We start from the raw sequence: 115343 nt of genomic DNA, 5'->3' as shown, positions 1-115343 counted from the left end.
GCCCAGATAATCCAAGGCAGAACCTTTCGTCAGCCGGAAGTCGCGGAAAGCGGAGTTTGTATTAAACCCGATTTGATAGGAGACGTTGAAGGTATTTCCTTCGGGGATATTCTTTGTCAGCACCCGAACGAAACCTCCGGAGAAATCTGCCGGCAGTTCCGCTGAAGGGCTTTTATAGATCATCATATTATCGATCAATGAAGAGGGTAGCACGTCGAATGAGAAGGCGCGGCTATCCGTCTCGCTGGAAGGAGTCGTGGCGTTGTTCAGCCATACATTATTATAGCGTTGCGCAAGCCCCCGGACAACGATAAAACGATCGTCCACGATCGTGATGCCCGGAATACGGCGAAGTACCTCGGCGGCATCGCTATCTTGTGTCTTACTGATTTGCTGGGCGGAGATACCGTTCACCACCGGAAGGCTCTTACGTACCGTATTCAGCACGGCCATCTCGGTACCCAGTTTTCGTTGGGCCACGACCACGACATTCTGTAACTGAAGATTAGCGTCTGAAAGCTCGATATTCAACACTGCCTCCTGGCGTGCGACTACCGGAACATCCTTTACCGTTCGCGTTTGATACGACACGTAAGAGGCGGCTACCGTATAAGTACCCGGTGTCACGTTCTCGATACGGAAATTACCGTCTATATCCGTGATAGCGCCAATCGTAGTCCCCTCGATCACGACCGAGGCGCCGATCAACGGCTCTTTCATCTTAGCGTCCGTAACCGTACCGCAGATAACCCCTGTTTGCGCCCATAGAGAGAATGACAGGAAAACTCCCATCCAGAAAAGCCCTAACCTTTTCAATCTTTTGCCCCTTAAACTCTTTCTCATTATCTTATTACTATTATTTCGTCCTTGATTTCGACGCAAAAGTACGGGGGCGGTATTTCAAAGATGTTTAGATCCAGTAACAATGAAGACAACAAATGTTACATTTTTAAGACCGTAACTTTTCACCCCGCTTGCCCGCGGATAACGTATTTTTACTACATTTGCACTCCTGAATGTATAAAGACATTAAAAACGACATGAAGAACATAAAGATTTTCCCGAAAGACTGGTTGCAGTTGCATCCCTATAAACAAAGCAATCCCGTGGACTCCTATTACACAGGTATAGCGAACCGTATCTACGAGATCATGGAAAAGACCGAGCTGATCAACTCGTTCAACGAGGAAGAAACGAAGCAGATCTGTATCCGTATGGCCGCTTACTTCGAGGACGTGATATCCAGGATCGGTATTTGGCGGACTTTTATCCTTACCTACAAGGAGCTATTCGGAAAGTACATCCCTTTCTATACCCCGGACGATCATTATTACGACGATGAAGTGAACCTTGAGGACGTGCGCTTCCTTCTCTGGCATTACACCCAGCAGTATCACGGCTATCGCAAAGGAACCTTCGTAAGCCCGGATAACCCCGCCAACGAATCCACCGGCATGCTGATCTACGACCTGTTCTGCAAGGAGTGGACCACGGCTCCGGAAAACACCCGCATGAGCAAGCTTTTCGCCCTCGACACCCGTTACGAGCGGCAAGAGGATTACGACCGCCTGTTGCAATGGTTCCATTACGAGTCTTATATCCTGCCCGAGTCGGCACGGGAACTGAGCGACTTCGCCCACGACCGCTGGAAAGAGCAGCCCGGCCTCAACCAGGAGCAACTCAACAACCTGCTCATCAACAGCCACGGCATGATGGCCTATACCAGCAAGACCTCTTTGCTGGGCCTGACCTCCCCGCAATGGCTCGCGAAGATATTGCCCGTCGAGCATCCCGACCACGAGAAGTTCCAGAACACCGCCGATGAGTCTGTCGCTACCCTGCCCGAAGACATGCAGGAAGAGAACCGCCAGCAATACGAGACTTTCCGCAAGGCCGCCGGTGATAAACCGCTCCTTTACTTCGACAAGGCCGAAGACGTACAGACATTCATCACGGAGACCTCCGGCCTCGTCCCAGCCGAGAACTTCCAGCTTCCCAAGGACTGGAAAGGAAAGAAACTGGCGATTTACGCCACACCGGAGGAAGGTGCCCAAGTCATCACCCGCGACGTAGAGTTGATCAAGGACGAAAACAACCCGTTCTATGATGCCAACCGGGCCGCGAGACAAGCGCTCTCCTTCTTCATCGTGAAGCATTGTAGCATATACTTCCTGAAAGAGCTGGTAGACCGGGGCATGCTGGCCGACGCACAAACAAAAAGTCTCGTCAGCGTAGAGCGAGGCAAGGCGATCATACAGGAGAACTGGGAATTCCTATCCCGCTATTTCATCCGGGAATATCCAGACGCATAAAGCTCTCTCCCCCTTCCAGACGATATCATGATTCCCCTTTGGACGAAACTCCTTGTTTCATCCAAGGGGAATTTTTCTTTGAAACCGCTTATTGACGAGTATTTCACCCCTTTAGTTGCAAAAAAGACCAACTTTTGCAAACAATAAACACCGATGCCTTTAATTTTTATAATAACTTTGCCAACCAGATAGATAAAACACTTTAAAACAAAATTATATGAAGAAAATCTTTACATGTATTAGTCTGGCAGCCGTTACATTCATGGCTACCACCCCCGCAATGGCACGACAACAGAAGCAATTAACAGACAAAGAGAAAGCCGCTGTGGTCAAAGCGATCGTACCTGCCGTTTTTGATCAAGTAAAGCAAATCAGCGGTGTTGATTTTATGTCTCTCGCCAATCCCGATATTGAAAGCATAATTAATACTCCCCTATTTTTGCCTCAAGTATCAAGCTTGCGTGCGGATCAATTGAATCCAATCTCCGTTACTCCGGATAGTGTGAAGTTGGATCTCAGTTCCTTGGATTTCTCCGAGATGGAGATGGGCGATTTCATCGCAGGGTTTGTCAACGACGTAAAACTGACATTCAGCAATTACAAAGAATATAACGTCTCGCTTAACGGACAATCCGTAAAAATCGACTTACCGGAAAAGATCGACGTATCCTTAGCCTCTTTGGCAGACGATACGGGTACCCCCGCCAATTTATTATCGGTATTGATCAAGACCGGAGATAAAGGAACCATCCTTCCTTTCAACAGCTTATCCGTAGAACTGAAATTAGGCTGGTTGGGCTCTATAGGCAGCATAATCCCTAACTTCCCGCTTAAAGACGGCAAATTGATAAGCCTGACAGAAACAGCTAGCAGCGCCGGCACGATCGATTACGCTATCACTTTAGAAGATAACCTGCGCAGCCTGGTAGCTACGTTGGCTCAGGTTCCGAACTTCCAAGTATCCCTCGATATGACAAAGTTGATGACAGAAAACACTATCAAGGCCAACTTGTTCGGAACCCCCCTGCAATCCCCCAACGCGAAAATACCGATGGGCGACGCCGTGGTATACGCCAACTTGAAACCAACGACAGGCATGCCCGCCGACTCTATCGTCTTGACCTCATACGATGCCGCCTCCGGCAAAATCAAAGGATACAAGAAGCTGACCCCGACTATTGGCGTATCCGGGGCGAACTTGGTTTTAACGACAACCGATTCCGTACGTGTCAACACGGACGCAGCCTGGACTCCGGAGTCTAAACAAATCGTTACCATGCCGGCGACAATGAGCACAGCGATCAATTCCATCATGTCCTCTCTTGTCAGCGGTGTAGTAAGCAATCTTAAAGCAAGTACGCAAACCAGCTATACGATCACGGTAGACTCTATTTACGAGGCTCAAAAAGAGAAAGTCATTCGCGTGATGAAAATCGACGCTACGACGAAGATCGAGGCTACCAGCTTAAAAGATACGAAGATGATCGTAGATATCAACTTCCTGAAAGGAAGCGAAGAGGTAAATGTCATGAATATCAAGGCTACAGCTCCTACGAATAATCCCAAGATCACCGTAGACTTCAGCCCTGCCGCCGATCCAGACGGCGATGGCGTAAAGGAGAATGTACGCATGGCCACGTTGTATATCACATCCGACGCAATGGGTATCATCACCGACAACGAGACAATCGACAACGAGATCCAGAAAGTCAGCGTATCTACAACCACTAGCGGTCTTTACGTAAAGAACGGCAAAGGCAATTACGTAATCGTGAACATGGTAGGTAAAGTAATAGCCACCGGCATCATCACCAGCGATGAGCAATACATTAGCACGCCGAGCATGCCGAACGGTATCTATATGATGTCTATCGATCAATCCAAGGTATTGGGATACGCTCATAAGACAACCGTCAAGTTCGTGAAATAAGCGATTTAGACAAACAATCAATATCTGAGATAAAGGAGCTATCCGGGAAAACACCGGATAGCTCCTTTCTTTTTGCCAATCTGCGATCCGGATATCCGGAGAGATGATTTTTCCCGGCTAAATGCATCGCCTGCCTTCCGATATAAAATAAAGAGGCCACACGACCTGTTGCGTAGGGCGACGCGATGGGTCGCGTAGGCTAACGCAACAGGTCGCATAGGGCTACGCAACCGTATGTGTAACCCGACGCGACCCTTCGAGTGACAGGACATGAGCTTTTACAAGGCACAGAGTATGTATCTTCCTCTTTTTTATCCCACGCAAAATACATACCTTTGGGGGCATAAATACATAAGAAGATATGAATTACGGATTCGTCAAAGTAGCGGCAGCCATACCACACGTTAAAGTGGCCGACTGCTTTTACAATATTCAACAAATTGAGGGATTGATGCGGCAAGCATCTCAAAAGGACGTACAGATCATCGCCTTCCCCGAACTATCGGTTACATCTTATACTTGCATGGACTTGTTCTCGCAAGAGACTTTATTGAGAAACGCTGAGAAGGCCCTGCTGGATTTAGTAAACAGCACCGCCGATTTGGATTTACTAACGATCGTCGGGTGTCCGCTCGTCAGCGGAAGCCAGTTGATAAACGCCGCCGTCGCTTTCCAGCGGGGCGAGATATTGGGAGTAGTGCCCAAAAGTTACCTGCCAAGCTACAAGGAATTTCAGGAAGAACGCTGGTTCACGGCCTCTTCCCACCTACAGCAATCCATGATCACGATCGGCAACCGGGAAGTGCCGATGGATTGCAACCTGATCTTCGAGTATGACGAGGTACGTGCCGGGATCGAGATCTGCGAGGATCTTTGGGTTCCCATCCCCCCCAGTTCCGAACTGGCCATGCAGGGAGCGAACCTGATATTCAACCTATCGGCAAGCAACGAGCTAATCGGCAAGCATGCTTACCTGCGCTCCTTGATCTGCCAGCAATCCGCACGCTGTATCGCCGGATATGTATACGCTTCCGCCGGCTTCGGAGAGTCTAGTACCGACCTCGTATTTGCGGGCAACGGTATCATAGCGGAGAATGGCACGCTGCTGAAGGAATCCGAGCGTTTCTCCATGGAGGAGCAACTCATCGTCAGCGAGATCGATATCCGTAACTTGCAGAACGACCGCCGTATCAACACCAGTTTCACGCAAGGTTACCTCAACCATAATATGGACAACGGTATCGTGGTCTCATTCAGCCTCCCCAACCGGACGTTGAACCTGACCCGCGAAATAGACCCGCATCCCTTCACCCCTTCCGGTGAGGCGTTGAAAGAACGTTGCGAGGAAATATTCCATATCCAAGTGGCCGGTCTCGCCAAACGCATCCTTCACGCACATGCCGAGACCGCTGTTGTCGGTATCTCCGGAGGATTAGACTCTACGCTGGCATTATTGGTCACCGTCATGACATTCGATGCCCTGAAAATCCCCAGGGAGAAGATCATCGGTATTACCATGCCCGGTTTCGGCACGACGGATCGCACCTATACCAATGCCTGCGACCTGATACGCTCCTTAGGCGTGACCCTCCGGGAGATCTCCATCAAGGAGGCTTGCGTACAACACTTCAAGGACATCAATCACGACATCCGTATACACGACGTAACGTACGAGAACAGCCAAGCCCGCGAGCGCACCCAACTTCTCATGGACGTGGCGAACCAAGAGAACGGTCTCGTGATCGGCACGGGCGACTTATCGGAGCTTGCCTTGGGCTGGGCTACCTATAACGGGGATCATATGTCTATGTACGGGGTCAATGGCAGTATTCCCAAGACATTGGTTAAATATCTGGTGGAATGGGTCGCCAACAACAAGGTAGACGAGGCATCCCGCACCACGTTATTAGACATCGTGGACACTCCGATCAGCCCGGAACTGATTCCCGCCGACGAGCACGGAAATATCAAACAAAAAACGGAAGACTTGGTAGGCCCGTACGAGCTGCACGATTTCTTCCTCTATCACTTCCTGCGTTTCGGAGCCTCTCCCGCAAAGATTTATTTCTTGGCGAAACAAGCGTTCAAAGAAACATACGACGATGCCACGATCAAGAAATGGCTCCATACCTTCTTCCGTCGTTTCTTCCAGCAGCAGTTCAAGCGCAGTTGCCTGCCGGACGGCCCGAAAGTAGGTTCCGTAAGCCTCTCCCCTCGCGGAGACTGGCGAATGCCGAGCGACGCTATGGCAACGCTCTGGCTGGAAGAGATCGCTGGGCTTTGACATTTTTCATCCGGAGGCACGACCCAGGTCGCAGCCCTCCCCTATAACCGAGATCACATAGAAATGCCCCCTAAAAGTCCGGTATGAACTTTTAGGGGGCATTTCCCAAGATGGCAGTTAATCGAACTGCGTGATCACCCGGCGTATCCGGGTGAAGCTATCGTTATCTTTCTCCAGTTTATAGATATGCTTATACGACAGGGCATCCTGCTCGGTCGGAGAGCCATTGATCAAGAGAATATCCCGGTCGTTGGCGAATTTCAAGATACCCGCCACGTTGTTCGGGTGCAACTTCCCGATCTCGTCCATCATGCAATGCAACTTGAAATCGGAGAACACCGCGGAAGCATTCCGCTTGAACACATTCAGCAGCATGATATTTACCATGGATTTGACCAGGATATCCGTACCTTCGGAACCAACATTCGTGAGGCGCTCCACGAAGCCTGTATCATTCCGGTTCTCGATCACACGGAACTTGAGGTCGAAGAAATCCGCCAGCCGGATCAGGTTGCCGGAATAAGCGTCCATGGACCTGATCAGCTCACGCAGCAGTGTTGTCGCCTTCTCGCGGGTAGCCGTATCGTCATCGGCCGAGGAAGCAAACAGGTTCTGCCCCAAATCCCAGCTATACTCCTCGTTGAACCGCTTGATCTCCTTCAGCAGGCAGACGATCTTATTCTGGCTCGGATCAATGCGCATCTCGATACACTGGATGATCCCCACGAAGTTCTTCTCCTTGAAATCGGCGTTAATCTGATCCACCACGCCGCGGATATTCCCCTCCTGCGAGACCATACTTCTCGTATCCGCGGTGATCTGCCGGAAGATATCCGAGTTGCGGGTATTGATACGAGACTGATACTCCGATATCTTATCTTCCTCGATAAACTCCTTCAGGTCGCAGGCGAAATCCATATACTCCTTGTCATCCGAGAAACTCGTCTTGAAAGCGAATACATTATCCTCGGAGAAATTACCGGTATAGGCGGTTATCTCCTTGCGCAACTCAGACAACTTCTGGGATTGCTCGCTGACGCAGATCGTGATCTCCCGTACCAAGGAACGGCAATCTCCATCCGTATCGGCCCGGTTCATGGAAGAGAAGATAGACTCTCTTGAGGTAAACCAATCCAGCAAGGCAGAGCGATGATACTCCTCCCGGTTCTCCAAGGCTTTCCGGTTAGCCTCCTTCAAGTCTTTCAACTCGGCATCTACCTTGGCGATATTCCGGTTCACGTCTGCCAGGCGCTTTTTCAGCTCCTCCCGCTCTTGGTGGATGACTTGCTGCAAGCGCAAGCTCTCCGCCGTCCAGTCGGGAACCTTATCCAGCATCTCCCGCTTGTCTTTCAGGTACTCGATAATCAGCGCCTTGGTCTCGTTGATATACTTGATCTCCCCGCCGATATACGCCAAGCGGGAATGGATCTCCTCCAAACGCCTCGGGTCACCACCGCTGGCGGTCAGGCTATCCAGTTGCTCCCGGTCATATCCGGACTTGCGTTCCTCAAGCTCCGCTTTCTTATGAGAGATCTCCTCCGAGATGGCTTCCCTCGCACGAGAAAGCTCCTTATCCAAAGCCGCCAACTCGTCTTTTTCCCGCTCACCCAGGGAAGCAAGTTCTTGATCCATCTTACCTTGAAGCGCAGCGATCTCCTTCTGAATCGAGGAAAAAGCAGTCTCCGCGGCATTCAGCTCCTCCTCCAGACGGCGAATCTCCTCCTGCCTGGAACGGGCCGCCTGCTCCCGCAAGGCCGAGAGGCGAGACTCATCCTCTTTCTTACGGGCCACCAGTTGTTCCAACTCGTATTCCACATGATAGATATCCTCCTTGATAGGCCTTACCGACGATTGATATTGCTTGCGGAGATTCTCTTTCGCCGCCTCCAAATCTTGCTGGGCCGTAGCGATGAACCGTTGTATCCCGGCACGTTTCTCCTCGGCCTCCCTCTTCTCTGCCAAGTAATCCTCCTTGGTCTTGACATTCCGGCGAATACCGGGCGTGAAGCGGATACCATAGAACGTATCTCCCTCGCCGACTTCTGCCGTAAACTCTTTCCCATAAAGCAGGCGCTCGTCGCAGACCTGCCCGATCGTCTGCTCCCAGCCGGGTTTATTCTCGGACAGCCAATTGAAAAAGCTATCCCTTTGGTTGTCCAAGAATTCCGTCAATTCCGCTATCTTGGCGCTTAATGCCTCGATCTTTACCTCGTTAGACTCCGCTAGCTTCTGATAATCCTCATCCAAACGCTTCTCGGCGGTCTCAGATTCCTTCGTCTGGTAGCTCAACTCATATTTCAGCTCGCGTATCTTCAACTCCAAGCTCTTCCGGTTCGTGTCGTAATCGCCAAGGCGGGCCTTGACAGCCTCCAGTTCCTCCGAGGTTCCAGACTGCCCCCGGACCGTCTTTATGTGCATCTTTATGCCGGCGACCTCCGTCGCACGTTTCTCCCGCTCCACGAACAAACGCTCTTTCTCCTCCGAGGCAGCATGGCGTAATTCTTCCCTCAAGCGTCGGTAATGTTCCCGGCGGGCCTCCCTGCGTTCGTTGATCCCGGTCTCCACCGCCAGTAGTTGTTTCTGTTTCTCATTCTCGAAGCCGGCCAGCTCATTTTTCAGGTTAGCGATCAAGTTAGCGTGCAAGACGGAGGCCTCCTTGTTCCTAGAAGAAAGCAAATCTTTCTCCACGGCCAAAGACTCTTGTTCCTGCCGCAAGATCTCCAGCTTGTCGCAACGCTCCATCGCCGCCTGAATGTCTTTTCCGGCATAGAACGCCCGTTTCGCCTCCGCTTCCGACAAGGCGTTCCTCAACACGGCCAACTCGCCTTCCATCGTGGCGGTACGCCCCTTCGACTCCGCGTCCAGCTTATCCCTTTGCCTATAGAAATCCGATTTGACCTCCTCCTTCTCCCGTATCTTCCGAGACAACTCGGGCAAGATACTCTCCGTTTGCAGATAAGCCCCGCGCAGTTGCCGGCATAGGTCGTTGATCCGCAACTCCCGCTTGCGGATATCGTCTGACAGGGAGGAGATCCCGGCGGCCTTCCGCATCATGCTTGGCTCGCGGAAGACACCGATATCATTTAGCTGCGCCTCAAAACCGGACAGATGGCTCCGGTAACGGCTCAAGTCGATCACGCTGTTCTCCTCGTTCAAGGAGGTGATGATCGTCTGCTTGATATAATCCGCTTCCAAGCGGGAATTCAGCAAGACGTTCTGGATCGTACGGATGATATTCTGGTAAGCTCCGCTCTCCATCAAGGAATAGCAGGAGTAGTCTCGCTTATTGTCGGAGTTCCCGTAAAGGATATTCCGGTATTCCTCATACGTGGAGATCGCCCCGCTATACTTGATGCCGTTCTTGTCGAGCACCGAGCGGATACGGTCCGACGGATAGGGAGCGCCCTCCTCATCGATAAAGAGATCCGGCCGATACGGTGAGGCGATAAAACGGTAACAGATACGGTTCATCGTCTTATAACTAAGCACCGTAAACCAGCCATCCTCTCTCGCCACCTCGTAGATGATCGAGGAGTCGGCATAAGGGAAATAATAGTCTTGATACGATTTCTTCTCGACCGGGATCCCGAGTCGTTGCGTATCGGCGTTGTAAAAGAACAAGATCGCACGGAGGATCGTACTCTTCCCCACGCCTTGCGTCCCGATCAAATGTATATTCCCGTCTAGCTGCACTTCCGAGTAACGGATGGCGGCGCTGTTTATGAATACTATTTTATTAAGATATCTCATCTTCGTTCTTTATGTTAATACTATCGATCATCTTCGTGAGATAATCCCACGAGGAGAGTACTTTCCAAGTCCCGTTCATATCGCTCACGCACTCGATAAAGCCCTCTTTCGTCATCCTGTCTAGGATGGCATCGAGGATATCCTTGCGTTTCTCCTTGCCTCCGGTGTGTTTTTTCAGCCCGTCCAGCTTCATCTCCAAATCCATGTCGATACGCGAGCGTACCAAGATCTCCGCTGGCGAGAAGGTGAAACCGGGCCCGAAGGCCGTATCGTACGTGCAGAAGAAATCCATGATATCGATCCACGCGAAGAAACGCTGGAGTTTTTGCTCCAAGGTAGCCCGAGGCTCCTTACGGGAGAAATAGAAATAATTATTCCCTTGCTCCAGCACGAAATTGATATGGGAAAAATAATCGCGTAAGTTCTCAAAATTATCTTCCACGACCGAAAAGAGTGTCCTCAACTCCTTTACGCTTGTATTCGAGCACAAGAAATTACCCTTCGACAAGTAATCGTATATCTGCGCGGTCTGTACCGGTAAATTATCTATCATCTTATCATTGTTTTATTTTATCCAGTTGTAGAGACGGGGCGTGCCCCGTCTCATCCCCTCAAAATGGAAATTTAAATACTATCAGTCTGTGGTGAGACGGGGCACGCCCCGTCTCTACAACTAGGTTCTTTGAATAATGGCATATTCTATATGCTCCGTATGCCCAAAACGGTCTGTTATCTCCAACTCATTCTCATAAAGGGAGAGCAGGCGGCAAAATAACGTAACCTTCGCCTCGAAATTCATCTCCCGGTTATAATCATATGCCATCACGAAGGAGAATAAATCCCCGCCCGCTTGGCTAAAAGCATCCATCATCTTCCGGGTATTGATAGCGGTCTCCCCTACCTCTTGACTCTCCATCTGCTCGGCAGAGATCACTCCCAGTTCCTGCCGGTGAATCACCTTATCGGGCCGTACACCATCAGCTACCTTCAAGATGACATCCAAAGCCTCGTCCGTTTGCAGATAAGGGATGGAAACCTTAAACAAGGTAGGTTGCACGCCTTCCAGTACCACGGAACGTTCCGCGTCTACCACCTCCCGTACATTCGTGTTCTCCTGTAGCTCGAACTGCTCCCGCAGATATTTGATACGGCGCAGTTTACGGGTAAAGCCTACCTGCGTACGGATCTGGTTCAGATAGTCGATGATATCCTGCTGGGAATGGATTAAGCTATGGCCGGCGCTCAGTAGCTCCGTCTTCAACTCGCGGGCGATGGTCAATAACTCCTCGTCCGGGGCTTGGGCGAAAAAGGGAGTCCGCTCCCGGTCTAGCAACTTCTCCACCTCTACGATAAGGCGGTTGATCTCGATCCGCTTGGCGTCTAGGTTCTCCAGCTTGGCGATCTTCACCTTATAGCTCGGCTCGTTCTTGAACGTATTATCGATCACCCGTTGCAAAGACACCACGTTGCGCACCAAGATCTTCCCGATCTTCCGCAAATGCGCCTTGACCGAGCGCAGATAACCCAGCTTGCGCAAATCGTTATCCTCCTTGCCATAATAATCGATCAATTGATACACCAACTGGATATTCTCATCGATCACCGAGGTGGAGATCTCCTCGTTCGCCTCCAGAAGCAACTCATAGAAAGAGAGATAATGCTCGTCCATCTCGATATAAGGCCCATTCCTGCGGATCACCTCACGCTCGATCAAGATATTCAATTTATTCTCGTCTATAATGTCCAACGCATAATCATAGCGGAACGGTAATGATTTTCTTTTCTCAAACAAGACCTCCAGCAGGTCTTTTCCCAAATTCAGCGTATTCGTTATATGGGGTATTGAATTATATATATACATCCTAAACAATTAAAGCCGCAAAGGTAGGAAAAAAACAAGAACAAAACGAAGCGTTTATCTCAACACAAAGCAGTATACTGATCCTCAAACCGTTACCGCTTTCCGAAATTTCATTCAGAAGAAAGTGGAGTTTTCTCGGCAAGAAACGAAGGGAATCTCTAGAGAGTCAACCTTATTTATAAAAAGACAATTATCGGTCTGCCGGATAGACAATCCCCAATTGGCGGCGTACCTCGTCGATAATCTCTAGCGTGATCAGGGAATTCTCATGGCTATTGATCTCGGATTCCCGGCGACCGGACAAGACAAGGTTGATAAACTCGGCAACCTCGTAGTAATACTCGTCTTTGTCAGCGCTCACGCTTATATCTTCCGGGATCGGTTCCGGGCCTTTCCCCATCGCCGGAGCCAAACGGGGAGAATAAGTCACTTTGCGGATGATATTGATCCGGTCCAACGTCAGGTTCCCGTCCTCCCCCTGTATCTCGGTTGGCAAAGCGGAGTTCGCGATCTTGGAGTAAAGCACCGTAGCATTCATGCCCTCATACAAGAAATTCACGGCCCCTTGCCCGTCCGCGCCCGAGGAGAGGACCACGCCCGAGGCATCTATCTTTTCCGGACGGCCAAACAATACAACCATCGGATAGACCGTATAGATGCCGATATCCATCATAGCCCCATTAGACAGCTCCGGCTTGAAAGCGTTCAACACGATCCCTTCCTTGAACTTATCATAGCGGGAGGAATACTGGCAATAACAAGCGAAATAACGGCGTACCGTGCCGACACGTCCCAGGTTCTCGCGCACGGCGAGGAAATTCGGCGTAAGCGTAGGCTTCATCGCCTCCATCAACGTGACATTATATTTATGGGAGGCCTCGATCATCGCACGAACCTCGCTGGCGTTCGAAGCGAACGGCTTCTCGCAAAGGACGTGCTTACCGTAACTCATGCAAAGAATACTCTGCGAGGCATGCAGGAAGTTGGGGGAGGCGATATACACGGCATCGATCAGCGGGCTTTTCGCCATCTCCTCCAAAGAGGTAAACGTATACGGTATATTATGCTTCGAGGCGAAAGCGTCTGCCGTCTCCTGTGTCCTCGAATACACGGCTACTAACTCGAAACGCTCGTCTTGCCGGGCCCCGGCGATCACCCAATCGGTTATGAAATTGGTCCCGACTACACCAAAACGTACTTTATCCATATTCTATCGTATTTTGTTCTTTGCTTACAAATGTACGATTTCTGTTTAACATAAATACTCCGTGAAAATGTTATTGTATCTATAAAATGGATAAGCCACAGGAACATTTTCGCCGCGACGCTGTTTAGTCTATACAATTTAAAACCGTTTTAAAACTAAATCAAGTATGAAAAGAATTGTATCTTTTATCGTCGTTCTCGCTGTCGCTATGTGCGGGATGACACAAGCAATGGCTCAAAAATCCGTAACGAAGGAAGCCAAAAAAATGGAAAGGGAAATCAAGAAACAAGAACGCCTGGCACAAGATGCCGTAGAAGGCCAAGAAGAGTTCAACGCTGCCGTACAAGCTATCAACAAACAATCTTTCGTATTGGAAGCCAACAATATACAACCGATGAATGGACAGGTATTCTACGTAAATTCAAATACGAACTTCGTATCCTTGAATAACGGGCAGGCCATGGTTCAGATCGCGTCCAACTCCCCGTATCCCGGTCCTAACGGATTAGGTGGCATCACCGTGCAAGGCAGTGCCTCCAATATCCAGACCAAGCAAGACGACAAGGGGAATGTTTACTTGAACATGAACGTACAGGGCGTGTTTATCTCTGCCACGGTCAGCTTGATGCTAACCAACGGAACCAACAACGCCACTGTTACCGTAGACCCGAACTTCTCCGGCAGGAACCTGAGAATGACCGGCACTCTGCTCCCGTACTCGCAATCGAACATTTTCCAGGGAACAACATATTAATCATGTCCAACTTTTCTATAATAAGGAAGGCGATGCTCCGTGAGGAACATCGCCTTCAAACATTCTTATAAATACCTTATTCCTTACTTACGGAAAGGAGCCTTCACCACCTGAGCCTTCAAGCTCTTATTACGTACCTTGATAAAGATATCCGTACCGGCTTTCGCGAATCCAGGCTTCACGTATCCCATACCGATACCTTTCTTCAATACCGGTGACATCGTACCGGAAGTAACCACACCGATCACATTCCCTTCCGCGTCGGCGATCTCATAGCCATGACGGGGAATCCCTTTCTCTTGCAACTCGAAAGCGCATAACTTACGGGTAACGCCCTCTTTCTTCTGGCGCTCCAGTTCCGCACGGTTCGTAAATTCCTTACCCTCGGCGAACTTCGTGATCCAGCCTAAACCGGCCTCGATCGGGGAAGTCGTATCATCCAGGTCATTTCCATACAGGCAGAAACCCATCTCCAAGCGAAGCGTATCGCGGGCTCCCAAACCGATCGGCTTGATCCCTTCCGGCTTGCCTGCCTCGAAGATAGCGTTCCAGATCGTCATCGCGTCGCTCGGATAGAAATACAATTCGAAACCACCGGCTCCGGTATATCCCGTGTTAGAGATAATCACGTGCTCGCATCCGGCGAACTCGCCCGTCACGAACGAATAATAAGGAACGGAAGATAAGTCGACCGGAGTAAGACGCTGAAGAACCTCTTGCGCTTTCGGGCCTTGGATGGCCAATTGAGCCGTACGGTCGGAAGAGTTCTCCAACTCGGCCCCTACCGTATTATGGCTCACGCACCATTCCCAGTCCTTGTCGATATTGCCGGCGTTCACGACCAGCAAATATTTCTCCGGCTCGTAATGATATACCAAAAGATCGTCTACGATACCTCCCTTGTCGTTCGGGAAGCAGGTATATTGAGCCTTGCCAACCGGCAAGACAGAAGCGTCGTTGGATGTCACGCTCTGGATGAAAGCCAAGGCGTTCGGGCCTTTCACCCAGAACTCGCCCATGTGGGAAACGTCAAACACGCCTACGCCATTCACTACGGTCATGTGTTCGTCGATGATTCCGGAATATTCGATAGGCATATTGAAACCTGCGAATTCGTGCATCTTCGCGCCCAAGGCGATATGCACATCGGTAAACGGAGTTGTTTTCATGTAATTATTGTATTTAAGATTTACGAGCCGATAGCTCTATGATTTTTATAACTGTCTCCATACTCTTCTCCAGCGAGCGGACGGGCAAGAACTCGTAACGTCCGTGGAAATTCAGGCCTCCGGCGAAAATATTCGGGCACGGCAATCCCATAAACGACAGGCGAGCTCCATCCGTTCCTCCCCGGATCGGTTTCACGATCGGTTTTACCCCGACAGAGGTCATCGCCTCGAACGCCAAGTCTACGATATGTTTCTGGGGCTCTACGACCTCACGCATATTGTAATATTGATCCCGGAGTTCTAGATGTGCGCATCCCGGATGTGCCTCGTTCATCTTATCGACCAACGTACGAAGTAATTCTTTCTTCTCCTCGAACAACTTCCGGTCGTGGTCGCGGATGATATAAGACAAGGTCGCCTCCTCGACCGAGCCGGTCATACCTGTCAAGTGGAAGAATCCCTCATAATCGGTCGTGTGCTCCGGACGTTGCCCTGCCGGTAACCAGGAAGCGAACTCGATCGCACGCAAGGAAGCGTTTTGCATCTTATCCTTGGCGTATCCCGGATGTACGTTCAGGCCCTTGAAGATAATCTTGGCGGCGGCGGCATTGAAATTCTCGTATTCCAGCTCACCGATCTGTCCACCGTCAATCGTATATCCCCAATCACAAGCGAACTTCTCCACGTCGAAATGATCGGCGCCTTGTCCGATCTCCTCATCCGGGGTAAAAGCGATACGGACCTTACCGTGCTTGATCTCCGGATGATCCTTCAAATATTGCATAGAGGCGATGATGGCGGCTACACCGCCCTTGTCATCGGCACCTAATAAAGTCTTACCATTCGTTACGATGATATCCTGTCCCTTATAATCGGAAAGCTCAGGGAACATCGATGGAGACAGTACGACCTTCTCTTCCGCATCCAAGATGATATCGCCCCCCATATAAGTCACGATACGAGGTTGAACATCCTTACCCGACATATCCGGGCTTGTATCCAGATGAGCGATAAAACCGATCGTCGGAATTTCCTCGTCCGTATTTGCCGGCAGGGTAGCCATTACATAACTATTCTCATCCAAGGAAATCTCCTCCATGCCGATCGCTTCCAGCTCCTTCACCAGTACCTCGGCGAAGACACGTTGCCCCGGTGTACTAGGAGTCGTACCCGTCTCCTCGCTCGATTGGGTATCGAACGTAACGTACTCTAAAAATCTATCTAAAACTGTCATAACTCACTCTTTTAAAACAGCCATAAAAGTAGATAAAGCAAGTTACATGACAAAAAAATAGCGAAACAAATTGTCTCGCTATTCCTGTTTATCTCAAAAAGTGTCACTAAAAACAACTTGAACCGTCAAAGCAATGCGTACAAACCTTACACTTAGGAAGACCGATCGCCTCCACCAAGGTCTCCAGCGTATTAAACTTCAAGGAGGTCAGCCCGAAACGCTCGGCGATGATCCCGACCATCTTCTTATACTCCGGAGAGTCTGTCGTAGCGTACTTATCCAAATTCTTATTCTCATCTCCCTCCAGCTCCTTGATGATCTGACGAGTTATCAATTCCAAGGGACTCTTGGAAGAGGTGAAGCCGATGAACGGACAGCTATAAATCAACGGCGGGCAAGCGATACGCATATGTACCTCCTTGGCTCCGTAATCATATAAGATCTTCACGTTGTCGCGAAGCTGCGTGCCGCGTACGATCGAGTCATCGCAGAAAAGGATACGCTTACCTTCCAGCATCGCACGGTTCGGTATCAATTTCATCTTAGCCACCAAGGAACGCATCTCTTGGTTGGCTGGGGTAAAGCTACGAGGCCACGTCGGGGTGTACTTGGCGATGGCACGATGATAGGGAACCCCCTTACCCTCCGCATATCCCAAGGCCATGCCCACACCTGAATCCGGGATACCGCAAGCGCAATCTACCTCCGAGTCGTCCTTCTGTCCCATCTTATAGCCACTCATAAAACGGACATCCTCCACGTTCTTACCCTCATAGCAAGAAACCGGGAATCCATAATATACCCAAAGGAAAGAGCAGATCTGCATCCCTTCATTCGGTTTACGCATCTGCTCCATACCATCGGCACGTAAACGGACGATCTCGCCCGGGCCTATAAATTTCTCAATCTCATAATCCAAGTTCGGAAGGCTGCTAGACTCGCTGGTCACAGCGTAAGCCCCATCTTTCTTCCCGATCACGATCGGCGTGCGGCCCCATTTGTCACGGGCGGCGATAATCCCCTCCTCTGTCAGGAGCAACATAGAGCAAGATCCCTTTATCTTATCGTATACATTCTCAATGCCCTCCACGAAGTTCTTGCCTTGCGTAATCAGCAAAGCCACCAGCTCCGTCTGATTCGTTTTTCCGGAACTTAATTCCGAGAAATGCATATTCGCCTCTAATAACTCATTCTCCAATTCGTTCAAGTTATTGATCTTCGCCACTGTCACGATCGCGAATTTCCCTAAGTGAGAGTTGATAACGATTGGCTGCGCATCCGTATCGCTGATAATACCGACCCCGGCATTTCCCTTGAATTTAGGAAGCCCCGGTTCAAACTTGGTGCGGAAATAAGAATTCTCCAGATTGTGGATCGAACGCGTAAATCCCTCTTCCTTATCATACGTAGCCATACCGCCTCTGCGGGTTCCTAGATGAGAATTGTAGTCCGTACCATAGAATAAATCCGTAATACAGGCTCCTTTAGAAATAGTTCCGAAAAAACCACCCATTGTTTTTTATGTTTGTATTTATGTTTGAGACCGCAAAGTTACAAGTTTATTTAGATATGTTCCAAAATTTACCTCATAACGTTTATTATCATCGACAATAAAAAAAGGATACCCCGCTTCCGGGATATCCTTTTCCTTATTCTTTAATCGCAGGAACTTAAGCCTCAGCGACAATTTCTTTTACAGAAACGAAAGATCTGTTTTCTTTACCTCTACGGAAAGTAACAACGCCATCTACCAACGCATACAACGTATGATCCTTACCGATACCTACGTTCTTACCCGGATGATGAACCGTACCTCTTTGACGAACGATGATGTTGCCAGCTTTAGCAACCTCACCACCAAAAAGCTTAACACCTAATCTTTTACTTTGTGATTCGCGGCCGTTCTTAGAACTACCCACACCTTTCTTATGTGCCATTTCTTTTCTACTCCTTTAAACGTTAAGCAATAACTTCTTTAACACTTACCTCAGTGAACTGCTGACGGTGACCGTTCAATTTACGGTAACCTTTTCTTCTCTTTTTGTGGAATACCAGCACTTTGTCACCTTTTACCAGCGGAGATAATACCTCGCATACTACCTTCGCGCCCTCTACAGTAGGAACACCAACTTTTACCTCACCGTTGTTATCTACTAACAACACTTTGTCAAACTCCACAACAGCCCCGCTTTCTGCGTTCTGAATGTGGTGAACGAACAATTTCTTGCCTTGCTCTGCCTTAAATTGTTGTCCGTTAATTTCTACGATTACGTACATCTGTCTTAAAATCATTTAAACAGGTTAGGTCCCGGGGGTGGGCTCCGTCTCCGGCTCCACTTATTTACCCTCTGCGGAAAATCGAGTGCAAAGATAGAGTTTTTTTATTTAAAGGACAAGGGATGAAGGAAGAAAAAACATCATAAAATAACAATCGCCTTCAATCTATTATAGATCGCAAATAACACAGGGACCTTTGAGATAAGCTCGTTCAATATAGAAACAACATCATTTTCTAATAGGGGATAATCATGGGCGATTTCGTTACGAAGCTCACGAATATAATTCCATTCTTCCGCTTTATCCATCAACCGATAACGTTCCAAAAGATTTAACAGGTCACACATAGGAAGAGAGCTGACATCCTCATCCAGATGCTCCAATAGATTTCGGAATATTTTACCCCCCCCCCATAGCATCTTGAAGCTTGGAAAAACGAAAGATAAATTGATCCAGACAACGGATTTGTTCACTATTCAAACCTACATAATCCTCCACCGACATCGGTAAAAGATCAGTCAACTCATCCAACGCCTCTTCTATACGCAGTATATGTCGATCGCAAATCTCAAACTCCCGATTCAGACGCTGTTCTAATTCTTGCTTTTTATTTGTCATACCAAACGTATTCCGGTCATTAATGCTTCCCTTGCTACCGGTGAGTCCTCGTGATCACCTATTATATCGATCTTCTGATCTCCCAAAAAGTATTTCAAACGAGCCAACATCCTGATACGAGCCAATACGCCTTTTCGCTCCGAGGAACCACGTACAAGCAAATCAATATCCTCTCCTTTCTTCTCATCATTTATACGAGAACCAAAGAGATAGGTATCCACTCCCTCACCATATATTTCCTTAGCGACACGAAGTATTACTTGTATTTCTTTTTTACTTAAACGCATATACAAGAATATACATTATTCTTAAGCACAAAGATAGGCCATTAAATGAGACAGAGCAAATAATGAACAAACCTTTGTAAGCACTCAATTTAGGGCATACCCCTTTGAAAGGGCACTTTTCAGTGCCCTAAACCGAATTTTGTTAATTTATTAGTTTTGAATTTAGCATTGGCTGGCAGCCAAAGTGATTTTGTCAGGAACCATGTTAACATAATCCCTGCATCCGTTAAAGATATTTTTGAAAAAGGTTCCGATAAAGTTCCAGATAGAACTGCCATGAAGCTTTACCGTTCCTATCACACTGTGATAAGTCGCGACCATCTCGGCACCGGCATCACTACCATAATGAAGTGAATTGTTGCGCCCGGTAGTCAGCTTTCGGATGGTTCGCTCAGCCAGATTGTTGTCTATCGGTAATTCACCATCATCCAAGTAAGCAAAGATCTCTTTCCAGAACCGGTTCAGATAATTAAGAGCTTCTGTATAATACTGGCTCCTAAATTCTGAATCCTTTGACAATTCACTGTCCAAGCGTATCATCGGTACCATCATAATCATCTTTCTCCTTCTGGCGATCAGAATCTGCTTTCTCTGATTTACCTTTTGGTGTTTTAGACTTTACCTTCTGACGCTTATCACCAAAGAGTTGCTCATTAGCATAGTCCAATTTCTCTTGTGTCGATTTTAACTTGCGCTCAAGAGAATTGCATAGTTTGCTCTTTTCAGACAACTCTTTTTGCAAACCTACCTAATTAGACTCTAAAGCAGACATCTTTTCTTCAAGTTCTTGCATTTTAGCCATAAAATCTTCCAAAACAAGCTTCATGGCATCACTTGTCAACCTGAGATCCTGGTTCTGCTCAGCAAGGTATTGTATGTATCGGTCTTTCTGATCCTCTGCCATACCTGCACTACAATTTATAGGGTTGCGTGAGTAGGTTTCCCTACTCAACAGTTCCCGTTTTGTTTTAATTATATCTTGCAGTGCGATCATTCTTAAACCTTTGACTTTCAGTCATAAAGGTAATAAAATAATCGCAATGCAACAAGTTTACAAATAGATTAACTATCTGATTTTTAATATTTTAACTACCGGGTTTTCAAGTATCAAAACCACATCTTTCCAGTCAATCCGATAGACAGTATCTGCCCCATTCCGATCTACTTTCATGAACTGATAACCTGCTACAAACTTCTTTTCGAACAGGCTGTATGAACAATTATCAAATGAAAACATACGAACTATTCTTCGATTGTGAGACATGACGATAAAGACATCACCATCTCTTGGCTCCCTGTGAAGCCGTTCACGAATGATAGACAACACACAGCTATGCTTACAACGCATATCGGTAAAGTCACGGACATAATAAAAACGATTGAGACCGGTTACACTCAACATAACCCCTCCAGTTTCTCTACCATACGAACTAAATCTTGATAGCTTAAATTCTTTTGGGATAAATGTAGCCCATTGCTGATACGAATGCCAATCCATATACGGATAGGATTATCTGTTTTTCGAGACGCTCGATGAACCGCTTCTTTTAATTTTAAGCCTTCCTGTTCCGTATCCGTAAGAACTCCATCAACTTTGACTTTCACCACTTTTTTACGAGTATCCTTATACCATTTTTGGAAAATGGTATAAGGAACATTGTTCTTTATACAAAACGATTGGAGAGACTCTCCATGAGGCAATGCCTTGGTCTGGTACTGAAAGTAAAATCTTTCAAGATCTTCACGGCTATACATAATGATACAAATTTGGTTGGCAGCGAAGGTATTACTTTCTATTAATAGCCTTTATTTGACTGCTTATCATCATATAATTGATTCGTAAAAAGGTCAAAGAATTAATTGAAGTTTTCTTTAAATACATCTAATGCCCTGCGAATAACATCATCCATGTCATAATATTTATATTCCGCAAGACGACCAAGGAAAATTACATTCTTTTCAGCGGAAGCAAGGTCATGATATTTAGAAGCTAATTCTTTCCATTCTTGTGTAGGATATGTATAATATGGCTCATCACCAAAGCAAGGATACTCTTTGCAGATTGTTGTTTTATGGTGTTTTTGGCCATACATTTTTTTGAATTCTGTGATTCTAGTATATGCATGATCTTGAGGATAACGGGAAGAAGCTGTCGGTTGGTATGACTCCATTTCTAATGTTTCAAATTCAAATCGAATACTTCTATATAAAAGTTTCCCTAATTTATAATCGAAATAGTAATCGATAGGACCTGTATATATAAGCTTCTCGTATTCTATCTGATCAATGACTTCTTTATAATCGGTATTGAGTAAAATCTTTATATTAGGGTGATCAGCCATTTTTTGGCACATCTTTGTAAAACCACCTTTGGGATTACCTTGATATAAATCCGTAAAATATCTAGTATCTCTGTTCTTTCGGAATGGAATGCGTGAAATAACAGATTTATCTAATTCTGCAGGAGAACACCCCCATTGTTTAATAGTGAAGTACTTAAAGAATTTCTCATAAATATCTACCCCTGTTTGACTAAGAACAACATCTTCACTGTTTTTTATTTCATCTATTTTAATTTTTTTCTTATTTATAAATTCCTCAAGTCCATCTTCTGATAAGTTCATGTTATAAAGAAGATTTATGGTTTCAAGAGAGATTGGCATTGGAACCCAATTCCCGTCAACATATGACATTACGCGATGTTGGTATTCGTGCCACTCTGTAAATTGGAGGATATAATCCATTATCTCTTTATCATTTGTATGGAATGTATGAGGACCATAATTCTGAATCATTATACCATCCTCATTATAGCTATCATATACATTACCACCAATATGATTACGTTTCTCGACAATAAGTACTTTCTCATTCAATTGGGATGCAATTCGCTCGGCAATTGTAAGTCCAGCTAAACCAGAACCAACAACAACATATTTTACTTTCATTTTATTTGCTTTTTATGAGATTAATTAAATAATTCGCATAGTTTTCGTAAACTACTGAAGCGGTAAATGATTTCTCAAATAGTAGCCTTGAATTTGATTTCATAGTATTCAATTCTTCCTTATGTGTAGATAAATATTTAAGAATCTCAAATAATTCATCTGTATTTTCGTAATGTAGGCCACATTTATTATCCTCTATTTTTTCCTTCATTATACCAACCGGTTGTAATAAAATAGCAAGACCAAGGGCTAAATACTCACTGAATTTGTTAGGCATCTGCATGTTAAAGGCTTCATTAGGTTTATAAGACATTAGTCCTGCATCAGATATATACCCTATATCTCTAATATCTTTTTGATCAACCCATCCAGGTAAAATTACATTATCAAGATTCTTTTCACTTACTATATTTTTATAGTAATCAAATAATTCACCGCTTCCACATAAAAGAAATTTTACATTAATATGAGTGTCCTTACATTTTCCTGCAGTTTCAATAATTGTATCATAGTCAATAATTTTTCCGAACTGTCCAAAAAAACAACAAGTAATGCCTGTATAATTCTCATACTTTGACCAACGTGAATTATCACTCAACTTATCAGGTAAATTACAATCAGGATATGCTACATAAAATACATTATCATTTTTATTTTTAGAACGTCTGGCATAATTTAAAGCCCAACTTAGATATGGTTCTGATGTTGCACAGATTCCCTTAGCATTGTTAAGTCCTTTTGATAAGATCCATTGTAATGGTTTTATAGCAATTTTAACTATACTTCTTTTAACTCCACTAAATGGAGAAATAAAAACATCAGGATTAAGGTCTCTGACATCAACCACATAAGGAATGTTCATTTTCTTTGCATATTTTCTTGTAAAATAAAGAAATTCCAATATAGGCATGGCACAAAGAATTAAATCTGGTTTTTCCTCTTTAAGTGCAAATCTATAAAATTTATAAGCTATATGCCATTGAAAGAATAATCTACGAACAGACACATTTTTTGTATACCTATAAGGTGAATGTATCAGTTTTAATAATAGATGTTCATTTACTTTTACATCTGTATCATTATGATATCTATATGTTTTATTATTATAATGGTTTAAAGTAGATGTCCACCAAGTTACATCAATACCTAAGTCTGATAACTTATTTGCTAATAGCCCCATTCTCTGCATGCGTGGGTTTTCACCATCTATTGGAAGATTCTCTCCATACCTAATTAGCCAGATTTTCATATAAATTTTGTTAATATATTACTATTCTTATATTTCCTTAAAATACTATTTAAGACATAATTTATTGTTCTATAAGTTTCGAGTCTCTTTTAAATTAATTTGAGAGATAACTTCATAAGGTAAGAAATCTTTGGCCCGTTTTAAACAAGCAAGTTTCTTGTGATATACGATTTTTGGATTATTAGCAATATTTAAGAGAAGATTTTTAAGTTCTTCCCAGTTTTCAAACTCAAACCCCATACCAGTTATACCATCATCAACAACGTCAGCAAAACTTTCCCATTTTGCTGATATAACGGGGATTCCTGCTGCATAGGCATCTATAATTGTACCTGGTATTCCTTCTGTATAATAACGAGTAGGAAAAATAAGAGAAAAATATCCAGAAAGTATTTCTACACTTTTATCAAAAGGAATAAAACCTTTGTATTTAATAAAAGATGTTTTTTCTGTAATGTGGTAGTTATTTGAGAATTTATAAAACCAGTCTGTATCTTTTACATCTACTTGACCATAAATATCTAACTCAAAAACCCTTCTTCCATTTTCTTGGTTAATCTCTGTAACAATTCGTGATATATCCTCTATTCCTTTTAGTGGCGTTACCCGAGAAAATGTTACAAGGCGATATGGCTCTGCATAAGTATAATTTAAGTCATCTTTTTTCAGTATCTTAAGATTCTTGCAATTAGGTAATATAGAGATATTTGAAAATCCACGTTTCTGTAAGGCTGTTCTCATTGTTTGTGTTTCTACATAGATTTCATAGAAATTGTGTAACGCTCTTTCTAATTTTGGATTATCATCTAGACAGTTATCTAACCACCCACCTATAACTATATAATGTAATCTTCTGTGGAAGATTTTATTCCACAGATCTAACCATGGTCCAAAGATTTTAAGTCCATTAATACCAGGCATCATAATAATGTTATTATAACGGAAGAATGCTAATACACATTTGAATAGGCATATAATATGATTCAACGTACCATAAGTATCAATTCTTCCAACCTGTTTAGAACCGTATTTTTTTTCTATTTCATCAGCAATTATTTTTGTTTTTACAGTTTGTCCCTGCAATAAATTATAGCCATTAGCAAAAGCACCTATTATAACTACTTTTTTCATAAGTTCATTTTAAAGTTAGAAATATAATAAAGTTTCTACTTTATTATACTCTAAAACAGTCTAACAAAGTTTGTTTATTAAATAAATCATAGTTATTACCTATATTGTTTAGCTTTGAAGCCTTAATCATACATTCAGCTAAGCTATTGGCATCCTCAATGTCGCAATAAAAGCCATTTACACCTTCATGTATTATATCTTTAATAACAGATACACATGTTGTACTGGCTATAGGTTTATTAAAGCACATAGCTTCCAATATGACATTAGGGAAGCCTTCCATTCTTGATGGTAAAACAAAAATATCACAATATTTTAAATATGGATAAGGATTACTTTGAAACCCTAAAAACGTAAAGTCTTTTAAATCTTTAGATTTATCTATTAACTGTTTTGCATAATCTGTAGTTATTCGTCCAACTATATATAAATGAGCATTAGGGATTTCTGTTTTGACTATTAACCATGCTTTCTCTAAAACATCAATTCCTTTAGAATAAGCTACGTTACAAATATTCAGAAAATTAATTTCCGACGAAATGAAAGGATTTTTGTATCCTATAGCAGATTTATAAATATAGTCCTTATCAACTGGATTATTTATAACAACAATTTTATTTTCTGGTAATTTATAAAAATCTAATAATTGTTCTTTCATTTCTACATTTTGAGCTATGATGATTTTTGCATTTTTAAGAAGAAATCTGTTTAAGGACTTGATTATTTTAAGTTTTATACCCAATAAACCTCTGTATAAAATATTTTTAGGCATATTGGGGATACGCACAACTATTTTTGTTTTTTCTAATCTTGCGCATAATAATCCTACAATACTTACGTGTTCGCGACTAGAAAAATACAAAGCATCTGGATTTTTACGCATAAATTTTCTGAGAGAAGAAATTGCTTTTATAGTTCTTCTACAATTAAAATTTGTTATATCAAATTCAGGCTCAATCCAAGATTTCATTTCACCATCAGAATAGCCAAAATTTATAAATTCAACGCAAAAACCCTCTTTAGATAGAATTCGTGCTATTGTTATAGATACTCTTTCGGCACCACCTGCAGAAAGATTTGGTAATAAAAAATACACCTTCATTCATTTAAATTTTATTAAAAGTTTAATTTATATGACGAAATAAATTCAATAAATGCACCATCAATAAATGTTATATATATATTTATTGAAACAATAGCAACTATATATATTATTTTTAATGATATTTTATTCATATTTGTGGCTACAATAGGAGTAAGAAGCAATATGGCTGGGTTATAGTATCTAATTAATCTTCCGGTTATATTTAATGATGTACCAAAAAAAGAAATTAAAATACAAATTATCATAGCCGCAGTAATAAGTCTATTAATACCAGATTCAAAAATTTTATTTCTAAGAAAGAAGTAATACGAAGAAAAGTATATACTTGAAATAAAAAAAGTAGTTAAATTGAATCTACCGGATCTAGCACCATTTATATAATTATCATATGAAAATCCAAAGTAAAGATTGAGAAAATCTAAACTTTTAAAAAGTAAAAAAATAATAAAAGCCAAAAGAACAACTGCAATGATAAATTTTTTTGAATCAGTGATTATTCCATAAATAAAATATATCGGTATAAAGACAAGAGCAGTAGTATGAATAGAAATGGCAATAATTGATATAAAAATAAACTTCTTTAAATTTCTTTCTATAATACTTGGATAACTCAATAATAAAATAGCCATAGCTAAATGCTGTCTAAGAACAAATAGAGACTGATGAAATTCTGTCACAAGGAGAATAATAACAGACAACATAATCATTGGAGAATATTTTTTTATATAAATAAAATAACATGAAATCCAAATTATAGAAACAACAGAAAGAAAAAAGGTAAAAGATTCACTTATTATACTGCAAAACTTACATAACAATAAATAACCAGTTTCTGTAAGATAGATAAGATCACCTCTTAAAATTTCAATAAAAGAGAAATTCATTGTTAATTCAAACCAATCATAATAATTAGTCAAATCAGGTATAGAACTCGGTTCTACGTATGACCTTAATAAAAATAGTTGTATAAACGAAATAAAATAAAAAAAACGAACTTTTAGAACTTTATTCATTCTAACTATATTTAAAAAGATAGCTAGTATAGTAATTATGCTAAAATTTAGTATTAAATAATCCATTTTCTTATCTTAAAAAGAGGTGACTTCTATATACATAGTCACCTATGACAACTTTCCCGAAGCAATCAAAGCCAGGTATTTGCTTACGAAGTGCTTGCCCCCCGTGAGTATGTATCAAAACGCCACTTGTTATTTGGCAATGCTTGCCTATTGTTATCAAATAAGGTTCACTACTCCAAAAGTGAGAATTGCCCCATGTTCCTTCTCCTACGACTACACCAGCGATTCGTGCCTGTTTGTCTAATGGCAACAGGCGCATAGCCATATTTCTTAGTTTGTTGATGATTCTTCTTATCATATATCTTTCCCTTTCTTACATTATTACTTACAACAACTACAATCTCTCACAGACTCAGTTTACGGTAAAACATTTCGGTTATTCTCTCCTTATTGAAATGCTCGTGGGCGAACTCGCAGCCCTTGCATGCTATTTCTTCCAGCTCGGCGGTATGTTCCTGATAGTAGGCTATAGATTTTTTCAGTCCTTCAATTGTGCCATCATAAGTAATGTAGTGCGTACCCGGCACCAATCCCAAATCTGTGTACATGGTATGGTCTATGCCTATCAGAGCACATCCGCACGCCATCGCCTCAAACGCTCCTATCGGAGCTATGCCGACTATTTCCTCGGGCACCACAGCCATCATATAATCATTGTATTTCTCCACTATGTCGAACGAGAAATAAGACTTCTGTCCGCCAGGCTTATACAGCAGCAAGTTGATCAAAGAGACAATCTTCCTGAAAAGTTTTGGGGTGCTCTTAGGGACACTCAACATTTTCTTGTTCTCTATATATGGCGACACGAAAGCGTCGATATACGTTTCCAACTCTTCCTTGTGGTTGTATATCTCCACTCTCATCTTGTGCAGGTATCGTGTGCCATAATGTGCCGAATAGTCATTGTCTACGGCAAAGCTTGCAATTGTACCTGTGGCTACGGCCTTGTTTCTCCTGTCTGCAAAGGCTTTCCTGTTCTGGAATCTGTCGCCCACTATATAGGGTACAATCTGTATCTCCCTTGTCTTAGTGGGTTTCACAAGGTTGATGTAATTGCCTTCTTTAAACACGTCTGCCTCCAGCATGAAGCGGTCGGCATAAGGCAGTGTCTCGTCCAGTTCCTCTATATTGTGACACTGGTATTGGTTGAGATGTACCACTCTGTAACATGGCAGCTCAGTAATTCTGTCAGCACTGCCAGGGCAATGCACGAACAGTAGAGCCACATCATCAAGCCTTATATCTTTAATGTTGTCTGTGCAAAGCATTTTGCCTTGCAAACCGTTCTTACGCAACACCGACTTGCATTCCCTCCATACTCTCCACATGGGCTTTTTAGAATGGAAGTCTCTGGGATAGACACACCCCTTGGGAGTCAGCAGGTTCACCACCTCCACATCATCTCTTTCCAGCAGCTTCCTGAATAGGAACTGGTATTTGGCGGGAGCCTTTATGCCAAAAGTGTAATACCACCATGTGTTCATCAGCAGGTGGTTGCAATGTGCATTGATGAAAACTATTCTTTTCATGATTTCTTCAGTTTTGATACTATTTTGTTTCGTATTATTTCACGCTCCATATTGTTCATCAGGATTTGATATATAATTATCAAACCGGCAACAAGATTAAGGCTTACTGTTACAACCAGTTTCATCCATCCGTCATCCATCAGAGCGTAAGGTATATATGAAAGCAGGCATAGGGAAACATACAGAATAACAGTAGGCATGATTATCTTCTTGAAATACTCCATATAATTCAATCTCACTTGCATGTGAGTGTCTCGTAGATTGTTCATCCAATATAATATTGTCGTGACGAGGATGATAAGCATGGGTACTATCGGAGTTTTTATCCAAAGCAATGCCTGATAAGATAAAGGAAGAGCTAAAAGAGTAAAGGTGCGCCCATAGAACTGGTTCCTCTTCAGATTGCCTGTGGCATTTACCAAAATTGTCAGCATTTGGTTAGCGATGTTGAAGTTACTTTCAACCAATACGACGATGATAAAGAAAGCCGTATACTCCGGCACTTGACGTAACCATACTTGAAGAATGAAATCCACATTGACGATAATCGGTATCACTAGCAGAGCGTTTACAAACAAGCAATAGCGTGTGGCACTGATAGCCAACGACACCATCCGTGGTCTGTCGTTCTGTGAATACAATTTGATGATGGGAGGACGCACAGCCGTCAGAATATTGTCAGAGAATCTGTATACACCTTGATACACCTGCATGGACAATGCCCTGGCCGCATTTACTGAAGGTCCGAAAAACACATTGAACAACACGTTCACTCCTTGCTGACACATGGAGAAGGCGAAACAGCCATACATGTTATAGCCTACGAATCTTGACATTTCCTTGGCTAATGGCTTGCTGAAATAAAACTTATAAAAACATTCCTCGAATTTGACATGTCCGTAGATTACGTATATTAAAAACGACAAAAAACTGATTGACAGATATAAGCCACCGTATAATATCAACTTGTCGCCATGGAAAGCTTGGATCACATATAAAATACCCAAACGGGAAATGGATTCAAACAAACTGATATAGGCGAATATATCCATCTTCTCATGGGCTATCACGGCCGACAGGTATGGAATCTGCAACAATGACAGGGACAGGGCAACCAATGAGAATCGGAAGACCCATGCGGCTGCCTCCTTTCTGGTTTCAGGAATGAAAAGCAAATCATCAATTATCCAAGAAGCCAATCCCTCACCAACGACAAAGACCAGCAATGCCAAAACTGAAAAGATAAGAAGGAATTGATTGAAATACTGATTAGTCCGTTTTATGTCATTCTGGCCCAATCCTAGATTGTAGTATCGTTGGGATACATTTGTCAGACATCCGGTGAAGAATACTATAATCGTTGTTATCCCACCTACTACATTATATATACCAAAGTCTTCCACTCCCAACACTTCCAGTATCACTCTGGAAGTGAAGAACGAAATTAACATCGTAAACAGCATCCGCATATATAGGAATGCCGTATTCTTTGTTATCCTCCTATTGTTTACTTCATTACAAGCCATCACTCACAATGCGCTTTATTATATTCAAAACCAACCAATGCGTAACCAATATTGTCATGGCATGACGGCCAACCCATCCTAGAATTGGTATGTTAAACTTCTTATTCTTGAACAATGTATAAATAAAGATGCAAGCAGCCACACTACTTACCAACCACAATAACGGGTCTCCACACTCCAGCCTGCTGCTTCTTATGTGTACGAATGATGGATACAAAACATAGTTGGACAGCACCAACACAATGCTGAGTATGGTGACAGTACAGTTTGAGGCAAACTGCCGGTAAATAAGTCCTGACACATAAAAGAACATCCCTGTTGCCGTGTAGCCAATCCAATTCGGTTTTTGTATGGGAACATACAATACCAACACACTGGCTATCAAACTAAGTAATAATATTTTACCCCCCCACAGGTGTTATCACCTTGTTGCTCAACAGTTTAACCACGAATAGAGACAGAAGAAACCATACAGGTATGTTCCCTATGGCAGAGCCGCTTATAATAATCCATTTTATTTCTGAAAGAATCATCCTTACACTTCCTGTCAAACAAAAAACCAGCACAGAACCAATGACTGTGTATATAAAATATGGCTTCATCAATTTGTCGAAGTTCTTATGATAACATTCTGAAAAAGAAGAATCCTTATGGAACATGCCCGACTTGAAATAGAACCAAGGCATAAAGAAATAGAATGTCATCAGCCAATGGTTTGTATACTCCCATTCAAATCTTGAACATATATGAATAATCACCATTACCAAAATGAGCAATCCTGATATTTCATCTAAGTAAGCAAATCTTTCGTTCGTTTCTTTCATGAGTGCTATATATTTGTCTTAGTTCATCTTTACTCTCATATTTCACCTATCATGTTCTTCAAAGCATTGTTACTCCCGTCCTTGATATAGTCTATTATGGCTTTGTCCAATGTGCGATGTGCATTTTCTCATCGTAGAACTCATGCATATACCATGCGTTGAACGGCAACAAAGCTTTTATATACAACATGTACCTGTCTGGCAGCGAACGCACTATCCAATTAGCGAGTTTGTTGGGCATAAGTCTGTCAGTCTGAATTAAGTTTATACATCTTATAAGTATCCTAATCGTGGTAATCAGATGCCATGATGTTGTATCGTCTTTGTCAGATAATCATAATACTCATCGGGAACACCACAGAAAATAACCTCATCACGACCGATGACATTGATATGAATATTTGCGCCTGATTTTATCAAGCGGTTATACAATGGCGCAACATATAATTCTTTAATGCTACCGTTAACATCAATGGTGCCACTACCGTAAGCGTACAAAAAAGATTCTACAGTCTTAAAATAATAAATACCAGTAGAACAATTGTTTGATATTTCCTGTTTTTCAGCTGTTTCTATAACAGGAGCATCATCTTGATTGTTCATTGTCTTAGCATACGACCAATTACTACCACTCCCTTTAAAGACTTCCAAATATCCATCCCATTCACCTATTTGAGAAGGGAAAGTAAAATTGGGACGGAATGTATCAATGTTAAAAATCAATATATTTTCATTCTCGGAAACATTCGCTTCTTTCAGTCCTATCATAACTGTTTCAGCTTGCCCTCGTGTGGGATGTTCAAGCATAACAATCTTGTGTGATTTTATACCCATCTGCTGACATTCAGTCTCGATAAACGTTCTTGTATCAAAAACATCACGCGCTACAAATACAAAGTCACAAGTGTCGAAGTATTTTCTGAAACTGCTTACAGCTATATTGAATAAGCTTCTGTTGCAAACATATAACATATATTTCGGCAGAACAAAACCTGCTTTACTGAAACGAGAGCTAAGACCTGCCATAGGAATTATTATAATCATAATGTCAATTTGATTTTTTATATTCTGAATACAAGCGTAGAGCATTGGCTAACATTGCCTTTTGCCTAAGCGGATTGTCACTATGCAGGGGTAGCATGGATAAGAACAAATGAATCATTATCGGATATGTCTTCAATTGAGCCAGTGTATAACCTGCAAAACGCTTCAATTTGAAATAACGTTGTATGTTGCCATGTACAATGTCCTCTGGGAAAGTCAATGAAATATCGTATTTACCTTTTTCATTATAATTAAAAAAGCCCCCGATAATCAAATCATATAATCCTAGCACAGAATGAGCCAGTTTTGCCACATCATATCTGAAATCTCCATAAATTGTCTCATTTCCATTCGTATCCAATCCGCGTGGGTCAATAACTTTTATTGAACAAGAGATAAAGTCATAGAGAATGTTGCTAAAGCAGAAATCACCATGCATTAAGCTGACAAACTGTGGAGAAGGAGATTGTAAAGGCATAGAAATGTCTTCTAGTATCTCATTCAATGAAGGTGTGTTCTCGCCATTTATAAAGAACGGCGTGTTCATGTCAATCTCTTTCCCTGTGCAATATTTAACAAGCCGGTCATAGGTCTTTTTTCCATATAAAGAAACGCAGTTTTCCGCAATTTCTGTCGTATCGCATGGCACTATTCCGCTTTCATCACAAATATACTCGGCACATGAATCAATAATTCTTTTCCAAATATTCTCTGAATTGCGTCCAAATACATATAAGTCGGCCAGTGAGTTCAGATAGAAATATTCAATTTCATAGTATCCTTTCCCTTCAAGTGATATTCCATAATCCCATAGAGTTGGAACGTAATGACGTAATTTGTTTGGAATGTTGTTTATCCAGTTTGCTTCAGCTAGAATTTTTCGTGTATCATTACTTCGTTTCGTAACAGAGTATTTTGTTATTTTCAAATCATTGAATGTACGCTCCGTAGTCAAAGTTGACTTTGAGCGATAATAAGTATTTGACAGTCCAAAATCAAGCCAATCTTTTATTTCGATAGATTCCAATTTTATTGTTTTATCATAAAGCCGGACTCCATCTATGAATTTATTGCCGCATACCGTTATGGAACGTATAAGCAGTGATTGGGAAGAAAAAGAGAAATATCCGACTATAGCCTTCTGCTGAGTTTTATCCCAATAGTCCCACGAATAATCGTCTACAACAGTAGACACAACTATGTTGTCATACCCATTGGGTATGCTTTTCATAAGTGTATCGCCATGTAGTATTCTAAGAGGTTCGTCATATCTTGATACAAAATTGAGAACATATACAATACTTGCTCCTAAAGAAAGTTCCTTTGGAACTGGCACTATATTGATGTCGTTTCTCAGAAAGAATTCTTTGTCAAATTCAGATAATACATAGTCTGAAGGTAAGCTAATGACAATTAATTCATTGCTCGGTAAGTTCTGTAACTGATGCACATACAATCGTCTGTTTTGTATAGGAAGCATGCAAGGTGGTTGCATACCAAACTCCGACATTAGTGCTGGGCTACAATATGCACCTGATGTGATGAGTATCATAATGAACAAGTGTATTCTTTTTCTTTTTTCAGCAAATCCTTAATCTCATCATAACTCAAGTTATGGAACTCGGATGGTCTTATTGACTTATCGTCAATGTAGAAACCGTCAAATCCACACCAAGGTTTTCCGACAATGACTTCATCGTATGGCACGTTATGTTTATTAAGCCAGTTTATTATGTTAGGAAGGGTGTAGATGTTGATCTTACCTACATTCGCTTCATAAGTACGCATGTTTCGACTTGAATGTATTACTATTTCAAACCCATCAGACTTATATTTTTTCAACATATCTATTGTTGGCTGTATAGGTTTGCTATTCGCATAATCACCATTAATTGTAATGGTAATAGTGTCGTCAAGATCAACGACAAGTCTTTTATTCAATTCCATATAATAATTTTAGTTCTATATAATCAGAATATCTTGTGAATTATCTCTTATTTGTGAACTCTTTATACCACTCCACAAACTCCTCAATACCTTCATGCAGTAATACACGGGGATGATAACCAACCTCCTGCTCCAGTTTGCTGGTATCTGCATTGGTCTGATATACGTCACCGGGCTGCATGGGCAGGTAGTTCTTTTTCGCTTCTTTGCCCAATGCCTGCTCTATCTCACTGATGAAGTCCATCAACTTTACCGGATGAGAACAGCCGATATTGTAGACCTTGATGGGGATGCTGTCGACATTAGGCTGTGGAATCTTGTCTATCACCTGTATGGTTCCGTTCACGATATCATCGATAAAGGTAAAGTCGCGTATTAGGTCACCATTGTTGAACACGTTAATCCGTTCGCCACGACTGATGGCATTGGCAAACAACATGGGTGCCATATCCGGACGTCCCCACGGACCGTAAACCGTGAAGTAGCGCAAGCCGGTGGATGGCAGATTGTAAAGTTTGCCATAGGCATGTGCCATCAGCTCATTACTCTTCTTTGTGGCTGCATAAATGCTTACCGGACGGATAACCTCGTCGTCCTCGGAAAACGGCACTTGGGTGTTCAGTCCATACACCGAACTTGACGAAGCATATACTAGATGCTTTATTCCATGCCGGCGGCAGCATTCCAGAATATTCATGAAACCCATCACATTGCTCTCCACGTATGCGTAAGGGTTCTTTATGGAATAACGCACACCTGCTTGGGCGGCAAGGTTCATCACCTTATCAAACTGCTTCCTATCGAACAAAGCCTCTAACGATTCTCTGTCGGCAATGTCCATGCGGACGAATTTCAAATGTTCAGGGAAAAGAGTAGACGGGATTTCCTCTCTCCAAGGCATTTCAGGATATGAAATTTCCTCTCCGTTTCCTCCCGTTTCCGGCACACAATGCGACTTTAGCCATGACTTGTCTACGTGTATGCCATAAAACTTTTCCAACCGCGCATACTTCAAATTCGGGTCATAGTAAGTATTAAGGTTGTCAATACCTACCACTTCGTCACCCCGTCTGGCAAGTTCAAAAACCAGTTTGCTGCCTATGAATCCAGCAGCACCAGTAATCAATATCTTCATTTTCCTATAAGATTAGTCTCTTCCGAAAATATCCCTCGTATAGACCTTCCCCGCCACGTCATCCAAGCAACCGTCATAACGGTTGGCGATGATGGCATGGCTCAATTCCTTGAACCTGGAGAGATCGTTCACCACGGTACTCCCAAAGAACGAGGTCCCATCCTCCAATGTCGGCTCATAGACGATCACCCTGGCTCCTTTCGCCTTGATACGCTTCATCACGCCCTGGATGGAACTCTGCCGGAAATTGTCGCTGTTCGACTTCATCGTCAGGCGATAGACACCGATCACGCATTCACGCTCCTCCAATTGATGGAAGCTGTTCCGGTCGCTATAGCCGTAATAACCGGCCTTGCGCAACACCTGGTCAGCGATGAAATCCTTCCGCGTGCGGTTACTCTCCACGATGGCCGTCATCATGTTCTGGGGAACGTCATGATAGTTCGCCAACAACTGCTTCGTGTCCTTCGGAAGGCAATAGCCACCATAGCCGAAGCTGGGATTGTTGTAGTGCGTGCCGATACGGGGATCCAATCCCACACCTTGGATGATGGCACGGGAATCCAGCCCCTTCACCTCTGCGTAGGTATCCAGCTCGTTGAAATAGCTCACGCGCAAGGCGAGATACGTATTGGCGAAAAGCTTCACCGCCTCAGCCTCCTTCATGCCCATGAACAAGGTGGGGATATCTTCTTTGATCGCCCCCTCCCGCAGCAAACCGGCGAAGGTACGCGCCGCACGCTCCAGGGAAGGGATGTCGGCGATACGCCGGATCGCCTCGTTCTCCTCATCGAAACGCTCATCCGAGATCAGCTTTGGGCAGCCCACGATGATACGGCTCGGATACAGGTTGTCATAAAGCGCCTTGCTCTCCCGCAAAAACTCCGGGGAGAACAACAGATTCAACCTCCGCACGCCTCTTTGGGCATACCTTAGATAAAGGTTCCGGCAATAGCCCACCGGAATGGTCGATTTGATCACCATCACCGCATCGGGGTTCACGCTTAAGACCAAATCGATCACATCCTCTATATGATGCGTATCGAAATAATTCCTCACCGGGTCATAGTTGGTGGGGGCGGCAATCACCACGAAATCAACGTCACGATAGGCCGACGTACCGTCGAGCGTGGCCGTCAGACGCAACTCTTTCTCCACCAAATACCTCTCGATATACTCATCCTGGATGGGAGACCGTTTTTGGTTTAACATCTCCACCTTTTCCGGTATCACGTCCACCGCAGTCACGGGATGGTTCTGCGCCAACAACGTGGCAATACTAAGTCCGACATAGCCGGTACCGGCTACGGCGATCTTGATTTCTTCTGACATATGGATAAGTTGTAAGCACTCAATTTAGGGCATACCCCTTTGAAAGGGCACTGTAAAGTGTCCTAAACCGATTATTGTTAAAATTTAATTCTGATTTTAACATTAGCCATTGGCCAATGAGATTTTAGAGGGGATTAAGTTCTGATAATCCCTACAGCCATTAAAGATTTTGTGGAAAAATGTCCCGATGGATACCCAAGCTGAACTCCCTTGCAACTTCACGGTTCCTATCACGCTATGATAAGTGGCAGCCATTTCAGCCCACCATCACTTCCATAATGTAGAGCGGTGTTTCGCTGGGTGGTCAACTTACAGACCGTTCATTCCGCTAAATTATTATCTAACGGTGCCGTTCAATTTGAATTCGAATAGATAAATATAGTTTGCTGTTTTAACAACAGCATCGGCACAACCTTTAGCGCAGATCAAACTACTCACTGCCTGTCCCCAAGTTCCCTCAATAAATCATTTAAAATATAATCGTCACTCATCAAATGAAGTCCATACTTGCTATCATGCAACATAGAACAAGTATGCGTATCATAGAAGATGACGACGCACCAATCCGACCTTTTCCAAACGCCTACGCATTTCCATCGGAGAGATACGCATCTCCTTGGCAGAGGCTTCTATGGCCATCACCACAAAATGGATCTTATCTACTATTTCCGCTTGTCGAGTATCCATGAGTCTTATATTTATCCTTCTTTATCTACAAAAATAATCACATTTACGATTTCCCCACACCGATCCCGATAATAATTCTTCACTTATCGCGGTTGTTCGCTCTCTTTCCGTTCCCGATTCCGTTTAATCAGCCCATTCAAGCCTACATGCAGGATACTCCAGCAAAAGAGGTTCAAGAAAAACAAATAGGTTATATCAACACGCCATGCCAACGAGCTATTAAGCAGGATAAAGAAAGCGGAAATCGCAATGATACAAACCATCACCATCCGCACCCGCATCCCCGTGCGCAACAACTTATGATGAAAATGATTCTTATCCGGCAAGAACGGGTTCTTGCGCTCACGCAGGCGGTGCAAGACTACACGGATCACGTCCAGCAAAGGAACCAATACCGTGGAGAAAGCGATCACCATATACGGGTTGGAATGTGTCGGAGAGACCTCATTCGTCACACTCATATGGATGATTAAGAAGCTGATTACATAACCAAGCGTAAGGCTGCCTGCGTCTCCCATAAAAAGCTTATGTCCACGGTTGGCGTTACCGAACACGTTGTAGCACCAAAAGGGCATAAGGATACCCAGCGTACAGATTGCTAATAAGGCGTAGACATACTGCCCGCAAAGAAAGAATATCACGCTCAAGACCGACAAGGCAATGCAACAAAGCCCCGAGGCTAGGCCGTCAATACCATCAATCAAGTTTATGGCATTTGTTATATACACCACGATAAACACCGTGAACGGAACTCCTATCCAAACCGGTATCGAGTAAATACCAAACAATCCACCCAACGAGTCGAACCAGTTACCGGACAGTACCAACAGTAACGCTGCCACAATCTGCACGGCAAACTTATAACGGTAACCCACACCTACCAGATCGTCACAAACGCCCACCAGATAAAGCAATGTCATACCCACGAATAAAAAAAGGTACTCATAAAGCATACTGAATGACAGGCTTGAAGAGTCTATATTCCAAAAGTACAGCCGGAGACCTATCACCAGAAACATCGACATCAAGATCACCGGAAAAAAGGACAGCCCACCCAGACGGGGAACCGGCATCGTATGCACCTTACGGGCATCCGGAAGATCATATAATCGTTTTTTATGAGAAATTACCAGTATTCTCGGGATAATAACCATGCCAAGCGATACAGCAAAAAGAAAGCCGAATAGTAAAAGCAATGTCATTTGCATAGTAGATATTTAATATTTCTTCTCTCCTTTCATCCTCCTCCGTTTATAAACAATATACCGCTCCAAGGTCTCATGCATCAGATGTCGGAAAAGGAACTAGTCATCTAGGTAGCCTCCAAGGAGATCTATCAGGCAGAGGTAGATACTAACATGTATGTCCTTACCTTATTTATGTTAGTAATGCAGGAGTCTTTGTGAGTCGTGAAAGATGCTCTCGCAAAGCCAGTCTACAACGATCGAAAGGTAGAACAAATTCTCGTCTCTTTTCCCGGAACAGACGTTCGCTCGGGTAGCCGCAAAATCCGCTACCCTACAGGCAAGTTTTCGGTCTATCGAATATGCGTTTCCCAGCATGGCCACGTCATACAGACGGGCGAGGGTGGATAGGGATAAGTCGTGCATAAACAAGCGAGTCTTGTAATAACCGTAAGCTTTTTGTATTTCGAAATCAAATGCTTTATCGAGGAGCATATAGGAATAGCGGTTCATTACCTCAATACGTAGCAAAGCCATGTCATACGAGACATCCGTCCAACTCCCATTCACCGAGAGCGCCTCAGCCCAATGACAGATCGACCGGTTGAGGGCAATGAACCAAGCATCGGTGTTGTCCGCTTCTGTTGTCGGGTAGAAGAAGTCTGTCAGGCAACGGAGGGTATATGGTTCCTCTAGCCAATCCTCATGGACCACCAGCATATCAATGACAGCCTCCCGGCAAGTGTTCTCCCGCTTAACATCGTAGGCCAACGTGGTCTCACTCGTAAGGAAAAACAAGGCAGAGATAAGGTCGGCCCACTCAACGAGGTTTTCCGTTTGCTTTGCTTTACGGAGAAAGACCCGGAACAAACGATCGCCTAGGCGAGTATACCTCTCACGCTCACCCAGCCCTACATTATAAGTGTATACACTCACAAGACGATAGAGAGAAGCGTACACACGGGCCAAGGCCAGCAGCCTCACAGGGCTGTCCGTCACACATGGCTGGAAAGCCAAGAAAGAGGGTAATAATGCCTCCAATCGTTTTTTTTGATCTAATGATATCATGGTCCTTAAATTGTAGGATTATTTTTCTATTTTATCACTCCCATCTTTCTCTTCCGGAGGCAACGGTTCAATCAGGTCTGGGTGGATCGCAGCCATCGCCACGGCAATCACACCTTGTATCTCCACTACCACCCGGCGATCCCGGGCGCCACGTACCTTAATGAATACTCCTTCCTGCCCCTCGAAAACACCACCAGTGATACGCACCCTCGTACCCTTGGCCAAATTTACCTCCTCCGGCTTGAACCAGAGTAGTTGCTCATCGTAGGTTCCGGCCACAGCAATGAAACGACGCATCTGTTCCTCCGGAACGATGATCTTCTCTCCTGATCGGGTATTTACTATGTACTGTAGGTATTCTACTTTCGACTTGATTTCTTGGATTACTTTCGGGGCAGCATAGACGAACATCAAATTCTGCACAACAGGCACTAACTCTCTTTTCTTTTTTCCACGAATCTCTCTCGTCTCATAACGCATGGGAATAAAACACTCGATCTTCTCCTTCTCAAGCAACTCGCAGACATTTTTACTCCGGCGATAGGTGGCACGCATGGCAAACCAACGCTTTTTCCATTTATTTGAAAGAGATCTATTTTCCTCTTGGCTAGGGATATATGTTTCCATCAGGATATTCTTCTAGGGCTTTGATATCTTTATTTCTTCTTGGATATCAATCAGTTGAGGACGATATATTAAAAATATGGCGGGATTCATCCTCTCACCGCCGAATAGGCTCACAACTTTTATAGCCCCCTTTTTTACAGGGAAATTATCTTGTGTTTCCGTGAAGTTAAAAGGCTACTTCGCAAGTAGCGTGTAGATTTCACGTCGCAAATATAGCGAAAAGTTATTAAAAACAAGCGATTTCGTCGCATTGTTTTGTTTCTGTTTTGTTTCTGGCCTAGATATTTTCAATATCTTCATGTTTATCATTCATGTATAGGTATGGCTGTAGAGACGAAATGACTCTGTATATTCCAATCATCACGTCATTCAAAAATGATCAAAACCTTCTTCAGTAGAGACGGGGCGTGCCCCGTCTCATCCCCTCTAAATGGTAACTTAAATACTATCAGACTGTGGGAGACGGGGCACGCCCCGTCTCTACAACAGAGTATTTTGGCTGTTCCTCCTTTTACAGCTACTTGCGAAGTAGCCTCCCCTCACCCCATCTGCTGTACGTAATTATACACGCTATTGAAACAGGCGTTATTCACCGCTGTCATTCTTTCTAAAGAAAAACTTTTTAAATAGATTTGTGTGGTCGTGATAGATTTATGCCCCAATAACTCGCTAATCATCTCAACAGAGACCTCCAAATCTTTCAATGTTGTAGCGAAAGAATGTCGGATCGTGTACGAGGTAACGACAGAGGTAATACCAGCTACCCTAGCCAACGCCTTCAAATTCCGGTTGAAACGGGCCAAGGCAGTATTGTATTCCTTATAACCTTCCTCGTCTGCCTTCGTCCCGCAAAGGAAAGGATACAGGTAGCCGGAAGAACCCGAAGCCATACCAGCCAGTTTCTCCGACAACGTCCTTGCCACTGCCAGTACCTCGATCCGCATCGGTGTGCCCGTCTTCTGGCGTTTATAATCCAAGATACCTTCTTTAAAATTATCCGCTTTTAAATGAGCAAAATCCACAAACGCCATCCCCCCATATAAGAACATCAAGCAAAGGGCCGTTTGCGCCTTACACAAGGCAGGTTCTTCCGTACGTACCGTCATCAACCGATACATCTCCTCTTGGGGCAACGCCTTCTTCCGTTTACTCTCTACACCCGTGAAAACATTCTTAAACAAATTGTGGATATACGGAGCCTTCCCCTCTTCCACAGCCCGGTTATAAACGCAACGAATCCGCCGCATATAAGTGGAGATCGTATTACGCATGCAACCGTTCCCTAGCAAATAAGCCTCATATCGGCGAAGACTGTCTTTATTGACTGCCAGGAATGAGACACGCTCCGTACCATTAAAACGGATAAAAGAGTTCAACGCATCTTGATAACTCTTGGCCGAGGAATAACGCCCTTCTTTCCTCAACAGATCCATGTACTCTCTCATCCCTTCCACTAAACCATTCTCCTTCATCGCTCCCTGTTTTAAATCAAATTATTAATAAATAGACGAAGATAGTGAGACTTCCTCTACAACAATTTTTTTTCGTATGTTTGCAGATAAATAAGAAAACAAACAAAAAGACACGACATGAATTACTACGAACTTAGTTTCACATACATCTCCCCGATTGAAAAAGAGATCATCAATGACGTGCTGGCCGCCGAACTGGGAGAAATCGGTTTCGAGAGCTTTACGGAAAGTGAGGACGGCTTGCTTGGATACGTATCCGAGACTTTATATGATCCCCAAGCCTTGGATGGCAAACTGGCAGACTTTCCTCTGGAGAACACCCGCATAGATTATACCTCCAAAAGGGTAGAAAGCAAGGACTGGAACGAGGAATGGGAGAAAAACTATTTCAAGCCGATCCGGATCGGAAACGAATGTATTATCCGTGCTTCCTTCCACAAAGCAGAACCCGGCTATACATATAATATAATAATAGACCCCAAAATGGCTTTCGGTACCGGTAACCACGAGACAACCTACCTGATGATCGGTGAAATGCTGAGACTAGACCTAAAAGGTAAGGAATTGCTAGACATGGGATGTGGAACGGCTGTTCTGGCCATCCTTGCCCGGTTGAAAGGGGCGAGACGGGTGACGGCCATCGATATTGACGAATGGGCATACAATAACGCCTTAGAAAACATCCGTCTGAATCATACAGAGGATATACAAGTTGCCTTAGGAGGTGCCGGTAAAATCAAGGAATTCGGGGAGTTCGACATCATCTTCGCTAATATCAACCGTAACATCCTCCTGAATGACATTTGTCAATATACCAACCACTTGAAACCGGGAGGTATCCTATTCATGAGTGGCTTTTACGTAGAAGATATCCCGGCGATAGAAGCAGAATGTCAGAAGAACGGGCTGAAATTGGATTCTTATAACGAAAGAAATAACTGGGTTGCCGTGAAGGTCTTAAAAGGATAACTTTTTTTAACAACAAAAGTTAAGACAAGGATAAACCTTAATCCAAATAAATACGTTATCTTAGTGGAAACTTCTAAAAAGAAAAAGTTATGAAAAGCGTAGATTCAAAATTATTACTTGGCCTTGTAGTGGGCGCAGCTGTCGGTGCTGCCGTAGGTTATTTGGCAGCGACAGATAAAAGAGAACAATTACTGGAAGAATTGAATGGTGTCGTTGGAAAAGTAAAAGAAGGGTTCAACTCCGCTCTTGCCAAATATAAAGAAGGAAAGCAAGAAGTAGCACAAGCCGCAGAAGGAACAACGGCTGAATAAGCTTCGTATGGAGAAAGATCCGGGAAAAGTTTTCCGCGAGCTGAAAGAAGATGTATCAGCTTACGTGGAGCTAAAACTTGAGCTCCTGAAGTTGAGCACATATGAGAGAACGGGCAAAGTCATAGCCGTTCTCTCATATGGCTTGATATTATTGTTCTTGGCGTTTTTTGCCATCTTGTTCATATTCTTGGCCTTGGGCTTCTTCCTAGGAGAGTGGCTAGGTTCTTCCAGTTTCGGATTCGGTATCGTAGCGGTATTGTACGTGCTGCTTATCGGTATCATAATAATGAACAGGAACAGGATATGCACAAAAGTATTAAACGAGGTAATAGCCGCTATGACGGTAAACGACGATAAAAATAACACGACAAACAATGAACAACCAGCAGACCCCACTGGAGAAACTGATTTCTGACAAAGAACGCATAACGAGACAGTGTAAGCGCCAGGAACAGAAGTTAGATGAGGACTTCTCTTATATACAGGAGAATGCAGGAAGTCTGCTGTTATCCGGATTATCGTCTCTCCTTTTCCCTAGCGATAAGTCCGCCGCAAAAGCTAAAGACAAGGGCGAGACCCCAGCTACGATGACCGGACAGCCGTCTTTCGCTTTGGGACTCCCTGACTATTTATCCATAATGAAAGGCATGATTCCCATCGCTTGGGACATCGCTCAACCATTTATCATGACTTGGGGAATCAAAAAAGCGAAAAAATGGTTCTCAAACCTCTTATTCAAGAAAAAGAAATAACCTCTAACAATTAATTTATGTTAGAGGGCAATTTTTTTCTGGGCCGATTATAAGGTACAATACAAAAAACATGACTACATTTGCAGTCGTTGAAACTGGGATGACACAATAGAATTCATTCCTTTTGTTATCACCAAGGAAGTGGAAATAAAAACTTATTATTAATAAACTCATAAAAGTTTTACAACAATGATTAAAGTAGGTATTAACGGTTTTGGTCGTATCGGCCGTTTCGTATTCCGTGCAGCTCAAAAAAGAAGCGATATCCAGATCGTAGGTATTAATGACTTGTGTCCGGTTGATTACTTAGCATATATGCTTAAGTATGACACAATGCACGGTCAATTTGACGGTACGATTGAGGCTGATGTAGAGAACAGCAAGTTAATCGTAAACGGAAATGTAATCCGCGTTACTGCTGAAAGAAACCCTGCTGATTTGAAATGGGATGCTGTAGGCGCAGAATACGTAGTTGAGTCTACTGGTTTGTTCTTGACAAAGGAGAAAGCTCAGGCTCATATCGATGCTGGCGCTAAATATGTCGTAATGTCTGCTCCTTCCAAAGACGACACTCCTATGTTCGTTTGCGGTGTTAACGAAAAGACATATGTAAAGGGTACACAATTTGTTTCTAATGCATCTTGTACTACTAACTGTTTGGCTCCTATCGCTAAAGTATTGAATGACAAGTTCGGTATCACAGATGGTTTGATGACTACAGTTCACTCTACTACCGCTACTCAGAAAACAGTAGACGGTCCTTCTATGAAGGATTGGAGAGGTGGCCGTGCAGCTTCTGGTAACATCATCCCTTCTTCTACAGGTGCAGCTAAGGCAGTTGGTAAAGTTATCCCGTCTTTGAACGGTAAATTGACAGGTATGTCTATGCGTGTTCCGACTTTGGACGTTTCTGTTGTAGACTTGACTGTGAACTTGGCTAAACCAGCTACATACGCTGAAATCTGTGCAGCTATGAAGGAAGCTTCTGAGGGTGAATTGAAAGGTATCCTAGGTTATACTGAAGATGCTGTTGTTTCTTCTGACTTCTTAGGAGATGCTCGCACTTCTATCTTCGATGCTAAAGCAGGTATCGCTTTGACTGATACATTCGTGAAAGTTGTTTCTTGGTATGATAACGAGATCGGTTATTCTAACAAGGTTCTTGACTTGATCGCTCACATGGCATCTGTAAACTGCTAATTAACTAAGGTTATATAGTTTAAAGCCGTATCCTCCGGGGTACGGCTTTTTTATTATCTTTGTCCTTGTGATGGAAAAATACGAACTTATTACCATACTCGGGCCTACAGCATCTGGGAAGACGGCTTTTGCCGCTGCTCTCGCTGCCCATCTGGATACGGAGATCATCAGCGCTGATTCCCGGCAGATATACCGTTCCATGGACATCGGGACAGGTAAGGATCTGGCAGATTACAACGTTGGTGGAAAACAAATCCCCTACCATCTGATTGATATCTGCGCCCCTGGTTACAAATACAATGTATTTGAGTACCAACACGACTTTTTCCGGGTGTATGAGGAGATCAAGCAAAAAGGTAAACTCCCAATCCTATGCGGGGGAACCGGAATGTATATCGAGGCCGTATTAAAAGGGTATAAGTTACTGGACGTACCCCCAAACCCAGTACTAAGGGAATCTTTGGTAAATAAGAGCCTGGAAGAGCTGGAGGCCATTCTTGCCTCTTATAAGGTACTGCATAATAAAACGGATGTAGATACTGCCCAGCGAGCAATTCGTGCGATTGAGATCGAAGAGTACTATAAAAATCAAGCTCCGGATATAAACGAGTATAACCCGATCAACAGCCTGATCATCGGTATCAATATCGCCCGAGAATTACGTAGAGAAAAAATATCCAAACGGTTGCGGGCCCGTTTAGACGAAGGCATGGTGGACGAAGTACGCAATATACTGGCTACAGGCGTTAAACCGGAAGACCTGATCTATTACGGACTGGAATACAAATTTCTTACTTTGTATATCATTGGGGAACTTTCGTTCAAGGAGATGATTGAGCGACTAGAAATAGCGATCCACCAATTCGCAAAAAGACAGATGACTTGGTTTCGAGGTATGGAACGCCGGGGATGCGAGATCCATTGGATAGACGCTACCCTTCCAACCGAAGAAAAGATAGCGATAACAATGCAAATAATAAATAATCAACTATGATAACAATAAACGACCTAAATAATGGCAAGAATTTCTTCTTGATGGCAGGTCCTTGTGTAATCGAAGGAGAAGAGATGGCGTTACGGATCGCCGAGAAAATAACAGGTATCACGGAAAAGCTACATATACCCTACGTATTTAAAGGCTCCTACCGGAAAGCAAATCGTTCCCGCCTAGATTCTTTCACGGGTATCGGAGACGAAAAAGCGCTAAAGATTTTACGGAAGGTAGGTGAGACTTTCCATATCCCCACCGTCACCGACATCCATGAGACAAAGGAGGCTGCCATGGCCGCCGAATATGTCGATGTCCTTCAAATCCCAGCTTTCCTATGCCGCCAAACAGATTTGTTAGTAGCGGCGGCCGAGACCGGGAAAATCGTCAATATAAAAAAAGGACAGTTCCTTTCTCCGGATGCCATGCGATTCGCCACACAAAAGGTAGTGGACGCAGGAAATGATAAGGTAATGATTACCGAACGGGGAACGACATTCGGATATACTGACCTTGTTGTCGATTTCCGAGGTATCCCACAAATGCAAACATTCGGTTTCCCTGTCATCATGGACGTAACCCATTCCTTACAACAACCGAATCAAACCTCCGGCGTAACCGGTGGACTACCCACCCTCATCGAGACAATAGCGAAAGCCGCCATCGCCGTAGGCACGGACGGTCTGTTTATTGAGACTCATCCGGAACCGAAACAGGCTAAATCAGATGGGGCTAACATGTTAAGGCTAGACCTGCTGGAAGACCTCTTGACACGTTTGGTACGCCTAAAACAAGCGATATTATAAAATCGAAAAATCGGGAATTGAGAGATCAAGAAATATCCTTTCGACATTCTTGATTCCCAATCTCCCGATTTATATCGTTATCCCATCTTACTGATCTTCTTCAGCCGATCCTCATCTATCAACTTTATCTTTCTACCATCCAGGGCGATAATATGCTCTGCCACAAAAGTAGACAAGGTACGAATCGCATTCGACGTAGTCATATTAGATAGATTCGCCAGATCTTCACGAGCCAGATAGATACTTAATGTAGCACCGTCTTCTTCCAGACCATAACTATCTTTCAAGAATAACAAAGATTCAGCTAACCGCCCACGAATATGCTTTTGCGTAAGGTTCACCGTACGTTCATCCGAAATACCCAGATCAATTGATAACTGTCGGATGAAAAACATGGCCAAATTCGGATTGCTCGTCAAAAGACCTGTAACCACCGTCATAGGAATCATACAAACCGTAGAAGCCTCGAAAGCGGAAGCGTTCGTCAAGTAATCTTCTTGAGCGAAACTAGCCCGGTAACCAAAATATTGTACAGGCTTAATCATCCGGATAATCTGGCTTCTACCGCCTACGCCATCCTTATAGATTTTCACTTTACCCTTTAACAAGCACATCATATCCTTTGGTTCGTCGCCCTCGCAATAAATCAACTCGTTACGTTTGAAATGCTGGATCGTCGAATTACTACGGAGGATCTCACGTTCTTTCTCGGTCAGAACCCTCCACACCTCTGATAAACTGGCCGACAAATCGACCTCTTCTTTCTGCTGTTTAACCACGACTGCTATATAACATACTTATGAAGCACAAATATACGATTTTTCTTTTGATAAAATAAAAACTTTTGTACGATTAATTACACGATATTGTAACATTTTACTTTCTTTCACGTCTAAACTGAAATTTATTCGTTATGTTTGTCCGGAAAGAATGTAAAATCGTTGAAAAAACTATATTCGATACTTACCCTGATTTTAATATCTATAAGTATTCTCGCAAAGAACACTGATACTTATAGTGATAAGATACTGTCTTTCGACAAGGAGAATCGGGTAACGAGAGAACGAGCGGACTCGATCATGCAACTTGTCATCAAGAAAGCTTCCCTATATAAGAACACGGTTTCTAAATACGAGGCCGAGATTTATATCAAGGGGCGTACAGAAATTTTAAAACAAAATTTATTAATACGCCTCGCCCACCATATCTTCCCCATCGACCGGAAAAACAAAGATATGCTTTTCGAGATGGTCAGCCTATCTAAATATAACGCCCCACAGAATTATCTTCATGACCTGAAGGCAGTCAACGGAAACAGTATCCCCAACGGGAAGAAACAGCAGGAGGCCTTGGCGTTCTTAAACCTAAACGTATACTCTCCCACCGCCTACGATGACGCAATCTTTATGCCTATAGCCGACAATGCCTTTAAGTTTTATACGTTCAACTTGGAAAGCGTGGAAACGACCAACGGCTTGACGATTTACAAGATCCGTTTCCTACCGAAACAATGGAGCCAGAAACTGGTATGCGGAGACTTATACATTATCGACCAGTCATGGACGATCGACAAGATCGATATGAACGGTCGTTACTCTTTCGCCGAATTCAATCTGGTCATGAGCTACGGGCGGGATTTCAGGCGGTTCATCCTACCCGAGAAAGCGGATCTGTTCCTTCGATATAGGGTATTAGGGAACACGGTGGTAACTACCTACCACTCCTCCTTTAAGTATAACGAGGTAGAATGGGTGGAAGAGGATAACGAAAACCATAAGTGGAAGTCTTTAGACCTGACAAATTATTACAAACTATCATCAGACACAGTCCCTATTATCAGGGATTCTTGCTACTGGAACAAGCACCGCGACATCCCCTTGAGTCCGGACGAGGCTTATCTATACAGCAAAACTCAAGAGAGAGAGGTAAGTAAAACCGATACGGTAGAGGATCTTCGGAAGTATGTCAAGTTGACGGAACAATTGACAAATACGGTCAATATGGATTATAAATCGACCCGTATCAAATATTCAGGCTTTCTAAACCCGTTCCAGCTAGGTTATTCTGCCCGCAACGGGATTACCTATAAACAGAGGTTCCGTATCAGCAAGACTTTCACTCATGACAAGCAGCTCCGTTTTCATCCCGAGATCGGTTACGTATTCAAGCGTAAACAAATATTTTTCAAGATCGGAGGCGATTGGGAATACTCGCCGCAAAAACGAGGGGTCTTATCGATTGAGATCGGAAACAGTAATGAGAGTTATTCTTCCGAGATCACCCGGAAAATCAACGAGGAGTTAAAGGATTCCACCTTCAACTTCGATGATTTAGACCTTGAATATTTCAAGCATTATTACGCCGAGATAAAAAACTCCATCGAGTTGTTCAACGGGTTTCAACTGACAACAGGCATTTCTTACCATCGACGTATCCCTTCCAAGAAGAAAGTGGAGATTGATCCCGGTGACGACGTGGAAGAAATACTCAGCCAGAATTACAATGATTTTACGCCCGTACTCGGTATCTCCTACACACCTCGCCAATATTATCGCATGGACGGATACCGGAAAGAGTATGTATATTCCTATTATCCCACGATCTCCATCGAATTTGCGAGAGGTATCCCCGGGATTGGAAAAAGTACGGGAGACTACGGTCGGATAGAGGCAGATATTCATCAAAGCCTCATGCTTGGCTTATGCAGGCGATTGAACTATCATATCAGTGCCGGTCTCTACACGCAACAGAAATCCACTTACTTCGCAGATTTCAGATACTTCACCCGCAGGAATTTCCCTGACACGTGGGACGATCAGATCGGAGGTGTCTTTAATTTGTTGAAAGGGGAATGGTTCAATGCTTCCGACAAATACATACAAGCACATTTCATGTACGAGAGCCCGTTTGTGTTATTCAAAATACTCCGTATCAACTCCACAAAGAAATTCATGCAAGTAGCCTCTCGCTATATCTTTTCCGAGCGCTTTTACTTAAGCCAGCTATGGACACCAGTATTGCCCAGCTATACGGAAATAGGCTACGGGATCGGGAACCATATCTTCAATATCGGAGTATTCGCCGGGTTCGAACGCTGGCATTACCAAAGCGTGGGACTCAAGTTTGCCTTTGAGTTATTTCAATGAGTGGGTAATGGGCGGGCTATCAATATCCCTTTGCAACTCTTTATCCCCTCCGCATAATCCCGCAATGAGGATTCTTGGATGATTACCTTCCGGGCAGAAGAAGAGGCATGGATAAATGTCAACCGGCCCTCTTTCCAATAAGCGATCCCGACATGCGTAACGTCTAATCCTTTGATGGAAGTGACAAAACAGAGGATATCACCATTCTTAATCCCGGACGAACATTTGTCTATCTTCCCTTTAGGCACATAATAATAAGAACGCCGATTGATCTCTTTCTCCTTATTTGCTATCTTTCGGATCAATTCCGGATGACTCTTCAACTGTTTATAGCTATTCGGGTGCGTAGATATAAAAGATAATTCCAGCGGCAAGAGGATACCTCCTATCTCCTGCCCTATATCTCTCACGATTCCTTTTCGCTCATTCTCGTAGAACCAGTCTGTCATATAATGCAAACGATCCGTATAATCCCGGATCGTACCTTCCCGATACCGGAGATACCGCAGGTTCTCACAGAAACTTTCAAAGGAAGTATTCTCTCCCTGCATGGTACGGGATAAAGCCAGTACTGTCTCCGCAAACGTGGTACAATCCAATTCCCGCAGATTGACAACCAGGCCCTCCGGCTCTCTCTCCAAGGTAGAGGCGACATAAGGAGTCTCCCGGAAGAAAAGGGCGGTATGGATCATCAGCTCATTCAGTGGCAGCGATTTCTTGGAGTCCGTACAAGCATAATACCGGTCGAAGACAGAACGGTCCTCGACCGTGCAATACAACTTAAAGGAATCGCAATCCTGGGCACTTGCTCCAAACGCTAACCATGCCCACATACAAAAGCCAAGTATCCCCATCCCCCCTCTCATAAGTTAATCTTTTTTCGTCTTTAATAAATCCTCCAATCTCACCAGCTCGTCACGGAATTGAGCAGCCTCGATGAAATCCAGTTTCTTCGCCGCTTCCGTCATCAGCTTGCGAGTCCGCTCAATCGCCTTCTCAAGCTGCGTACGGTTCATGTATTGTACGACCGGGTCTGCCACTAGGCTCGGTTCCGGTTCTATGTAAGCATAAGGCTCGACTGTCGGCTGTTGTTTATCGACAAGCATGGAAACACTGTTTCTCATAACCTGCTTCGGAGTAATGCCATGAGCTTCGTTATAAGCCATTTGTTTTTCTCTCCGGCGATTCGTCTCATCTATTGTCCTCCGCATACTATCCGTGATCTTATCGGCATAAAAGATAACCTTTCCATTCACGTTTCGGGCGGCACGTCCAGCCGTTTGCGTCAAGGAACGATGGGAGCGTAAAAAGCCCTCCTTATCCGCATCAAGAATAGCGACCAACGAGACCTCCGGCAAATCTAGCCCCTCGCGCAGCAGGTTGACACCCACCAGTACATCAAACAAGCCGTTCCGAAGGTCATCCATAATCTGTACTCGTTCCAAGGTATCGACATCACTATGTATATAGTTACACCTCACTCCCATACGGATCATATAAGAGGTCAACTCCTCTGCCATACGCTTAGTCAACGTGGTCACCAACACCCGTTCGTTTTGCGCTGAACGCCGTGTGATCTCCTCCATCAAATCATCGATCTGGTTCAGGGAAGGACGTACATCTATTACTGGGTCTAACAGGCCTGTCGGACGTATAACCTGCTCGACCACCACACCCTCGCTCTTGATCAACTCATAATCGGCGGGAGTAGCGCTCACGTAAATGCCTAAAGGAGTCAACGACTCAAACTCCTCAAAGGTAAGCGGGCGGTTATCCATCGCCGCCGGCAGACGGAAACCGTACTCCACCAAGTTTTTTTTCCGGGCATAGTCCCCACCATACATCGCACGTATCTGGGGGATCGTCACATGACTCTCATCTACGACAAGCAGAAAGTCTTTCGGGAAATAATCTAACAGGCAGAAAGGGCGGTCTCCCGCCATACGCCCGTCAAAATAACGAGAATAGTTTTCGATACCCGAGCAATGACCCAACTCTCGGATCATCTCCAAGTCGAACGTGACGCGCTCATACAAACGTTTCGCCTCGAACGGCTTGCCGATCTCCCTCAAATAATTCACCTGCGTACCCAGGTCTACATCGATTTGGCTAATCGCCGTATTGATACGATCTTGGGTGGTAACGAACAAATTGGTCGGGTAAATATTCAGCTCATCCTGCTCATCGTATTCCTCTCCCGTCAAGGGATTGAACGAAGAGATCCGGTCTATCTCGTCATCCCAAAACTCAATACGGTAAGCCATGCCGTCGAAAGTCTCGATTGCCGGGAAAATATCCACCGTATCCCCATTCACACGGAAACAGCCACTCTTAAATTCCAACTTGTTATTCACATACAGAGCATCCACGAAGCGACGCAATAGTTTATCCCTGTCAATACGCATACCCCGTTCCAGATGTGTCACTTTCTCGGCGAAAGCCGTAGGATCTGCCATACCGTATAAACAGGATACAGACGATACCACGATAACATCCTTACGACCCGACAACAAGGAAGCCGTAGCCCTCAAGCGTAGCTTATCGATTTCCTCATTGATCGCCAAGTCTTTCTCGATGTATGTATCGGTAGAAGGTAGATAGGCTTCCGGTTGGTAATAATCATAATAAGATACAAAGTATTCCACCGCATTGTTCGGGAAAAAAGCTTTAAACTCACTATACAACTGCGCAGCAAGCGTCTTATTATGGCTCAATATCAAGGTTGGTCTCTGGACTTCTTTTATCACGTTAGCGATCGTAAAGGTCTTACCGGAACCTGTTACCCCTAAAAGAGTTTGGAAAGGAACACCATCCTTGATCCCTTCCGACAACGCCGCAATCGCCTCGGGCTGATCTCCCGTGGGACTGAACGAAGACGATATCTCAAAATTCATTCCTTATCCAATCTGTTGTTTAGGCATTATCAACCATAATATAATATACAGTAATATACCGAATCCAGCGAAAAAAACCATCAATACCCAAGCGACCCGCACCACCGTCGGATCAATACCCAAGTATTCCGCAAGGCCGGCGCAAACTCCACCTATCATCCCGTCATTCGAACGGGTTAATCTTTTCTTCTCTTCCATATCTTTTATGTCTTTATTGATATACAAAGCTAATGAATTCCGCCTATATTTACAAGTTGAACCAATAATTCATTTTGATCATGAACGTATTTGTAGAAGGGAGTCTCCACATACGATCCAAATTAGTCCCCCAGCCGGAAGTATACCAGTTATCCCGGTTTGACATCCGGTGTTCCCATACAAAGTAAAGCGTGGAGCCGGGCAAGTATTCCCAACGGGCTACCAAGTTAGAACGAAACTCGTTAAATCTGAAATCCGGGTTCTCAAAAGCGATCTGCCCGTCTCCCTTCCCTATCGTATAGACACCCTCCGCATAACTTAGGTTGTCTGGGCCAACACGCCGGAAACGGTTCTCAAAGGCATGCGACTTCGTATCTGCCGCTAATTTGAACTCATCATATTTTGCGATAGAGGTAAATGGGGCGCCATAGAACTGGATGGAAATATCGGGAGTCACGTTCACCTGCAATTTCAAAGTGAGGCCATAGGTCTGCTGATCCATATGCCCCATGACATAGCAAGAATTCAAGCTACTCGAACCAAGTGGGTTCGCCGTAGCCACATATTGCATCCGATCTGTATTCCAAGCATAATCCAACTGCCCGGACAAATAGACGTGGTTTCCTAAACGGAATGTCAAGCTTGGTGAGATCGTATTGAAACGATTCCCTTCGAAATTATGATCTCCCTCATATTTCAGCATGAACATCATCCGTTTCGCCTTATCGGTGTTAAATTTAGCGGAAGTCGCAAAATAAGGTCCGAAACGGACATCCGGCCCTCCCCTCAACAGGCGGCTATCCAGCCAGTTCCAACAAAACGTTTCCTTCACGTCCCATTCATACCGATCCATTGTCATACTCTGCCAACGCAAAGAGGCGTTGTTACAGAAAGGAGTCCCGCCATAATTCCACATATTCTTCTGAGACAAGGTAAAGGCATTATACCGGAAAATTCTCCAGATATCGGTCTGCCGATACACGATTTCCGTTTCATTCATCAAATAATCCGTCTCCTTCATATATCCGATATCATTCAGGTCGAAACCGGGAGAAGACCAAGTGAAGGTCTCCGAGAAATTCCATTTGGCATTACCTTTCCTCCCCACTTTCACATAACCTCCTGTACCTGTTAAGGAACGACGGGCAGGATCTACTCCCAGATAACCGGAGGATGACTCCCGTTGATAATAATGTGCTACGCTTTTTTGTAAAGCTGTAATCGCAGCGGCGTTACCATGCAAGGAACTCAACATCCCTTTTACATCTACATAATAAAGACGGTTCTTGAAATACTGGGTAAAATCAATTCCTGCCGTGAAAGCGTTACGCACCATTAAGTCCTCCAAGTAAGGCTGGTCCAAGGCACGGTTTACCGAAGTGACCATACCACCCAGCAAGGTATTCCCTTTCCAGTTTTTTTGGACACGGGCTACCGTATAATTCGTCAAAGGCTCTACGACCTCTACGTTTTCCATTCCACCACGAGTGACCTTAGAGGAGGAACGTGCCGTCACGCTCTCAATTACCCCGATTGTCAGGCCTCGTCGATTCGTCCCGGTCAGTTTCAAAGCCCCGATAATCGGAACATTCTCCTTCGTACTGGCAAAATTGTTTATATTATCGATATCCTGTGGCGTATAGGAAGGAGATGCCCCGATCCTCCGGGTATAAAACATCATATCATTTCCGTTAGCGAAATCCAAGATATGCTTCCCTTCCAAGAAAAAAGGGCGTTTCTCCTCATAGAACGTCTCGTAGGCCGTGAGATTCATAACCGAGGGATCTAATTCGACCTGCCCGTAATCCGGATTGATCGTCATATCCAACGTATAATCCGAGAGGGCAAACTTAGCGTCCAAGCCCACATTACCTCCCCAGCTATGTCCTTTTTGGTAAGGACTACCGTCTATTCTAGGCTCATGCCTGTATTTCCCCATCACATAAGGCAAGAACTCAATGCCACGGGGCTTCGGAACAGAATCCATGCCGCTCATGTTACCGAAAGAGAAAACATGCCCGTTATTTTTCAAGGGAATCATGCTCCAGTTCTGCACCTCATTATTCCGGCGAATGATACGGCGTACGTGCAAGCCCCAAACGCCATCTTTTGATTTCTGGTTATAACGCAACTGGCTGAATGGGATACGTAGCTCGGCGGTCCAACTGGAATCTGCCTGGTCGATATGTGTCCGACCTTCCCATACAGCGTTCCAACTCAAATTGACATTCAGCTTATCCGTCACGACCAGATCCGTCTTATTTCCTCCCAAATTGATATTGAATTCCGGGGCCGCACGATAATCATGGTAGGTATCGAAAGCGACACTGATCAAATCGCCAAGGCTATTATCATCCCGGTTCCCGATAAAACGATTCATTTTATCCGGCATGGCATCTTTACAATATACACCTACGTAGATATATTTATCATCGTAGAAAAGCTTTACCCGGGTCGGGGATTGAGTGACCACCCGCTCATAGGGGATAATTTGCACGAAATGATCCGACCATTCACCCTGTTTCGTCCAAAAATCCTCATCTAGTTTACCATCGATTACAGGTCTCTCTCCCGATACTTTCCGGATCGTATACGTACGTTTATAAGCTTTCTCAAAAGGGACGATCGAATCTTGCTGGGCCTTGCACAACAAAGATAATCCTAAAAACACAAATAGAGTCTGATATCTCATAATGGTCTAGACTATAGGATAATAATAGACCTCAAAGATAGGGATAAAAAACGAGAAATAAAGCAAAAATTCAGTCGTTCGGAAATCTCTGTCATGGAAAGCTTTTTTGTCTCAGTAATCGGATAATCTCCTGAAGAGTAAAACGGTTCATCCGACAAGAGGTTGGTTTACCGCTTACCTTTTTACATATCTCAGATACATGGTAGTACCGGAAATAAACTCAAAGGCAAGAAACTCATCCCCTCTTGGAGTACCCGAGGCATTATATAGCCACGAAGGGGCAATGGGCTATACTATCGACGAATTTCTGTCCTGTTACAAAACCACCTGCCAACTGACTCAAATGGAGTATAACGGCAGTGTTTATACTTGCGGTGTAAGTTATAGTACCTCCATTACCCTTGAGCTTATCGAATAACAAAAAGTCCTATCGGTAGGACATGCCGAACGTCTTATCAAATTACTCAAAACAGTCTGATACCTTATCGTAACAAGTCGCTCACACCACCAGGATGGGTTCCAGAAGAAACGACAAATGGTCGAAGTTGTCCAGCTTTGTGAAAAATGTATCTCCACTGTAATCCGCAATGCAGTATCCCTGCGATACCTTTGCGGAGCCACTGCAATACTGATGCAGTAGCTCTGCAAGGTTTGCCACAGTAAAAATCAACAACCGCCTCCCAATGCCCGGTATAACAAGATCTTCTTCCGGCATAAATCAGTGACAATATCAATATGCTCCAACTCGCTATCCAGATAACGTTCCTCGGCAGAAAGCACCTCCAAGAAACCGACATAACTCAACTGGAACATCTCGCTGGCGTTCACCACGGATCGCTGGTGAGCCAAAGACTCTTCCTCTTTCAAGTGGATACGTTCCGTCTGGGTCTGGCAGGCACAATACAAATCAAGTACCTCGGTATATGCGTTCAACGCAGTCTCATGATACTGGGATAAAGCGATACGCTGGGAAGCTTTCGCCTCGTTCCACAATGAGCGGATCTCATTTCGGCGGAAGATAGGAGCCGTGATACCCGCAGCCAAGTCATACACCAGAGATGCAGGCGAATGAAACCACTTCCCCACGTCAAAAGCATTGAAACCTCCGCTAGCACCAAGAACCAACGAAGGATAGAAAGCCGCTTTAGCCGCTATCGCATCCGCTTTGGAGGCGATCAGTTCCATCTCGGCAGAACGCACGTCCGGACGTAGCGTCAGCAGGTTCGCCGGAATCCCTTCCGACAAAGGAACTGGTAATTTACGCAACTCATCAAACCCCATCCGACGAATTTCAAAAGGAAAAACACCTAACAGGCAAGCGATAGCCCTCTCCTTCTCACCGATTAACTGGTCGTTCTCCAGCAATTTGCTTTCTATCGACAATACACGGGCATAAAACTGATCGACCGCCAGTTGAGTCTCCGCTCCTTCTTTCTTAAGCTGACGAGTCAACTCATAGGAACGACGGGCACTGGCCAAGGCGTTCCGCAATACCTCTTCACGCCTGTCCAAACCTATCAACTCATAATATTGAATCGCCAAGTCGGAGATCAACATCGACTGGGCAAAACGAGTGGCCTCCACGGAAGCCATCCACCGAGCGGCGGCGGCCTGTTTCTTACGGGTTAGTTTCCCCCAGATATCCGCTTCCCATTGAAAGCTCAGGCTCAATCCAAAATCTCGGTACGGGTCTGGTATGTGTTTATCCTTCGGTAGGGAAGGTACATTCGTCTCACTGTTACCCACACCATCCATCGTATATTCACCGAAACGATTCACGGACGCCCCGATACTCAATCCCACGTCCGGCAACAAAAGCCCCTTCGCCCGTTGCAAGGCTGCACGGCTCATGGTGATACGCTCCATACTTTGCCGAAAAGAATGATTATTGCGTAAAGCCACTTCCACGTAGCCCTGCAACAAAGAATCCTGGAAAAAGACATCCCACGACAGGGGTTTCACGAAAGTAGTGTCAATCGTACCCATCTCGCCGGATTCTGGAAGCGAGATCCGCTCGTCCACCGATAACTCAGGGGTCTTACAGCCGGCCAAAGCAACCAAAGCCAAGGCGCATATCATTATATATCTCATCTTATTAATACACATACTCGTCTTCTTTAATTTGCTCTTTCTCTTTTCTCTTTTTCAAATAAGTAGCCAGTGACTCAAAAATCACATAAAGCCCCGGGATCAAGAAGATGCCGACAAACGTACCGATAAACATACCTCCGGCCGCCGCTGTACCGATAGAACGGTTACCCAAGGCACCGGCTCCCGAAGCGATCGTCAACGGAATCAAGCCACTGATAAAGGCGAAGGATGTCATCAGGATCGGACGTAAACGGCTGGTTGCTCCCTGAACAGCGGCCCCCATCACGCTCACCCCTTCCCGGCGGCATTGGTTCGCCACCTCAATAATCAAGATCGCATTCTTTCCCAGCAAGCCGATCAACATCACCAGTGCTACCTGCGCATAGATATTATTCTCCAATCCCACCACATATAGCAGGAAGAATGAGCCGAACACACCCGCCGGAAGCGACAGGATAACCGGAAGCGGGAGGAGCAAACTCTCATATTGGGCGGCAAGCAACAAGTAAACAAAGATCAAGCAAATAGCGAATATCACCAAGGTCTGTCCCCCGGATTCCTTCTCTTCCTTCGCTACACCAGACCATTCGATATCATATCCACGGGGCAATGCCTCGGAAGCGATCTCCTCGACAGCAGCCAAGGCCTCACCCGAACTGACACCCGGAGCAGCTTCACCGGTAATCATGGCCGAGGTAAACAAGTTGTAACGGGTAATCTGGCTCGGCCCGTATACGCGCTCCATCGTCATAAAGTTGGAATAAGGCACCATATTCCCCTCTTTATTCTTAGCGTACAAGCTAAACAAATCCTCCGGATTCATACGATACTCTGGAGCCGCTTGCAACATGACCTTATACATCTGACCGAAACGGACGAAATTGGAAGAGTAGAAACTACCTACATAGGATTGCAAAGTCTCCATGGATTCATTCACATTGATACCCAACTTTGCCGCTTTCGCCAAATCCACACGGAGTAAATATTGCGGGAAATTCGGGTTGAAACCGGAGGTTACACCTGTCAGACGAGGGTCTGCGTTTAACTTTGCCACAAAACTCTTGGCAACTTGATCCAACTCGGCAAAGGTACCGGCGGTCTTGTCTTGCAGACGAAGCTCGAAACCACTCGCATTACCGAATCCCGGAACCGTAGGCGGCAAGAAGAACTGGATATCCGCATCCTTGATATGAGCCACACGATCCGCATATACGCTCATCAATTCTGCGGCGGTCTGCTCTCGCTCATCCCAAGGGGTCAAGTTAATCATACCCATACCGAAACTAGCACCCTCCGTCTCAGTCATCAAGCTATAGCCGGCCAGCGTAGAGATCGTCTCCACCTCTTCCAACGGCAACAAAGCCGCCTGTACCTTGTTCAAGGCCGCTTCCGAACGTTCCAAAGTCGCTCCTGGAGGCGCATCTACATTCACATAGATCATACCTTGGTCTTCGTTCGGGATAAAGCCGGAAGGTAACACAAGCGTCATTCCCCATGTAGCCAAACAGAAAATAATCAAAGTAGCGTACGTCAGTGTCCGGCGATTCAAAAACCATCTTAAATTCAGCCGATAGCGACGTTCCAAGAAATCATAACGGCGGTTAAAGCCATCGAAGAAACGAGTCAAGAGACTTTTCTTTGCCTTTTTCGAATGAGATACCGGTTTCAGCAATAAGGCGCAAAGGGCCGGAGACAACGTCAAGGCGTTCACACCGGAAATAACGATCGCCACGGCAAGCGTCAACGAGAACTGCCGATAAAAGATACCTACCGTACCGTCCATGAAACCCACCGGGATAAACACGGCAGACATCACCAACGTAATGGCAATAATCGCTCCTCCGATCTCACGGATCGCTTTCTCTGTCGCTCTCAACGGGGGTAACTTCTCATTATGCATCTTTACGTGAACCGCCTCCACCACTACGATCGCATTATCCACCACGATACCGATAGCGAGTACCAACGCAAACAAGGTCAACATATTGATCGAGAAACCCAACATCTGCATAAAGAAGAATGTACCGACCAACGATACCGGAACAGCGATCGCCGGTATCAATGTAGACCGGAAATCCTGCAAGAAAAGATACACCACGATAAATACCAAGATAAACGCCTCCAACAAAGTCTTGAGTACGACCGATATGGAAGCGTCCAAAAAACGAGATACGTCGTACGAGATATTATATTCCATGCCGGGAGCGAAAGTCGTCTCCTTCAGTTCCTCCATCTTCGCCTTGATCTGTTGGATCACCTCACGGGCGTTCGAGCCCGGACGCTGCTTGATCATGATAGAAGCAGAAGGTTTTCCGTCTGTCATGGAGATCATATTATAATCCTCGGAGTCGAACTCAATCGTCGCAACATCTTTCAGACGAAGCACGGAACCATCCGGCAAGGCTTTCAAGACTATCTCGCCATATTCCTCCGGCGTACTGAACTTACCACTATATTGCAAGACGTATTGTAATTGTTGTGGTATCTTATCGGAACTAATACCGGTCTTACCTGGAGCGGCCTCAATATTCTGTGAACGGATCGCCTCTGTAACCTCCTGCGGTGACATATTATAAGCTGCCAAACGGTTCGGGTTCAACCATACGCGCATCGCATAATCACGACTACCCATGATCTCCACGAATCCCACGCCATCAATACGCTTCAACTCGCGCAAGATATTAATATCGGCGAAGTTATATACGAATTTCTCCGTATGGGTACTGTCCGAGCTCATGATGTTCAGATACATCAACATACTGTTTACCTCTTTCTCCGTGATCACACCGGCACGGATCACCTCTTCCGGAAGCTCATCCAGCACGGTGGTCACACGATTCTGCACATTCACGGAAGCTACGTCCGGATCAGTTCCTACCTTGAAATAGATCGTGGTCAAGGACATACCGTCGTTCGTACAAACAGAGGTCATATAGGTCATTCCGGGTACACCGTTGATGGCACGTTCCAACGGGGTCGCCACCGTTTTCGCCATCACGTCGGCATTCGCTCCGGTATAACGGGCGGTAACGGTAACGGAAGGAGGCACAATATCCGGGAACTGGGTGATCGGCAAAGAATTGATCGCCAGCAATCCCAAGAAGACAATTACCACCGAGATCACGCCCGATAAGATAGGGCGCCTGATAAATATTTCAAACATAGGGCTTACTTATTATTCTCGATTTCGTTAGACGATTCCAATTGGCGACGGATCGTGGCCCCATCTACCATCTCGGGATTGATAGTCATACCGTCCGTGATCATCTGGACTCCCTCGTAAACAATCACGGTCTGGTCCGGTAAATCCTGCGTTACGTAATAAGAACCGTGACGGGCCAACGGTTCGAAGCTGCGGACACTTACCTTCCCGTCTTCCGCTACCGTATATACATAGGTAAAATCCTGGATTTCAAAGGTGGATTGTTGGGGAACCAAGACTACATTCTCCATCTTTGTCAACATCCGGATCTTACCGGACACGCCATGCCGCAGCAACCGCTCCGGATTTGCGAAACGGGCACGGAAAGCGATCGATCCGGTTCCCCGCTCAAAGTCTCCTTCCACAGTCTCCACCTTGCCTTTATACCGGTAAGTGGACTGGTCGGAGAGGATAAGTTCCAAATTATTATATTCCGGTTGATCGATACCGCTCAATTGGGTTCGTTTATATTCTAAATACTCCTTTTCGTTAATCTTGAAATAGGCGAACATGTCTGATACGTCCGTCAAGGAAGTCAACAAGCTAGTAGGTGTAACCAAACTTCCTACCTTAAAGGGGATACGGTCTACATATCCCTCGAAGGGAGCCGTGATCGTTGTGTACGAGAAATTAGTCTCCGCACGTTGCAAACGGGACTTCGCCTGCTGTACTTGTAAGCGCGCCACATCAGCCTCGGCCATTGCTTGCTCCAAACGGATCGGCGAAATGATATCTTTCTCCACCAAGCGCTTGATTCGGTCTACTTCAACTTCAGCCATCTTCAGCTCGGCCTGCGCCTGTTTATGGTTGGCCTGCGCCTCTTTTACCTCCTCATACAGCTCAGCCGAAGACAGTTTAAAAAGTACCTGTCCTTTTTTCACGTGCTCGCCCTCATCCACAAGGACAGCTTCCACGAATCCTTCCACCTTAGGTTTTACCTCCACAAACTGGACCGCCTGCACATCCGCTACATAAGACTGTGGCACCTCAATGGTCGTCATGGCTAGCCGCATGACTGGCGTATGATCATCCCCCCCGGATTTTTTTTCCCGGTTTTGGCTGCAAGAAACCCAAACACAGGCCGTTAAGCATAGCAAGGGCAAATAGCTAGAAAACAATTTTCTCCTCATAAAACTTTATAGATTATAATTATTTGATTTTGATTTTAGTATGGCAATAGGATGTATCCTCAAGCCCTTCCGAGATACGAGTATACAACCCTGAAGCACATCGGTGAGTCACCTCATGCGCTACAATTAAAGAAATAAATAAGTTCCGCTAGATCAAATAGGAACAGAACCAAACGAAGTTCTGCGCTTTATGCAAGTTATAAAACAAAGGTAGTTTGGCGCATTGCCGTAATTCCAAGGAATGGATTAATTCATGTAAATCTATAATCGTGAATAAGCCCGAGATTAAATCGACCTTCAAGGCCTTGATTTGCGCTTGCTCTTGGCGAACTGTCCGCAATGAGGCGTTATCGTCAAAATCCAACAACACGTCTGGCTCCTCTCGATCAACCATTTCCATCGAGACAATAGCGATATTCTCCGGAAAGAAATCGCTTCCAATAGAATAAAACTGCAACAGCACCAACATAATCATAAGTATGATACGCTGATGAAGCCCAAAACCTGTATCTAATGTCGCACTTCGCATCTCTTATTCAATGGTGGTACAAAGATAAACAATCTTTTTATGTTAAAAAAATGAGATCGATCATTTATCACTCTTAACAAAAAAGTAATATATTTGCGCATCTTTTCATACATCTTTACGTACTAGGAGAAACTAAAGAGAATACAAGTTTGATATGGAAATTAAGGAGATTCTAAAAAAGTATTCAGTTTTTATTACAGGACTCTATTTTTTAGCAGTTGGTATTGTCTTAATTGTTCGTTCCGCATTGGGTACCACACCCATTTCTAGCGTGAATTATGTATTGAGCTTAAACAGCCCTTTATCTTTAGGAACATGGACTTTTATTGTAAATATACTCCTGATAGCCGGTCAATTCTGGATTATCCGGAAATATAAAAGCCGGCAAGATACAATAGAAATCCTTCTCCAGATTCCTTTTTCTTTTATATTCTCGGCATTTATCGACTTAAACATGGCTCTGACCAGTCATTTACATCCAGCCTCTTACATAGCGTCGATGGCGTTACTACTGGTAGGGTGTATCGTACAGTCTATCGGTGTTGTACTGGAGCTTAAACCGAGAGTGGCGATGATGAGTGCCGAGGCGTTTGTTAAATACGCATCCCGGCATTACAACAAGGAGTTCGGGAAGTTCAAGGTTTATTTTGATGTTACTTTGGTAAGCTTAGCGGTATTGATATCGCTTATATTTACCCAAAGTATCGAAGGAGTACGCGAGGGCTCACTGATAGCCGCCTGCATAACGGGCTATATCGTCAGTTTCTTAAATCAAAAGATACTAACGCGAAGGACACTTTACCGTATACACCATTTTTAATCCATCAACGGATATAGGCACCGCCCTAGCTTATATGGGCGTAAAGGCGTGCCCATGCCGACATAAACTTATGCCAATAACCGGTACTCAAATATAAGCCCTCACCTTCTCCCGATCCGTTTGCATCGTCTCAAATTCGGAAGAGACGATACTGCTTCCCATCGGAACGTTCTCATTACGATATTCCATTTTGCTATATACGATACTCCGGGCAGAAGTATGGAACTCTTTTGCGCCGGTCTCCGCTTCTATCCTCTCGATATTATTTTCACGCACGCCACATCCCGGCATAATGATAATCCGTCCATCCGCACGTCTTACCAGCTCAGCGATTAAAGGGATTCCTTTCACGGCATCCGATTGTTGGCCGGAGGTTAAAATACGGTCACATTCCAATTCGATCAGTTGCTCCAAGGCGACGAACGGGTCCCGACAGACATCAAACGCACGATGACAGGTCACGGATAGAGGCTTTGCCGCCTCGATCAACCTCCGCATCAATGGCAGATCAATATCTCCGTCTTTCGTAAGACAACCGAAAACTACGCCATGTACTCTCAGTTCCTTGCATAGTTCTATATCTAATAACATTGACTGTATTTCTGCTTCCGTATAGAGGAAATCACCACCTCTTGGACGGATAATCACATTTATATCGATCTTGGAGGTCAAGGCCTGTGCCGTCTTGATCTCTCCATAACTAGGCGTAGTTCCTCCTTCAGGTATCCCAGCGCAAAGTTCCACGCGGGTAGCACCTCCCATCTCTGCCTCCACACAACTTTGGGCAGAATTCGCACATATCTCAATAATCCGTTTCATGTTTATTTAGTTTTTAAATACCGCATTTAGATTCTCATGTTCGAGAGACAAAGCAATTCGTTAAACGTGTGGCATAATCACAGATATTTCCTTTTTGCTCAAGATTCTGTTCTCGCCATTGCTTTACAGCCATACCTGACATGGCAACATTCAACTTAATCTTAGCCATATCATCAGATATATCGTATTTTATCACAAAGATATCCCAAAATTAGAGAAATCACTTATATTCATCTTTTTTCTTTATTTACACACCCAATACCCCCCTATAACAGATTAACAAAATAAAACAGAACTATCTCCTTTGCTATCAAAAAGGCATCAAATTCGTATCTACTTATCATTCTAGATCTTATAAGTCTGAATGCAACTATCCAATTCGTCCAAATAAGAAACAAATTGGTTTATTTTAGAACTATAATCAAATAGTCAAAAGTTTAACTAAACTCAAAAAGACACAAAAAGTTATATTTTTTAAAATCGAAACACCATAAAACGTAATATTGCAGCGACATTTTAATAGGTTAAGATAAATAACAAATTGGTTTTATGGGAGAAATAAAAGGCTATATCTCACAGGTTATCGGCCCGGTAGTGGATATCCACTTTGATTATGGGGCAGAAGAAACTGTAACCCTTCCTCGTATCCACGACGCCATGGAGATTTCCCGTCCAAACGGAAAAATCTTGATCGTTGAAGTACAACAGCATATCGGGGAAAACACCGTCCGTACCGTAGCAATGGATACGACCGATGGACTGAGACGGGGCATGGAAGCCGTGTCATACGGAATGCCTATCACCATGCCGACGGGAGATCAAGTCAAAGGGCGTTTGATGAATGTCACCGGTGATCCTATTGACGGCATGACTGAGCTTACTAAAAGCGGAGCTCTTCCCATACATCGGGAGCCTCCTAAATTTGAGGATCTGACAACGACCCAAGAAGTATTGTACACGGGTATCAAAGTTATCGATTTACTGGAACCTTATGCAAAAGGTGGTAAGATCGGACTTTTCGGGGGAGCTGGAGTTGGTAAAACGGTGTTAATCATGGAATTGATCAATAACATCGCAAAGAAGAACAATGGATTCTCTGTTTTCGCCGGAGTAGGAGAGCGTACGCGTGAAGGAAACGATTTGTTACGTGAGATGATTCAATCTGGTGTCATACGATATGGCGAGGAGTTCAAGAAGAGCATGGAGGCCGGCCATTGGGACTTATCAAAGATCGATTATGAAGAGCTAGCAAAATCGCAAGCGACCTTGGTATTCGGACAAATGAACGAACCACCGGGAGCTCGCTCGTCTGTAGCCTTATCGGGCTTGACCATCGCCGAATCTTTCCGTGACAAAGCCTCTGAAGGAGAAAAGAAAGATATCTTGTTCTTTATTGACAACATTTTCCGTTTCACCCAGGCTGGTTCCGAGGTTTCCGCTTTGCTGGGCCGTATGCCCTCTGCCGTAGGTTACCAACCTACACTCGCCACGGAGATGGGTGCTATGCAAGAGCGTATCACCTCTACGAAAAAGGGCTCTATCACCTCTGTACAGGCGGTTTATGTCCCGGCTGACGACTTGACAGACCCAGCTCCTGCAACCACCTTCACTCACCTAGACGCAACAACCGTATTAAGTCGTAAGATCACGGAGCTTGGCATCTACCCTGCCGTAGACCCTCTGGAATCTACATCGCGTATCCTTGACCCGTTGATCGTAGGTAAAGAACATTACGAGACGGCGCAACGGGTAAAACAAATTCTGCAACGGAACAAGGAACTACAAGATATCATATCTATCTTAGGTATGGAAGAGCTTTCCGACGAGGACAGGTTAACGGTCAACCGAGCCCGCCGGGTACAACGTTTCTTATCTCAGCCTTTCTCCGTGGCTGAACAATTCACTGGTGTTCCTGGGGTCATGGTTTCCATAGAGGATACGATCCGGGGATTTAAGATGATCATGGACGGGGAAACCGATGACATACCTGAACAGGCATTCTTAAACGTAGGAACCATCGAGGATGTCTTGGAGAAGGCTAAGCACCTGAAAGAACAAGCAAACTAATCAATATGAAACTGGAAATTGTAGCACCGGACGGTATTCTTTTTGATGGCGAGGTAGAGTCTGTCTCATTCCCGGGAAGCGCCGGCTCATTCGACATATTGCCTCATCACGCTCCATTGATAGCGGCGTTAAAGGCAGGTACGATCCGGTTCGAGGCGAACGGCAAAAGACAAGAACAAACGATACAAAGCGGATTCGTAGAGGTAAAAGACGATATCCTATCCGTTTGCGTCGAATAAAAACATACGACAATGAATGGCAGATTAAAAATGAGGTTAATGGGGTTGATCACGTTTATCAACGTGGTAATAGGTGTTTCATTAGGTGGTTTATTATACACCATCTGGCCAGAACACTATTTTGCGTGGTATCCGTCCATACCCTTCTTTTACTGGATTATGGCAATGGCAATGACTTTTTTCCTAGATCGGGTAAAAAGGAAAAAAGGGGATGTGACCGTAACCATGTACATGTTGGTCCGGTTCTGTAAGTTCACGCTCGCTTTCGCTTTCCTTTGGATATATGCGGCACTTGTCGGGCAACACTTAAAGACATTCGGTTTCACGTTGATGTTATTCTATTTCATTTACCTCGGGCTGGAGACTTATACCTTATATCTGTTTGAAAAGAAAAGAATGAAAAGAGAGAAAAGGGAAAAGGATGATGAGAACAATCAAAAGTAACAAATACATATGGATCGCATTCTGGATGTGGCTCTATTTTCTCACGCCAGCAAAAGCGGCATCCGGTGAGGTAGACGTACAAGATATCGTCTTCTCCCACATTCAAGATGCCTACACGTGGCATATCACGGAATGGAACGGACAAGAGATCGCAATTCCTCTGCCTATCTTAGTGAAGAGCGAGGAAAGAGGATGGGATCTATTCTTGTCGTCTCACTTGCATCAAGGCCGGACGCATCATAATTACTACATCGCTGAAGATGGTGAGCATGCAGGAAAGGTCGTCGAGAAAAATAGCGCAGGAGAAGAAGTACGTCCGATGGATTTCTCTTTGACCAAGAATGTTTGCGGACTGTTCCTTAATTGCAGTATCTTGCTTTTCATAGTCCTCCGGGCTGCCCGTTGGTACAAAAAGCATCCTAACGAGGCTCCAGGCGGGTTCATTGGATTGATGGAAATGGTTATTTCCTACATACAGGATGGTGTGATCAAAGAGGCGATCGGAAAAGAATATAGACCGTTTTCGTCTTATTTGTTGACGGTATTTTTCTTTATCTTGATCAATAACCTAATCGGGATTATCCCTATATTTCCCGGAGGTGCCAACATTACAGGAAATATAGCAGTGACAGGTGTATTGGCTCTTTGCACTTTCATAGCGGTCAATCTGTTCGCCACGAAAGAGTATTGGAAAGACATCTTCTGGCCCAAAGCGCCAATCTACCTAAAACTGCCGTTACCGATCATGCCATTCGTGGAATTTTTCGGGGTATTCACAAAGCCGTTTGCGTTGATGATCCGTCTGTTCGCCAATATCATGGCGGGCCACACGATTATTCTGGCACTTACCTGCCTGATATTCATAACAGTGACGATGGGAGCAGCCGTAAATTTCGGAATGACAATCGTATCCGTCTTGTTCTGTGCATTCATGAACTGCCTAGAACTGTTGGTGGCTTGCTTGCAAGCTTATATTTTCACCCTGTTGTCTGCCAATTATATCGGGCTAGCCAAGGTGAGGGAGTAAATCTAAAAAATTCAAGGTATTAGAATCATATTATCAAGGTTATTAATTTAAAATTAAACAGTATGTTATCGACTATTTTATTACAAGCGGCAGCCGGAATGGGCATAGCTAAGATGGGAGCGACTATAGGTGCGGGATTCGCCGCGATAGGCGCAGGTATCGGAATCGGATTGATCGGTAAAGGTGCCGTTGAAGCCATAGGACGCCAGCCGTCAGCCGCAGGAGAGATCCGTACCTCAATGTTGATTATGGGAGCGTTGGTAGAAGGTGTGGCATTGTTCGCAATTGTCGTATGTTTCTTGGCGTTGTTCCAATAAAAAGTAACAAACTATGTCCTTATTAACACCGGATTCAGGGCTTCTATTCTGGATGATCATCTCATTCGGGATTGTCTTCGTGATCCTTTCCAAATACGGTTTTCCCGTGATTGTCAAAGCGATCGAGCAGCGAAAAGCATTCATCGACAATTCCTTGGAGACCGCTCGGCAGGCGAATGAGCAACTTGCCAATATCCAGGCCGAAGGCGAGAAGATATTAGCCGAAGCCAAGGAAAAGCAAAACATGATCATGAAGGAGGCCTTTGCCGAAAAAGAGCGGATTATCGAGGAGGCACGGCAAAAAGCCACCTCTGAGGCACATCTGCAGATAGAAGAGGCTACCCGGCGTATCCGCGAAGAGAAAGAGAAAGCCATTCGCGAAGTCCGCTCGGAGATAGCGGATCTGTCTATCGCTATAGCAGAGAAAGTAATGAAAGAGAAAATCGGCCGGGATAATGGACAGCAACAGATTATCGACCGGCTGCTGGATGAGGTATCGTTTAGTAAATCGTAAGGTATGGATATAGGAACTATTTCTTCCCGGTATGCCAAAGCGCTTTTTTCCCTTGCGAAAGACAAGGGGCAGGAAAGCCGGGTATATGACGATATGAAGATGCTGGCAGACAGCTTCTCGATGGAACCGGAACTAAAGGGGGCTTTAAATAACCCGATCGTTTCCATTCCGGAAAAAGTGAAGTTGCTTACGGCGGCGGGAGGTATTGAGGTATGCGAGCTATATTCTCGTTTCATCGATTTGGTATTACGCCATAAACGGGAAACGTTGTTGCCCTTCATCGCTTACATTTATATCCATTTGTACCGGAAAGACAAAAAGATTACCCGGGTACGATTCGATACGGCTGTACCGGTAGACGCAGAGATCAAGTCTCACCTGCAAGACAAGTTGCGGAAAGAAACGGGATGCACGATCGAGTTCTCCGGCCATGTGGAACCGGAACTGATCGGAGGATTCCGCCTGCGTATCGGTAATTATCGGATAGATGCCAGCTATGCGACGCAATTGCGGGATATACGGACCGGGCTACTCGAAAACAGATAAAAAAGAAGAAGTATGACAGAACAGATAAAAGTGAGTGAAGTTTCCTCCATCCTGCGCCAACAATTGGAAGGGATCAATACCAGTATCAAACTGGAAGAGGTCGGGACCGTATTGCAGGTGAGTGATGGCGTAGCCCGCATCTACGGGCTGGATAACGCAGAAGCAAACGAATTGCTTCAATTCGATAACGGGATGGAAGCTATCGTGATGAACTTGGAGGAGGATAATGTCGGAGCCGTCCTTCTAGGGCCAACCGACCAAATAAAAGAAGGCGATACCGTAAAACGCACGGGCCGTATAGCCTCTATTGATGTCAGTGAGGGAATGATCGGTCGTGTAATCGATCCGTTGGGAAACCCGATCGACGGTAAAGGCGATATCCTTGGCGAGACTTGCGAGATGCCACTAGAGCGTAAAGCCCCTGGTGTGATTTTCCGTCAGCCGGTGAACGAGCCTTTGCAGACTGGTATCAAGGCTGTAGATGCGATGATCCCTATCGGAAGAGGACAGCGTGAGCTGATCATCGGTGACCGACAAACCGGAAAGACCTCAATCGCTATTGATACGATCATCAATCAGCGCAGTAGCTACGAGGCAGGTAATCCAGTTTACTGTATTTACGTGGCGATCGGACAAAAAGGCTCTACAGTAGCGGCTTTGGTGAATACCTTGCAGGAGAAAGGAGCCATGGATTATACAATTGTCGTAAGTGCGACTGCCTCCGACCCTGCGGCCATGCAATATTTCGCTCCCTTCGCCGGAGCAGCCATCGGAGAGTACTTCCGCGACAGCGGACGCCATGCCTTGGTGGTTTACGATGATCTGTCTAAGCAGGCTGTAGCCTACCGTGAGGTTTCCTTGATCTTGCGCCGTCCTTCCGGACGCGAGGCGTATCCGGGTGATATTTTCTACCTGCACTCTCGCCTATTGGAACGTGCCGCCAAGATCATCAACCAGCCGGAAGTAGCCCGTGAGATGAACGATCTTCCCGAAAGTATGAAAGACAAGGTGAAAGGAGGTGGTTCCTTGACCGCATTGCCAATCATCGAGACACAAGCGGGAGACGTATCAGCTTATATCCCGACAAACGTAATCTCTATCACTGACGGACAGATATTCCTTGAGACAGATTTGTTCAACCAAGGAAACCGTCCGGCGATCAATGTCGGAATTTCCGTTTCCCGTGTAGGCGGTAATGCGCAACTGAAAGCGATGAAAAAGGTAGCGGGGACCCTGAAGATCGACCAAGCTCAATTCCGCGAACTGGAATCTTTCTCCAAATTCGGAGGAGAGATGGATGCCGTCACCGCTTTCACGATCGACAAGGGACAGAAAAATACCCAGTTATTGATACAGCCTCAATACAGCCCGATGCCGGTAGAGGAGCAAATCGCAATCCTTTATTGCGGAACACAGGGTTTGTTGAAAGAGGTCCCATTAGACAAGGTACACGAATTTGAGGCAATGTTTTTGCAAGAATTACGAACCTCTCACCAGCGGGACGTATTGGATGTATTAAAGACCGGTGTCATCAATGATGAGATACGGAGTATATTAGAAAAAACAGCGAAGCAGTTGACTGTTGCCAAATAATAGTTGGCAGTTGCTTCGCATCTGTTGTATCAACTATTACTTATCAACATCAAACTGTCAACTAAACAAGATTATGGCCTCATTGAAAGAAATAAAAGTTCGGATCGCCTCAATACGGAGCACGCAAAAGATTACCGCCGCCATGAAAATGGTTTCCTCGGCTAAGCTTCATCATGCCCAGGCACAAACCGAGCATACACTCACATACGCAAATAAGCTGTCCGCAATCTTAAACGGTCTTCTTTCAGCAGAATGCGACCTAGACTCACCTTACACTGAGCAACGTAAGGTGGGTAAGGTAGCTATCGCCGTATTCTCATCAAGCGCAGGCTTATGTGGAGCGTTCAATGCCAACATCTGGAAAGAACTGTCTGCTAAACTCCAGACTTATAAGGATCAGCAAATAGAGGCATGCCTCTACCCTATCGGGAAAAAAATAGCGGACGAGCTTCATAAGGCGGGTTATCGCTTCGACGCAAGTTTTGTCACGATCGGCGAAAAACCATCTTATAAAAGTGCCGTATCTTTAGCGAACTGCCTTATGGAATTATTTACCACGGGCAAAGTAGATCGGGTAGAATTACTTTACCACCATTTCAAGAATACAGCTACCCAAATCGTAACCCATAAAACGTATCTTCCTCTCTCCCTCTCGGAGGCAGAAACTAGCGTTACGGCCACCAATTATATCCTTGAACCTTCACCTGAAGAATTGCGTAACCAGCTTTTTCCGAAATTGCTTAATTTGGCTGTTTATACTACCTTGCTCGATACCTCGACTGCCGAGCATGCCGCCCGTATGATGGCCATGCAGACCGCAAACGACAACGCAAACGATTTAATCCAGCAACTAACCCTACAATATAATAAAACCCGCCAGCAAGCCATCACTAATGAATTGCTAGATATCATGGGAGGAGCGGCTGTTTCATCTTGACGGGAGGAAACGTTCATATATAATGCAGCTGTCTATAAAGATGCAAAATATATCAATGAGTGATACCTGAATATATTTAGATTAAACACAAGATTAATCTGAGTATATTCAGGTGTATTCATCTCTACAAATTATACGATCATTCTTTTTCAGTGGGATTCTATGAAAATTGGAGTTGTTACCTTAGAAACCAATACTTATATTTTTGATTTACAAAAAAAAGTAGGAACTTTGCCTACTTGAAAACAAGTCTGCACATATAATCAGAAGATCGTTCTTATGATGAACCAAGAAAAGTTAAAAGGGCATCTTCTTATATTAACGGCAAACATCCTGTTTGCCATTAATATGCCCGTATCCAAATATCTACTCCCCGAACATGTACATCCTGAAGCGTTAACATGTATGCGGATGAGTTTCGCTTGTGTGATGTTCTGGATCACCTCCATGTTCGTACCCTACGAAAAAGTACCGCTGAAAGACTTGGGGCTTCTATGCCTCTGTGCCCTTTGCGGGGTGGGTTTGAACCAGGGGTTGTTTATCTGGGGATTAAATACTACATCTCCGGTAGACGCTTCCATTATCGCTACAGCCGTCCCTATCTTTGTCATGATCCTTGCAGCTTTGATTCTGAAAGAACCTATCACACGGATGAAAACGTTCGGTGTACTATTCGGTGTATCCGGAGCGGTTTCCTTAATACTCCAATCCGCACAAGGTTCTAGTCAAGCAAGTAGTCTGGGAGGAAATCTACTGATTACGATAAGCGGATTCATGTACTCAATCTATCTGGTAGTATCCAAACCGCTAACACTCAAGTACTCATCCGTCACAATGATGAAATGGATGTTCTTGTTCTCTACGTTGATCACTTTACCTTTCGCCATCGAATCCATATGGAACACACCGGCCTTTCATAAGGAAATCTTCGATACCCAAGAACTAGGTGCCATATTCTTCGTATTATTCGGGGCTACATTCGTACCTTATTTATTAATACCGCCAGCCTTGAAGCGAATCCGTCCGACCACCGTCAGCATGTATAATTATATCCAGCCGGTCGTAGCCTCCTTTATCGCCGTATTGATTGGTCAAGATAGCTTTAGCGTAACAAAATTATTATCGGCCGCACTTATCTTTTCCGGAGTCTATTTAGTGACCCAAAGCAAGAGTAGAGCAGACCTTGAGCAACAAAATAGTCAATCTTTTGACAAAAACGCTTGCAATATGAAAAATAATGCGTAATATTGCCCCTCATAATATAAAAGAATAAGAATAAGTACAAGACAAAGTCAATGATGAGTATAGAATCCTCATATTATACCTGGGCATTGATGACCCCTTGGGGGGTTAGAATGTAACACTTCAATTCGGTTGACAGTTGACAATAAACAATGGGCAGCTTATTGTCATACGTGGAAGTCAACTATCACTACCTATAAAAATCCTTTTTAAATTATCTCTTAAATAATAAACCCAAGTTGACCGGTTTATAATGAGTATTTACCCAAGGTAACTGTCAATTATCAACTGTCAACTGTCAACTATAAAAAGATGAAAGTATTAAAATTCGGCGGAACGTCCGTAGGTTCCGTGAATAGTATCTTAAGTGTAAAGAAAATAGTAGAGGCTATTGAAGAGCCCGTAATCGTTGTTGTCTCTGCCTTAGGGGGTATCACCGACAAATTACTGGCCACCTCTACCATGGCTTCCAAGGGTAATCTCGCCTACGAGAAAGAATTATCGGAAATCATCGCCCGCCATCTAGACGTAATCGAGGGAGTGATTGAGGATAAAGAGATACGCATGGACATCCAGAAGAAAGTGATGGCCTTGCTGGATGAATTGAGCAATATTTTCAAAGGTGTTTATTTGATCAATGATCTATCAGCCAAGACATCCGACACAATCGTAAGTTATGGCGAGCGTCTATCTTCTTTGATCGTATCGAATGTGATCAAGGATGCTAAATTGTTCGACTCTCGCAAATTTATCAAGACAGTCAAGCAATTCAACAAACATATCGTGGATTTCGACTTGACCAACAAGCTAATAAAAGAGACTTTTTCGCCGCTACCTAAGGTGTCCTTAGTTCCCGGATTTATCTCTTCCAGTACAGAAACCGGAGAGGTCACGAATCTTGGACGGGGAGGTTCGGATTATACTGCATCTATCTTGGCGACAGCCCTCGACGCTTCTGTCTTAGAGATCTGGACGGACGTGGATGGTTTTATGACCGCTGATCCCCGCGTGATCAGCTCCGCCTACGTGATCGACCGGCTTACTTTCACGGAGGCAATGGAGTTATGTAACTTCGGGGCGAAAGTAATTTACCCGCCGACTATCTATCCGGTTTATCATAAGAATATCCCGATCCGTATCTTGAATACTTTCAATCCTACCGCTCCCGGAACCTATATCTCAAAAGACCGGGTGAAAGATGAAGGTAAGGCGATCATCAAAGGTATCTCCTCAATCAACGACACTTGCCTGATCACGGTACAGGGTTTAGGTATGGTAGGCGTGATTGGCGTGAACTACCGGATCTTTAAGACGCTCGCTAAGAATGGTATCAGCGTATTCATGGTATCACAGGCCAGTTCTGAGAACAACACGACTTTCGCCGTGCGTAACGCCGACGCTGATTTGGCCGTGCAAGTATTGAATGATGAGTTCGCTTTGGAACGTGCGCAAGGTGATATGAACGATACCGTAGCGGAGAAAGATTTGGCTACTGTCGCTATCGTAGGCGAGAATATGAAACGTACCCCAGGTATCGCCGGTAAGCTCTTTGGCACGTTGGGACGTGCGGGTATCAGCGTGATCGCTTGCGCCCAAGGTGCTTCCGAGACGAATATCTCTTTCGTTATCAAGCATAAATATCTTCGCAAGGCATTGAACTCCATTCATGATTCTTTTTTCTTGTCCGAATATAAAGTATTGAACCTTTTTATCGCCGGTGTAGGAACGGTGGGTGGTAATTTATTGGAGCAAATACGTATCCAGCAGCCAAAACTGATGCAACAAAACGGCCTGAAACTAAATGTCGTAGGTATCTCAAACTCCAAGAAAGCCATTTTCTGCAGGGAAGGGATCAATCTCGACAATTATCTGGACGAACTGAAGAAGAACGGGGAAGAAAGTAACCCGAAGCACCTGTGCGAAGAGATCGTAAAGATGAATATCTTCAACTCCGTATTTGTGGATTGCACGGCAAGCCCAGACGTGGCAGATCTTTACGAGACGTTGATGAACAACAACGTATCCGTCGTGGCTGCCAACAAAGAAGCAGCCTCTTCCTCATACGATAATTATATCACGCTGAAGGAGACCGCCCGCCACCGAGACATCAAGTTCTTGTTCGAGACGAATGTAGGCGCCGGTCTCCCGATTATCAATACGATGAACGACTTGATCAACAGCGGTGACCATATATTGAAACTCGAAGCCGTACTTTCCGGTACGCTGAATTATATCTTCAACACGATCAGTGCCGATATTCCCTTCAGTGAGGCGATCCATATGGCGAAGGAGGCAGGATATGCCGAGCCGGACCCACGTATAGACCTCAGCGGCAAAGACGTAATCCGCAAGTTGGTCATCCTAGCCCGCGAAGCCGGTTACCCGGTGGAACAAGCCGATGTAAAACGCAATTTATTCATCCCTGAAAAATATTTCGAAGGTTCCCTCGAGGATTTCTGGAAGAATATCAAGGATACGGATGCCGGTTTCGAAGAGAAACGCCAACGATTGGAAGCGGAAGGCAAACGTTTCCGTTTCGTGGCAAAAATGGAGAATGGTGCTTGCGAGGTCGGCTTACAGGCCGTAGACAGCCATCATCCGTTCTACGAACTGGAGGGTAGCAACAACATCATCATGATCTCCACTGAAAGATATCATGAATATCCAATGATCATCAAAGGATATGGTGCCGGAGCCGATGTAACGGCCGCAGGCGTATTCGCCGACATCATATCCATTGCTAATATTCGATAGGTATGAAACACATTATCATTTTAGGTGATGGAATGGCCGACGAGCCGATAGAGGCTCTGGGAGGCAAGACCCCAATGCAGTATGCCAAGACTCCTTATATGGATAAACTGGCAGAACTGGGAGTGACAGGGAGAATGAAGACTGTGGCAGATGGTTTCCATCCCGGTAGCGAGGTTGCTAACATGGCGGTACTAGGGTACGATTTACCAACCGTGTACGAGGGACGAGGTGTATTGGAAGCCGCCAGCATAGGTGTCGCCCTACAATCCGGTGAAATGGCGATGCGCTGTAACTTAATCTGCGTAGAAGGTGATATCTTGAAGAATCACTCTTCCGGCCATATCTCCACGGAGGAAGCGGACGAGTTGATCCAATGCCTAAACGAGCGATTAGGCTCCGACCGTATCAAGTTCTATACGGGAGTCTCCTACCGCCATTTATTGGTAATTAAAGGAGGTGATAAACGGTTGGATTGTACGCCACCGCACGACGTTCCCCTCCATCCTTTCCGGCCTTTAATGATAAAACCGGAAGTTCCGGAAGCACAAGAGACCGCTAACTTATTAAATGAATTAATCCTCAAATCGCAAGAGATCTTAAAGGATCACCCGGTGAATCTCAAACGTATGGCAGTAGGGAAAGATCCGGCAAACAGTATCTGGCCTTGGTCTCCAGGTTACCGTCCGGCCATGCAGACGATGCAAGAAATGTATGGCTTCGGGAAAGGTTCCGTGATCTCAGCCGTCGATCTCATCCGGGGAATCGGTGTTTACGCCGGTCTCGAGGTGCTTCACGTAGAGGGTGCTACCGGATTATATGATACAAACTATGAGGGAAAAGCATATGCTGCTCTTGAAGCCCTCAAAACAAGCAATTTCGTTTACCTACACATCGAGGCTAGCGACGAGGCTGGGCATGAAGGAGACGTAGACTTGAAAGTTAAGACAATAGAGTATCTGGACAACCGTGCCGTACGTATCATCTACGAGGAAACGCAAAAATGGACCGAGCCGGTAGCGATCGCCATCCTTCCGGACCACCCTACTCCTTGCGCTATACGTACGCATACGAATACCCCGGTTCCTTTCCTGATTTACAAACCGGGAGAGCAGCCCGATCCCGTTACCACATTTGATGAATTCTCCGTAGTAAACGGCAAATATGGCATACTGGAAAAAGATCAATTTATTAAAGAATTTCTAAAAGATTAAACCATGAAATATTACAGCACAAACAAACAAGCCCCTGTTGCTAGCCTGGAAGAGGCTGTCGTAAAAGGCTTGGCCGGCGATAAGGGCTTATATATGCCCGAGTATATCGACTCCTTGGACGAGGAGGTGATAGCCAATATGAAGAACCAATCCTTTCACGAGATCGCCTGTACGGTGGCACGGATGTTTTTCGGGGAAGACATTGAACCGGAAGTACTAGACAGTATCGTAAAAGATACGCTTTCTTTCGAAACCCCGGTGGTATCGGTGAAGGATAATATCTATAGCCTTGAATTATTTCACGGACCTACACTGGCTTTCAAGGATGTAGGAGGCCGTTTCATGGCTCGCCTGCTCGGTTATTTCATAAAGAAAGAGGGGTTGAAACAGGTAAACGTTTTGGTCGCTACTTCCGGTGATACGGGAAGCGCTGTCGCCAATGGCTTCCTAGGGGTTCCGGGCATTCACGTGTATGTGCTTTATCCCAAGGGAAAGGTCAGCCCGATCCAAGAATGCCAGTTCACGACATTAGGACAGAACATCACGGCATTGGAGATAGACGGAACATTCGATGATTGCCAGGCATTGGTTAAATCTGCCTTTATGGACGAAGAATTAAACCGTCATATGAAACTGACCTCGGCTAACTCTATCAATGTAGCCCGTTTTTTGCCCCAATCATTCTATTATTTCAACGCTTATGCTCAACTGGATAAACTGGGAAAAGCGGACGAGCTAGTCGTTTGTGTACCGAGTGGTAATTTCGGAAATATCACCGCTGGATTGTTCGCCTATTGGATGGGGCTCCCTATCAAGCGTTTCGTAGCGGCCAACAACCGTAACGATGTATTCCTGGAATATCTGAATACAGGAACTTATACGCCCCGCCCATCAGTCGCTACCCTAGCAAACGCCATGGACGTAGGCAATCCGAGTAATTTCGCTCGTATCATCGAACTATTCAGCGCATTTGATGATCCCCATAAAGAAATATGCAAACTGATCACCGGACATCGTTATACAGACGAGGAAATCGCCTCTACGATGCGAGCGGTTTATAAAGAAACGGGATATATCCTCGACCCACATGGAGCCTGTGGCTATCAAGGATTAATAGACAGCAATTTAAGCGAGACCGAGACGGGTTTGTTCCTAGAGACTGCCCATCCCGCTAAATTCAAAGGGGCTGTCGATAAGATATTAGAGGCCAACATCGAGATCCCGGCGAAACTGAAGGCTTTCATGGAAGGTACAAAGCAAAGTATTGGCTTGGCAAAAGATTTCGAGGGATTCAAATCATTCTTGATGGGCAGGTAAAAGCACGTATATAGGCATCACCTCACACGTATACCGGTATAAGCCTACACCTATACTCACACAGACTTGTACCGATATACGCATAGGACAACACCAGTGAACACTCAATCTACGGCCCACTCCTTCATCTCGTACATATCCTTATATTCCTCCCAATCCGGGTCTATCTCGGTATAAATGGAAATGGGTAATAGCTCGAAAGAAGCCAAGGCTTCATTCAAGCGCTCACCGAATACACGTACGGCACGTGTGTAAAACACCCAGACTTTTTCTCCTCCTCCGGTATAGACTCCGGTCAAGATAGCCAGCTTGTCTTTCTTTTCCATCGCTTTACGGAGCGTTTCTTCCACGGCCTCCATTTTTTTACCAAGATCACAGCTAGGAAACCCTCTCCCATCTCCCTCATATTTCCAAGTGATCTCGACACGTTCCTTAAACTTTCCGGATTCGATGAACTCATTCAGTTCATCCCGCCCGTAAACGGTTATCATTTGCCCTGACTCATTCTCAGAGAGAGCCGTAAACCATGTATCGCTCAATCTCATCTTCTTATTTTTCTATATATTCTTTACTGATTTTACCAGGTAAAAATACGACAAAAAAGGCTGTATCCGGCGAAGACACAGCCTTTTTCTATTTCTCGACAGAGATTCTATTATCTCTTTCCCAGTTTATGATCCATGATACCCAGATGACACTCGCCATAATTCTTCAATTGATCCACGATTTCTTTCGCCGTAGATTCTTCTTCGACTTGCTCGCGAACGAACCAGAACAAGAAATCACGGGTAGCGTGGTCTTTATCAGCCTCGGCGATATCGACCATCTTGTCGATCAACTCGGAAACATAGCACTCATGTTTGTACACATGCTCGAATACTTCCAACGGATTTCCCCACCCTGTCGGGACCACGTTGATTTGGCCGATCGTAATATCACCACCGCGGTCTAAGGCATAGTCTATCAATTTATGAGCATGCTCCAATTCCTCCTCGGCTTGTTTCTTCATCCAATGAGCGAATCCGGAGAATCCTGCTTTCTGGAAATATACAGCCATTGACAAATACAAATTCGAAGACCACATCTCCGCATTAACCTGGGCATTGAACGCCTCTGATAAATTTTTACTTAAGATCATAATTCTATCATCGTTTAAAATGTTGAAGCATTATCCATTCACGAAATTCACGGTGCAAATATAGGGAAAAGTAGGATTCTTTATCTCATTTCACCCTTAGATATTGGCTGTTTCCGGGGAATTTTCTATCTTACGGCCATATTCGACAAAAGACATGCAGTATACCTATAAATATCAATCTCCATTGGGAGGAATAACCCTCGCCAGCGATGGCTATTCCCTGACGGGGCTGTGGTTTGACGGACAGAAATACTTCGCAGCTACCTTATCGGCCGGACATCAAGAAAGGAAACTGACGATATTCGAGCAAACCAAAGAGTGGCTGGATAGCTATTTCAAAGGAAATCCTCCGTGTGTCGCTCTTCCTATCCATCTGGACGATACCCCTTTCCGTCTTGCGGTATGGAATTTATTGAGGGAAATTCCCTATGGTGAAGTCGTGACTTACAAAGACCTCGCCAAAGAAATTGCCCGGCAAAGAGGCCTTCCTAGCATGTCTATGCAAGCGATCGGTGGGGCGGTAGGCCATAACCCGATCAGCATCATCATTCCCTGCCACCGTGTCATCGGCAGTGATGGGAGCTTGACGGGATATGCCGGAGGCATCGACAAAAAGAAAAGTTTGCTTAAGATCGAGCGAGCAAAAGGTTTTTAAACGGATTTATCTTTTGCCATTTTATAATTGGTCAGAGAAAGTTTATTGGCTCTACGTTTTTGTTCTATCTCTACCATATACCCCTTCTTTTCGAAAAAAAGGCGGGCAGTCAGGCTCACTTCCGATGTAATCCTCATAATACCATTTGCGGCAGCATATCGCTCTATCTCCTCCAAAAGTATCGTAGCGATACCTTGTCCCTGAAAATCTTTATGGACAAACATAGAATGCAAATAGCCTTGGGGCGTGATGGATACAAAACCAACAATTCGCTGGTCTGGATCGACAGCCACAATAAAGTAATGGGTATTTATCATCTTCTCCCATTTTGAGAGATCATCCCCACACGAGGCCCAATCCTCGACTTCAGCCTGTGAATAATCACGCCGATTTACCTCCAATACCGTATTTTGAAACAAAGATCTAAGTTCTACAGCATCCGTATTTAACGCAACTCTAGTAATAATCATATTTTATATATTATTTATAATATGCTAATAAGTACAAATAAAGGATATTTATAATTATCCCCCCGCTGTTTATTAATTATTCATTTTTTCTCTTTTTCCACAGTTGGTAACTATTAAAAATATTTTGCCACAGGACATAGCTTCCCGGACCAACTGACGATAAAGGGTTTAAATAGGTGTAAGACATCCAGATCGCTAATACGGTATTTTTTTGCCCTAAGGCTTGCCCGGCACTAATACGGTCATTGTATTTCGTACCGATACGTTTGCCAAAATAAAACTGCGCAGCACAGGTCATCAGACCTCCTAAAGCAATCAGGATCTCTACATAAATCTCTGCCTCGCTGTTAACCAAGGATTTCACGGTCTGTCCGGTCACGATAGCCAGAGCGACAGCCCAAAGGTAAAAGGCCATATCTCGAAGCCCCGCAAGGAAATAATGGATAGAGGGGATAAACCGTCGCAAGAATAAAGCGAGAAAAAACGGGAATAATAACAAAGGAAAAACCTTTCCCAATATCTTCAAGAATGCGGTGAAAAAAGTAATCTCGGCATGCGGTTCCACCAAGGGGAAAACCAATGGCACGACAATAGCTGCCAACAGATTTGATAATAAGGTATAAGTAGTCAGGCTAGAGGCGCTCCCACCCAACTTTCCCGTAATCACGGCAGCGGCTGTTGCTGTCGGGCAAATCAAACAGACCATCGCTCCCTCAAACACGTCTCGGTATTCCTCTCTCATCGGCAACCAGAGCAACAAGGCTGCGATTGCCAGACTGGATATCGCTTGGATAAGTAATAGCCAACCATGCCAAGGAGTAGGCATTAATTCCTTGGTAGAGATCTTACAAAAGGTCAGAAGCAACTGGGCAAAAATCAAGAATGGAGTCAGATACGCTATCAAAGTATACATAAATGGCTTTGTCGGCTCCAGAAAAGTAACATTGGCGAAAACAAAATACCCTATCGCACCCGCAAACATGGAGATAGGGAGTGTCCATGTTTTGAAGAATTTCAACATAACGCCTCTTCTTTATAATTCGGGATGCAAAATAACATCTTTCCACTGAAAGAGGCAAACAAAACATGGATTATATCATCTTATTGTTGGCTACGTTTCCTAAATTGAGAGGGAGATACGCCTTCTTTCTTGGTGAAAAAAGTAGAGAACTGAGATACTGTCTCAAAATTAAGGGCATAAGCAATCTCCGATATACTTAACCGAGATGAACTTAACAACTCTTTTGCTCTAAGATACCTAAGATGTAATTGATATTGTACGGGCGAGACTCCCGTATATGCCTTAAACGTACTCCGAAACCAAGAATAACTCACATTCAATTTACGGGCAATCTCCTCAACCGGAACTGGAGTATCTAAATTATTCTTCATGATAGCCCGAGCCTCATTTATCTTACCTGCAGCATCTGATTGCCCTAAAAAACGATTCTTTTCTTTATAATATATCTCACCCATCAAATAAAACACGATACTAGAGATAAGTTGCTGATAACCGGCTCTCTCTTCAATAGCATGAGACACGATCTCCTCATACAATCCTATGATCGTAGAACTTACGCCAATATCAAAGACAGGTTTTTCTTTTGAAAAGAATCTATTTGTGATCCAGTTTTCCATCAACTTCCCTTTGAAGCCTACCCAGTGCTCGTACCAACCATCGGCATCCGGACAATAAGTATGCCATTCTTCCGGAAACAAAAGAATCATCGTACCGGCTTTTATTCTTTGCCGCCCACATGATTGAGATTCAAAAAAACCGCTTCCCTCTGATATATACACCAACTGATACTCCATTAATACACGCCCTTTCCGTGGGCTAAAAGAATATGGCAAAGGATGCTGTTGCTTTACCGGATATATGCTATGAGGTTGAATACGTTGATAACCAGCCGTATTAACAGTCAATCCCCACTGCTCATCCAAAGAACTAACATTTAAATAGCAAATATTACTATCCGTTATCATCATATATTCATCTCCTTTTTATAATATAAATGCCGGCCAAAGATAACAAAACTCTTTGAAGAAACTATTTTTTTATATTTGTAGGATCTATCAAATTCATAAAATCTAAAATCAAATAAATAAAATTGGGAATGAACTCATATTATAAATTTGCATATCAACCTCAGTGATTAATTTTTTAACAAACTATTCAACAAGAGATCTATGGAAAATAGAAAAATAAACATCGGATTAGTAGGTGTTGGATTAAATACTTATTGGTCTCAATTTGACGGGTTATATGAAAGACTTTGCTTTTCTTTGAAAAAAATAGAAAAACATCTATATCATCCAGATATAGAAATAATCAATATAGGTATTATAGACAAGCCGGAAAATGCAAAAAATTCTGCTGATTTTTTCATAAGTAAGAATATTGAATTACTTTTTGTCTATATATCCACTTATGCCTTATCCTCCACAATACTTCCATTAGCACAACGATTAAAAGTTCCCATAATATTATTAAATCTCCAACCATCTGCTCATATTGATTACAATTACATCAACAGCCTAGGAGACCGAGGTAAAATGACGGGAGAATGGTTAGCGAACTGTCAAGCATGCTCGCTTCCAGAATATGCCTGTGTATTGAATCGGTCTGGTATAACTTATACAATAGTAACAGGACACTTAAAAGATAACATGGTTTGGGCTGAACTAAGCGAGTGGTTGGAAGCTGTTATCGCAACAGCAAAAATGAGAAATAACCGAATGGGTATCCTCGGACATTATTATTGCGGCATGCTAGATGTCTATTCAGACTTGACTTTACAATCATCTACGTTTGGAACACATATAGAATTATTGGAAATGTGCGAATTGAAATCGTATAGAGATATGGTGACCAAACAAGAAATAGAAAATAAAATAAAGGAGTTTCATGATAACTTCGAGATTGTACCCGAATGCGAGAACATGGAATTAATACGTGCGGCACAAACATCAGTGGCCCTAGACAAGTTAATCGCAACCCACCAATTAGGTTCCATGGCCTATTATTACGAAAGTTATCCTGGTAATGATTATGAGAATATAGTGACTTCAATTATCACAGGAAACACCCTATTGACAGGTAAAAACATACCAATAGCTGGAGAATGTGAAGTCAAGAATGTCCAAGCGATGAAAATACTCTCTCTTCTGAATGCGGGAGGATCTTTTTCCGAGTTTTATGCCATGGATTTTAAAGATAATGTTTTATTGTTAGGGCATGACGGCCCCGCACATTTTTCCATGGCCGAAGGGAAAGTAAAACTAGTGCCCCTCCCTGTTTACCATGGAAAGCCAGGAAAAGGACTATCTATTCAGATGACTATTAAATATGGCCCTGTCACATTATTATCTGTTTGTGAAGGAAAAGATGGATTATTTTTATTAGTAGCGGAAGGAGAATCCGTTCCAGGACCGACTTTACAAATTGGAAATACCAATAGCCGCTATCGATTCGCAAACAACATAAAAGATTTTATAAATAACTGGAGCAAAAAAGGTCCTTCACACCATTGTGCCATCGGAATAGGTCATCTAGCCGGCAAATTAGAGAAACTGGCATTTTTACTAAATATTCCCATTGTAAAGATCGTATAATCAGTAGTTCTTAAAACAACTAATAACGAGCAATAATAAGTATAAGCCTCCTCATAAATGATGTAGTTCTACTGGAACTATGTCCATATTTTTGTTCTATATCTTGTGATTCACAAAAGTCTGAAAATATTAGAGTCTATACATTAAAAAAATGATATTTTATGTTTGATAAATGATATTTTATATCCAATAAACAGTATAATTCTTATAATAAAACTTTCCCTTTATTCAATAAGCTTTTATAAATATTCCTTTTTCGACAAAGTTCCAGTAGTACTTAAAATTAATAATATATTGCCTATGAAATAAAAAAGAGACCTTTAAATCAATCTATTATAATGGTAAACAACTCACCATTAGCATTTTAACATTATTCCAGTAATTTAAACAATTAAATTATGAAAAACATCATTTTCTCAAAGAGGAAGAACTCGGGTATTCCTATGCTAAAAAATACACTTCCTATTATTTTCTTTAGTATGTTTCCTGAAATCGCCACGTTCGCAGCAACAGAACCTACAATCGTAAGTAACCTGTATGAAACAGGTGTAAACCAACAGAACAGGAAAGTCAGTGGTATCGTTCGGGGAACTAATGGAGAAGCGGCTATCGGGGCCAATGTTATCGTCAAAGGAACAACCAATGGAACAATCACCGACTTAGACGGTAGATTCTCTCTAGAGGTCCCCTCCGGAGCCATCTTACAAATATCTTATATTGGATACAACACACTAGAAATCCCTGTTGGAAATCAAACATCTATCAACATAACACTTAAGGAAGACACTAAAGCCCTAGACGAAGTCGTAGTAGTAGCCTATGGTACTCAAAAAGCACGTTCCGTAACAGGTTCCGTGAGCAAACTAGACGCAGAAAAATTATCAGATATGCCGGTTTCGCAAATCGGGGAGAAACTACAAGGAAAATTCTCTGGCGTGCAAATCAATCAGGCTAATGGAGAGCCTAACGGTGGTTTAGTTATCCGTATACGTGGTGCCGCTTCAATCAACGGAGGTAACGAGCCATTAGTCGTTATTGATGGATTTCCTACAACTTCCGGACTAGCTTCTATCAGTCCAGATGAGATAGAAAATATAACTGTGCTGAAAGATGCGGCCTCAGCCTCCTTATATGGATCTCGTGCAGCTAACGGTGTTATTCTAATCACCACAAAAAGTGCAAAAGGACTAACCGCAGGTAAACCCAACATTGATTTCAGCGCATACTTTGGAATAGATAAAGTATCAAATCAAGGACGACCAGATGTCATGAACGCACAAGAGTTCGCACAGTTCAAGAAAGAATATTACGAAGACCAAGCTCTTTACGAAGGTTATACAGGTGGAGTTCCTGAATGTTACCAGAATCCACAAGCCGTAGGCAAGGGTACAGATTGGTTTGATGTTCTCCTACAAGACGCTATCACTCAAAACTATAATCTAGGATTAAATGCGGCTGGAGGTAAATTCAAAACAGCAGTCAATATGAACTACAACGCTAAAGAAGGTGTTATACTGAACACATACTCTAACCGTTTTTCTGCTCGTTCCAATAGCATATTCGAAGCATCTGATCGTATCACATTCGGATTAAATCTTTCCGGATCCTATACGAAAGGACAACTATTGGACGGATTAGGCGGTGGACGTTACATCATCGGTTCTGCCATGTTGATGGATCCTCAGTTGAAATACAAGAATGAAGACGGTACTTATCCTATCAGCTACACACAACCAGGCATGTTCGCCAACCCGAACTATTACCTAGTGCTTACCCAACGCCAAAATCCGTCAAAGACATTCAGAGGTACAATAAACGCTTATACAGACATCAAGATTATAGATGGCTTGAAATATCGTTTAAGCGCAAACGCAGATTTATCAAACAGTTCACACTCTAGCTGGACCCCTTCAACTGCAAACGGTTCCATGTTTACCGCTCCCCCTCAGCCGGCAGTCGGAGCCTATGGCACATCTAATTATGTAAATTGGCTGTTAGAAAACACTTTGAATTACAGCAAGACAATCGCAGAAGATCATTCCATTGATGTACTATTAGGATATACCACACAAAAGAATACTCAAGAAAACGCAACGATCAACGCTTCTGATTATCCAGACGATGAGCTTTCTTGGTTTGGTACAGCCGTTACCCGTACTGGTAATTCCGACGCTCAAAAGTGGGGATCGTGGGCGATGATATCCTATCTAGGACGTTTAAACTATGATTATAAAGGGAAGTACTTGTTATCAGTCGCTTTCCGTCGCGACGGCTGTTCTAGATTCGGAACAAATGCCAAGTTCGCAAACTTCCCTTCCGTATCAGTAGGCTGGATCGCCACGGATGAAGAATTTTTGAAAAAATATGAAAAGCTGAGTTATCTAAAAATCCGCGGAAGTTATGGTACCGTAGGAAACTATAACATAGGTAATTATACACATCTAGCAACCGTCAGTACTTACAATTACGTAACAAACTCCGCAATCACCGCAGGGCGTGGCCTTTCCGGCATTGGAAATAACGAATTAACATGGGAAACGACAAAACAACTAGACCTAGGTCTTGATTTAGGTTTATTCAATGACCGTATATTCCTTGTTTACGATTATTACCGCAAGAATACGGAAGGATTACTTTACCAAGTAGACATACCTTGGTCATCCGGTTTCGAAAATATCCAGTCTAATATCGGAGAATTCCGTTTTTGGGGACACGAGATAAGCCTAGAAACAAAAAACTTGGTAGGTGAATTTAAATGGAACACTCAAATCAATATCTCTATCGACCGGAACAAAGCCATAAGATTGGGGACAAACGATACACCTATCGGGGGTAATAACAATCAAGAAGACTATAACCGTACAGCCGTTGGTAAACCCTTAGGTATGTTCTACGGATATGTATATGACGGGGTTTTCATGACCCAAGAAGAGTATGAAGCAGGTCCTAAACATGCCTCATCCATGGTGGGAACCGTACGTATGAAAGACCTGAACGGGGATAACACGATCGATATGGATGACCGAACATTCATCGGAAACCCCAACCCAGACTTCACCTTTGGTATCACGAATGAATTCTCTTGGAAAAATTTCGACGCAAGTCTATTATTAACCGGTTCCGTAGGGAATGACATTATCGACGGTACACTAGAATGGACTGAAAATATTGATGGCGTATTCAATGTGCTCAAAGGCGTAGCTAACCGCTGGCGTTCCGAAGATAACCCAGGCGATGGAGAAGTTCCTCGTACCCGAACCGGTACGACCGAGTTGTTCCGCTATACAAACTCCCGCTGGGTTTCAAACGGTTCTTACTTAAGAGTCAAAAACTTGACATTGGGCTATACCGTACCTATTAAAAAAAATGCCTATATCAAAGGATTACGGGTCTACGCAAGTGGACAGAACTTATTAACATGGACTGGCTATAACGGAATGAATCCTGAGATCAGCGGAAAGGGAGCTAGCGGTTTGTACCAAGGTGTTGACAATACAGCCTATCCGGTAGCTCGCACATTTTCTTTAGGTGTTAATGTTAAATTTTAATGAGATTAAACAACATGAAAAATATAGGATTATATACAGCTTTTGCTGCCTTATTAAGTCTCTCGTCTTGCAATGATTCTTTTTTAGATTTATATCCGGAAACAAACATTTCTTCCGAGACTTTCTTTCAAACGGCAGACCATTTCGAACAAGCCTTAATCGCATCCTATACAGGATTAAGACATATTGCCCAAGATGGGCTTTTCATGGATGAGATGCGTTCAGACAATACCTTCTATACATTTTACTCGGCAGATAGAGGTCCTTATTCCAGAACAGAAGTTATAGCCTTATTCCTTGATGACGAGTCTACGAATAACTGGATTGAAGACCGGTACAAATCTGATTATTCTTGTATAGCTCGTACCAATACAATTTTAACTCGTGTAGATGAAGCCGCACTTAGCGATGAAGAGAAACAAGCTATTAAGGCTGAAGCCTTGTTCTTGCGTGCTTATTATTATTTCGATTTAGTACAACATTGGGGAGGAGTACCTTTGGTCTTAACCGAAATATCAAATGAACTCGAGGCCTTTTCCGCTAAATCCTCAGTCGAAGAGGTTTATACACAAATCTTATCAGATGTTTCCGAAGCGATTAATTTGGGATTACCGGTAGCTTCTCAGTTTCCTCAAAGCGGAAGGGCTTCTTTAGGGGCCGCAAAAATGCTGAGAGCTTATGTCAACGCATCTAAACCAACCAGAGATTACGCCGCAGCAGAACAGGATTTGAAAGATATCACTCAAATGAACTATCAATTACTAAGCGATTACAGTGACGTATTCGAGAAGTCAAATAAAAATAATAAAGAATCCATCCTTGAGGTACAATATACAGAAGACGGTAGCACAGATCAATACACGACCATCCCTTGGAATCTTATCCCCAAATGTAGCAATAATGAATTCTTGATGGGTATCGCAGGCTCCAACTATACCGGCGACAACTATAATGGAGCGTCAGGAGGGTGGTGTGTACCGACACAAGAGATGATCCAATCTTATGAAGAAGGAGACAAACGTCTAGATGCTTCTATAGCCGTAGCGGAAGGCATGACGGATTCTGGCGAACAATTCACTTGTGAAGCAGTAAAAAGTATCGTAGGATATACGCCTACTACAGGAAAATCCTACTATTATTTCGTGAAGAAATACTATCATCCACCTTATAAGTACTCTTTACGTGCAGATGATAACTTTCCTGTATATCGCTACGCTGGCGCTTTATTACTTTTAGCCGAAGTCTTGGTCAAACAAAACAAGAACAACGAGGCTCTTCCATATATTAATCAAGTAAGGGCGAGAGCCGGACTTCCCGCATTAAGTTCTGTCACAATAGAAGATGTTATGGATGAAATGCGTCATGAGTTAGCCTTTGAGAATCATCGTTGGACAGATTTAATCCGAAATGATATGGCAATAGAGGTCATGATACAGTTTGGCGAACAAATGAAGGCTTTATATCCTTGGATTCTCCCATCTGCTTTTAATGTAACAAAAGAAAGATTGGTATACGCCTTCCCTAGACGAGAAATGGATATTAATAATTTACTAGAACAAAATCCGGGTTACTAATTCTAAATAAAACAACCATTCGTCTTGTCTATATGCCAGGACGAATGGTTTTACAGATTCAAATCATATGAACATACAGGAGATATCAAAATATTTATTATGGCTAATGACAGGTTGTCTACTGTCTTTAACTTTAGGAGGATGTCAAGAAGAAAAGAATCAAGACTTAGATAATTTCGCTTCTTTAGAAAAGCATTTTAAAAACCCTCCCTCTGAATTTAGGACCGCACCATTCGCCGTATGGAACGGAAAAGTGACGGAGACAGAGATTGACAGAATGCTACAAGAGATGAAAGATGCAGGATGTGGTGGTGTTTTCATACATCCTCGTCCCGGAATGATTTCTGAATATTTATCAGACGAATGGTTCTCTCTGTACAAACACGCAGTCGAGGTCGGTAAGAAATTAGGCATGGATGTCTGGATTTATGATGAAAACTCATATCCAAGTGGATTCGCTGGTGGACATGTCCCCGCAGAAATGCCGGAATCATATAATCAAGGACAAGGTTTGGCCCTTACAAAAGTCGATAAGCTACCCCAAGATGCCGATTCATATTATTTATGCTTCATAAAAAAAGGAGATAAATGGATAGATATAACATCGACTCTAGACTCCTACAAAGAGAGTAAAGGGAATTTTTATCTATATAAGAAAACTTATCTGCAAAAAACAGATTGGTACGGGGGATATTCTTACGTGGACTTATTAGTACCCGGAGTGACCGAAAAATTTATCGACATTACGATGGATGGATACGAGAAAAATTTGAAAAACTGTTTCGGTTCTTCAATAAAAGGCATATTCTCGGATGAACCCAATATAAGTAGCCCGGGTGGTTTACGTTGGACTCCCGATTTATTTGAGATTTTCCAACAAAAATGGGGTTATGACCTTAAACCTCTCTTGCCTTTACTCCATGAAGAAACCGGAAACTGGAAACAAGTCCGACACAATTACATGGAAACCTTACTACAACTATTCATTGATCGTTGGTCTAAGCCTTTTCACTCTTATTGTGAGCAAAATAATTTAAAATGGACCGGTCATTACTGGGAACATGGTTGGCCACAAATGAACGACGGCCCAGACAACATGGCCATGTACGTTTGGCATCAAGTCCCAGCCATCGACATGTTATTCAATCAATTTGACGAAGAGAATCCTATGGCTCAATTCGGTAATATACGAGCAGTCAAGGAACTACGTAGCGCAGCGAATCAAATGGGATATACCCGTACCCTAAGCGAGACTTATGGTGGTGGTGGTTGGGATGAGACATTCAAGGATTTCAAGCGGTTAGGAGACTGGGAATATGTACTAGGTGTCAATTTCATGAACCAGCATTTATCACACATGACATTGACTGGGGCCCGGAAATACGATTATCCCCCGGTTTTCACTTATCATTCCCCTTGGTGGAACGATTATAAAGTACTAAACGACTATTACGGTAGACTATCACTAGTATTGAGCAAGGGAATCCAGCGCAATGACATTTTAATACTGGAACCAAATTCCACGTTATGGAGTTATTATTCACATATGGGAAGCAATCCTAAACTAATGGAAATCGGGCGATCTTTCCAGAAATTCATTACTACTCTAGAAAAAGGTCAAGTCGAATACGATTTAGGCTCTGAAAACATTATAAAAGATCATGGATCTATCGTAAACGGAAAATTTATTGTCAGAAAAGCATCCTACTCGACAATTATTTTGCCTCCTATGATGGAAACATTGAATAAGCCTACATTCGATTTACTCCAAGAATTCGTCCGACAAGGAGGGAAAATAATTGCATTCTCATCTCCAACACGGATCAATGGAGCAGAAAACACAGTATTGGCCGATTTCATGAATAATAAAACAATCACCTCATTTAAATCCTTAACGAGAGAAGTGATCCAGAGCGAGTTCAAGAACTCAAATTGTCAGATCACTTTCAACGGAGGAGATCTATATCACCAACGCCGTACATTCGCCGATGGAGAATTGCTATTTCTTGTCAACTCTTCTATGGATCAGACAACCCGAGGAAATATATCCATAAAAGGGAAATCGATCGTTAAAATGGATGCTATGAGCGGGGAAATTTATACATATCCATCCCATGAAGTAAGTGGAAAATTGACAGCGGATTTCCAATTAGAGCCAGCCGAAAGCTTACTCTTATACTGTTCCAATCAAACACTGAAAAAATATCCCAAAGAACCGGCTCAAGCAGGAACAAACAAATTAGCAGCGACCGGAACACTCCAAATAAATCGCCTAAAAGATAATGCATTAAACATAGATTATTGTGATATCACGGTAAACGGACAAACCTTTAAAAACATTTATTTCGCAAAAGCAGCCGATAAGGTTTTCCAAGAACACGGCTTTCCAAATGGCAACCCTTGGAATACTTCAGTACAATACAAACGAAATATATTAAACCGGGATACTTTTAAAACAGGGGGCTTTAAAACAGTTTACCATTTCACCGTCAACGATAAATTCAATTATTCCGACATGAAACTTGTATCAGAACGTCCCGGACTATTTACCGTCAAAGTCAATGGTAATATCGTTAAACCTCAACCGGGGGAATGGTGGTTGGATCGTTCTTTCGGTGTTTATACCATTGGTAATTACGTACGACAAGGTAATAACCAAGTCGAGCTTAGTGTACAGCCAATGAGTATTTACGCTGAAATTGAACCTATTTACATTTTAGGAGATTTCTCCGTGGTACCAGAAAAAATTGGCTGGAGTATCAGTTCACCGATACCCTCTCTTACACTCGGAAGTTGGAAACAACAAAAGCAACCATTCTATTCTTGGGGAGTCAGCTACAAAAAAGAATATGAAATAAACGACACCTCAAAACCTTATGCGATACAATTGAACCATTGGAATGGTACAGTCGCAGAAGTATTTGTCAATGAGAAAAAAGCAGGTATTATAGCTTTTGACCCATACAAATTAGATATCACTCCTTATCTGAAAAAAGGCACGAATCTAATTGACGTACATGTTATCGGTAGCCATAAAAATCTATTAGGTCCGCATTATAACAATCCGGCTCCTGGATTGGCATCCCCGTGGCATTGGAAAAATATTAATAAACGAATTCCTGGAGAGGAATATCAAATGTTGGATTACGGATTAATGGAAGATTTCGATTTGGTGTATTAAAATTGCCAATAATCAAAAACCCGATAAGGTTGAGAATATTCTACCTTACCGGGTTTATTTGTCAATAATTACATATATACCAAAGGTTAAGCCATTCTTACAAAAAACTTAGATTTTCTTACAACTTAACTTCAACGTCCTCACTCCATACCTAGGAATAGAGACACGTATTGAACTCGTTCCCTTCTTGTCGGTGACGGTTAAGTCTTCAACTAAACGACCATCCAGCTCTACCAAGCTGGCTTTCATGTCTTGCCTTTGGAAAGTTATCGTTTTTGGGGAAGCATCGCTTTGGGCATTGAATAAGCGGAGGTAAAGGTCATTTCCCTTATAGACCATGGAGACTAGCTCGTAAGCATTGTCCTCAACTCGGAAAAGGGAACCGGATGTCAAAGTGGCGCTACCACCCAAGGTAGCGATTAAAGGCTCATTACGCCGTTCACCCTGTGTCCAGATACGGCCTTCCTCCCATGTTCCAGCATGAGGGAATAAGGCATATGAGACCTCGGTCGGACGATCTATGATGTAATCCCTACCCCATAAACCTCTACCAGCGTACTGGATGTTCAAGGCCAATGGGAAATCCTTTCCATGCGCATAACTGGTCGTATGATCCGTAAATAATGACAAACCACAAGAGTTATCTTTACTCGTTACATCCACCCAATTCAAGATGATGTTATGCTTGATACTATCCCAGCGGTTGAAGAAGGTATTCTCCAACCGGCTCTTACAAACGTCGAACGGAGCGTCTTTATAAATCTGTTGGTTGGTAATCTGGACAGGAAGATAGACCAACAATTTGTAACGGTCGTCATAAAACGCCTTACGGGGATCATCTGCCCGGAATTCGATACCCGGCTCACCAATGCGAGGATTTCCTGTCCAATCCAACTTAACACTCATATCAATACGAGGCTCTCCTTGCGTCAACTGGATAGTTTGGGTAAACGGGTACTTTCCGATCTTCCCTTTTACGGTAACCTTTACGAACAAAGGTCCCAGCTCCGACACACTTACCTCCGCAGGCTGATCCATACTGGAAAGGAAACCACCCTCATCGATAAAATATCCCCGAAGCTCATTAAATCCACGCTCATTCCGGTTATCCACGAATTCCTTTCCTCGCACGGCCTTCGCTTTCAGACTTTCTATTATACCTCCTTTAGAAGGGTTCAGTACCAAGGTATACAAATCACTTTCCATGCGGAAAGTTCCGTCATTCTGTTTCTCGGCCTTTACAACTACGGGCTTTTTATCTTCTGCCTTTTGGATCGCATAAGACGCATAACCGGTTGAAGGGACTTTGGCTCGGAACAGGAGTTTTGATACACCATCTTCCGTTAGCCATTGAGTCGGTTGTTTCTTCCCTTGCTTATCAAGAACCACCCAATTTGAGCTTTTCCATGCGGCGGGAACTTCCACTGCCACTAATTCATTTCGATCGGTAGCCAAGGTGTTATATACAAAAACAGTAGATTCATCCTCTTCTCCTTTCAATAAAGTCAAAGCATTATCAATTACTTGACGGCTGTTTTGATTGGTTACCCCAGTCCAATCCGTGACCGTCTCCGCCCATGTTTTTTTCCCTTGCAACTGATTGTAAGGAACGATCCAACAGTCATGGTGTTGCGACAACAAAAGCGTGCGCCATCCTTCATCAATACTTTCAGCCGGCCATTCCATACCTTTATACAAGCGAGCGTAAGCCGCCATTTTCTCCGCACGTAAGATAGCATTCTCAGCTACCCGCACCTCTCCTGCCAAACGCTGCATAACCTGTGTTCCCCACATCAAACCGCCCTGGACATCCTCTTGCGAGAAATGCCAATCATCTTGAGTTGTCCCAACGGAACAATCTTGGATATAATTTCGCCAAGTCTTATAGGCGGTTGGCGTATAATAGGCTGTCGTATCCTGTCCTAGCCAAGGGCCTTTATCCCAACCTTGGCTCCAGGCAGCGTCTTGGATACACATGCCTACCGGATGCTGTATACCTGCATCCAGACACTTTTGGATGTAATCCTTCGTATTGAACCACGAGATAGATTGCCAGCAAGAACCGGGTTGTAAATTTTCGCAAGCATAGCGGGGAACGGTAGTCAGTCTCGTTCCATCCGGACCTACCCAATTCACCAACTCACCTCCATAGGCACTTACATAGCCTCCCCACATGGTATTAGGATTCTTGGTGGAGGCATACGAAAAGCCGAAAGACCTTAAAATATAAGGCAGGCAGCTGGTAAAGCAAGGCTCCTCTGCCGAATAAGTGGTGAACACAGCCTCAGGGAAATGTTTACGGATCAGACGCATTCCATATTCGAATTGGCGAATAACACTCTCACCGGATGTCCCGAAGAAATAACTTTGGGCATAGGTCGGATTTACATACTCGATCCGTCCGTTTTCTACGGATTGATCTTTAAATAATCGCTTGAAGGCCTCATAACCTTCGGGATCTCGTTGCCGTACCACGTCCCATGATTCGGGCTCTATCTCAATGTTGATGCGCCAATCGGGATTCTGCCTCAATTTCTGAACGATAAAAGAGGTCTGTCCTACCGGATAATGCCCGTAGATACCGCCATGATAACCATCGATGAAATAGGCTTGCTGGGCATCTGCCCAACCAGCCAATAAGAATTGGCTTAATACGAATATCGCTAGTTTCTTTTTCATATAATTATGTACTATTAATTCACATTTAGAATACTTCCAGTCGGAGGAAGACGGGGCACGCCCCGTCTCTACAAGTCCGTAAATTTCTTGATCTCTATTTGCAAGGGGATTGGTTTATTTTGCTCATAGATCTGGTTGACCAGGTCTTGTTGCTCATTCACGCAATCTTCACGAATACCCTTATGCATGTATTGTAGCCAAAGATCACCGTTCCATTGCAGGAAGATGTCGTGAGGACGGTATTTGCGCAGAGTGTCCACGGCAGCCTCATTACAAGCCCAAAGCATTCCCGTTTTCCGCATCAAATTATATTCCACCCAATAGAACTCACGCATCTTACGCTCTTTCAACCAACGTTCCTCATTCATCTGGCGAATCTTCATCGCTTGTTTGTATTGCGGGGTATTCGGAAGAAGGGCCATATTGATCCCCCGTTCCAACTCTCTCGCCGTAAAACGACCGATAAACTCCCCTCCTATTGTCACCCCGTAATACCCATTCGATAAGCCACTCACGGACAATCCCTCATAATTCATCTCGTCCATAAAAGGGATTACCTTCAAAGCATCTGCCTGCGTATGTTTTTCATTATCATAACAAGTCGTATCAATAGGAAATGGTAGTGACCTCGCCTCATACGTAAAAATAAGGCTATCCCGAGAAACAGACAAACCAGAGATACGGCAATTGTCCGAACGAGTTACTTTTTTCTCCGTTCCATCTATCCGGATATCGGCGACCGGTTTACCAGCGAAGCCTTGTGCTTTCAAAAAGAGATAAGCCATGACCAGATGCCCGTCCGTAGAGGGATGTATACGATCCTTCCCACACAAGGTGTACATGGGATCTATCGCTTGTTCCCATTGGTTGATCGCTACCATCGGACGGTTGAAATCCACGAATCCCCATTGATTCTCTCGTGCCTGGGCATTCAGGAAATCCACGATCTCCAAAATAGGCGCATTTTTCCCAGGGAAAGCGACCTTGTCGAAGCGAGAAGTCTCATCATAAGGGGAACTTCCGATCAGGATTTTCCTCACCTCCGGATACCTTTTATAGACTTCCTCAATAAGGGCATAATCCCGGCAGGCTTTCTCTACCCGGTTCCGGGCAACCGTATCAGCTCCCGGCTTCCGGAAATCCATATAACCGACATCATTCATACCAAAAGACAGCGTCACTACCGTAGGTTCATGTTCGAAAACCTTATCCAACCGTTGGTATATCATCTCGGCAACATCTCCTCCGACTCCCTCATTAAAAATATCAATGCGCTGATCCGGGAAACGAGTCATGTAATACAGCCAAATATAAGAATGATAATGTCCTCCACAAGTAATACTGTTCCCAACAAAGGCGATCCGGTCTCCTTTCTTAAACGGAGCTATCGGCTGAGCGTATACCTCAATAAGCCCAAATAAAAATAAACAGACAAATAAAATATATCTTTTCATCTCTTTTTCTTTTCTCTAATTCTTATGATGAATAATATATACTGTATTAAAAACATTACTATCCATTATAATCGTATTTACTATAAATAGTAATCCGGATTACCATGGATAGTAATATTTTAACACGTTCCTAGTTCAGAGAATAGCCTGCAGACTTTTAACGAGCGACCTCTTCTCCTAGCAGAGGATTCAGTTCTTTCTCACGCAAAGGTATAGGGAAAACCAAATCTGATTCTTTAAACGGATAAGTATGATTAACCGCTTGATAACCGAGCAAATCAACCATTTGTCCCGATACCGGATCAAACGCACGATGAGTACGCAACATATCATACCATCCCGTGAACTCATAACAAAGTTCCCATGCACGTTCTTTCAATACTTGATCGACCGTGATAGAAGTAGGTTTCGCCTCATCGGGTAACGCACGATGACGGACTTGGAAATAAGCATCTACTGCCGTAGCATCGGATGTAGATCCTCCATCCAAATTGGCTTTCGCTTCCGCACACATCAATAGTACGTCCGCATAGCGGTAAACCGGGATATTCGCCCCACTCTTTCCCGTCGATTCCGCATCCTCATCCCAATATTTACATAAATAGGGAACATCCAAAGTTATCATTGTTTCAGGATCACCATATTTAGGCTTAGAGGTATAGAAAAACGCCTCATTCTGCTTACGGAGATCTTGGTCGTTATAGCTATCATAGAACTCTTCACGAGGAGCCAAACCTCCTCCATAAGCGGGAGTAATGGAAATCGGTTGCTCGGGATAAGGTAAAAGACCAAAATGGAAAGGAGCCCCGGCATCTTGTGCCTCTCTCTGAATCATAAAAATATGCTCGCCACTATTCTCATTTCCCGCCGCACGCAAATCCTTATAATCCGCAAACAAGCTAAAAGCCCCACTATCAATAACCTCCTTGGCTTTCTCGTAAGCCAATTGATAATACTCATTTCCTTTTTGAAGCGGATAACCAGCCATTGTCAAATAAACTTTGGCTAAAAGAGTTTTGATCGCTCCCATGGAGACATGACCCGTTTTGTCTGTCCAATCCAAACCAGACTGCTCAGCTTTTTTCAAGTCTTCCACGATCTGGTTATAGATATCCTCTTTGGGAGCCCTTGGTATCTTCACGGTATTCAGGTCTACCGTAGGTTCCGTCTTCAACGGAATATCCCCGAATAATTGTACTCCTTGAAAATAGTAATATGCCCGTAAAAAATAGGCTTCTCCCAGATACTTCACTTTCTGACTCTCACTAATGATATCCGTAGCGGAAACATTTTGAATTACGCTATTGCAGTTCTCCAAAGGAAAGAAAGTAGCCTTCCAAAAATTACGTACAATACCATTACTCTCCTCTAAACCTGAAAGCAACAAGAATTGGTTCTGTTCGTTACCTGCCGCACGAGGACGATAACTGGTACCTACAAGATATTCCAAGTTGAAAAGGTGAACAGTGGCAATCTCCAAGTCGGAGCTTAACAAATCATCAAGCCCATCATAAGTACCATCTACAGCAGCCTTGATCTGGTTCTCTGTTGTATAATATTCAGAAGGGCTTAAGAACGTCTTCGGGTCTTCTTCTAAAAAATTTGTACAAGATGTAAAAGCCATTGTAGCAGAAAGTAAGCTACACATCCATACATTTGTTTTATTTTTCATATCTTAATTTTTTACGAAACAAAGATTAAACAATTAGAAATTAACACCTAAGGTAAATGAATATGTCCGAGGCTTGGGATATGTATAGAAATCCACCCCTTGCTCAAATACGGCATCATAACTCGTCACCTCCGGATCGCTACCGGAATAGTTCGTAATCAAAAAAGCATTCTCTACATTGAACCCCAAGGATAAACTCTTGATGTGAGCAGCCGAAAGCATACGGGAACTAAAGTCGTATTTCAAGCCGATATTACGTAAACGCAAGAATGAACCGGGCTCACAACTCCAAGAATCCACGTCATTCTCATATCCATCTCCCGGAAGACGTAAACTCGGCACCATCGTATTCTGGTTCTCCGGAGTCCAAGCATTCACCGGAATGTCCGCATAAGCATTGGAGAATGTCACACGATTCCCCATCAACTGACGAGTGAAGTTAATCAATTTATTACCGTACACCCATTGCAAATCAAACATAAACGTGAAACCTTTCCACGAGAACGTATTCGTCATATTCATCTCGAACTTAGGAGCACCGTTACCAATATAGTCTTGGTCTTCTCCATCCTTCATCCCATTACCATTCTTATCCCAATACTTGATATCACCGGGTTTCTTATTATACTTAGCGGCTTCTTCCGCTTCATCAGTCCCCCACGTACCTAGGCGAACATAGCCGTAAAGAGCATTCAAAGGATGCCCTTCCTCAATACGTCCTCCCCATTTACTGATAATATTATCATTTATATCCAGTACCATCGAACGATTCATCGTATAATTCCAAGAGGTAGTCCACAAGAAGTCACGACTTTGTATATTGCGAGTATTCAAACTCATCTCTAGACCTTGATTACGAATCTTACCCAAATTTGTCATGGTTTTCTCATATCCCGAGTTTGACGGCAATTGTAATTCATATAATAAATCTGTCGTGATCTTATGATAGTAATCTGCCATAAACTCAATACGCCCATTAAAGAAACTCAAGTCTATACCTGCGTCAAATTGCCTGGATTTCTCCCAACGTAAATCTGGATTCGCCATGCTTTTCAAAGTAACGATCGTTGTCATCTCCTTACCAAAAGGAAGGCGTTTGTTCTCATAACGTGCCATAGACGCATAATCGCCAATTTCCGCATTTCCTACCGTACCATAACTCAAACGGATTTTCATGTCGTCAATCACCTTTTTCGCATTTTCAAAGAAATTCTCATTCGATACACGCCAAGCGGCCGAGAATGAAGGAAAGAAACCGTATTGGTTGTTCAAACCGAAACGAGAAGAACCGTCCTCACGGAAAGAAGCCCCCAATAAATAACGATCGTCAAAATTATAATTGACACGGGCATAGTAAGAATTCATTTTATTATCCGTGTAATCAGATCCTACCTTAGAGCGTACAGTACCAACTCCCATATTATTATACTCAAAATAATCATCGAAGAAATTTTCTGCTCCAAGTTCACTCTTCTCCGTCTTTGAATAATACCAACTGGCTCCCGCAACAACATTCAAGTTATGTCTATTCCAACTTTTATCAAACGTAAGGTAATCCTCGTTCGTCCATGACATCGTATTTTTATGGGCTCTTTCTGCCTTACCTTTTTGAGTATCTCCATAACCAAACAATGTACTCGGATTATAGGCTGAATTGATATAAGAACCATCCTGACGGCTAAAACTGGTCGTTAATTTCAACCAAGGAGTAATCTTAAAGGTACCGATCACATTGGCCAACGTATACTGGTTCTTATCTATATTTTTACGTTCTTTTAAAATTTTCACGGGGTTCTCCGTATCTTCCGCACCGGGATAATCCCCTTTACGAGAATACGTACCATCCTCATATTGAACAGGAAGAAAAGGTAATGCCTCCAATGTATATCTAGAAATCGTGTTCTCCGAGTTACGGGCATTACTAGACCCCACATTCAACATGGCCTGTAAATGAAACCATTCCTTCAAATCCCATCCCACATTAATAAACGCATTCAACTGACGCTTATAAGTTTCCAACATAATACCTTGATTGTCTTTATAACTAACATTCGCCACAGCGGTCAGCTTATCACTTCCCCCAGAGAAACTAAGCGAATGTTGATGGGAAAAAGCCGTACGGGTCACAGCATCCTGCCAGTCCGTATCATATTTCGGAGTACCGTCCGGATTAAATAGATCATCTTTATGTGTAAATACATTCGTCGGGTCTAAATGAGGAGCGATACGCCCTGGTTGAGCCTCATACGCACGCTTGAATACATCAAGAGCCTCTTCAGCGTTTAAGACATCCACCTTACGAGCTAAAGTTCCCGCAGATAGAACTGTATTATACGAAATATTCATCGTATTTTTCTTACCTTCTTTCGTTGTTATCACAACAACACCATTTGCTCCTCTCGCTCCATAAATGGAAGAGGAAGTAGCGTCTTTCAAGATATCGATGGACTGGACGATATTCGGATCAATCTGGTCTGGATCTACACCAACCACACCATCAACCACATATAACGGCGTATTGGAAGAATTCAAAGAACCGATACCACGGATTTTTATTGCCGGGCTACCGCCAGGAGCACCTGAATTCAAGGCGATATTAACACCAGCCACCTTTCCGGCTAATCCTTGGAATACATTTGTAGCATTAGGACGTTCCAACAACTTCTCCGAATCCACGGAACCCACTGAAGTAGACAAGTTTCGTTTCAACATCGTACCATACCCTACGACAACAACCTCTTCAAGCGCCTTGTAGTCTTCCGCCAACTTCACGTTAAACAGAGTACGATTTCCCACCTCTATCTCTTGTTCCGCATAACCGATATAAGAAAATGAAAGAATATCACTACTGGCCACATCCAAACTAAACTTTCCATCCAAATCCGTAACTGTGCCGACCGTTGTACCCTTAACCACGACATTGGCTCCAATAACCGGTATGCCATCCGGGTCGGTAACAATACCTGTAACCTTTCTCTTCTGTTGCTGTACAGTATCTTTCTTCAGTATTGTAATGTGTTTACCTGATATACGATAGGTTAAATTCGTATTTTTCAACAACTCATTCAGCACATCGGTTACTTGGCGATTCTTCATTCGTATATTCACCTGCTTGTTATTATCGATATCCTCGCTCTTATAAAAGAACATGAACTCGGTCTGTTTCTCTATCTCCGAGACAACATCGTAAAACGTCCCGCTCTTTACTTCTACCGTAACCGAAACTTTTTGCGCATAGGTATCTGCCGAGACATGCAATATACCTACTATTAAAAAAAGCAATGTGATCTTCATGATTGATTTAATTTTTTTAAGCAATAGATCATCACTATTCCCAACTTTTTCCATAAATTTGTAAATATTTTTTTATTAATGACTTACCTTAATCGTACGGTTTTAGCAGACAGACGAATAAGGTGATTAAATAATTAAAAAATGAATAAGGATCGGGGATGAGTGGTGTCAGTCCCGATTCTTTTTTGTTATCAGGTATTTATCATAGGCAACTCAAATGTTTAAGGTTATACATCTTATTTTGTTACTTGCTTCTCGCCGATATCAGAATATTTTTTCCATCTTTCGTGAAAGTGAATTGTTCTTCCGAGTTTATAATATCCAGTACTTCTTGTATACCTTGATCCAAGGAAAAAGTTCCTGTATAGCGGATATTCCGTAAGCTATCATGTGCCAAATGGATATTTACCCCATAATAATTTTCCAGACGTTTTGCGATAGAGGCCAAAGTCTCATCCTTAAAACGGTATTTCCCGCCTACCCAAGCGTTCGAGATCGAGGCATCGGTTTCCGATAAGAAAATAGAGCCAGTCCGATTATCCGACCGGGCCTGCTGGTTTGGTCTTAGTTTCATACGACTCATTTTCCGTCCCTGCGCATCAAAAGATTCCAACAGGATACTACCACTTAATAAAGTAGTAACACTAAAACGTTCATTATTAAAAGCTTGTATATTGAAAGAGGTTCCCAGTACCGTGATTTGTTGATTCTTCAATTTTACGACAAAAGGTTTCGAATGATCTTTCGCAATCTCGAAATAAGCCTCTCCTTCCAGATGGACCACACGTTCATCCCCGTTAAAAGAAGTGGGATATTTAAAACGAGTAGAGGCATTGAGTATGACCTTACTGCCATCCGATAGCAATAACGTGTTCGCACGTCCACCTTTTTCCACCACGATCTCATTATAATCCGTACCTCTTGAATGTAAACGATTATTTATCCATTGATTCATACCCATTCCCACTCCTATAGCGACTACGATAATCGCTGCATATCTCAAGAAAGAGAACCAGAACGATCTATCAAGGAACTTTGATCTTGCAGGTATGCCGGAAGCTGTTTCCAATTTCCCTACCATCCGTTCCCAGCTACGTTCCGCGGAATAACGGTTCAAGAACACCGCCTCCTTCCGGGAGTCGAAAAGATTCTTAAGTTCAAAGAAGTGAGACTTATTAGTATCACTTTCATGAATCCAAGCATCCAAGACCCGGAGTTCATCCTCTTGGATCTCATCTTGCAAATAACGTATAATTAGTTCTTCTATATGGTTATTAGATTCCATTTTCAAATTCATTTATTATATATACGACCGATTCTTTCTTTTTACTTACGCATTTCCCGGTATTTTCAAGGAAAAAATAACGCCTGAATGAAAAATGCCAAGATATTCCGTATAATCTTCAAACCTTTATAAAGTTGCGCCTCAACCGTACGTTGAGAAATATTTAGCATCCCCGCAATCTCTGCAGATTTCTTTCCATCCACATAAGCCAACGTAAAAATTTCCCTGCATCTATCCGGTAATTTGGCTATTTCCCGATAGACGGATTCCAAACGCTCTTTCTCCAGCTCTGCCACATCCGATTGATTATTATAATAATGTATCTCCTCTATCTTTAATTTACGGGCGACCTCATCCGCATAAGTCATTTCTATCGATTTATGCTTCAGGTAGTCGAGGCAAGCGTTTTGGACAGAACGGAATAGATATGTCTTTAACCCCTCCTCCAGAAAATAAGTATCCTTTTTTTGCCAGATCTTGATAAAAATGTCATGTACCAAATCCTCTGCCGTATCTTCATCTACATATTTTGAGGCATAAAAGATCAATCTGGGCGCATTCTCCAGATATAAAAGTTTGAATTTATCCAATTCACGGCTCCTGACGATATTGTCTTTCATACTCAATGTGGACGTTTCTTGTATTAATATAGACGATTCAAGGCATTTCCTTTTATTTATATACGATCATAGAAACAAAAATACTTATGTCCACTCGAAAAAAACAACATAAAAACAAAAAGCCCTATCCGAACTTAATCAGATAGGGCTTTCAAATTATTCTACCAACTAGATATTATCTTAACGGGATATATTGGACAAAGGCCTCGATAGCCTCATAAGAAGCTAAGCCTAACTGACGATACAACTCAGCGGTAGCCCGATTACGATCTTCGGCACGCTGCCAGAACAAACGCTCATCGTCACCCAGATACGGAGCGCTCTCGGCTTGCGATTGATGCTTCAAGATAGCGTTACGTTTGAAGCGCAACTCTTCCGGACTGATAGGTACAGCCATCTCGATATGGTCCATTTCCCATTCTGCCCACGCACCCCGGTACATCCATACACGGCAATTCTTCATCCATTCCTCATCTTTTACCTCGTCGATAGCAGCCAACACAGCATCCAGACAAACCTTGTGAGTTCCGTGTGGGTCTGCCAAGTCTCCAGCGACAAACATTTGATCCGGTTTAATCTCAAGCAACAGAGCTTTTACGACATCTTTATCAGCCTCACTCAAATCGTTCTTTTTCACCAGACCAGTCTCATAAAACGGAAGATCCAAGAAATGAACATGATCATCCTTCACTCCCGAGTAACGGCAGCCATGACGAGCTTCCTCACGACGGATCGTTCCTTTCATAAACAAGACATCCTTTCTTTCAGGCTCACCATTCTCTACCTTTTCGTAACGTAGGTAGTTGATGATCTCGTTCGCTTTATCTTTCACGGCTGAGTCGGGTGAATATCTCTCGCATACATCACGCAGATACTCGCAATAACGGATTACTTCCTCATCGCCAACGGCAATATTACCGGAAGTCTCGTAAGCCACATGCACATCATGATGTTGATCGCATAAACGACGCAATGTACCGCCCATAGAAATCACGTCATCATCCGGATGCGGGCTGAATACGATCACTTTCTTCGGATACGGATTCGCACGTTCCGGCCGATTGGAATCATCAGCATTGGGCTTGCCCCCCGGCCATCCGGTAATCGTATGTTGGATATCATTGAATATCTTGATATTTACATTATATGCAGACCCGTACAGGGCTAACAATTCGCCCAATCCATGTTCGCTATAATCCTTGTTCGTCAATTTCAAGATCGGTTTGCCCGTCAACTGACACAACCAAACGATCGCACGACGGATCAATTTATTATCCCATTCGCAACTGGTCACCAACCAAGGATGGCTAATACGAGTCAAATCGTAGGACGCGGAAAGATCAATCACAACCTTTGCGTTCGGATGATTCTGTAAATAGCTGGAAGGAACCGCATCGCTAACTTTTCCCTCAACAGTCTTAGCGACAATGCTAGCCTTATCCTCGCCCCAAGCCATCAAGATAACGCTACGCGCATTCATCATCGTAGAGATACCCATCGTAATGATACCTGCCGGGACATTTTCCTGTGAAGGGAACGTACGGGCCGCCTCTTTACGGGAAGCGCCCTCCAACAAGACCATACGAGTACGTGAGCTGATAGTTGTTCCACTCACGTTGAACATGATATTGCTAGAGTTACCAATACCTAACAACATGCAATCAATACCTCCAACCAATTGGATTGTCTCCTCATATTGGCGACAGAAATCCAAGATAGCATCTTTCGGCATACTTCCGTCCGGGCAATAGATATTCGCCGGATCAATATCGACTTGATCAAACAACTCCTCTTTCAAGCGAGCCAGATTTCCGGCACTGGGATTAGCCAATGGATAGAACTCATATTCCACGAAAGCGATCACGTTACGGAAACTTAATTTCTCCTCTTTATGCATACGGATCAACTCCTTGTAAACGCTCAACGGAGAACGTCCTCCAGGCAAAGCGATCACGAAGGGTTTACCGATATCTTGTTTTTTACGAATTTGTGTTGCTACCTCTTTAGCGATAGCGAAAGAACCTTCCTCGGCCGATTCATAAATGTTTGTCGGAATCTTTTCCAAACGAGTTAAAACTGAATGCTCGAAAGCATTTTCCGGGCGATAATACCGCAATGGTATACGCGTCAGAGTAATTTGAGAACTAAGGTTCGTTTTCATGTTTAATTATTAATTTAGTATTACAATCTCACTTGAGTCACAAATATAACAAATAAGTATTGGTCTTACCATACGTTGATAGAAGAAATTTATTAGCCGAAAGATTTGATTTAGACCAGCGTATTTGCTTCCGGAACCAAATTTCCCATACTCCATACCGCACGCACATTCAACTTGCGGTCTAAGATCACGATATCAGCATCTTTGCCCCTTTGCAAGGTTCCGGTACGATCGCTTACCCCCATCAAACGAGCCGGGGTCTCCGATGCCATGCGCACAGCATCGGCCAAAGGAATGTCAGCCTTCTGTACCATCGTACGTACCAAGACATCCATCGTGGCGATACTCCCTACCAATGAGGAATGGTCAGCCAACTTACATACGCCATCCTCGATAATAATGCGGGGATCGGATAAAGGCTTGCCTTCATTGGCTGCGCAAGAAAGAGCGTCCGTAACCAAACATGTACGTTCCACTCCTTTCAGTTTATAGACCAGTCGAAGGATCGTAGATGGTAAATGACGTCCGTCAGCGATCACCTCGACCGTCATATCGTCCATCAAGAAAACACTCTCTACGGTTCCCTCATATTTATATTCACGACGTTTATGAAAACCCGGCATAGCGTTATAAAAATGGGCCGCATGCGTAAAACCCGCGTTATAGGCGGCCTTGATATCGTCGAACTCTGCCTCCGTATGCGAAATAGCGGGCAAGATCCCCTTGGACTTTAAATATCGAGCAAACTCCAACGCTCCCGGCATCTCCGGACTAGCATCCCAACGCTTGATACAATTCGTTCGCTCCAACAACTCCTTATAAACCTTGGGATCAACCGTATTCTCCTTATCGATAAATAAACTAGCGGCCATCTTTGGATTTAAATACGGTCCCTCGATATGCAAACCTAAGACCGGACTGTCTTTTTTCGCCATTATCCGCTCGCATACATCAACCGCCTTATCAATCACCGAGATCTCCGGTGCCAGTATGGTCGGGAAAATAGTGGTAGCGCCATGCTTCTGATGGGCTGCGATCGCACCATGAAAAGCCTCTTCCGTACATTCGGAGAAGTCGAAGCCCCCACCGCCATGAATATTCATCGCTACGAAACCAGGAACGATAGACATACCTTTCGCATCCACCACCTTAGCGCCAATCACTGCCAAATCGCTATTTGTAACCTCTAAGATCTTCCCATCGCTAATCAATACGGAACCATCCTTCATCCACCCTTGAGGCGTAAGGATATGACCATTTATAATTTGTGTCAACATAATTGTTTTTGTTTAGAATAGTTTATTCGTACCTTCAACTAACTTGCCCATAGCCCAAACCGCACGGACATTCAAATCGCGATCTAGTAAAACGATATCGGCATCTTTACCCCGTTGTAAGGTTCCCTTACGATCGGATACTCCCATGATACGGGCCGGAGTCTCCGATGCCATACGCACGGCATCCTCCAAAGGGATTTCAGCTTTTTGTACCATCGTACGAATCAAACGATCCATTGTCGCAATACTTCCCGCCAAGGCAGAACGGTCGGCCAACTTACATACACCATCCTCGATGATGACACGAGGATCGAAAGCGACCTGACTATCACTGGCGGCACAAGCCAAGGCATCCGTAATCAAACATGTACGTTCTACGCCTTTTATCTTATAAACTAAACGAAGAATCGTAGGTGGTACATGGATACCATCAGCTACGACCTCAACAGTCATATCATCGAGCAAATAGATACTTTCCACCGTTCCTTCATACTTATATTCACGGCGTTTATGGAAGCCCGGCATAGCATTGTAAAAATGAGTCGCATGAGTATAGCCTACCTCATAAGCGGTCAAGATGTCCTCAAACTCAGCTTGGGTATGCCCTACCGAGGCGAGTACACCTTTTGAGGTGATATATTTGCCGAACTGCATCGCCCCCGGAAGTTCCGGAGCGGCATCCCAGCGTTTAATACAATGCGTTTCTTCCAATAAAGGGATATACTCCTCGGGATCCGGATTCTTGATATTCTCCGGGATTTGTCCACCGGCCATTTTCATATTGAAATAATGTCCTTCCAAATGAAGTCCCAAAACAGGGCTGTCTTTCTCGGCCATCAGTTTCTCTGTAGTTTCGGCGGCGGCACGGATCATCGGGATGGTAGAAGAGGATAAGGTGGGAAAGATACTGGTCGTACCGTATTTCATATGTGTGGCTACCGCCGTACGAAAAGCCTCCTCGGTACCTTCCATAAAATCACGGCCTCCACCTCCATGTACATGAATTTCCACACCTCCGGGAACGATATACATACCTTTGGCGTCTATCAAGGTTGCCCCTACTACCGCTAAGTCGCAGTTTGTTACTTCTAGAATTTTACCATCGCTTATCAATACCGAACCATCTTTTAGCCAGCCTTGCGGGGTAAGAATCTTTCCATTAATGATCTGAGTTAACATGATATGAGTTTTAAGCTTTCGCGTTTTTTAAGTAGACAAAGTTAAGGACTTTTCGCTAAAATGAACTACCTACTTATGGTTATTTTCTATGATATTTTCTATGAGTTTTCGCCGCGATGGAAAAATATTATATCATTAATTAGAAGAAGACAATTCTTCGAGTTCCAAGGTCCGTTCTGTCCATAAATCCATCGCATCGGATAATTCTTTCTTTAATGTGGAATATTCGCTGTAAAGAGAAGTATCCGAAGCCCCCTCCGGTGTAGCCAGCTTAGCTTCGATAGCGGCAATGCTATTCTCTAGCTCTGAGATACGAGTTTCTGCCTCAGCGACTGCTTTCTCAGCTTTTTTAATCGCTTTGCTTTGCTCTTTCCTTGCCTCATAAGAAAGTTTTTTGGAGGAAAGATGGATTTCCTGTGTGGCAGACACGGACGCATTCGTCCCATTGGAACGTTCTAATTCCCGCAAGCTATCCATTTTCTTATGCTCTAAGAAGCTATAAATACCCCCTAAATGCTCGATGACTTTTTGATTGCCGAACTCATATACTTTATCCACTAACCCATCCAAGAACTCACGATCGTGAGAAACCAGAATCACCGTACCGTCAAATTCTTTCAAGGCATCTTTCAATACATCTTTCGAACGCATATCTAAATGGTTCGTCGGCTCATCGAGAATCAGCAGGTTGACCGGTTCCAATAATAAACGAATCATAGCCAAACGAGTACGCTCACCACCGGATAAGACTTTCACCTTCTTATCCGAAGCTTCACCGCCAAACATGAAAGCGCCTAGGATATCCCGTATCTTCAAACGGATATCACCTTGGGCAACATAATCGATTGTTTCAAAAACCGTAAGATTCTCATTCAACAGTTGCGCCTGGTTCTGGGCAAAATAACCGATCTTCACGTTATGACCTAATTGAAGCTTTCCGGTGAAATCAGCGATCTCTCCCATGATACATTTCACCAACGTAGACTTACCCTCGCCATTCTTTCCAACAAAAGCAACCTTATCTCCACGGTTGATCGTAAACGTCACATGCTCGAAAACCAAATGATCGCCATAACGTTTCGCCACCTCCTCACAGATCACCGGATAAGAACCGGAACGGGGCGCAGGTGGGAATTTCAATCGCAACATAGCGCTATCTATCTCATCAACCTCAATACGTTCCACTTTCTCCAATTGCTTGATACGAGATTGTACCTGTACGGACTTTGTGGCTTTATAGCGAAAACGCTCGATAAACGCCTCGGTATCGGCCAATTTCTTTTGCTGGTTCTCATAAGCACGTAACTGTTGCTCACGACGTTCTTGACGAAGTACAACATACTCCGAATATTTCACTTTATAATCATAGACCTTACCCAATTCGATCTCTATGGTACGGAAGGTTGTATTATCAATAAAAGCACGGTCGTGCGAGACTAAGATCACGGCGTTAGCCCGGGTAGCGATAAAGTTCTCCAGCCATTGAATAGATTCTATATCCAAATGGTTCGTCGGCTCGTCCAGCAACAGCACGTCCGGTTGCCGGAGCAAAAGTTTCGCCAGCTCAATGCGCATACGCCAACCTCCACTGAACTCAGAGGTTGGGCGATCAAAATCGCTACGGCTAAAACCTAATCCTGCTAATGTTCGCTCCAATTCCGCATGGTAGTTGTTTCCTCCCATCATCTGGAAATGTTCGGATAGATATGTTACGCGATCAATCAACTTCTGATAACCCTCAGACTCATAATCCGTACGCTCTGCCAATTGGGTATTCAGGCGGTTGATTTCCTCTTCCATCTCATGGATATGCTCGAATGCACACTCTGCCTCTTCCCGTACGGTACGGGTATCGACTAATTGCATGTGCTGGGGCAAATATCCGATCGTAACATCTTTCGGTACGCTAACAGTTCCGGCCGTGGGAGATTGCAGGCCTGCAAATATTTTTAACATCGTAGATTTACCCGCACCGTTCTTTCCCACCAACGCAATACGGTCTTTCTTATTCACCACGAAAGAAATATCATCAAAAAGCGTAAAACCGCCAAACTCAACTGTTAGTCCTTCAACCGAAATCATACCGTTTCTTCAATTTATAGCTGCAAAGATACAACAGTTCAAGGTTTACTTACAAACTTTTCAAGCAATATCAAAACCATCAGTCCTTTTTCATAACAAAATCAAATTATATACGATCTCAATATCTGCCAAATGTAATCCAAAAAGGGAGAAACCTCTCGGCCTCCCCCCTTTTTTATCTAATGTTTTTAAGAAATTAATAACCCGGATTCTGTTTCAAGTTCGGATTCTTATCAATACTTGTCTGAGGAATCGGCAGATAACGATTACGAGAAGAGAACTGGCGAGTTTCAATAACAGCCGTACCTGTGATTTCCGCACGTTTAGTAGGCTCAGATTCACCATAATTAATCGTCCCTGTAATACGTAACAAATCACCATTCATGACTTTCTCGGCAAGCATCTTTCCATCTTCTTGCCAGCGGATGATGTCCGCACGGCGCAAGCCTTCGCCGGCCAACTCTACCGTACGTTCACGACGAATCAATTCACGAAGTCTATCCTTCGTCCCGTATTTAGCCTTATCCACTTCCGGCATACCTACACGTTGACGAATCTGATTCAAATAACCATAGATCTCTTCAGAAGGACCACTCAATTCATTCGCAGCCTCCGCATACGTCAAAAGAACCTCTGCATAACGGAATACGATCGGACAAGCGCCCGAGCTCCAAACATCTCCATATTGATCCATCGGATCCAAGTATTTCGCCCAAGTCAGAGCACTTTTGGAGGCATTATCGGTATAAGTCGGGAAATTCTTGTTGGCACTACCATCTTGAAGTTTCTCGTCCAAAGTATTAAGGATATCACCTCTCCACTCACGTCCCGGATATAAAACAGTCATGGCCATACGAGGATCACGATTTGCGAACGGGTGCTTCGCGTCATAACTCTTTGACTCCTCTTTCGTCAATCCATCAGACATTTCATACATATCCACCAAATTCTGGGTCGGGACAATAGAAGACCAGCCCTGATCTACGTTATTATACATCTGTCCGATTGTTCCCAATCCGTCCAACGTCTCAATATTCTGATCTGCCAAGATTATCTCTTTAGAATCCACTCCCGATACCTTAAAAAGATTCGTATAATCCGGATCCAACTCATACTGCTTCAAATCAATGATCGCTTTAGCCGCATCTTTTGCCTTTTGCCAATCACCATAATATAAAGCCTCACGCATCTTGATCGCTAAAACAGCACCTTTGGCGATATAGCCACGAGCCTCCGGAACATCCGCAATCCCAGCCAAAGCCTCTTCTAAGTCCTTAGCGATATAATCGCGTACCTCTTGTTCCGTGTTACGTTCCACTTTTGCCTCATCCGCACTTGAGTAAGAACTGACAATAGGCACACCGCCATACCACCAGTTCATCAAAAAATACTTATAAGCACGGATAGCTTTCGCTTGAGCTACATAATTGGCTTTTACCGCCTCATCAGAAAATGTCACTTGATCGACATTTTCTAAGAATGTATTCGCTTTGCGGATCGACTTATAATCATAAAGGATCTGCCCCGGATTAGAACTAGACAAAGAACCATCACCCCACGGGCGGAATCCTTCCCAAGAAAAATTATTATAGCCGATATCCGAACCACAATCTAAATAGAGTAATGTATTTCCATCTAATAAATCCTTATAACAACCTACTATAAAGCCCTTTGCGTCCGCTTCAGTCTGCCATGTGGTAGAAGGAGCCAACTGATCCTTAGGCACCGTATCCAGAAAATCCGAACAGGAAGTAGATAATGCAGCCATTCCAGCCGCCAATACGTATATCGATAATCGTTTCATAAAATCTTTTATTTTAAATTTCTCAACTAAATTAGAATGTTACATTTACGCCGAAAGAGTTTGTCATAACCAACGGATAGCTAGACAAACGAGAACTTACCGTTTCCGGGTCCACGTTCAACGGCATAGAGTCTATCGTAAATAAATTCTCCGCAGAATAATAAACACGTACATTCGATAAACCAATCACACTCAAAACACTCTTTGGTAGCGTATATCCTAATTGTAATGTCTTTAAACGCAGATAACTTGTATTGATTACCCAGAAATCAGACATCACGTTAGAAGCTTCACTTGGCGACATGCGCGCTTCCGCTACGCGCGGCATACTCGCATTTGGATTTTCCGGAGTCCAGCTATCCAACCAAGCGGTAGATGGATGCCCGGCACTACCCGAGAACTCTCCAAAAGCCTCTTTCGTAAAGGCACGACCTACATTTGCCGCACCCGTGAAATTCAAGGTCAAGTCAAACGCTTTATAACCCACATTCAAATTTAAACCAAATGTAACAACCGGATTAATAGTCTTAGACAATACACGGTCGTCCGCATCGATCTTTCCATCTCCATTTGTATCAACATAACGTAAATCACCTGCTTGGAAATCTTGCCCAAACGGATAACCGTCTTTTCCTTTATATGTATCCATCCATTGCTTTGCCTCCGCATCAGACTGGAAAAAGCCATCGGCCTTATATACATAATAAGAGTCAATTGGATTTCCTACAAAACGCCACAAATCACCATCATCAGGATTTGCCATACGGTCTACACCACCTAAGTCCTCGATCTTATTCTTATTATAGGCCATATTACCGAGAACATTCAAAGACCAATCGTTCCATTTATTATTATAACCTAATTGTAACTCGACACCTCGATTACGCATAGCGCCAACGTTATCAAAATAAGGATCCAAACCAAACTCGGTCGGAACCGGAACCTCCATGATAATATCCGTGGTCTTGCGATCATAGTAATCAAACGTAAAAGTCACATGATTAATAACCGCATCCAGACCTATACCCCAAGTCGTAGCTTTCTCCCATGACAAATCCTCGATACGATAAGCTTTCTGGTAATATCCTGTCGTCAAGTTCCCGCCCATAGGATAATTGCCGTCCAAATTATACGTTTGCATCCAAGGATAATACTGGTTCTCCCAAGGGTTGGATTTATTCAAGGCATCTTGATTACCTAACATACCCCAAGAAGCACGTATCTTCAAGCTGTTCAACCAATCACGCGAACTTTCCATGAATGCCTCCTCACTGATACGCCAAGCACCAGAGAAAGAAGGGAAATATCCCCAACGATGTCCCGGAGCGAAACGGGAAGAAGCATCCGCACGGAAGTTTGCCTCCAACAAATATTTGCCTGCGAAATCATAATTGATACGACCAAAGTAAGAAAGCATGGCTAACTCACGGCTCAAACCATTATTAGTCTGTGTAGAAGCAGCCCCGGCATCCATGTCATTCAAACTGTTGCTTGGGAAATTATTCCTTTGCATCTGATTCTTGCTGATCTCATATTTCTCCGCATGATAACCCACCATCACTTTCAATCCATGCTGACCGAAATCCTTACTATAATTCAGCAAAGCATCGAAGTTATAACGTTTCCAGTTTACGAAACGCTCAATCAAGGATGTAGTACGAGATGCAGATACAGGATCATCCGGTATACTCAATACACGTTCTGTATGACGTTGGTCTTCATTTACGTAAGCACCGGTCACCGTAGCCTTCAATCCATCGATAATATCATAGTCTACAGAAAGAGAACCGGTGAAATTCTGGTTACAATCGTCTACAGTCTGCCCGGAATCTAGCCATGCAATCGGGTTACCGTCATTCGTTTGCCCGTATTTACCATCCTGATCTTTCACCGGAATCATCGGGCTGATAATATTCAACTGACGAATAATCTGGTCGGAAGATCCCCCATAATAACTAGAGTTCGGATCCGAGTAATTATTCTTGATAAATGACATATTCATCCGAACAGCCAACTTCTTCGTCAACTGCATGTCCAAATTCGTACGTCCATTAAACTGTTTACGATCTGAGTTAGGAAGGATACCGGTCTGTCCTAAATATCCGGCTGAAGCCATGTATTTCACATTCTCCGCTCCACCCGCAATACTTACATTGTGCTTATGCAACAAGCCCGTTTGATAAGCCTCATCATTCCAATCCGTATTAGGATGCCCATAAGGATCTGAACCATCCTCGAACATCCGGATGTCATTATCGCTATAACGTCCCGGCTCAAAACGATTCCACAAACGCGCATAATCGGCCGAACTAACGCGGTCAATTACAGATGTCGCTTTCGAGGCACCCACGTATCCGTTATAAGAAATACGAGGCGCACCGGTCTTACCCCGTTTCGTAGTAATCAAGATAACACCATTAGAAGCCTTTGATCCATAGATAGCGGCAGAAGAAGCGTCTTTCAACACAGAAATACTCTCAATATCATTCGGATCGATATCATCCATAGACCCACTCTCGATACCATCGATCAAAATATACGGACTTGCCGAGTTCAACGTACCTACACCACGGATACGGATCGTACTACCATCCTGCCCCGGACGTCCTTGGCCGGAGGTTACCGTAACACCCGGCATCATACCTTGAAGCCCCGAGGATACGTTAGAGATAGGACGACTCGTCAGCTCCTTGCTATCCAACTGAGCTACCGCTCCCGACAAGTTCGCCTTCTGTTGCGTACCATAACCGACAACGATAACCTCGTCTAATTTCTGGGTATCTTCCCGCAAGGAGACATTGATGGAGGGTTCTCCATTATATTTAATCTCTTGGGTTAGATAACCGATAAAGGATACTTGAATCACATCCCCTTTCTTCACATCCAACACGAAATTACCATTCATGTCGGTTACAGTACCATTTGTAGTACCTTTTACAACTATTGACGCTCCGGCTACAGGACCAAAACTGTCATTAACCGTTCCCTTCAAAGTACCTTCTTGCTGGGAAATTCCTACTCTCGGAGTTATTGTCACACGATCGGACGCTTGGATCACGCCTTCGGAACATAGCACCGTAGACAACAGAACAAAACTGACAGGTCTTACAATTTTCAACATAAGAATCGTTTTTTGTTTATTAAATAGCTGTTACTATAAGTAAGACTTAAGGCATAATATTTTAAATCTCGTTTCTTATAATATTCACTCTCTCAAATTATTCAATGTATAATCATAAATCCTCGGTTAACTACCATGAAAGTACTTCTTCATCGTTCTGGTGGAACTTATAATCATTTGACGCAGCAAATATAGCTTTATTTTTAATT

91 protein-coding genes and 4 pseudogenes (1 of these 95 running past the window's edge) are annotated in these 115343 nt (G+C 43.7%); 32 read left to right on the top strand and 63 right to left on the bottom strand.

The genetic code is table 11. The annotated features are described in order from the left end of the window. Positions 1 to 843, bottom strand: the 5' portion of a protein-coding gene (locus Q0110_RS07510) for a TonB-dependent receptor (RefSeq protein ID WP_297905162.1). 1953 nt of this gene lie to the left of the window's left edge; the window shows 843 of its 2796 coding nt (coding positions 1-843); it begins with the start codon at positions 841 to 843; its stop codon lies off the left edge, out of view. 197 nt (positions 844 to 1040) lie between these two features. Here Q0110_RS07510 and Q0110_RS07505 point away from each other — a divergent pair, with 197 nt between their 5' ends. The 3 genes from Q0110_RS07505 (at position 1041) to Q0110_RS07495 (ending at position 6526) form a co-directional block, all read left to right on the top strand. Then, positions 1041 to 2312 carry a DUF3843 family protein gene (locus tag Q0110_RS07505; protein WP_297905159.1) on the top strand — a complete coding sequence of 424 codons (1272 nt, stop codon included), beginning with the start codon at positions 1041 to 1043 and terminating at the stop codon, positions 2310 to 2312. Between the two features lie 217 nt (positions 2313 to 2529). After that, entirely contained in the window at positions 2530 to 4242 is a 1713-nt protein-coding gene (locus tag Q0110_RS07500) for a DUF6383 domain-containing protein (protein ID WP_297905156.1), read from the top strand. A gap of 361 nt (positions 4243 to 4603) precedes the next feature. Next, on the top strand, positions 4604 to 6526 hold the full coding sequence (locus Q0110_RS07495) for an NAD(+) synthase (RefSeq protein ID WP_297905153.1): 1923 nt from the start codon (positions 4604 to 4606) through the stop codon (positions 6524 to 6526). 117 nt (positions 6527 to 6643) lie between these two features. Here Q0110_RS07495 and Q0110_RS07490 read toward each other — a convergent pair whose 3' ends face one another. From Q0110_RS07490 to Q0110_RS07475, 4 genes are all read right to left on the bottom strand, one after another. Continuing rightward, entirely contained in the window at positions 6644 to 10276 is a 3633-nt protein-coding gene (locus Q0110_RS07490; protein WP_297905150.1) for an ATP-binding protein, read from the bottom strand. After that, positions 10263 to 10829, bottom strand: coding sequence for a hypothetical protein (locus Q0110_RS07485; protein ID WP_297905147.1), 567 nt, complete (start codon positions 10827 to 10829; stop codon positions 10263 to 10265). Before Q0110_RS07485 ends, Q0110_RS07490 begins: the two co-directional genes overlap by 14 nt. Positions 10830 to 10949: 120 nt before the next feature. Next, entirely contained in the window at positions 10950 to 12137 is a 1188-nt protein-coding gene (locus Q0110_RS07480) for a hypothetical protein (RefSeq protein WP_297905144.1), read from the bottom strand. A gap of 190 nt (positions 12138 to 12327) precedes the next feature. Then, positions 12328 to 13344: a Gfo/Idh/MocA family oxidoreductase gene (locus Q0110_RS07475; protein WP_297905141.1), complete on the bottom strand. Its 1017-nt coding sequence runs from the start codon at positions 13342 to 13344 to the stop codon at positions 12328 to 12330. Positions 13345 to 13510: 166 nt separating this feature from the next. Here Q0110_RS07475 and Q0110_RS07470 point away from each other — a divergent pair, with 166 nt between their 5' ends. Beyond that, positions 13511 to 14098: a DUF4251 domain-containing protein gene (locus Q0110_RS07470; protein ID WP_297905138.1), complete on the top strand. Its 588-nt coding sequence runs from the start codon at positions 13511 to 13513 to the stop codon at positions 14096 to 14098. Positions 14099 to 14181: 83 nt separating this feature from the next. On the opposite strand, the gene gcvT is transcribed toward Q0110_RS07470, so the two are convergent. The 30 genes and pseudogenes from gcvT to Q0110_RS07320 form a co-directional block, all read right to left on the bottom strand. Further along, entirely contained in the window at positions 14182 to 15267 is a 1086-nt protein-coding gene (gcvT, locus tag Q0110_RS07465; RefSeq protein WP_297905136.1) for a glycine cleavage system aminomethyltransferase GcvT, read from the bottom strand. Between the two features lie 13 nt (positions 15268 to 15280). Continuing rightward, positions 15281 to 16501 (bottom strand): peptidase T, encoded by a 1221-nt coding sequence (gene pepT / locus Q0110_RS07460; protein ID WP_297905133.1) that lies wholly within the window; start codon positions 16499 to 16501, stop codon positions 15281 to 15283. 106 nt (positions 16502 to 16607) lie between these two features. Then, on the bottom strand, positions 16608 to 18014 hold the full coding sequence (locus Q0110_RS07455) for an amidophosphoribosyltransferase (protein ID WP_297905130.1): 1407 nt from the start codon (positions 18012 to 18014) through the stop codon (positions 16608 to 16610). A gap of 157 nt (positions 18015 to 18171) precedes the next feature. Then, positions 18172 to 18438: a 50S ribosomal protein L27 gene (gene rpmA / locus Q0110_RS07450; protein WP_297905127.1), complete on the bottom strand. Its 267-nt coding sequence runs from the start codon at positions 18436 to 18438 to the stop codon at positions 18172 to 18174. A gap of 22 nt (positions 18439 to 18460) precedes the next feature. Then, on the bottom strand, positions 18461 to 18778 hold the full coding sequence (rplU, locus tag Q0110_RS07445; RefSeq protein ID WP_297905124.1) for a 50S ribosomal protein L21: 318 nt from the start codon (positions 18776 to 18778) through the stop codon (positions 18461 to 18463). A gap of 140 nt (positions 18779 to 18918) precedes the next feature. Further along, on the bottom strand, positions 18919 to 19197 hold the full coding sequence (locus Q0110_RS07440) for a hypothetical protein (RefSeq protein WP_297905121.1): 279 nt from the start codon (positions 19195 to 19197) through the stop codon (positions 18919 to 18921). After that, on the bottom strand, positions 19178 to 19396 hold the full coding sequence (locus Q0110_RS07435; RefSeq protein ID WP_297905118.1) for a hypothetical protein: 219 nt from the start codon (positions 19394 to 19396) through the stop codon (positions 19178 to 19180). The genes Q0110_RS07440 and Q0110_RS07435 overlap by 20 nt, the downstream gene beginning before the upstream one ends. Next, on the bottom strand, positions 19393 to 19683 hold the full coding sequence (locus Q0110_RS07430) for a nucleotidyltransferase domain-containing protein (protein ID WP_297905116.1): 291 nt from the start codon (positions 19681 to 19683) through the stop codon (positions 19393 to 19395). Before Q0110_RS07430 ends, Q0110_RS07435 begins: the two co-directional genes overlap by 4 nt. A gap of 162 nt (positions 19684 to 19845) precedes the next feature. Further along, a pseudogene (locus tag Q0110_RS07425) lies at positions 19846 to 20677 on the bottom strand (transposase). Positions 20678 to 20749: 72 nt separating this feature from the next. Further along, positions 20750 to 21085, bottom strand: a complete 336-nt coding sequence (gene tnpB, locus Q0110_RS07420) for an IS66 family insertion sequence element accessory protein TnpB (RefSeq protein ID WP_297905113.1) — start codon at positions 21083 to 21085, stop codon at positions 20750 to 20752. After that, positions 21079 to 21438 (bottom strand): hypothetical protein, encoded by a 360-nt coding sequence (locus tag Q0110_RS07415; protein ID WP_297905110.1) that lies wholly within the window; start codon positions 21436 to 21438, stop codon positions 21079 to 21081. The genes tnpB and Q0110_RS07415 overlap by 7 nt, the downstream gene beginning before the upstream one ends. A 101-nt stretch (positions 21439 to 21539) precedes the next feature. Continuing rightward, positions 21540 to 22631: a UDP-galactopyranose mutase gene (gene glf / locus Q0110_RS07410; protein WP_297905107.1), complete on the bottom strand. Its 1092-nt coding sequence runs from the start codon at positions 22629 to 22631 to the stop codon at positions 21540 to 21542. 1 nt (position 22632) lies between these two features. Beyond that, positions 22633 to 23880, bottom strand: coding sequence for a glycosyltransferase family 4 protein (locus tag Q0110_RS07405; protein WP_297905104.1), 1248 nt, complete (start codon positions 23878 to 23880; stop codon positions 22633 to 22635). 69 nt (positions 23881 to 23949) lie between these two features. Further along, positions 23950 to 25011, bottom strand: a complete 1062-nt coding sequence (locus Q0110_RS07400) for a glycosyltransferase (RefSeq protein WP_297905101.1) — start codon at positions 25009 to 25011, stop codon at positions 23950 to 23952. A 43-nt stretch (positions 25012 to 25054) separates the two neighbouring features. Then, positions 25055 to 26113: a glycosyltransferase gene (locus Q0110_RS07395; RefSeq protein WP_297905099.1), complete on the bottom strand. Its 1059-nt coding sequence runs from the start codon at positions 26111 to 26113 to the stop codon at positions 25055 to 25057. Positions 26114 to 26127: 14 nt separating this feature from the next. Then, positions 26128 to 27129 carry an EpsG family protein gene (locus tag Q0110_RS07390; protein WP_297905096.1) on the bottom strand — a complete coding sequence of 334 codons (1002 nt, stop codon included), beginning with the start codon at positions 27127 to 27129 and terminating at the stop codon, positions 26128 to 26130. A 70-nt stretch (positions 27130 to 27199) separates the two neighbouring features. Then, on the bottom strand, positions 27200 to 27493 hold the full coding sequence (locus tag Q0110_RS07385) for a hypothetical protein (protein WP_297905094.1): 294 nt from the start codon (positions 27491 to 27493) through the stop codon (positions 27200 to 27202). 46 nt (positions 27494 to 27539) lie between these two features. Beyond that, entirely contained in the window at positions 27540 to 28724 is a 1185-nt protein-coding gene (locus tag Q0110_RS07380; protein ID WP_297905091.1) for a glycosyltransferase, read from the bottom strand. Then, complete coding sequence (locus tag Q0110_RS07375) at positions 28721 to 30250, bottom strand: hypothetical protein (protein ID WP_297905088.1); 1530 nt, start codon at positions 30248 to 30250, stop codon at positions 28721 to 28723. Before Q0110_RS07375 ends, Q0110_RS07380 begins: the two co-directional genes overlap by 4 nt. Positions 30251 to 31371: 1121 nt before the next feature. Further along, positions 31372 to 32118 (bottom strand): glycosyltransferase family 2 protein, encoded by a 747-nt coding sequence (locus Q0110_RS07370; RefSeq protein ID WP_297905085.1) that lies wholly within the window; start codon positions 32116 to 32118, stop codon positions 31372 to 31374. Between the two features lie 4 nt (positions 32119 to 32122). Continuing rightward, positions 32123 to 33670, bottom strand: coding sequence for a hypothetical protein (locus Q0110_RS07365; protein WP_297905048.1), 1548 nt, complete (start codon positions 33668 to 33670; stop codon positions 32123 to 32125). After that, positions 33667 to 34065 (bottom strand): HAD-IIIC family phosphatase, encoded by a 399-nt coding sequence (locus Q0110_RS07360; RefSeq protein WP_297905045.1) that lies wholly within the window; start codon positions 34063 to 34065, stop codon positions 33667 to 33669. The genes Q0110_RS07365 and Q0110_RS07360 overlap by 4 nt, the downstream gene beginning before the upstream one ends. Positions 34066 to 34105: 40 nt before the next feature. After that, positions 34106 to 35200 carry an NAD-dependent epimerase/dehydratase family protein gene (locus Q0110_RS07355; protein ID WP_297905042.1) on the bottom strand — a complete coding sequence of 365 codons (1095 nt, stop codon included), beginning with the start codon at positions 35198 to 35200 and terminating at the stop codon, positions 34106 to 34108. Between the two features lie 12 nt (positions 35201 to 35212). After that, complete coding sequence (locus Q0110_RS07350) at positions 35213 to 36532, bottom strand: nucleotide sugar dehydrogenase (protein ID WP_297905039.1); 1320 nt, start codon at positions 36530 to 36532, stop codon at positions 35213 to 35215. Between the two features lie 102 nt (positions 36533 to 36634). Further along, positions 36635 to 36879: pseudogene (locus tag Q0110_RS07345) on the bottom strand (IS66 family transposase); the annotation flags it as partial. Between the two features lie 193 nt (positions 36880 to 37072). Beyond that, on the bottom strand, positions 37073 to 37219 hold the full coding sequence (locus Q0110_RS07340) for a hypothetical protein (protein ID WP_297905036.1): 147 nt from the start codon (positions 37217 to 37219) through the stop codon (positions 37073 to 37075). A gap of 83 nt (positions 37220 to 37302) precedes the next feature. After that, the gene (locus tag Q0110_RS07335) at positions 37303 to 38427 is read right to left on the bottom strand and encodes an MraY family glycosyltransferase (protein WP_297905033.1); all 1125 of its coding nucleotides are present in this window, start codon (positions 38425 to 38427) and stop codon (positions 37303 to 37305) included. Positions 38428 to 38601: 174 nt separating this feature from the next. Next, positions 38602 to 39471: a hypothetical protein gene (locus tag Q0110_RS07330; protein WP_297905030.1), complete on the bottom strand. Its 870-nt coding sequence runs from the start codon at positions 39469 to 39471 to the stop codon at positions 38602 to 38604. Between the two features lie 18 nt (positions 39472 to 39489). After that, complete coding sequence (locus Q0110_RS07325) at positions 39490 to 40098, bottom strand: UpxY family transcription antiterminator (RefSeq protein ID WP_297905027.1); 609 nt, start codon at positions 40096 to 40098, stop codon at positions 39490 to 39492. Between the two features lie 539 nt (positions 40099 to 40637). After that, positions 40638 to 41570: a site-specific integrase gene (locus Q0110_RS07320; RefSeq protein WP_297905026.1), complete on the bottom strand. Its 933-nt coding sequence runs from the start codon at positions 41568 to 41570 to the stop codon at positions 40638 to 40640. Between the two features lie 117 nt (positions 41571 to 41687). Here Q0110_RS07320 and prmA point away from each other — a divergent pair, with 117 nt between their 5' ends. The 7 genes from prmA (at position 41688) to kdsA (ending at position 46596) form a co-directional block, all read left to right on the top strand. Further along, a complete protein-coding gene (prmA, locus tag Q0110_RS07315) occupies positions 41688 to 42539 on the top strand; it encodes a 50S ribosomal protein L11 methyltransferase (RefSeq protein ID WP_297905023.1) in 852 nt (283 codons plus the stop codon). 89 nt (positions 42540 to 42628) lie between these two features. Next, on the top strand, positions 42629 to 42850 hold the full coding sequence (locus tag Q0110_RS07310) for a hypothetical protein (RefSeq protein WP_297905021.1): 222 nt from the start codon (positions 42629 to 42631) through the stop codon (positions 42848 to 42850). Between the two features lie 7 nt (positions 42851 to 42857). Further along, positions 42858 to 43265 (top strand): phage holin family protein, encoded by a 408-nt coding sequence (locus tag Q0110_RS07305; protein ID WP_297905018.1) that lies wholly within the window; start codon positions 42858 to 42860, stop codon positions 43263 to 43265. After that, positions 43225 to 43602: a hypothetical protein gene (locus tag Q0110_RS07300; RefSeq protein WP_297905015.1), complete on the top strand. Its 378-nt coding sequence runs from the start codon at positions 43225 to 43227 to the stop codon at positions 43600 to 43602. Before Q0110_RS07305 ends, Q0110_RS07300 begins: the two co-directional genes overlap by 41 nt. A 189-nt stretch (positions 43603 to 43791) precedes the next feature. Continuing rightward, a complete protein-coding gene (gap, locus tag Q0110_RS07295; protein ID WP_297905011.1) occupies positions 43792 to 44802 on the top strand; it encodes a type I glyceraldehyde-3-phosphate dehydrogenase in 1011 nt (336 codons plus the stop codon). A 70-nt stretch (positions 44803 to 44872) separates the two neighbouring features. Then, positions 44873 to 45796, top strand: coding sequence for a tRNA (adenosine(37)-N6)-dimethylallyltransferase MiaA (gene miaA, locus Q0110_RS07290; RefSeq protein WP_297905008.1), 924 nt, complete (start codon positions 44873 to 44875; stop codon positions 45794 to 45796). Beyond that, positions 45793 to 46596 (top strand): 3-deoxy-8-phosphooctulonate synthase, encoded by an 804-nt coding sequence (gene kdsA, locus Q0110_RS07285; protein ID WP_297905005.1) that lies wholly within the window; start codon positions 45793 to 45795, stop codon positions 46594 to 46596. Before miaA ends, kdsA begins: the two co-directional genes overlap by 4 nt. A gap of 77 nt (positions 46597 to 46673) precedes the next feature. Here kdsA and Q0110_RS07280 read toward each other — a convergent pair whose 3' ends face one another. Continuing rightward, positions 46674 to 47375 (bottom strand): Crp/Fnr family transcriptional regulator, encoded by a 702-nt coding sequence (locus Q0110_RS07280; RefSeq protein ID WP_297905002.1) that lies wholly within the window; start codon positions 47373 to 47375, stop codon positions 46674 to 46676. 162 nt (positions 47376 to 47537) lie between these two features. Between Q0110_RS07280 and Q0110_RS07275 the strand changes: the two genes are divergently transcribed. Beyond that, entirely contained in the window at positions 47538 to 49742 is a 2205-nt protein-coding gene (locus Q0110_RS07275; protein WP_297904999.1) for a DUF5686 family protein, read from the top strand. On the opposite strand, the gene Q0110_RS07270 is transcribed toward Q0110_RS07275, so the two are convergent. The 4 genes from Q0110_RS07270 to Q0110_RS07255 are packed head-to-tail and all read right to left on the bottom strand — an operon-like array spanning position 49736 to position 55526. Next, positions 49736 to 50608, bottom strand: coding sequence for an N-acetylmuramoyl-L-alanine amidase-like domain-containing protein (locus Q0110_RS07270; RefSeq protein WP_297904996.1), 873 nt, complete (start codon positions 50606 to 50608; stop codon positions 49736 to 49738). The two genes, Q0110_RS07275 and Q0110_RS07270, sit on opposite strands and share 7 nt — an antisense overlap. Before the next feature lie 3 nt (positions 50609 to 50611). After that, on the bottom strand, positions 50612 to 52636 hold the full coding sequence (gene uvrB, locus Q0110_RS07265; RefSeq protein WP_297904993.1) for an excinuclease ABC subunit UvrB: 2025 nt from the start codon (positions 52634 to 52636) through the stop codon (positions 50612 to 50614). 3 nt (positions 52637 to 52639) lie between these two features. Continuing rightward, positions 52640 to 52834 carry a PspC domain-containing protein gene (locus Q0110_RS07260; RefSeq protein ID WP_297904990.1) on the bottom strand — a complete coding sequence of 65 codons (195 nt, stop codon included), beginning with the start codon at positions 52832 to 52834 and terminating at the stop codon, positions 52640 to 52642. A gap of 49 nt (positions 52835 to 52883) precedes the next feature. Continuing rightward, a complete protein-coding gene (locus Q0110_RS07255) occupies positions 52884 to 55526 on the bottom strand; it encodes a DUF5916 domain-containing protein (RefSeq protein ID WP_297904987.1) in 2643 nt (880 codons plus the stop codon). 198 nt (positions 55527 to 55724) lie between these two features. On the opposite strand from Q0110_RS07255, the pseudogene Q0110_RS07250 reads away from it, so the two are divergent. Then, positions 55725 to 55944: pseudogene (locus Q0110_RS07250) on the top strand (flavodoxin family protein); the annotation flags it as partial. Positions 55945 to 56192: 248 nt separating this feature from the next. Here Q0110_RS07250 and Q0110_RS07245 read toward each other — a convergent pair. From Q0110_RS07245 to Q0110_RS07230, 4 genes are all read right to left on the bottom strand, one after another. Continuing rightward, the gene (locus tag Q0110_RS07245) at positions 56193 to 57632 is read right to left on the bottom strand and encodes an efflux transporter outer membrane subunit (RefSeq protein ID WP_297904984.1); all 1440 of its coding nucleotides are present in this window, start codon (positions 57630 to 57632) and stop codon (positions 56193 to 56195) included. Beyond that, positions 57622 to 60780: an efflux RND transporter permease subunit gene (locus Q0110_RS07240; protein WP_297904981.1), complete on the bottom strand. Its 3159-nt coding sequence runs from the start codon at positions 60778 to 60780 to the stop codon at positions 57622 to 57624. The genes Q0110_RS07245 and Q0110_RS07240 overlap by 11 nt, the downstream gene beginning before the upstream one ends. Before the next feature lie 5 nt (positions 60781 to 60785). Next, positions 60786 to 61949, bottom strand: a complete 1164-nt coding sequence (locus tag Q0110_RS07235; protein WP_297904978.1) for an efflux RND transporter periplasmic adaptor subunit — start codon at positions 61947 to 61949, stop codon at positions 60786 to 60788. Positions 61950 to 62097: 148 nt separating this feature from the next. Beyond that, positions 62098 to 62478, bottom strand: a complete 381-nt coding sequence (locus tag Q0110_RS07230) for a hypothetical protein (RefSeq protein WP_297904976.1) — start codon at positions 62476 to 62478, stop codon at positions 62098 to 62100. Positions 62479 to 62632: 154 nt separating this feature from the next. On the opposite strand from Q0110_RS07230, the gene Q0110_RS07225 reads away from it, so the two are divergent. Beyond that, positions 62633 to 63298 (top strand): DUF6198 family protein, encoded by a 666-nt coding sequence (locus Q0110_RS07225; protein ID WP_297904973.1) that lies wholly within the window; start codon positions 62633 to 62635, stop codon positions 63296 to 63298. A gap of 87 nt (positions 63299 to 63385) precedes the next feature. Here Q0110_RS07225 and Q0110_RS07220 read toward each other — a convergent pair whose 3' ends face one another. Both Q0110_RS07220 and Q0110_RS07215 read right to left on the bottom strand, forming a co-directional pair. Continuing rightward, the gene (locus Q0110_RS07220) at positions 63386 to 64117 is read right to left on the bottom strand and encodes a copper homeostasis protein CutC (protein ID WP_297904970.1); all 732 of its coding nucleotides are present in this window, start codon (positions 64115 to 64117) and stop codon (positions 63386 to 63388) included. 9 nt (positions 64118 to 64126) lie between these two features. Further along, positions 64127 to 64271, bottom strand: a pseudogene (locus tag Q0110_RS07215) (KilA-N domain-containing protein); the annotation flags it as partial. Positions 64272 to 64666: 395 nt separating this feature from the next. Between Q0110_RS07215 and atpD the strand changes: the two are divergent. From atpD to thrC, 13 genes are all read left to right on the top strand, one after another. Next, positions 64667 to 66184 carry a F0F1 ATP synthase subunit beta gene (gene atpD, locus Q0110_RS07210; protein WP_297904967.1) on the top strand — a complete coding sequence of 506 codons (1518 nt, stop codon included), beginning with the start codon at positions 64667 to 64669 and terminating at the stop codon, positions 66182 to 66184. A gap of 5 nt (positions 66185 to 66189) precedes the next feature. Continuing rightward, positions 66190 to 66423 carry an ATP synthase F1 subunit epsilon gene (gene atpC, locus Q0110_RS07205; protein ID WP_297904963.1) on the top strand — a complete coding sequence of 78 codons (234 nt, stop codon included), beginning with the start codon at positions 66190 to 66192 and terminating at the stop codon, positions 66421 to 66423. Positions 66424 to 66435: 12 nt separating this feature from the next. Then, on the top strand, positions 66436 to 66867 hold the full coding sequence (locus Q0110_RS07200; protein WP_297904961.1) for a hypothetical protein: 432 nt from the start codon (positions 66436 to 66438) through the stop codon (positions 66865 to 66867). After that, positions 66845 to 67894, top strand: coding sequence for a F0F1 ATP synthase subunit A (gene atpB, locus Q0110_RS07195; RefSeq protein WP_297904958.1), 1050 nt, complete (start codon positions 66845 to 66847; stop codon positions 67892 to 67894). The genes Q0110_RS07200 and atpB overlap by 23 nt, the downstream gene beginning before the upstream one ends. Before the next feature lie 62 nt (positions 67895 to 67956). Then, the gene (gene atpE, locus Q0110_RS07190; RefSeq protein WP_005633044.1) at positions 67957 to 68211 is read left to right on the top strand and encodes an ATP synthase F0 subunit C; all 255 of its coding nucleotides are present in this window, start codon (positions 67957 to 67959) and stop codon (positions 68209 to 68211) included. Positions 68212 to 68224: 13 nt separating this feature from the next. Next, positions 68225 to 68725 (top strand): F0F1 ATP synthase subunit B, encoded by a 501-nt coding sequence (atpF, locus tag Q0110_RS07185; protein WP_297904946.1) that lies wholly within the window; start codon positions 68225 to 68227, stop codon positions 68723 to 68725. 3 nt (positions 68726 to 68728) lie between these two features. Beyond that, positions 68729 to 69271, top strand: a complete 543-nt coding sequence (locus tag Q0110_RS07180; RefSeq protein ID WP_297904943.1) for a F0F1 ATP synthase subunit delta — start codon at positions 68729 to 68731, stop codon at positions 69269 to 69271. A 12-nt stretch (positions 69272 to 69283) separates the two neighbouring features. Then, positions 69284 to 70864 carry a F0F1 ATP synthase subunit alpha gene (gene atpA / locus Q0110_RS07175; protein WP_297904934.1) on the top strand — a complete coding sequence of 527 codons (1581 nt, stop codon included), beginning with the start codon at positions 69284 to 69286 and terminating at the stop codon, positions 70862 to 70864. Positions 70865 to 70937: 73 nt separating this feature from the next. After that, positions 70938 to 71801, top strand: a complete 864-nt coding sequence (locus Q0110_RS07170; RefSeq protein WP_297904931.1) for a F0F1 ATP synthase subunit gamma — start codon at positions 70938 to 70940, stop codon at positions 71799 to 71801. Between the two features lie 279 nt (positions 71802 to 72080). Continuing rightward, positions 72081 to 73046, top strand: a complete 966-nt coding sequence (locus Q0110_RS07165; protein WP_297904928.1) for a DMT family transporter — start codon at positions 72081 to 72083, stop codon at positions 73044 to 73046. 309 nt (positions 73047 to 73355) lie between these two features. Further along, entirely contained in the window at positions 73356 to 75797 is a 2442-nt protein-coding gene (gene thrA / locus Q0110_RS07160) for a bifunctional aspartate kinase/homoserine dehydrogenase I (RefSeq protein ID WP_297904925.1), read from the top strand. Positions 75798 to 75799: 2 nt separating this feature from the next. Beyond that, the gene (locus tag Q0110_RS07155; RefSeq protein WP_297904922.1) at positions 75800 to 77008 is read left to right on the top strand and encodes a cofactor-independent phosphoglycerate mutase; all 1209 of its coding nucleotides are present in this window, start codon (positions 75800 to 75802) and stop codon (positions 77006 to 77008) included. A gap of 3 nt (positions 77009 to 77011) precedes the next feature. Further along, entirely contained in the window at positions 77012 to 78325 is a 1314-nt protein-coding gene (gene thrC / locus Q0110_RS07150) for a threonine synthase (RefSeq protein WP_297904919.1), read from the top strand. A 104-nt stretch (positions 78326 to 78429) separates the two neighbouring features. On the opposite strand, the gene Q0110_RS07145 is transcribed toward thrC, so the two are convergent. Together Q0110_RS07145 and Q0110_RS07140 are read right to left on the bottom strand one after the other, a co-directional pair. Next, positions 78430 to 78870 carry a DUF695 domain-containing protein gene (locus Q0110_RS07145; protein WP_297904916.1) on the bottom strand — a complete coding sequence of 147 codons (441 nt, stop codon included), beginning with the start codon at positions 78868 to 78870 and terminating at the stop codon, positions 78430 to 78432. 110 nt (positions 78871 to 78980) lie between these two features. Beyond that, entirely contained in the window at positions 78981 to 79463 is a 483-nt protein-coding gene (locus Q0110_RS07140) for a ferritin (protein ID WP_297904913.1), read from the bottom strand. A 154-nt stretch (positions 79464 to 79617) separates the two neighbouring features. Between Q0110_RS07140 and Q0110_RS07135 the strand changes: the two genes are divergently transcribed. Then, a complete protein-coding gene (locus Q0110_RS07135; RefSeq protein ID WP_297904910.1) occupies positions 79618 to 80118 on the top strand; it encodes a methylated-DNA--[protein]-cysteine S-methyltransferase in 501 nt (166 codons plus the stop codon). On the opposite strand, the gene Q0110_RS07130 is transcribed toward Q0110_RS07135, so the two are convergent. The 3 genes from Q0110_RS07130 to Q0110_RS07120 all read right to left on the bottom strand — a co-directional run bounded on the left by Q0110_RS07130 (position 80115) and on the right by Q0110_RS07120 (position 82577). Next, complete coding sequence (locus Q0110_RS07130) at positions 80115 to 80588, bottom strand: GNAT family N-acetyltransferase (protein ID WP_297904907.1); 474 nt, start codon at positions 80586 to 80588, stop codon at positions 80115 to 80117. The two genes, Q0110_RS07135 and Q0110_RS07130, sit on opposite strands and share 4 nt — an antisense overlap. 76 nt (positions 80589 to 80664) lie before the next feature. Further along, on the bottom strand, positions 80665 to 81609 hold the full coding sequence (locus tag Q0110_RS07125; RefSeq protein ID WP_297904905.1) for a transporter: 945 nt from the start codon (positions 81607 to 81609) through the stop codon (positions 80665 to 80667). Positions 81610 to 81689: 80 nt separating this feature from the next. Beyond that, positions 81690 to 82577: an AraC family transcriptional regulator gene (locus Q0110_RS07120; protein WP_297904902.1), complete on the bottom strand. Its 888-nt coding sequence runs from the start codon at positions 82575 to 82577 to the stop codon at positions 81690 to 81692. A 201-nt stretch (positions 82578 to 82778) separates the two neighbouring features. On the opposite strand from Q0110_RS07120, the gene Q0110_RS07115 reads away from it, so the two are divergent. The 4 genes from Q0110_RS07115 to Q0110_RS07100 all read left to right on the top strand — a co-directional run bounded on the left by Q0110_RS07115 (position 82779) and on the right by Q0110_RS07100 (position 92506). Beyond that, the gene (locus tag Q0110_RS07115; RefSeq protein ID WP_297904899.1) at positions 82779 to 84203 is read left to right on the top strand and encodes an L-fucose/L-arabinose isomerase family protein; all 1425 of its coding nucleotides are present in this window, start codon (positions 82779 to 82781) and stop codon (positions 84201 to 84203) included. 398 nt (positions 84204 to 84601) lie between these two features. Continuing rightward, the gene (locus tag Q0110_RS07110; protein ID WP_297904896.1) at positions 84602 to 87751 is read left to right on the top strand and encodes a TonB-dependent receptor; all 3150 of its coding nucleotides are present in this window, start codon (positions 84602 to 84604) and stop codon (positions 87749 to 87751) included. Between the two features lie 14 nt (positions 87752 to 87765). Further along, complete coding sequence (locus Q0110_RS07105) at positions 87766 to 89325, top strand: RagB/SusD family nutrient uptake outer membrane protein (protein WP_297904893.1); 1560 nt, start codon at positions 87766 to 87768, stop codon at positions 89323 to 89325. A 67-nt stretch (positions 89326 to 89392) separates the two neighbouring features. Then, positions 89393 to 92506, top strand: coding sequence for a glycosyl hydrolase (locus Q0110_RS07100; RefSeq protein ID WP_297904890.1), 3114 nt, complete (start codon positions 89393 to 89395; stop codon positions 92504 to 92506). A 108-nt stretch (positions 92507 to 92614) separates the two neighbouring features. On the opposite strand, the gene Q0110_RS07095 is transcribed toward Q0110_RS07100, so the two are convergent. The 12 genes from Q0110_RS07095 to Q0110_RS07040 all read right to left on the bottom strand — a co-directional run bounded on the left by Q0110_RS07095 (position 92615) and on the right by Q0110_RS07040 (position 115134). Then, complete coding sequence (locus Q0110_RS07095; protein ID WP_297904887.1) at positions 92615 to 95185, bottom strand: glycoside hydrolase family 38 C-terminal domain-containing protein; 2571 nt, start codon at positions 95183 to 95185, stop codon at positions 92615 to 92617. Between the two features lie 68 nt (positions 95186 to 95253). Continuing rightward, a complete protein-coding gene (locus Q0110_RS07090; RefSeq protein WP_297904885.1) occupies positions 95254 to 96639 on the bottom strand; it encodes an SGNH/GDSL hydrolase family protein in 1386 nt (461 codons plus the stop codon). 157 nt (positions 96640 to 96796) lie between these two features. Further along, entirely contained in the window at positions 96797 to 98311 is a 1515-nt protein-coding gene (locus Q0110_RS07085; RefSeq protein WP_297904881.1) for a RagB/SusD family nutrient uptake outer membrane protein, read from the bottom strand. Positions 98312 to 98344: 33 nt separating this feature from the next. Further along, positions 98345 to 101605, bottom strand: coding sequence for a TonB-dependent receptor (locus Q0110_RS07080; RefSeq protein WP_297904878.1), 3261 nt, complete (start codon positions 101603 to 101605; stop codon positions 98345 to 98347). A gap of 244 nt (positions 101606 to 101849) precedes the next feature. Further along, entirely contained in the window at positions 101850 to 102890 is a 1041-nt protein-coding gene (locus Q0110_RS07075; protein ID WP_297904875.1) for a FecR domain-containing protein, read from the bottom strand. A 65-nt stretch (positions 102891 to 102955) separates the two neighbouring features. Further along, the gene (locus tag Q0110_RS07070) at positions 102956 to 103510 is read right to left on the bottom strand and encodes an RNA polymerase sigma-70 factor (RefSeq protein ID WP_297904872.1); all 555 of its coding nucleotides are present in this window, start codon (positions 103508 to 103510) and stop codon (positions 102956 to 102958) included. Positions 103511 to 103685: 175 nt separating this feature from the next. Then, positions 103686 to 105671, bottom strand: a complete 1986-nt coding sequence (locus Q0110_RS07065; RefSeq protein WP_297904869.1) for a glucosamine-6-phosphate deaminase — start codon at positions 105669 to 105671, stop codon at positions 103686 to 103688. 110 nt (positions 105672 to 105781) lie between these two features. Then, positions 105782 to 106948, bottom strand: coding sequence for an N-acetylglucosamine-6-phosphate deacetylase (gene nagA, locus Q0110_RS07060; protein ID WP_297904866.1), 1167 nt, complete (start codon positions 106946 to 106948; stop codon positions 105782 to 105784). A gap of 12 nt (positions 106949 to 106960) precedes the next feature. After that, positions 106961 to 108127 (bottom strand): N-acetylglucosamine-6-phosphate deacetylase, encoded by a 1167-nt coding sequence (gene nagA, locus Q0110_RS07055; RefSeq protein ID WP_297904863.1) that lies wholly within the window; start codon positions 108125 to 108127, stop codon positions 106961 to 106963. 135 nt (positions 108128 to 108262) lie between these two features. Continuing rightward, positions 108263 to 110209, bottom strand: a complete 1947-nt coding sequence (locus tag Q0110_RS07050; RefSeq protein ID WP_297904859.1) for an ABC-F family ATP-binding cassette domain-containing protein — start codon at positions 110207 to 110209, stop codon at positions 108263 to 108265. Positions 110210 to 110405: 196 nt separating this feature from the next. Next, entirely contained in the window at positions 110406 to 112013 is a 1608-nt protein-coding gene (locus tag Q0110_RS07045; protein ID WP_297904856.1) for a RagB/SusD family nutrient uptake outer membrane protein, read from the bottom strand. Between the two features lie 31 nt (positions 112014 to 112044). After that, a complete protein-coding gene (locus Q0110_RS07040; protein ID WP_297904853.1) occupies positions 112045 to 115134 on the bottom strand; it encodes a TonB-dependent receptor in 3090 nt (1029 codons plus the stop codon). Between the last annotated feature and the right edge of the window lie 209 nt (positions 115135 to 115343).

It is taken from the genome of uncultured Parabacteroides sp. (assembly GCF_947855115.1).
In the GTDB taxonomy this organism is placed as follows: Bacteria; Bacteroidota; Bacteroidia; order Bacteroidales; family Tannerellaceae; genus Parabacteroides.
Note: the sequence above shows the minus strand (reverse complement) of the source record. Positions and strands in the feature narration are given on the sequence as shown.

What these genes read in the sequence shown, in the direction of transcription:
- prmA (WP_297905023.1), top strand. Translation starts at nt 41,688, where the DNA reads ATGAATTACTACGAACTTAGTTTCACATACATCTCCCCGATTGAAAAA.
- Q0110_RS07455 (WP_297905130.1), bottom strand. Translation starts at nt 18,014, where the DNA reads ATGGGTGGTTTTTTCGGAACTATTTCTAAAGGAGCCTGTATTACGGAT.
- gap (WP_297905011.1), top strand. Translation starts at nt 43,792, where the DNA reads ATGATTAAAGTAGGTATTAACGGTTTTGGTCGTATCGGCCGTTTCGTA.
- rplU (WP_297905124.1), bottom strand. Translation starts at nt 18,778, where the DNA reads ATGTACGTAATCGTAGAAATTAACGGACAACAATTTAAGGCAGAGCAA.
- atpA (WP_297904934.1), top strand. Translation starts at nt 69,284, where the DNA reads ATGACAGAACAGATAAAAGTGAGTGAAGTTTCCTCCATCCTGCGCCAA.
- Q0110_RS07365 (WP_297905048.1), bottom strand. Translation starts at nt 33,670, where the DNA reads ATGATACTCATCACATCAGGTGCATATTGTAGCCCAGCACTAATGTCG.
- glf (WP_297905107.1), bottom strand. Translation starts at nt 22,631, where the DNA reads ATGAAAGTAAAATATGTTGTTGTTGGTTCTGGTTTAGCTGGACTTACA.
- Q0110_RS07415 (WP_297905110.1), bottom strand. Translation starts at nt 21,438, where the DNA reads ATGTATAGCCGTGAAGATCTTGAAAGATTTTACTTTCAGTACCAGACC.
- Q0110_RS07440 (WP_297905121.1), bottom strand. Translation starts at nt 19,197, where the DNA reads ATGCTATGGGGGGGGGGTAAAATATTCCGAAATCTATTGGAGCATCTG.
- Q0110_RS07320 (WP_297905026.1), bottom strand. Translation starts at nt 41,570, where the DNA reads ATGAAGGAGAATGGTTTAGTGGAAGGGATGAGAGAGTACATGGATCTG.
- Q0110_RS07235 (WP_297904978.1), bottom strand. Translation starts at nt 61,949, where the DNA reads ATGAGGAGAAAATTGTTTTCTAGCTATTTGCCCTTGCTATGCTTAACG.
- Q0110_RS07505 (WP_297905159.1), top strand. Translation starts at nt 1,041, where the DNA reads ATGAAGAACATAAAGATTTTCCCGAAAGACTGGTTGCAGTTGCATCCC.
- Q0110_RS07065 (WP_297904869.1), bottom strand. Translation starts at nt 105,671, where the DNA reads ATGAAAACGAACCTTAGTTCTCAAATTACTCTGACGCGTATACCATTG.
- Q0110_RS07375 (WP_297905088.1), bottom strand. Translation starts at nt 30,250, where the DNA reads ATGGCTTGTAATGAAGTAAACAATAGGAGGATAACAAAGAATACGGCA.
- Q0110_RS07105 (WP_297904893.1), top strand. Translation starts at nt 87,766, where the DNA reads ATGAAAAATATAGGATTATATACAGCTTTTGCTGCCTTATTAAGTCTC.
- Q0110_RS07300 (WP_297905015.1), top strand. Translation starts at nt 43,225, where the DNA reads ATGAACAACCAGCAGACCCCACTGGAGAAACTGATTTCTGACAAAGAA.
- Q0110_RS07125 (WP_297904905.1), bottom strand. Translation starts at nt 81,609, where the DNA reads ATGTTGAAATTCTTCAAAACATGGACACTCCCTATCTCCATGTTTGCG.
- Q0110_RS07075 (WP_297904875.1), bottom strand. Translation starts at nt 102,890, where the DNA reads ATGGAATCTAATAACCATATAGAAGAACTAATTATACGTTATTTGCAA.
- atpE (WP_005633044.1), top strand. Translation starts at nt 67,957, where the DNA reads ATGTTATCGACTATTTTATTACAAGCGGCAGCCGGAATGGGCATAGCT.
- Q0110_RS07390 (WP_297905096.1), bottom strand. Translation starts at nt 27,129, where the DNA reads ATGAATAAAGTTCTAAAAGTTCGTTTTTTTTATTTTATTTCGTTTATA.
- Q0110_RS07230 (WP_297904976.1), bottom strand. Translation starts at nt 62,478, where the DNA reads ATGCGAAGTGCGACATTAGATACAGGTTTTGGGCTTCATCAGCGTATC.
- tnpB (WP_297905113.1), bottom strand. Translation starts at nt 21,085, where the DNA reads ATGTTGAGTGTAACCGGTCTCAATCGTTTTTATTATGTCCGTGACTTT.
- Q0110_RS07135 (WP_297904910.1), top strand. Translation starts at nt 79,618, where the DNA reads ATGCAGTATACCTATAAATATCAATCTCCATTGGGAGGAATAACCCTC.
- rpmA (WP_297905127.1), bottom strand. Translation starts at nt 18,438, where the DNA reads ATGGCACATAAGAAAGGTGTGGGTAGTTCTAAGAACGGCCGCGAATCA.
- gcvT (WP_297905136.1), bottom strand. Translation starts at nt 15,267, where the DNA reads ATGAAAACAACTCCGTTTACCGATGTGCATATCGCCTTGGGCGCGAAG.
- Q0110_RS07330 (WP_297905030.1), bottom strand. Translation starts at nt 39,471, where the DNA reads ATGATATCATTAGATCAAAAAAAACGATTGGAGGCATTATTACCCTCT.
- atpD (WP_297904967.1), top strand. Translation starts at nt 64,667, where the DNA reads ATGGGAGAAATAAAAGGCTATATCTCACAGGTTATCGGCCCGGTAGTG.
- Q0110_RS07335 (WP_297905033.1), bottom strand. Translation starts at nt 38,427, where the DNA reads ATGCAAATGACATTGCTTTTACTATTCGGCTTTCTTTTTGCTGTATCG.
- Q0110_RS07260 (WP_297904990.1), bottom strand. Translation starts at nt 52,834, where the DNA reads ATGGAAGAGAAGAAAAGATTAACCCGTTCGAATGACGGGATGATAGGT.
- Q0110_RS07170 (WP_297904931.1), top strand. Translation starts at nt 70,938, where the DNA reads ATGGCCTCATTGAAAGAAATAAAAGTTCGGATCGCCTCAATACGGAGC.
- Q0110_RS07370 (WP_297905085.1), bottom strand. Translation starts at nt 32,118, where the DNA reads ATGATTATAATAATTCCTATGGCAGGTCTTAGCTCTCGTTTCAGTAAA.
- Q0110_RS07305 (WP_297905018.1), top strand. Translation starts at nt 42,858, where the DNA reads ATGGAGAAAGATCCGGGAAAAGTTTTCCGCGAGCTGAAAGAAGATGTA.
- Q0110_RS07245 (WP_297904984.1), bottom strand. Translation starts at nt 57,632, where the DNA reads ATGTGTATTAATAAGATGAGATATATAATGATATGCGCCTTGGCTTTG.
- Q0110_RS07395 (WP_297905099.1), bottom strand. Translation starts at nt 26,113, where the DNA reads ATGAAGGTGTATTTTTTATTACCAAATCTTTCTGCAGGTGGTGCCGAA.
- Q0110_RS07090 (WP_297904885.1), bottom strand. Translation starts at nt 96,639, where the DNA reads ATGAAAAGATATATTTTATTTGTCTGTTTATTTTTATTTGGGCTTATT.
- Q0110_RS07360 (WP_297905045.1), bottom strand. Translation starts at nt 34,065, where the DNA reads ATGGAATTGAATAAAAGACTTGTCGTTGATCTTGACGACACTATTACC.
- Q0110_RS07400 (WP_297905101.1), bottom strand. Translation starts at nt 25,011, where the DNA reads ATGAAAAAAGTAGTTATAATAGGTGCTTTTGCTAATGGCTATAATTTA.
- Q0110_RS07165 (WP_297904928.1), top strand. Translation starts at nt 72,081, where the DNA reads ATGATGAACCAAGAAAAGTTAAAAGGGCATCTTCTTATATTAACGGCA.
- Q0110_RS07350 (WP_297905039.1), bottom strand. Translation starts at nt 36,532, where the DNA reads ATGTCAGAAGAAATCAAGATCGCCGTAGCCGGTACCGGCTATGTCGGA.
- Q0110_RS07380 (WP_297905091.1), bottom strand. Translation starts at nt 28,724, where the DNA reads ATGAAAAGAATAGTTTTCATCAATGCACATTGCAACCACCTGCTGATG.
- nagA (WP_297904866.1), bottom strand. Translation starts at nt 106,948, where the DNA reads ATGTTGACACAAATTATAAATGGTCATATCCTTACGCCTCAAGGGTGG.
- Q0110_RS07325 (WP_297905027.1), bottom strand. Translation starts at nt 40,098, where the DNA reads ATGGAAACATATATCCCTAGCCAAGAGGAAAATAGATCTCTTTCAAAT.
- Q0110_RS07045 (WP_297904856.1), bottom strand. Translation starts at nt 112,013, where the DNA reads ATGAAACGATTATCGATATACGTATTGGCGGCTGGAATGGCTGCATTA.
- thrA (WP_297904925.1), top strand. Translation starts at nt 73,356, where the DNA reads ATGAAAGTATTAAAATTCGGCGGAACGTCCGTAGGTTCCGTGAATAGT.
- Q0110_RS07355 (WP_297905042.1), bottom strand. Translation starts at nt 35,200, where the DNA reads ATGAAGATATTGATTACTGGTGCTGCTGGATTCATAGGCAGCAAACTG.
- Q0110_RS07480 (WP_297905144.1), bottom strand. Translation starts at nt 12,137, where the DNA reads ATGTATATATATAATTCAATACCCCATATAACGAATACGCTGAATTTG.
- Q0110_RS07385 (WP_297905094.1), bottom strand. Translation starts at nt 27,493, where the DNA reads ATGATAAGAAGAATCATCAACAAACTAAGAAATATGGCTATGCGCCTG.
- Q0110_RS07120 (WP_297904902.1), bottom strand. Translation starts at nt 82,577, where the DNA reads ATGATGATAACGGATAGTAATATTTGCTATTTAAATGTTAGTTCTTTG.
- Q0110_RS07095 (WP_297904887.1), bottom strand. Translation starts at nt 95,185, where the DNA reads ATGAAAAAGAAACTAGCGATATTCGTATTAAGCCAATTCTTATTGGCT.
- Q0110_RS07495 (WP_297905153.1), top strand. Translation starts at nt 4,604, where the DNA reads ATGAATTACGGATTCGTCAAAGTAGCGGCAGCCATACCACACGTTAAA.
- Q0110_RS07340 (WP_297905036.1), bottom strand. Translation starts at nt 37,219, where the DNA reads ATGGATACTCGACAAGCGGAAATAGTAGATAAGATCCATTTTGTGGTG.
- Q0110_RS07470 (WP_297905138.1), top strand. Translation starts at nt 13,511, where the DNA reads ATGAAAAGAATTGTATCTTTTATCGTCGTTCTCGCTGTCGCTATGTGC.
- thrC (WP_297904919.1), top strand. Translation starts at nt 77,012, where the DNA reads ATGAAATATTACAGCACAAACAAACAAGCCCCTGTTGCTAGCCTGGAA.
- Q0110_RS07155 (WP_297904922.1), top strand. Translation starts at nt 75,800, where the DNA reads ATGAAACACATTATCATTTTAGGTGATGGAATGGCCGACGAGCCGATA.
- Q0110_RS07430 (WP_297905116.1), bottom strand. Translation starts at nt 19,683, where the DNA reads ATGCGTTTAAGTAAAAAAGAAATACAAGTAATACTTCGTGTCGCTAAG.
- Q0110_RS07130 (WP_297904907.1), bottom strand. Translation starts at nt 80,588, where the DNA reads ATGATTATTACTAGAGTTGCGTTAAATACGGATGCTGTAGAACTTAGA.
- Q0110_RS07085 (WP_297904881.1), bottom strand. Translation starts at nt 98,311, where the DNA reads ATGAAAAATAAAACAAATGTATGGATGTGTAGCTTACTTTCTGCTACA.
- atpC (WP_297904963.1), top strand. Translation starts at nt 66,190, where the DNA reads ATGAAACTGGAAATTGTAGCACCGGACGGTATTCTTTTTGATGGCGAG.
- uvrB (WP_297904993.1), bottom strand. Translation starts at nt 52,636, where the DNA reads ATGAATTTTGAGATATCGTCTTCGTTCAGTCCCACGGGAGATCAGCCC.
- nagA (WP_297904863.1), bottom strand. Translation starts at nt 108,127, where the DNA reads ATGTTAACTCAGATCATTAATGGAAAGATTCTTACCCCGCAAGGCTGG.
- Q0110_RS07180 (WP_297904943.1), top strand. Translation starts at nt 68,729, where the DNA reads ATGGATATAGGAACTATTTCTTCCCGGTATGCCAAAGCGCTTTTTTCC.
- Q0110_RS07270 (WP_297904996.1), bottom strand. Translation starts at nt 50,608, where the DNA reads ATGAGAGGGGGGATGGGGATACTTGGCTTTTGTATGTGGGCATGGTTA.
- Q0110_RS07435 (WP_297905118.1), bottom strand. Translation starts at nt 19,396, where the DNA reads ATGACAAATAAAAAGCAAGAATTAGAACAGCGTCTGAATCGGGAGTTT.
- Q0110_RS07485 (WP_297905147.1), bottom strand. Translation starts at nt 10,829, where the DNA reads ATGATAGATAATTTACCGGTACAGACCGCGCAGATATACGATTACTTG.
- kdsA (WP_297905005.1), top strand. Translation starts at nt 45,793, where the DNA reads ATGATAACAATAAACGACCTAAATAATGGCAAGAATTTCTTCTTGATG.
- Q0110_RS07500 (WP_297905156.1), top strand. Translation starts at nt 2,530, where the DNA reads ATGAAGAAAATCTTTACATGTATTAGTCTGGCAGCCGTTACATTCATG.
- Q0110_RS07100 (WP_297904890.1), top strand. Translation starts at nt 89,393, where the DNA reads ATGAACATACAGGAGATATCAAAATATTTATTATGGCTAATGACAGGT.
- Q0110_RS07225 (WP_297904973.1), top strand. Translation starts at nt 62,633, where the DNA reads ATGGAAATTAAGGAGATTCTAAAAAAGTATTCAGTTTTTATTACAGGA.
- Q0110_RS07405 (WP_297905104.1), bottom strand. Translation starts at nt 23,880, where the DNA reads ATGAAAATCTGGCTAATTAGGTATGGAGAGAATCTTCCAATAGATGGT.
- atpF (WP_297904946.1), top strand. Translation starts at nt 68,225, where the DNA reads ATGTCCTTATTAACACCGGATTCAGGGCTTCTATTCTGGATGATCATC.
- Q0110_RS07110 (WP_297904896.1), top strand. Translation starts at nt 84,602, where the DNA reads ATGAAAAACATCATTTTCTCAAAGAGGAAGAACTCGGGTATTCCTATG.
- Q0110_RS07070 (WP_297904872.1), bottom strand. Translation starts at nt 103,510, where the DNA reads ATGAAAGACAATATCGTCAGGAGCCGTGAATTGGATAAATTCAAACTT.
- Q0110_RS07490 (WP_297905150.1), bottom strand. Translation starts at nt 10,276, where the DNA reads ATGAGATATCTTAATAAAATAGTATTCATAAACAGCGCCGCCATCCGT.
- miaA (WP_297905008.1), top strand. Translation starts at nt 44,873, where the DNA reads ATGGAAAAATACGAACTTATTACCATACTCGGGCCTACAGCATCTGGG.
- Q0110_RS07145 (WP_297904916.1), bottom strand. Translation starts at nt 78,870, where the DNA reads ATGAGATTGAGCGATACATGGTTTACGGCTCTCTCTGAGAATGAGTCA.
- Q0110_RS07040 (WP_297904853.1), bottom strand. Translation starts at nt 115,134, where the DNA reads ATGTTGAAAATTGTAAGACCTGTCAGTTTTGTTCTGTTGTCTACGGTG.
- Q0110_RS07475 (WP_297905141.1), bottom strand. Translation starts at nt 13,344, where the DNA reads ATGGATAAAGTACGTTTTGGTGTAGTCGGGACCAATTTCATAACCGAT.
- pepT (WP_297905133.1), bottom strand. Translation starts at nt 16,501, where the DNA reads ATGACAGTTTTAGATAGATTTTTAGAGTACGTTACGTTCGATACCCAA.
- atpB (WP_297904958.1), top strand. Translation starts at nt 66,845, where the DNA reads ATGATGAGAACAATCAAAAGTAACAAATACATATGGATCGCATTCTGG.
- Q0110_RS07255 (WP_297904987.1), bottom strand. Translation starts at nt 55,526, where the DNA reads ATGAGATATCAGACTCTATTTGTGTTTTTAGGATTATCTTTGTTGTGC.
- Q0110_RS07200 (WP_297904961.1), top strand. Translation starts at nt 66,436, where the DNA reads ATGAATGGCAGATTAAAAATGAGGTTAATGGGGTTGATCACGTTTATC.
- Q0110_RS07115 (WP_297904899.1), top strand. Translation starts at nt 82,779, where the DNA reads ATGGAAAATAGAAAAATAAACATCGGATTAGTAGGTGTTGGATTAAAT.
- Q0110_RS07080 (WP_297904878.1), bottom strand. Translation starts at nt 101,605, where the DNA reads ATGAAGATCACATTGCTTTTTTTAATAGTAGGTATATTGCATGTCTCG.
- Q0110_RS07050 (WP_297904859.1), bottom strand. Translation starts at nt 110,209, where the DNA reads ATGATTTCGGTTGAAGGACTAACAGTTGAGTTTGGCGGTTTTACGCTT.
- Q0110_RS07240 (WP_297904981.1), bottom strand. Translation starts at nt 60,780, where the DNA reads ATGTTTGAAATATTTATCAGGCGCCCTATCTTATCGGGCGTGATCTCG.
- Q0110_RS07140 (WP_297904913.1), bottom strand. Translation starts at nt 79,463, where the DNA reads ATGATCTTAAGTAAAAATTTATCAGAGGCGTTCAATGCCCAGGTTAAT.
- Q0110_RS07310 (WP_297905021.1), top strand. Translation starts at nt 42,629, where the DNA reads ATGAAAAGCGTAGATTCAAAATTATTACTTGGCCTTGTAGTGGGCGCA.
- Q0110_RS07220 (WP_297904970.1), bottom strand. Translation starts at nt 64,117, where the DNA reads ATGAAACGGATTATTGAGATATGTGCGAATTCTGCCCAAAGTTGTGTG.